100 protein-coding genes and 3 tRNA genes (1 of these 103 only partly in view) are annotated in these 115,343 nt (G+C 49.9%); 30 read left to right on the top strand and 73 right to left on the bottom strand.

Translation table 11 applies throughout. The features are described 5' to 3' along the window. From B9Y59_RS12915 to B9Y59_RS12960, 9 genes are all read right to left on the bottom strand, one after another. Positions 1-3,207, bottom strand: a 3,207-nt coding sequence (locus B9Y59_RS12915; protein WP_085533946.1) for a SpaA isopeptide-forming pilin-related protein, incomplete at its 3' end; no start/stop codon positions are given. Between the two features lie 84 nt (positions 3,208-3,291). Beyond that, complete coding sequence (locus tag B9Y59_RS12920) at positions 3,292-3,906, bottom strand: gamma-glutamylcyclotransferase family protein (protein ID WP_442856163.1); 615 nt, start codon at positions 3,904-3,906, stop codon at positions 3,292-3,294. Positions 3,907-3,917: 11 nt separating this feature from the next. Beyond that, positions 3,918-4,871, bottom strand: a complete 954-nt coding sequence (locus B9Y59_RS12925; protein ID WP_085533949.1) for an amidoligase family protein — start codon at positions 4,869-4,871, stop codon at positions 3,918-3,920. Continuing rightward, positions 4,867-5,910, bottom strand: a complete 1,044-nt coding sequence (dcm, locus tag B9Y59_RS12930) for a DNA (cytosine-5-)-methyltransferase (protein WP_242967319.1) — start codon at positions 5,908-5,910, stop codon at positions 4,867-4,869. The genes B9Y59_RS12925 and dcm overlap by 5 nt, the downstream gene beginning before the upstream one ends. Positions 5,911-6,033: 123 nt before the next feature. Then, complete coding sequence (locus tag B9Y59_RS12935) at positions 6,034-6,684, bottom strand: hypothetical protein (RefSeq protein WP_085533951.1); 651 nt, start codon at positions 6,682-6,684, stop codon at positions 6,034-6,036. 149 nt (positions 6,685-6,833) lie between these two features. Continuing rightward, complete coding sequence (locus tag B9Y59_RS12940; RefSeq protein ID WP_085533953.1) at positions 6,834-7,382, bottom strand: hypothetical protein; 549 nt, start codon at positions 7,380-7,382, stop codon at positions 6,834-6,836. Between the two features lie 28 nt (positions 7,383-7,410). Beyond that, positions 7,411-7,686, bottom strand: coding sequence for a plasmid segregation centromere-binding protein ParR (locus tag B9Y59_RS12945; RefSeq protein WP_085533955.1), 276 nt, complete (start codon positions 7,684-7,686; stop codon positions 7,411-7,413). Continuing rightward, on the bottom strand, positions 7,683-8,621 hold the full coding sequence (locus B9Y59_RS12950; RefSeq protein ID WP_085533957.1) for a ParM/StbA family protein: 939 nt from the start codon (positions 8,619-8,621) through the stop codon (positions 7,683-7,685). Before B9Y59_RS12950 ends, B9Y59_RS12945 begins: the two co-directional genes overlap by 4 nt. 497 nt (positions 8,622-9,118) lie before the next feature. Continuing rightward, positions 9,119-9,203, bottom strand: a tRNA-Leu gene (locus B9Y59_RS12960). A gap of 205 nt (positions 9,204-9,408) precedes the next feature. Between B9Y59_RS12960 and B9Y59_RS12965 the strand changes: the two genes are divergently transcribed. Further along, a tRNA-Pro gene (locus B9Y59_RS12965) sits at positions 9,409-9,484 on the top strand. A gap of 112 nt (positions 9,485-9,596) precedes the next feature. After that, positions 9,597-11,285 carry a cyclic-di-AMP receptor gene (locus B9Y59_RS12970; RefSeq protein ID WP_085533962.1) on the top strand — a complete coding sequence of 563 codons (1,689 nt, stop codon included), beginning with the start codon at positions 9,597-9,599 and terminating at the stop codon, positions 11,283-11,285. 1,480 nt (positions 11,286-12,765) lie between these two features. Here B9Y59_RS12970 and B9Y59_RS12975 read toward each other — a convergent pair. From B9Y59_RS12975 to B9Y59_RS13030, 12 genes are all read right to left on the bottom strand, one after another. Further along, complete coding sequence (locus B9Y59_RS12975) at positions 12,766-13,374, bottom strand: recombinase family protein (RefSeq protein ID WP_085533964.1); 609 nt, start codon at positions 13,372-13,374, stop codon at positions 12,766-12,768. 340 nt (positions 13,375-13,714) lie between these two features. Continuing rightward, on the bottom strand, positions 13,715-14,455 hold the full coding sequence (locus B9Y59_RS12980) for a hypothetical protein (protein WP_085533967.1): 741 nt from the start codon (positions 14,453-14,455) through the stop codon (positions 13,715-13,717). Positions 14,456-14,580: 125 nt separating this feature from the next. Beyond that, the gene (gene argF / locus B9Y59_RS12985) at positions 14,581-15,489 is read right to left on the bottom strand and encodes an ornithine carbamoyltransferase (protein ID WP_054323194.1); all 909 of its coding nucleotides are present in this window, start codon (positions 15,487-15,489) and stop codon (positions 14,581-14,583) included. 41 nt (positions 15,490-15,530) lie between these two features. Next, positions 15,531-16,706: an aspartate aminotransferase family protein gene (locus B9Y59_RS12990; RefSeq protein WP_085533969.1), complete on the bottom strand. Its 1,176-nt coding sequence runs from the start codon at positions 16,704-16,706 to the stop codon at positions 15,531-15,533. Positions 16,707-16,744: 38 nt separating this feature from the next. Further along, entirely contained in the window at positions 16,745-17,068 is a 324-nt protein-coding gene (locus B9Y59_RS12995) for an MGMT family protein (protein ID WP_054323196.1), read from the bottom strand. Between the two features lie 20 nt (positions 17,069-17,088). Then, on the bottom strand, positions 17,089-17,949 hold the full coding sequence (argB, locus tag B9Y59_RS13000; protein WP_085534649.1) for an acetylglutamate kinase: 861 nt from the start codon (positions 17,947-17,949) through the stop codon (positions 17,089-17,091). Positions 17,950-18,036: 87 nt separating this feature from the next. After that, positions 18,037-19,257, bottom strand: a complete 1,221-nt coding sequence (gene argJ / locus B9Y59_RS13005; RefSeq protein ID WP_085533971.1) for a bifunctional glutamate N-acetyltransferase/amino-acid acetyltransferase ArgJ — start codon at positions 19,255-19,257, stop codon at positions 18,037-18,039. Positions 19,258-19,290: 33 nt separating this feature from the next. Further along, positions 19,291-20,331, bottom strand: a complete 1,041-nt coding sequence (argC, locus tag B9Y59_RS13010) for an N-acetyl-gamma-glutamyl-phosphate reductase (RefSeq protein WP_085533973.1) — start codon at positions 20,329-20,331, stop codon at positions 19,291-19,293. Positions 20,332-20,366: 35 nt separating this feature from the next. Further along, positions 20,367-20,630 (bottom strand): hypothetical protein, encoded by a 264-nt coding sequence (locus B9Y59_RS13015; RefSeq protein WP_085533975.1) that lies wholly within the window; start codon positions 20,628-20,630, stop codon positions 20,367-20,369. Beyond that, positions 20,627-22,036, bottom strand: a complete 1,410-nt coding sequence (gene argH / locus B9Y59_RS13020; RefSeq protein WP_085533977.1) for an argininosuccinate lyase — start codon at positions 22,034-22,036, stop codon at positions 20,627-20,629. Before argH ends, B9Y59_RS13015 begins: the two co-directional genes overlap by 4 nt. Before the next feature lie 251 nt (positions 22,037-22,287). Then, positions 22,288-23,538, bottom strand: a complete 1,251-nt coding sequence (locus B9Y59_RS13025; protein WP_085533979.1) for an argininosuccinate synthase — start codon at positions 23,536-23,538, stop codon at positions 22,288-22,290. 170 nt (positions 23,539-23,708) lie between these two features. Beyond that, a complete protein-coding gene (locus B9Y59_RS13030; protein ID WP_085533981.1) occupies positions 23,709-24,320 on the bottom strand; it encodes a hypothetical protein in 612 nt (203 codons plus the stop codon). A 170-nt stretch (positions 24,321-24,490) separates the two neighbouring features. Here B9Y59_RS13030 and B9Y59_RS13035 point away from each other — a divergent pair, with 170 nt between their 5' ends. Further along, complete coding sequence (locus tag B9Y59_RS13035) at positions 24,491-25,000, top strand: flavin reductase family protein (RefSeq protein ID WP_085533983.1); 510 nt, start codon at positions 24,491-24,493, stop codon at positions 24,998-25,000. Positions 25,001-25,190: 190 nt separating this feature from the next. Here B9Y59_RS13035 and hflX read toward each other — a convergent pair whose 3' ends face one another. From hflX to B9Y59_RS13115, 16 genes are all read right to left on the bottom strand, one after another. Continuing rightward, a complete protein-coding gene (gene hflX / locus B9Y59_RS13040; RefSeq protein ID WP_054323202.1) occupies positions 25,191-26,450 on the bottom strand; it encodes a GTPase HflX in 1,260 nt (419 codons plus the stop codon). Positions 26,451-26,512: 62 nt separating this feature from the next. Further along, a complete protein-coding gene (locus B9Y59_RS13045) occupies positions 26,513-26,977 on the bottom strand; it encodes a hypothetical protein (RefSeq protein WP_085533985.1) in 465 nt (154 codons plus the stop codon). A gap of 9 nt (positions 26,978-26,986) precedes the next feature. Next, entirely contained in the window at positions 26,987-27,565 is a 579-nt protein-coding gene (locus B9Y59_RS13050; RefSeq protein WP_085533987.1) for a DUF2313 domain-containing protein, read from the bottom strand. Beyond that, a complete protein-coding gene (locus tag B9Y59_RS13055) occupies positions 27,562-28,629 on the bottom strand; it encodes a baseplate J/gp47 family protein (RefSeq protein ID WP_085533989.1) in 1,068 nt (355 codons plus the stop codon). The genes B9Y59_RS13050 and B9Y59_RS13055 overlap by 4 nt, the downstream gene beginning before the upstream one ends. Continuing rightward, positions 28,616-28,966, bottom strand: coding sequence for a hypothetical protein (locus B9Y59_RS13060; RefSeq protein WP_085533991.1), 351 nt, complete (start codon positions 28,964-28,966; stop codon positions 28,616-28,618). The genes B9Y59_RS13055 and B9Y59_RS13060 overlap by 14 nt, the downstream gene beginning before the upstream one ends. Further along, on the bottom strand, positions 28,967-29,242 hold the full coding sequence (locus B9Y59_RS13065) for a hypothetical protein (protein ID WP_242967320.1): 276 nt from the start codon (positions 29,240-29,242) through the stop codon (positions 28,967-28,969). Then, positions 29,239-30,207, bottom strand: a complete 969-nt coding sequence (locus B9Y59_RS13070) for a hypothetical protein (protein ID WP_085533995.1) — start codon at positions 30,205-30,207, stop codon at positions 29,239-29,241. The genes B9Y59_RS13065 and B9Y59_RS13070 overlap by 4 nt, the downstream gene beginning before the upstream one ends. Next, positions 30,204-30,734, bottom strand: coding sequence for a LysM peptidoglycan-binding domain-containing protein (locus tag B9Y59_RS13075; protein WP_054323209.1), 531 nt, complete (start codon positions 30,732-30,734; stop codon positions 30,204-30,206). The genes B9Y59_RS13070 and B9Y59_RS13075 overlap by 4 nt, the downstream gene beginning before the upstream one ends. Positions 30,735-30,828: 94 nt before the next feature. After that, positions 30,829-31,134, bottom strand: coding sequence for a hypothetical protein (locus tag B9Y59_RS13080; RefSeq protein ID WP_085533997.1), 306 nt, complete (start codon positions 31,132-31,134; stop codon positions 30,829-30,831). Positions 31,135-31,146: 12 nt separating this feature from the next. After that, a complete protein-coding gene (locus tag B9Y59_RS13085) occupies positions 31,147-31,506 on the bottom strand; it encodes a hypothetical protein (protein WP_242967321.1) in 360 nt (119 codons plus the stop codon). Continuing rightward, complete coding sequence (locus B9Y59_RS13090; protein ID WP_085534000.1) at positions 31,503-32,522, bottom strand: phage major capsid protein; 1,020 nt, start codon at positions 32,520-32,522, stop codon at positions 31,503-31,505. Before B9Y59_RS13090 ends, B9Y59_RS13085 begins: the two co-directional genes overlap by 4 nt. Before the next feature lie 25 nt (positions 32,523-32,547). Further along, the gene (locus tag B9Y59_RS13095) at positions 32,548-32,892 is read right to left on the bottom strand and encodes a hypothetical protein (protein ID WP_085534002.1); all 345 of its coding nucleotides are present in this window, start codon (positions 32,890-32,892) and stop codon (positions 32,548-32,550) included. Between the two features lie 12 nt (positions 32,893-32,904). Then, positions 32,905-33,873, bottom strand: coding sequence for a hypothetical protein (locus B9Y59_RS13100; RefSeq protein ID WP_085534004.1), 969 nt, complete (start codon positions 33,871-33,873; stop codon positions 32,905-32,907). Further along, complete coding sequence (locus tag B9Y59_RS13105; protein ID WP_085534006.1) at positions 33,873-35,021, bottom strand: phage portal family protein; 1,149 nt, start codon at positions 35,019-35,021, stop codon at positions 33,873-33,875. The genes B9Y59_RS13100 and B9Y59_RS13105 overlap by 1 nt, the downstream gene beginning before the upstream one ends. Before the next feature lie 5 nt (positions 35,022-35,026). After that, positions 35,027-36,277 (bottom strand): PBSX family phage terminase large subunit, encoded by a 1,251-nt coding sequence (locus B9Y59_RS13110; RefSeq protein ID WP_054323214.1) that lies wholly within the window; start codon positions 36,275-36,277, stop codon positions 35,027-35,029. After that, a complete protein-coding gene (locus tag B9Y59_RS13115) occupies positions 36,267-36,593 on the bottom strand; it encodes a hypothetical protein (protein WP_054323215.1) in 327 nt (108 codons plus the stop codon). The genes B9Y59_RS13110 and B9Y59_RS13115 overlap by 11 nt, the downstream gene beginning before the upstream one ends. A gap of 287 nt (positions 36,594-36,880) precedes the next feature. On the opposite strand from B9Y59_RS13115, the gene B9Y59_RS13120 reads away from it, so the two are divergent. Next, positions 36,881-37,756 (top strand): DegV family protein, encoded by an 876-nt coding sequence (locus B9Y59_RS13120; protein ID WP_085534008.1) that lies wholly within the window; start codon positions 36,881-36,883, stop codon positions 37,754-37,756. A gap of 369 nt (positions 37,757-38,125) precedes the next feature. Here B9Y59_RS13120 and B9Y59_RS13125 read toward each other — a convergent pair whose 3' ends face one another. Then, a complete protein-coding gene (locus tag B9Y59_RS13125) occupies positions 38,126-39,475 on the bottom strand; it encodes an MATE family efflux transporter (protein WP_054323217.1) in 1,350 nt (449 codons plus the stop codon). A gap of 154 nt (positions 39,476-39,629) precedes the next feature. Between B9Y59_RS13125 and B9Y59_RS13130 the strand changes: the two genes are divergently transcribed. The 11 genes from B9Y59_RS13130 (at position 39,630) to B9Y59_RS13180 (ending at position 52,006) form a co-directional block, all read left to right on the top strand. Further along, on the top strand, positions 39,630-40,088 hold the full coding sequence (locus B9Y59_RS13130) for an Lrp/AsnC family transcriptional regulator (protein WP_085534010.1): 459 nt from the start codon (positions 39,630-39,632) through the stop codon (positions 40,086-40,088). 444 nt (positions 40,089-40,532) lie between these two features. Beyond that, complete coding sequence (locus B9Y59_RS13135; protein ID WP_085534012.1) at positions 40,533-41,234, top strand: sugar transferase; 702 nt, start codon at positions 40,533-40,535, stop codon at positions 41,232-41,234. 422 nt (positions 41,235-41,656) lie between these two features. Further along, positions 41,657-42,841 (top strand): CDP-glycerol glycerophosphotransferase family protein, encoded by a 1,185-nt coding sequence (locus B9Y59_RS13140; protein ID WP_158089036.1) that lies wholly within the window; start codon positions 41,657-41,659, stop codon positions 42,839-42,841. A gap of 53 nt (positions 42,842-42,894) precedes the next feature. Then, positions 42,895-44,049 (top strand): glycosyltransferase family 2 protein, encoded by a 1,155-nt coding sequence (locus B9Y59_RS13145; RefSeq protein ID WP_158089037.1) that lies wholly within the window; start codon positions 42,895-42,897, stop codon positions 44,047-44,049. Then, on the top strand, positions 44,015-45,025 hold the full coding sequence (locus B9Y59_RS13150; protein WP_158089038.1) for a glycosyltransferase family 2 protein: 1,011 nt from the start codon (positions 44,015-44,017) through the stop codon (positions 45,023-45,025). Before B9Y59_RS13145 ends, B9Y59_RS13150 begins: the two co-directional genes overlap by 35 nt. Positions 45,026-45,041: 16 nt before the next feature. Then, a complete protein-coding gene (locus tag B9Y59_RS13155; protein ID WP_085534019.1) occupies positions 45,042-46,601 on the top strand; it encodes a lipopolysaccharide biosynthesis protein in 1,560 nt (519 codons plus the stop codon). Next, a complete protein-coding gene (locus B9Y59_RS13160) occupies positions 46,576-47,901 on the top strand; it encodes an O-antigen ligase family protein (protein ID WP_143255318.1) in 1,326 nt (441 codons plus the stop codon). Before B9Y59_RS13155 ends, B9Y59_RS13160 begins: the two co-directional genes overlap by 26 nt. Further along, positions 47,867-48,682 (top strand): glycosyltransferase family 2 protein, encoded by an 816-nt coding sequence (locus B9Y59_RS13165; RefSeq protein WP_085534024.1) that lies wholly within the window; start codon positions 47,867-47,869, stop codon positions 48,680-48,682. The genes B9Y59_RS13160 and B9Y59_RS13165 overlap by 35 nt, the downstream gene beginning before the upstream one ends. A 13-nt stretch (positions 48,683-48,695) precedes the next feature. Beyond that, complete coding sequence (locus tag B9Y59_RS13170; protein ID WP_085534026.1) at positions 48,696-49,529, top strand: glycosyltransferase family A protein; 834 nt, start codon at positions 48,696-48,698, stop codon at positions 49,527-49,529. Next, entirely contained in the window at positions 49,498-50,682 is a 1,185-nt protein-coding gene (locus tag B9Y59_RS13175) for a glycosyltransferase (protein ID WP_085534028.1), read from the top strand. Before B9Y59_RS13170 ends, B9Y59_RS13175 begins: the two co-directional genes overlap by 32 nt. A 13-nt stretch (positions 50,683-50,695) precedes the next feature. Further along, positions 50,696-52,006 (top strand): UDP-glucose dehydrogenase family protein, encoded by a 1,311-nt coding sequence (locus B9Y59_RS13180; RefSeq protein WP_085534030.1) that lies wholly within the window; start codon positions 50,696-50,698, stop codon positions 52,004-52,006. 464 nt (positions 52,007-52,470) lie between these two features. Here the strand turns inward: B9Y59_RS13180 and B9Y59_RS13185 are convergent, their stop codons facing one another. The 4 genes from B9Y59_RS13185 to B9Y59_RS13200 all read right to left on the bottom strand — a co-directional run bounded on the left by B9Y59_RS13185 (position 52,471) and on the right by B9Y59_RS13200 (position 58,631). Beyond that, the gene (locus B9Y59_RS13185) at positions 52,471-54,672 is read right to left on the bottom strand and encodes a S1C family serine protease (RefSeq protein WP_085534033.1); all 2,202 of its coding nucleotides are present in this window, start codon (positions 54,670-54,672) and stop codon (positions 52,471-52,473) included. Next, positions 54,669-56,180, bottom strand: a complete 1,512-nt coding sequence (locus B9Y59_RS13190; RefSeq protein ID WP_054323232.1) for a sensor histidine kinase — start codon at positions 56,178-56,180, stop codon at positions 54,669-54,671. The genes B9Y59_RS13185 and B9Y59_RS13190 overlap by 4 nt, the downstream gene beginning before the upstream one ends. 36 nt (positions 56,181-56,216) lie before the next feature. Continuing rightward, a complete protein-coding gene (locus B9Y59_RS13195) occupies positions 56,217-56,912 on the bottom strand; it encodes a response regulator transcription factor (protein ID WP_085534035.1) in 696 nt (231 codons plus the stop codon). Positions 56,913-57,245: 333 nt separating this feature from the next. Next, positions 57,246-58,631 carry a condensation domain-containing protein gene (locus B9Y59_RS13200; RefSeq protein WP_082402070.1) on the bottom strand — a complete coding sequence of 462 codons (1,386 nt, stop codon included), beginning with the start codon at positions 58,629-58,631 and terminating at the stop codon, positions 57,246-57,248. Positions 58,632-59,974: 1,343 nt separating this feature from the next. Here B9Y59_RS13200 and B9Y59_RS13210 point away from each other — a divergent pair. Further along, the gene (locus B9Y59_RS13210) at positions 59,975-61,732 is read left to right on the top strand and encodes a site-specific DNA-methyltransferase (RefSeq protein ID WP_085534039.1); all 1,758 of its coding nucleotides are present in this window, start codon (positions 59,975-59,977) and stop codon (positions 61,730-61,732) included. A gap of 291 nt (positions 61,733-62,023) precedes the next feature. On the opposite strand, the gene leuD is transcribed toward B9Y59_RS13210, so the two are convergent. The 18 genes from leuD to B9Y59_RS13305 all read right to left on the bottom strand — a co-directional run bounded on the left by leuD (position 62,024) and on the right by B9Y59_RS13305 (position 83,840). Continuing rightward, positions 62,024-62,509: a 3-isopropylmalate dehydratase small subunit gene (gene leuD, locus B9Y59_RS13215; RefSeq protein WP_054323235.1), complete on the bottom strand. Its 486-nt coding sequence runs from the start codon at positions 62,507-62,509 to the stop codon at positions 62,024-62,026. Between the two features lie 13 nt (positions 62,510-62,522). Then, positions 62,523-63,791: a 3-isopropylmalate dehydratase large subunit gene (leuC, locus tag B9Y59_RS13220; RefSeq protein ID WP_054323236.1), complete on the bottom strand. Its 1,269-nt coding sequence runs from the start codon at positions 63,789-63,791 to the stop codon at positions 62,523-62,525. A gap of 833 nt (positions 63,792-64,624) precedes the next feature. Further along, positions 64,625-65,404, bottom strand: a complete 780-nt coding sequence (locus tag B9Y59_RS13230) for a Cof-type HAD-IIB family hydrolase (protein ID WP_085534043.1) — start codon at positions 65,402-65,404, stop codon at positions 64,625-64,627. Positions 65,405-66,284: 880 nt separating this feature from the next. After that, complete coding sequence (gene ilvD / locus B9Y59_RS13235; RefSeq protein WP_085534045.1) at positions 66,285-67,940, bottom strand: dihydroxy-acid dehydratase; 1,656 nt, start codon at positions 67,938-67,940, stop codon at positions 66,285-66,287. Between the two features lie 84 nt (positions 67,941-68,024). Next, positions 68,025-69,533: a lysine--tRNA ligase gene (lysS, locus tag B9Y59_RS13240; protein ID WP_085534047.1), complete on the bottom strand. Its 1,509-nt coding sequence runs from the start codon at positions 69,531-69,533 to the stop codon at positions 68,025-68,027. A 114-nt stretch (positions 69,534-69,647) separates the two neighbouring features. Next, positions 69,648-70,136, bottom strand: coding sequence for a transcription elongation factor GreA (gene greA / locus B9Y59_RS13245; RefSeq protein WP_085534049.1), 489 nt, complete (start codon positions 70,134-70,136; stop codon positions 69,648-69,650). 270 nt (positions 70,137-70,406) lie between these two features. Further along, complete coding sequence (locus B9Y59_RS13250) at positions 70,407-71,555, bottom strand: FRG domain-containing protein (RefSeq protein ID WP_143255320.1); 1,149 nt, start codon at positions 71,553-71,555, stop codon at positions 70,407-70,409. Positions 71,556-72,156: 601 nt separating this feature from the next. Then, positions 72,157-72,822 carry a manganese catalase family protein gene (locus B9Y59_RS13255; RefSeq protein ID WP_054323299.1) on the bottom strand — a complete coding sequence of 222 codons (666 nt, stop codon included), beginning with the start codon at positions 72,820-72,822 and terminating at the stop codon, positions 72,157-72,159. A 433-nt stretch (positions 72,823-73,255) separates the two neighbouring features. Then, a complete protein-coding gene (locus B9Y59_RS13260; RefSeq protein ID WP_085534051.1) occupies positions 73,256-73,666 on the bottom strand; it encodes a hypothetical protein in 411 nt (136 codons plus the stop codon). Positions 73,667-73,866: 200 nt separating this feature from the next. Beyond that, positions 73,867-73,944: transfer RNA gene (locus B9Y59_RS13265), tRNA-Pro, on the bottom strand. 411 nt (positions 73,945-74,355) lie between these two features. Next, positions 74,356-74,784 (bottom strand): TM2 domain-containing protein, encoded by a 429-nt coding sequence (locus B9Y59_RS13270; protein ID WP_082402072.1) that lies wholly within the window; start codon positions 74,782-74,784, stop codon positions 74,356-74,358. Positions 74,785-75,052: 268 nt separating this feature from the next. Then, positions 75,053-76,819, bottom strand: coding sequence for a phosphoenolpyruvate carboxykinase (GTP) (locus B9Y59_RS13275; protein ID WP_054323241.1), 1,767 nt, complete (start codon positions 76,817-76,819; stop codon positions 75,053-75,055). A gap of 137 nt (positions 76,820-76,956) precedes the next feature. Next, positions 76,957-77,991 (bottom strand): tRNA (adenosine(37)-N6)-threonylcarbamoyltransferase complex transferase subunit TsaD, encoded by a 1,035-nt coding sequence (gene tsaD, locus B9Y59_RS13280; RefSeq protein WP_054323242.1) that lies wholly within the window; start codon positions 77,989-77,991, stop codon positions 76,957-76,959. A gap of 12 nt (positions 77,992-78,003) precedes the next feature. Beyond that, positions 78,004-78,459, bottom strand: coding sequence for a ribosomal protein S18-alanine N-acetyltransferase (gene rimI, locus B9Y59_RS13285; RefSeq protein ID WP_054323243.1), 456 nt, complete (start codon positions 78,457-78,459; stop codon positions 78,004-78,006). Further along, positions 78,456-79,628 carry a hypothetical protein gene (locus B9Y59_RS13290; RefSeq protein ID WP_085534053.1) on the bottom strand — a complete coding sequence of 391 codons (1,173 nt, stop codon included), beginning with the start codon at positions 79,626-79,628 and terminating at the stop codon, positions 78,456-78,458. The genes rimI and B9Y59_RS13290 overlap by 4 nt, the downstream gene beginning before the upstream one ends. Positions 79,629-79,654: 26 nt before the next feature. Further along, entirely contained in the window at positions 79,655-80,470 is an 816-nt protein-coding gene (locus tag B9Y59_RS13295; RefSeq protein ID WP_242967322.1) for a putative RNA methyltransferase, read from the bottom strand. Positions 80,471-80,545: 75 nt separating this feature from the next. After that, positions 80,546-83,158 (bottom strand): DNA polymerase I, encoded by a 2,613-nt coding sequence (gene polA / locus B9Y59_RS13300; RefSeq protein ID WP_198945626.1) that lies wholly within the window; start codon positions 83,156-83,158, stop codon positions 80,546-80,548. Positions 83,159-83,393: 235 nt separating this feature from the next. Then, complete coding sequence (locus tag B9Y59_RS13305; RefSeq protein WP_054323247.1) at positions 83,394-83,840, bottom strand: MarR family winged helix-turn-helix transcriptional regulator; 447 nt, start codon at positions 83,838-83,840, stop codon at positions 83,394-83,396. A 277-nt stretch (positions 83,841-84,117) separates the two neighbouring features. On the opposite strand from B9Y59_RS13305, the gene dusB reads away from it, so the two are divergent. The 3 genes from dusB to B9Y59_RS13320 are packed head-to-tail and all read left to right on the top strand — an operon-like array spanning position 84,118 to position 86,917. Next, on the top strand, positions 84,118-85,107 hold the full coding sequence (dusB, locus tag B9Y59_RS13310; RefSeq protein ID WP_054323248.1) for a tRNA dihydrouridine synthase DusB: 990 nt from the start codon (positions 84,118-84,120) through the stop codon (positions 85,105-85,107). Further along, positions 85,104-86,039: a ComEC/Rec2 family competence protein gene (locus B9Y59_RS13315; RefSeq protein WP_054323249.1), complete on the top strand. Its 936-nt coding sequence runs from the start codon at positions 85,104-85,106 to the stop codon at positions 86,037-86,039. Before dusB ends, B9Y59_RS13315 begins: the two co-directional genes overlap by 4 nt. Positions 86,040-86,050: 11 nt before the next feature. After that, entirely contained in the window at positions 86,051-86,917 is an 867-nt protein-coding gene (locus B9Y59_RS13320; protein ID WP_085534059.1) for a hypothetical protein, read from the top strand. 636 nt (positions 86,918-87,553) lie between these two features. Here B9Y59_RS13320 and B9Y59_RS13325 read toward each other — a convergent pair. After that, entirely contained in the window at positions 87,554-88,816 is a 1,263-nt protein-coding gene (locus B9Y59_RS13325; RefSeq protein ID WP_085534061.1) for a hypothetical protein, read from the bottom strand. Positions 88,817-89,708: 892 nt separating this feature from the next. On the opposite strand from B9Y59_RS13325, the gene B9Y59_RS13330 reads away from it, so the two are divergent. Continuing rightward, positions 89,709-90,410, top strand: coding sequence for a GNAT family N-acetyltransferase (locus B9Y59_RS13330; protein ID WP_054323252.1), 702 nt, complete (start codon positions 89,709-89,711; stop codon positions 90,408-90,410). Here B9Y59_RS13330 and B9Y59_RS13335 read toward each other — a convergent pair. Further along, the gene (locus tag B9Y59_RS13335) at positions 90,313-90,996 is read right to left on the bottom strand and encodes an ABC transporter ATP-binding protein (RefSeq protein ID WP_442856164.1); all 684 of its coding nucleotides are present in this window, start codon (positions 90,994-90,996) and stop codon (positions 90,313-90,315) included. The genes B9Y59_RS13330 and B9Y59_RS13335 overlap by 98 nt on opposite strands. 417 nt (positions 90,997-91,413) lie before the next feature. On the opposite strand from B9Y59_RS13335, the gene B9Y59_RS13340 reads away from it, so the two are divergent. Beyond that, positions 91,414-92,934, top strand: coding sequence for a phosphohexomutase domain-containing protein (locus B9Y59_RS13340; RefSeq protein ID WP_085534063.1), 1,521 nt, complete (start codon positions 91,414-91,416; stop codon positions 92,932-92,934). Between the two features lie 933 nt (positions 92,935-93,867). On the opposite strand, the gene B9Y59_RS13350 is transcribed toward B9Y59_RS13340, so the two are convergent. Continuing rightward, a complete protein-coding gene (locus B9Y59_RS13350; RefSeq protein WP_085534067.1) occupies positions 93,868-94,626 on the bottom strand; it encodes a F420-0--gamma-glutamyl ligase in 759 nt (252 codons plus the stop codon). A gap of 239 nt (positions 94,627-94,865) precedes the next feature. Between B9Y59_RS13350 and spoVAC the strand changes: the two genes are divergently transcribed. Next, the gene (gene spoVAC, locus B9Y59_RS13355; protein WP_085534657.1) at positions 94,866-95,279 is read left to right on the top strand and encodes a stage V sporulation protein AC; all 414 of its coding nucleotides are present in this window, start codon (positions 94,866-94,868) and stop codon (positions 95,277-95,279) included. Between the two features lie 14 nt (positions 95,280-95,293). Further along, entirely contained in the window at positions 95,294-96,319 is a 1,026-nt protein-coding gene (gene spoVAD, locus B9Y59_RS13360) for a stage V sporulation protein AD (protein WP_054323255.1), read from the top strand. A 188-nt stretch (positions 96,320-96,507) separates the two neighbouring features. Here spoVAD and B9Y59_RS13365 read toward each other — a convergent pair whose 3' ends face one another. The 5 genes from B9Y59_RS13365 to B9Y59_RS13385 all read right to left on the bottom strand — a co-directional run bounded on the left by B9Y59_RS13365 (position 96,508) and on the right by B9Y59_RS13385 (position 102,585). Further along, positions 96,508-98,325, bottom strand: a complete 1,818-nt coding sequence (locus tag B9Y59_RS13365; protein ID WP_085534069.1) for a serine hydrolase domain-containing protein — start codon at positions 98,323-98,325, stop codon at positions 96,508-96,510. Positions 98,326-98,331: 6 nt separating this feature from the next. Further along, entirely contained in the window at positions 98,332-98,811 is a 480-nt protein-coding gene (locus B9Y59_RS13370; RefSeq protein ID WP_054323258.1) for a hypothetical protein, read from the bottom strand. A gap of 42 nt (positions 98,812-98,853) precedes the next feature. Continuing rightward, on the bottom strand, positions 98,854-100,113 hold the full coding sequence (locus B9Y59_RS13375) for a competence/damage-inducible protein A (protein WP_085534071.1): 1,260 nt from the start codon (positions 100,111-100,113) through the stop codon (positions 98,854-98,856). Between the two features lie 139 nt (positions 100,114-100,252). Continuing rightward, entirely contained in the window at positions 100,253-101,431 is a 1,179-nt protein-coding gene (thiI, locus tag B9Y59_RS13380; protein WP_085534073.1) for a tRNA uracil 4-sulfurtransferase ThiI, read from the bottom strand. A 17-nt stretch (positions 101,432-101,448) separates the two neighbouring features. Beyond that, a complete protein-coding gene (locus tag B9Y59_RS13385; protein ID WP_085534075.1) occupies positions 101,449-102,585 on the bottom strand; it encodes a cysteine desulfurase family protein in 1,137 nt (378 codons plus the stop codon). A gap of 245 nt (positions 102,586-102,830) precedes the next feature. On the opposite strand from B9Y59_RS13385, the gene B9Y59_RS13390 reads away from it, so the two are divergent. After that, positions 102,831-103,241 (top strand): Fur family transcriptional regulator, encoded by a 411-nt coding sequence (locus B9Y59_RS13390; RefSeq protein ID WP_085534077.1) that lies wholly within the window; start codon positions 102,831-102,833, stop codon positions 103,239-103,241. Then, positions 103,231-103,764: a GNAT family N-acetyltransferase gene (locus tag B9Y59_RS13395; protein ID WP_085534079.1), complete on the top strand. Its 534-nt coding sequence runs from the start codon at positions 103,231-103,233 to the stop codon at positions 103,762-103,764. The genes B9Y59_RS13390 and B9Y59_RS13395 overlap by 11 nt, the downstream gene beginning before the upstream one ends. Before the next feature lie 386 nt (positions 103,765-104,150). On the opposite strand, the gene B9Y59_RS13400 is transcribed toward B9Y59_RS13395, so the two are convergent. Next, complete coding sequence (locus B9Y59_RS13400) at positions 104,151-105,308, bottom strand: M20 metallopeptidase family protein (protein ID WP_242967323.1); 1,158 nt, start codon at positions 105,306-105,308, stop codon at positions 104,151-104,153. Positions 105,309-105,432: 124 nt separating this feature from the next. Between B9Y59_RS13400 and B9Y59_RS13405 the strand changes: the two genes are divergently transcribed. After that, positions 105,433-106,308 (top strand): LysR family transcriptional regulator, encoded by an 876-nt coding sequence (locus B9Y59_RS13405; RefSeq protein WP_085534081.1) that lies wholly within the window; start codon positions 105,433-105,435, stop codon positions 106,306-106,308. Positions 106,309-106,631: 323 nt separating this feature from the next. Here the strand turns inward: B9Y59_RS13405 and B9Y59_RS13410 are convergent, their stop codons facing one another. The 3 genes from B9Y59_RS13410 to B9Y59_RS13420 are packed head-to-tail and all read right to left on the bottom strand — an operon-like array spanning position 106,632 to position 109,080. Then, a complete protein-coding gene (locus B9Y59_RS13410) occupies positions 106,632-106,829 on the bottom strand; it encodes a hypothetical protein (protein WP_054323266.1) in 198 nt (65 codons plus the stop codon). Beyond that, a complete protein-coding gene (locus B9Y59_RS13415; RefSeq protein ID WP_054323267.1) occupies positions 106,826-107,956 on the bottom strand; it encodes an MGDG synthase family glycosyltransferase in 1,131 nt (376 codons plus the stop codon). Before B9Y59_RS13415 ends, B9Y59_RS13410 begins: the two co-directional genes overlap by 4 nt. Further along, complete coding sequence (locus B9Y59_RS13420; RefSeq protein WP_054323268.1) at positions 107,953-109,080, bottom strand: MGDG synthase family glycosyltransferase; 1,128 nt, start codon at positions 109,078-109,080, stop codon at positions 107,953-107,955. Before B9Y59_RS13420 ends, B9Y59_RS13415 begins: the two co-directional genes overlap by 4 nt. A gap of 399 nt (positions 109,081-109,479) precedes the next feature. On the opposite strand from B9Y59_RS13420, the gene B9Y59_RS13425 reads away from it, so the two are divergent. From B9Y59_RS13425 to B9Y59_RS13440, 4 genes are all read left to right on the top strand, one after another. Next, positions 109,480-111,273 (top strand): VanW family protein, encoded by a 1,794-nt coding sequence (locus tag B9Y59_RS13425; protein WP_085534083.1) that lies wholly within the window; start codon positions 109,480-109,482, stop codon positions 111,271-111,273. A gap of 48 nt (positions 111,274-111,321) precedes the next feature. Next, complete coding sequence (locus tag B9Y59_RS13430; RefSeq protein WP_054323270.1) at positions 111,322-112,302, top strand: glycosyltransferase; 981 nt, start codon at positions 111,322-111,324, stop codon at positions 112,300-112,302. Between the two features lie 238 nt (positions 112,303-112,540). Then, positions 112,541-114,478, top strand: coding sequence for an NAD(+) synthase (locus B9Y59_RS13435; RefSeq protein WP_198945627.1), 1,938 nt, complete (start codon positions 112,541-112,543; stop codon positions 114,476-114,478). Positions 114,479-114,499: 21 nt separating this feature from the next. After that, positions 114,500-114,844 (top strand): TIGR04076 family protein, encoded by a 345-nt coding sequence (locus B9Y59_RS13440; protein WP_085534088.1) that lies wholly within the window; start codon positions 114,500-114,502, stop codon positions 114,842-114,844. A 490-nt stretch (positions 114,845-115,334) separates the two neighbouring features. Here the strand turns inward: B9Y59_RS13440 and B9Y59_RS13445 are convergent, their stop codons facing one another. Then, positions 115,335-115,343, bottom strand: the final stretch of a protein-coding gene (locus B9Y59_RS13445; protein ID WP_242967324.1) for a S1C family serine protease. Its footprint extends 1,668 nt past the window's final position; only the last 9 of its 1,677 coding nucleotides appear in the window; its start codon lies off the right edge, out of view — the gene reads right to left on this strand; the stop codon is at positions 115,335-115,337.

A 115,343-nucleotide genomic window follows, 5' to 3' on the forward strand; every position in this document is an offset into this window, starting at 1 on the left:
TTCTCCATCGTTGGCCTGAATCTGCACCTTGGCCACATCCTGCCCGGCGTATTCAAACGCCACCGGGTATTTCTCATCGCTCAAAATGTAGTGATCGTCTGTACCGATTTCCTTTACATACAGGGAAGCCCCGCATGGTACGTCGGTTTTAAAGATGGCGTTGCCGTTTTCGTCAATGCCGGTGGTTTCCAGCAGCCCGTCTGCCGGGATGGAGGTTCCATCGGCGGCAGTCAATTCCTCCGCGGCGAACAGCCCGAAGGTAATGTTTTTCCATTCCTCGTTCATGCCGATGGAAAAGGTTTCGTCCTGCTCTAACAGCTTCTGGAGAGAAATTTCCACCTTCTGGCGCTCGTTGTAGAAGCCGACATCGGCGGAGGTGATCTCCACTTCCTGCCCGGCGTAGGACAAGGTGATTTCCTTGGGTTCTGGATCAATTACCATGCCATCCGGCGCGGTGCGCTCCAAAATCTGGTAGCGGCCCAGATACAAGGGTTCCGATGTGGCGGTCCCATCGCTCCCTGTGGTGAGGGTAGCTGCCAGTTCACCAGCTTTCAGGTGGACGGTGCCATCCGGGGTGACGATATCTTCCAGCGCGGTGATATCGTAAACAGCGCCCGGCTGGCCCTGCACCTCGTATTGAGGCTGGTACAACCCGCCTGCTTCCGCCACATGGCTGAATGTTTCGCCCTCTTTGGAAACGGTGATGGTTCCTTTCTGCACGGCATTGTATTTCTCAACCGTGACAACGTCCTGTGAACCGTCCACCACGAAGGGAACCGGCTCTTTGTCAAGAACATATCCCCATGGACTTTGCTGTTCATACAACTCGTAATTTCCAAACGGAAGCGGTTCCGGCAGCATGAGGGTGCCTGTGGAATCCGTCACGAAGGTGTCGATATCGACAGGGCTGGGGTAGTTGATGTGCTGCACCACCCACTCGCCGGTATCGGCATTGCGGATTTTGACAGCGGTTCCCGCCAGAGGAATAATTTTCCCACTTTCCAGATCCTTTTTCTCAAACCGGATGAGGGAGGTAAAGGTGGGGTTATTGAGGATGAAATAATAGGTTTTACCATGCTCGGAAATGAACACGGAGAAGTCGGGGGCAAATTTCTGCCCCTCGGCCCCCTTGGTCTGATGCACCACATACAGGCCATACGGAAGGTCCTTCGACTGGGCAAATCCATAGGAATCGGTGGTCAGCAGGTCACGTTCGCTTTCTTTGGCGTTTTCATAGCTTCCGGCGCTGGCAAGGTACACCTGAAACTCCGCCCCTTCCTCCGGCTGCTCGATCTGCACCTCATCGCTGGAGGCTGCGGCGGACAAAGGAAGAACAGAGGCTTTGGAGGCAAGGCTGGCAACCGCAGGGACAAGCTGCGGCACAGACGATGCGCTTGGGGCAGGCTCCGGCTCGCTTTCCGGCGCGGGGCTGCTTTCAGAGGACGGTTCCTCGGCAGGCTCTGCCGGGGTTTCGGATTCCAAGCTTTCTTCCGGCTGGCTGGAGGAAACATCCGCATCTTCCGGCACAGGGGTGGATTCAGGGATTTCCGAAGAACTGGAGTCGGGCGCTTCCTCGATGGAATTACTTTCTGCCGGTTCTTCCACCGGGACATCTTCAGCCGGGGCGCTCTCTGCGGGATTGCTTTCCTCAGCAAGCGCTTCCGACTGCGGGGCCGGTTCTTCCTGATCTGGTACGGCGGGCTGGTCGGTATGCTTGGTGATGGCGATGCTGCCGAGGATGACGTCCTCTGTGGCAGTCATGGGGATGCTGTTGTTCTCCAGTGTGAAATTGCCCGGCTCCGCGCCTACCGGATAGACGGTTTCGTCCAGCAGGTATCCCTCGCTGGGGGAAATTTCACGGATGCTGTAATCCGGGCCGCAGGGGTATTCCTTGGTGGTAAATTTGCCCCCGTTCGCCGTGGTGTAGGTATCCAGCAGGGTTTCGCCTTTAAACATCCCGTACACAGCGCCATCCAAGGTGGAATCGCCCTGCGCTTCGCCGGTGGCGGAGTCCACTTTCTCCATCTCCACGGTGAACTTCTTCAGGATATTGGAAAAACTCACGCTGGAGGTCTGGCCGGGATAGATGGTTACCTGCTGGGATTCGGGCTGGACGTATTTGTCCGGGGCATTCTCGGTTACGGTGTAATTTCCGGCTTGAAGGTTATCCACCTTGATGGTGCCATCCGGCCCCGTCACCACATCTTTTTCGATGCCGCCTCCAGAGATGTGGAAAGGAATGCCGGAAACCTCTCCATCCTCAGAGGTTTTCACAAGCTGCAGGGTACCCGCCTTGATTTCAAGGGAGAAGTAGCATTTCACCGGTTCTGCGGAACCTTTCACATCGAAGGTGACCACGTTCTGGTACTCGTCCCGCAGCCAGTATTTCGTGCCGCCTGTGACCACGCCGGGAACAGAAGAGGGCAAACGCTTTTCGGCGGTAATGGTTCCGAATTCCTTTTTATCGGTGGAAACGTGCAGTTCATTGCCGCTGACGGAAAAATCCACCCCCGGATAGCTGACAGCGAAATTCCCCAGCACATTGTTCTCATCCACCAGTGTGGTTTCGTTTTTTCCATTGCTCTCGTTGTATTTGAGGTCATGGGTATATGCCCCGACCGCGCTTGGATCATCGGTGGCAAAGGACGGGATTGTGTGGTAATTCACGACGTTCTCCCGAAGCTGATAGAAGATCGGCTTCGCGGCGGGGCTGTTGACGGTGAATTCATTGACGATCTGCGTTTCGTACCCGGTCCCCAATTGCCCATGGGCGATGAGCCAGATGAGGATTTGGGTGGCGATGTACTCGTCGATGGCGCTGCCGCCATACTTGGTGCCGGTTTCCACGTTATACCCCAAGGTCAGGGCGGTGTTGATCATCGCTTTCTGCTCGGCGGTAAAGGCGGCGTAATCATCCGACTGGTCATAACCGACGCCTGTGTGTACGCCTACGCTGAACTGGATGCAGTAGGCGGTGCGGAAGGCTTTCAGGTCGTTGATCCGCAGTTCGGTGAACTTATTGGAACTGTATCCGCCAAACGGGGCGGGAAGGTTGGAACTGAGGGAATAGCCTCTGGTGTTATGGTCGATCATGGAGATGTACCCGTCATACTCATATTCTTTGGCAAAAGCGCTGCTTGGGAAAATCCCAAAACAGAGCAGCACCGCCATCATCATAGACAGCAGCCGTTTTAGATGTTTTTTCATACAATTCTCCTTATTCGTAAAATGCAAAAAGGCCCCCGCAGAATGGAGTGAAAATTCTCCATCCCACGGGGGCCGGTGTTCAGATTATCGTTCTTCGCCGTGTTTCCGGCGGTGGTGTTTTTTCTGCGGAACAACTTTCTTCGGCAGTTCCTGTTGAGTGAGCCGGACGGCTTCCAGAACAGGGGCGGTTTCGATCCCGTTCTGCCTGCAGCCGTTCAGGATTCCTTCCAGATAGGCTTTGGAGGGCATGGCGGGGGTATCCCTGTACGGGCTGTTCATGGTGTAGGCCATGATTTCATGACTTACCCCATCCTGATCTATTACCACAACAGGTTCTTTCCCGTACAGGTAGGGAAATCCCTCGTAATGGTCCAGATGCCGTTCATCCCGTTCGGAGATCCGCCAGAGGACGCCATCCACACAGCTTCCTTCTTCCGACACAACCGTGGCAACGCCATTCCCGCCGCCGTTGGTGCGGAAAGCGAGGCGGTATCCTTCCAAGCGGACGGTATCTACCACTTCCGCGTCCGGGCAGCGGAACGCCATCTGGTTCAGGTTCATATTGCTTCCATAAGCAAAATAGAGCAGCGTGCCGCTGCACCCACTTCGCGCACCATGGCGTTCTTCCTGTTCCGGCATTTCATACCCGCGCTCAAAATCTGGTTGTTCGGTTGGCTTTTTGAAATTTTCGGTTTTCATCACCTCCAGTGTTATCGTTCTTGGTTTCGGCGGTTCTGCAGGCTGGGGTATTGGGATTTGTCATACCGCCATGCCCTGTCGCCGGGGAGGTTCGAGAGCAGATGCTCCCGCACATTTTTGTATTCCGGCCCGATGAGGCCCAGCCGCAACAGGAAGGTGCGGAAGGTAAAGGCGGGGTTTTCGCTGATCTCGGTTTTCCGCATCACCGTCCGGCTCTGGTTGATGGCCTGCGCGGAAATGGCAAGCGCCAGCGTGATATTCGCCCGAACCTTACCGGCGTGGAGGGTGCTTTCAAAACAGCGCCATTCCAGCGTACCCCGGTAGAATACGGAATGAAGGTTCAGGGCGTAATATCTCGTCCAGTTGTAATGTTCGTAGCTTTCATCCCGCCCGCCGTACCATTCCCGCTTGAGGCGTTCCATGGTGGTATTGGTGGGAAGCTTGCGGATTTTTTCCAGCATGGGTTCCCGCACCTTCTGGCACCAACGTTCCACCCGGTGTTCATTGACATTGAGGGCTTTGAATAGGATATCCTCTTTGGAATACATGATGGAGAGGGCGTTTTTTAAACTCTGCGGGGTATGCTTGGAGGCGTCCACATGGACGTGCATCCCGCAGCTTCCGTTCACGACAGCCCCCGCATGGCGCAGGGCGCGGACAACTTCCTGCAGCTTCGGCATTTCCCTGTATTCCAGTTTGGGGGAATTCATTTCCACCTTGTAGGCGCTGTCACTGATGGCAAGCTGCTGCCGCCCGATCCGTTGGGAACCATGGATGCTGGAGTCGTAGACAAACCGCCATTTCTTGCCCTCGTTGTCTATAACCTCCCACGGATCGTAGGTGCGGGATTCGTGAGTTTGGCGGGCCATGGTGCCGAACAGGGAAGCCACCGCTTCCGCTGCTTTCTGGCGGGTTAGCCCCGTCATCTCAATCTCGCAGCCGAAGTATTGGTCTTTTAAATCAATCGATGGCTGTCACCTCCCGGTGGGCGGCGGCAAGCCGTTTCCCGATGGCTTCCACCACATTCACAGTCACGCCGTTTCCGGCCTGCTTGTAAAGCTGGGCGTCGGAGTGGAGAGGCAAAACAATGTCAATCCGTTCATCTGTCCATCCCTGCAGGCGCAGGCATTCCCTTGGCGTCAGGCGGCGGATACGCTTGAGCGGCTCCAAGGTGCCTTGGTCGCTGCTGGCGGTGAGGGTATGGGCGATTTTTCGTCCAACCCTGCCGCGGCGGGTGTTCCGTTGAGCGTAGGCCAGATTGATGCTGTCGCCGAGGTAGGCCATTTTGTATCCCTTCTTGGTGTTCTCCTTGATGGGCAGGCCCACCTCGTACAAGCCGGTTTTCCCGCCGAAGCCGCCTGTCTGCGCTGCGAGGGTACAGCTTACCCCTTCCGGGGAGTACACTCGTTCGCCCTGTGCGCCGGGGCGGATTTGCACAAGAGATGTGCCTGTTGTTTCGGTGAAAGGAAATATTTTTCCCCGGCATCGCTCATCAAGATATCCGATAAGGTACACCCTTTTTCGGGATTGGGGGACGTGAAAATCCTTGCTGTTAAGCACCTGCCATTCCACAAAATACCCCAATCCGTCCAGCGCATGGAGGATGGCCGCAAATGTCCGGCCCCCGTCATGGTTAAGCAGGCCGGGAACATTTTCAAGCAGCAGATACGCAGGTCTTTTTGCCGCAGTCAGCCGGGCAATTTCAAAGAACAGGGTACCTCTTGGATCGTCGAATCCCCCACGGCGTCCAGCAATCGAAAAAGACTGGCAGGGAAATCCGCCGCACAGCAGGTCGAAGCCCGGCATTCCTTTTGGATCGGCTTTTCGGATATCTTCACAAAACCACTCTCCTTTCGTATCGAACAGGGCTTCATAGCTTTGGTTTGCTTTTTTGTCGATCTCGCAATGGCCTATGCAGGTAAACCCTCCGGCACGGGCGAGCCCTTCCCGGAACCCGCCGATACCGGAAAACAGGTCGATATATCGTATAGTTTTTCCTATCACGCTCCTTGTTCACAAATTGGCATATGCTTAAAACACAATCAATGGACATCGCCCCTTTCTCTCAGTGGAATATAATCTATATGAAAACAGCCCGCAGTTTCCTGCGGGCTGTTGCTGGCTGTCTTATGCGTAGGTTTCATCTTCGTTTTCATTGGTTTCGCCGGTTTCCACGGTATCGTCATCCGGCGCGGTTTCTTCATCCTCATCCTGATCCCAGCTTTCCGGCATGGCGTCCTCATCATCCTCGACGGGGCAGCCCTCGTCGCTGTCATCTCCCTCTGCGGGGATTTCCTCGCTTTCCGGCCCCTCATCTTCGGCAGGGGCTTCTGAAGCGCTGCTGTCATCGTCCCAGCCCTCTGGTTCCGCATCGTCGGGTACTTCCTCGTCCTCGTCGGTTTCGGGGCTTTCAGCGGCTTCCCAGCCGCTTTCCGCCTGTTCTTCCTGTTCGGCTGCTCTGGCCGCTTCGAATTCTTCCTCGGCTTCTTCCAGCGCCTGCTCGATCAGCCCGATCACGAATTCCTTTTGGGTAAGGCGGCGGTGGTAGGTTTTCTCGTAGTTTTCAAGGTATTCCTTTACCCTCTGGAACAATTCCTCGCTCACCTGAAATGCTAACGTTCTTCCTTTTTCCATGACTTTGACAGCCCCTTTCTCATAATGTTCCATAATGACCATTTCGATGAATTTGCTGATTGTGCTTTCCGTTTCCCTGATTTCCTCGCTGACGCGATTGTGCAGGTCTAATGGGATTTTGCAGGTAATTCCCTTGGTTTCCATGCTCTATCGCTCCTTCGTTTTTTCTTTCCCTTTCGGGCAACACAAGCATACTGCAACCCGCCTGATAAAGCTATTACCAAGACCAACAACCTTTCAGCCAAAGCAGGCTCAACAAACGTCACAACCAACAAGGGCTATGTTGAGGGCTTTCAGCGGCGTGGCCCTTCCATTTTCTTTTGCTTTTTCGGGGTAACCGGCTGCATATCCTCAAAGAAATATCCGGCCATCTGCTTCATCCAGCTAAAATCCTGTTCTTCCGGTATTGCAACCGTCAGGGCAACGGCGTCTGAAATGCGGCTTTTTCCGTTTTCACGGTAGTATTCCTCAAAGCTGCCCCACCAGCCATCCGCGCCGGTTTTGATTATATCGTCCCGCCCGTCAATGCTGAGGTAATAGCGGGCGGTATCCACGCCGATGGATTTTCCGTCTATTTTTTGGGAGGCGTACACCTTCTCATCGGCATAAACGTCTATGGTCTGCCTTGGGGCAAGGTAAAGCGTCATCGTCCGGTCTGTGTATTCGGGGTATTTCTCATTCGGCTTCTCCAGCAGGACAAGCCGGGCCGCGTCGAAGGATTTGGGTGTTTTGTAATCCACGGTGAGGCGTTTGAGTTCGGTTCCCTTAAATTCTTCAAAATACAGGGGATCGCCAAACACAATGTGCTTGGGGTTTTTGATTTTGTAGATTTCTTTTCTCATAAGTCGATTCCTTTCGTTTTAAACAGGGTTAATCTTCTTCCAGCAGGGAACCGAGGAAGCCCATCATTTCCTGTGGGATGGCATCTTCCTGTTGTTTCACAGGCTGGGAAGGGACAGCTTGCAATTCTTCCCGCAGCACCCGCCGCAGGGTAGCTTCAAAGGCTTCCTTTTCTTCGCTCTCCAGAATCGCCTGCACCAGAAAGGCGTTTTTCTGTCCGTCCGGCACAGCCTGCAGAATTTCCCAAGCCCTGCGGTGGCGTTCATTCTGGAGGTTGGGGCGGAAACCGAATAGGGGCCTGTTCATCCCTTGCTCACACCGCCCGACAAATGCCCCAAAATCCGCTCGAATCCTTCAGCGTTTACCTTGTCGTCTATCAGGGTAAAAACCCGGCACAGGCCGTCCTGTTCGCTCACATTGCCTTTAACCACTGCCGCGCCCCCGCCCAGCATGACTACCGGAATGGCTTTCAGGTCAAACCCCGATTCCATGGCTGACGAGAGAAGCCGTTCGGTGTAGAGGCGGCCCTGCTTTTGGATGATGCTGCGGGCGTCCTCGTCCATGCTGCAGGCTTTTCCGGCCAGCACGCGCTCCACTTGGGCGTCGGTAACGGACAGCCCCACATCCCGGCGGATCTGTTCTTTTGTTTCATCGATGCACCGGATCATGCCAAGTTCCAGACTCCGGCAGGTGGAAGCGTTGGGGATGCCGTTGTCCAGCCGCATCAGGTCCACCGTCCAGCCGCCGATATCCATGAGCAGAACAGAAGGTTCGTTTTGGATAAGTTCAGGATGGATGGCGATGGCGGAATACCCCTGTGGGAACAGTTTCACATCTTCGATAGTTACTTTGTAGGGGATTCCCTCAAATTTGAAGCACACCGGACGGAGGCCGTCTGCCGACTGGGAAGAACGCAGAAGGTATTCCCGGAAGGGCTTTTTCTCACGGCCAAATCCGGCCAGAGGCAATCCGGCAGCAAGTTTGACGGAACACTCTGTTTTTTCACCGCGCTGTTTGATCTCCTTGGCGACAGCGGCAAGGGTAAGCAGGTAGTAGTTGTCGTTCTCCATCTTGTTTCGCAGGATGGGCTGCCTGCCCGTCCCGCACACGAAGAACTTCCCGCCGTACTCCAGTGTGTTCTGCAGGGTGTAGGGTTCATGGCTGTAAACAGCGATACCGGCTGGGAAAGAAAAATGCCGGGTTTTAATGGCGTAATAGCCGTGGTCTATGCCGATGTTCATGGTTTTGCTCATCCTTTCTTGGCGGTTGTTGAAAACTTGGAAGGGCTACTGGTTTTGAGTAAGCTTGCTGGAGGGAATCCTGTTCTTTCCCAGCCAGGTAAGTAATTTAGGGGTGAGAGTGTGAGAGAGGGGGAAAGCGAAAAATCGCTGCGAAAAACCTCCCCGGCAAGCCGCCGGGGAGGTTCTAAAAAAGGGCGCACTGCCCCCTTGTATCTTGAGGGCTTAAAATTGGCCCTTTTGGGGGGATTCGTCAATCTATCTATGAAACTGCCGGAAACTTCTACACTTCCGATAACGGGAAAAAAGGGTGGTAAACGCAAAAAAGCGGGGCCTCCGGCCTGAATTTTCAGGCGGAAGCCCCGCTTTGACGGATTTTGTTGCGGTTTGCTGTTTGGACATCTACGGTAAAACCGTTTTTCGGATTTTGCTCCAAAAACCCCGCAAACCCGCATGAATACTGAAAAAAATTGGGTGACATCTTTTTTGTCACCCAATCATGGTGCGGGTGACAGGACTTGAACCTGCACGCTTTGCAGCGCAAGAACCTAAATCTTGTGCGTCTGCCAATTCCGCCACACCCGCATATTAAGACAGTATCTTTGAGGAAACTGTGTTCCCTATTATAACGAATTTTACAGTCAATTGCAAGTCTTTCTCAGAGAGATCTTGACTTTCTATCTAAATTTTACTATAATAATAGAGCTATACGATTCTCTTTATTTTTGGAAGAGTTTTGTGTAGTTTTGGTTTATTGAATTCTTAGGATCGACGGACAATATTTATTTACCGGGGTGTAGCGCAGTTGGTAGCGCGCCTGCTTTGGGAGCAGGATGCCGCAGGTTCAAATCCTGTCACTCCGACCATATCTGCGGTGAGCTTTTTGCACACCGCAGATCTTTTTTTGTGGATAATACAGATGTATAGAAATTTTTATTACTCATGCAGGGAAAGACAGGGGGAGATTTGTAAAATAAAATGATGGATAGAAATGAAGCAAAAACCATTATATTCGAAGAAAAAAGTATCCCTAAAATCCTCTTGCATATAGCACCGCCAGTTATGTTGGCACAGTTGATCCAAGCTTTATATAATATTGTGGACAGCTTTTTTGTGGGCCAATACTCCGGGGATGGTCTGACGGCTTTATCCGTGATCTTTCCTATTCAGTTGATCGTTACCGCATTGGCTGTAGGCACTGGTGTTGGGGTAAACACATTGATGTCGCGTTATTATGCCCAGGGTCAAGAGGAAAAGGCAAACAAAGCGGCTGGGACTGGCATCTTGTTATCCCTTATGAGTTGGATTTTATTCGCGATTGCCAGCACCATTTTGATGGAGCCCTATGTCTTGGTTTCCGTAAAATCTGCAAAAGCGGTGGAATTTGCCATGACTTATGGTACCATTGTTTGTGTTGGCAGTTTCGGCCTCTTTTTTGAGAGCATTTGGACCAAGGTACATCAAGCAAAGGGAAATATGAAATTGCCCATGTTTGCCCAGATAGCGGGTGCAGCCACCAACATTGTTCTGGACCCTGTCCTAATATTTGGATTTGGCTTTATTCCTTCTATGGGGGTTGCGGGTGCCGCCTATGCCACCATCATTGGGCAGATCGTTGCAGCGACGATTACGGCCTCCGGGTTTAAAAAGCCTCCGTGCTTGGCTGATGTCCGACATTTTGCAAAGCGGATCTATCAGTTGGGATACCCTTCTATCTTCATGCAAATGCTTTATACGGTTTATATCGTCATACTCAATATCATCCTTGCAGGTTTTTCCGACGCTGCTGTGACGGTACTGGGACTCTATTATAAAGTGCAATCCTTTTTCTTTATTCCCCTTTCTGGATTACAGACCTGTATTGTCCCCTTGTTGAGCTATACATATGCTAAGGGAGAATATCAACGGTGTAAGCATATTATGACCAATTCAGTCATAATGGCAGTCAGTTTTATGTTGTTTGGCGTTTTATGTTTTGAGTTCATCCCCACGCAGCTTCTAGGGATTTTTTCAACAGAAGCTACGGTGCTATCCATTGGAGAAAATGCTTTCCGAATCATCGGAATCAGTTTTATCCCTGCTGTATTTTCTCTAATCAGCCCGGTATTTTTCCAGGCCATTGGCTCTTCTGGACCAAGTGTATTGCTATCTCTAACACGGCAGATTTTTTGCCTGATTCCGATCTTTTGGGTTTTATCTTTTATGGGGTTGGAATATACATGGTTTGCCTTCCCCATCGCAGAAATCGTGACCGGCAGTGTTGGCTGGCTTCTATATAGGCGCAAACTCAAGCAGTGGAACTTCTATGATGAAAAACAGACCGAAATAAACAAGGGGGACATTCGTATGAAATTGATTACTGCTATCATAAACCGAAAGGACGTAGGCGAGGTTTGTACCTCTCTGACAGAGGCCGGGTACTATTTTACTAAGATGATGTCCTCCGGCGGTTTCCTGACATCTGGAAACACCACACTCATCATAGGGACCGAGAAAGACAAGGTAAAGGACGTCATGGAAATCATCCGCAGCCACTGTTCCAAGCGGACAGAAGAGGTCGCCACAAACCTTCAGACCGCTACGCCATCTGCTGCATATCCAGCACAAGTCACCGTCGGCGGCGCCACGGTTTTTGTTACAGACGTAGAGGAATTTGAAAAGATGTAAAGATCCCTCCGGAATTAGGCCATCCCGCCCATATATCCACCGCGTGCGTCCGCGATGAGCCTAGGCATTCCGGCTCCTACCCATCTCTATAAAACGCGCAGGGCCATTTCCCTCTAAAAATAAATTTAGCCGATACTGCAAGTATCTGTATCGGTTAAAAATGTGAATGATTTACACAAGCACAGTGGTCTTCTAGCACAGCGCAATAATCCCCATATGCCGATGGGACATCATTAAAACGAGAGGATACCGGCCGTTTTTCCTTTCACCGTTTTCTATTTTTTCACAAAAATTGGGGCATAACCAGTAACGAATCGGAGAGTTCATGTAAGACTCTCCGATCTTTTTGTCCATTTTATTTTTATGATAGAGACCGATGCCGCTGTGCTTTTCAGCGATAAGACGTTTGAACGTATTCTGCTATTTAAAACCTGCTTTTTTCTAATGGTTTCGCTTTTAACCGAAAGGTAAAAGCAACCTGATCCCCTACTTTTGCCCATCCTGCAGATGATACCTTATCAAAAAAGGACTGCCGCTCCTCGCAGCAGTCCTTCGGCTATTATCCTGTTTTCCAACAGGTACATTTTGCGTGAATCCTAATTGAGGCTATGGAGTTGTGCTTTTACCAGGCTTCCTGCACAATCTTTCGCTGTATTCTCTGCCGGGCCCTCTTCGTATTTTACGGCTGAACCGGCTTTCATGTAAAATATTGCCATAGCTGCTAAGAAGGACACAGCAGCACGGAGAGGCCGATGAAAAAACAACCTTTAGAATAATAACCGTTAACCGGCGTTTTTTCATCAGCTTCCCCCTACTGCCGCCCAACAGCGACTGATGTCCCCGTGCGCGGTAGAAGGTTCGCAGAGTCAATATATTGAGGATGTAACTTGTAATCGTTTTCTCTTGTATATACGCTCTTCCTAACCAGCAGGATGGCTAACCCCCTTACATACGGCGAAACCACACCCTATAGAAAAGAAGGCAGCATCAATACCATTAGCCCCTGGCTAACCGCCGCCGGTCTAATCCGTGATTATGAATCTCTTCGCCGACAGAATGCCGCTACCAATGACCCCACAATCTGGATACCCTTTTCGTCCGTTCTTGATAAATATCCCTATGCCCAAACAACATCCATCTAGGTCGCAGTCTCCAGCCGCTCTCACGACTGAAAGACAACTATATTCTGGCAAATAGAAGCCACCCATTCATTTCATTTTTCGTTCTTTAAGCGCTTAATTTGTTGTAAATGGCTTGCCATCGATTTTCAACGCCCGAGTATTGGTGTCGAAAGTAGACTTTTAAAACCGAAAATGCTATAATAAACAAAAATATTGTGATATGATGTAAAGTAATGAGTTTTATCTGTGCAGAGATGGTTAAACTGCACAAAATTCAGGAAATGTAGGCGTTTGATCTAAAGTGTCTTTTATGTAAAAAATGTGGATTCCAAAGTCTACCATCAAAACCAACATAGATTTCACATATTTATTGTGATTAATTGGTTCCATTTTAAGAATGTGCTATGCGCTACACCAAGTTCCCGAGCGGCAGCACGCGCCGTGATACAACCGTCTCGGTATCGAGTTTGCAATTCATAAAACCGGTCTGGAATGGGCATCTTCTCCCGGCCAAACCGTACGCCTTTTGCTTTGGCTGCTGCAATCCCTTCCGCTTGCCTCTGCTTAATGTTTTCGCGCTCCATCTGCGCTACATAGCTCAAAATTTGGAGGACCAGATCAGCGATAAAGGTTCCAGTCAGATCTTTTCCCTTCTGTCGGGTGTCGAGTAATGGCATGTCCAAAACAACGATATGAGCCCGTTTCTCTTTGGTAATCAGGCGCCACTGTTCTTGAATTTCGCTGTAATTACGGCCAAGCCGGTCGATGGATTTTACCGCCAGCACATCGCCAGGTTTCAAGCGGCGCAAGAGCCTTTTGTACTGTGGCCGGTTAAAGTCCTTTCCACTGAGCTTGTCCATAAAAATCTGTTTTTTGGGTACGCCAAATTCCTGCATTGCAAGAATTTGGCGGTCTTCATTTTGATCTTTTGTAGATACTCGTACATATCCCAAAACCATCTCTTCCATCTTTTACCTACATCTCCAATCATTGTAATTTGGTATACAATCATTGTATAGGATAGACATCTTTAGGTCTTTTATCAGTGAAACACATAAAAACAATCGAATAGTACGTGAATATTATTGACATTATTAAATAGAATTCACTATTTTTGATATTTATAGGTTGAAATTTGTCTTATATAAATTTCTAATTAGTAAAAATATTTTCTCATATGGCCTGCTCATCTGTATCTTAATAATATTTCTCAAATGGGCACACTTCCCCAAAAATAGTTATCTAAACAAAAAGGCCTCTTGTATCCGAATGATCGGATACAAGAGGCCTTATATACGATTACCTGGTTTAAAATGCCATGGCGAAATTGTCAAAGCGCCATCCATTTTCAGTCCTTACCATATGGATGGGGTATTCTTGTGTCGTTTCCTTCGCAGAACCACCCTTCTCGCCGAAACCTGCATCTTCCCTATAATGTCCTATTAGATGAAATGTAAGCTCCTCTGCGCTTTGACTGACCAATTCGAAAGAAGTACTGACATAATCAATGTTTCCGCCGCGATCTCCGGGAGAACTAAACAACCGGTCATTTCCATCATCCATATACAATTGAGTGTCGTTCCGCAAGCGGTTTGCATAATCCTCCGTAAATACGCTCTCCAGCGCCTTTTGAAATGCTGAATAGCTTTCAAACCCTTTATCTAGGTAAAAAGTGCGCTCATTATCTCCTTGGATACTCACGCTCCTGTCGAGGGCAAAACCCCCTGACATGGAAAAATGATAATACATGCGATAGGCTGCCCGATACAACTGCTGCTGATCTTCCGTTAGAAAATCCGGTACCGGCAGATCGGCTGACAACTCCGGGTCCGGAATCCATGCATCCGCCAAAGCCCCTTCCCCACTGCTTTCCGCCTCCACAGAGGAACCATTCTCCGCTAAACCGGACATCTGAGAGGATGGTAACCCCTGGGGTACAGCACTGGAAGTGGATAAAGACGTGCTAGCCGTCGGATTCGGCGGCGAACAACTGGTGCATACCCCAATGACCACCAACGTAATAACAAACAGGGCAATCCTTTGTTTCATTTTCATTCACCTATCCATTCAATTGGAAAACATTTGCCGTGAAAAATCAAAAAGGGACAGCGCGGCCACTCCGCCGGTTATCCCACCGGCAGCCATATGCCGTTGCTGTCCCTTGAGAACTTTGTTTATTTTCTGCCCAAAAGCTTGACCAAAACAGCCTTTTGAGCATGCAGGCGGTTCTCCGCCTCATCAAAGATCTCCGTGGAATGCTTCTCCAGAATCTCCGCTGTGATCTCTTCTCCGCGGTGTGCCGGCAGGCAATGCTGTACCATTGCATCCGGCTTTGCAACGGACATGACCTCATCATTGATCTGGAAGCCTTGGAATGCCTTGCGGCGCTTCTGCGCCTCTTCCTCTTGCCCCATAGAGGCCCAAACGTCCGTAATCACCACATCGGCGCCGCGCGCGGCCTCCTTTGGATCGTTTGTAATACTGAATGCCGGATGCTGCACTGCAAAATCCAAAACCATTGGATTCGGTTTGTAGTCATTCGGGCAGGCAACCGCCACTTCCATCTTCATCTTCAAGCATCCAACAATTAAAGAATTCATCATATTGTTGCCATCGCCAATGAAGCACATCTTCAGCCCATCCAGGCTGCCCTTGTGCTCCCGGATGGTCATCAAGTCAGCCAAAACCTGGCACGGATGGGCAAAATCCGTCAATCCGTTGATGATCGGGATGGTGCCATTTTGCGCCAAGGCATCCACTTCGGACTGCTTGTAGGTGCGGATCATAATTCCATCGAGGTAACGGGACAACACCCGAGCTGTATCCTCGACCGGTTCGCCGCGGCCGATCTGCAAATCACTGGCCGAAAGGAAAATCGGCAGGCCGCCGAGTTGGTACATACCGACTTCAAAGGATACACGGGTTCTTGTGGAAGCTTTCTCAAAAATCATACCCAGTGTTTTCCCCGCTAAGTAGCGGTGTTCAATGCCGTGCTTCTGCTCATACTTGAGCTGATCGGCCAAATTGAGGATTTCCGTAATATCCTCGGTGGAAAGGTCCAACATTTTTAAAAGGTGTTTCATCGGTCAATCCCTCCGTGTCCGCCATGAGGCGGTTCAATTGATTATAATTTCGAAATGGTTTCTTGCAAAATGGCGAGGCCCTTGTCAAGCTCTTCCTGTGATATGGTAAGCGGGGGTAGGAAACGCAGCAAATTTTTGGCGGTAAGTACCAACAGACCGTTTCCCACGCAGGCTGCAGCAACCTCCTTGGCATTGTCCGCCTTGAGCGTTGCCCCCAACATCATACCAATACCGCGGACCTCTGCAATCCCTTCCATCGCCGTCAACTTCTCCCGCAGATATGCGCCCTTTTCAGCAACTTGTTCCAAGAAGCCGGGCGCGGTAATCTTACGCAAAACCGCCAATGCGCCGGCACAAACCACCGGATTTCCTCCAAACGTGGAGCCGTGCATCCCTGCATCCATCACTTTTCCCAGACGCTCGGTACAAAGGCAGGCGCCGATCGGCAGCCCACCGCCGAGTCCCTTCGCACTGGTGATGACATCCGGCTGAATATCATAATGCTCGTAACAATAAAGCTTTCCTGTGCGCCCTACACCGGTCTGTACCTCATCGACCAGCAACAGCACATCGCGCTCCTGGCAAAAAGCTGCCAGTTCCTGGACAAACGCCTTTTCTAACGGGCGTACGCCGCCCTCTCCTTGGATCAATTCGATCATTACGCCACAGGTGTTTTCATCCACATGCGCCTTGATGCTCTCCATGTTTGGATCTGCGTAGGAAAACCCCTCTGTAAAAGGAGTAAAATAATGATGGAAACCATCCTGTCCCGTAGCCGACAATGTTGTGACCGTTCGGCCGTGGAAAGAATGATGCAAAGTAACAATCCGGTTGCAGTCCTTTCCATGCGTTTGGGTGCCATATTTGCGTGCAAGCTTGATGGCACACTCGTTGGCCTCCGCACCGGAATTTCCAAAAAAGATCTTCGAAAGGCCCGTTAATTGACAGAGTACCTCTGCCAACTGGGTCATCACAGGGCTGTAATATAGGTTGGAGATATGCTGGAGCGTTGCCGCCTGTCCACTGACTGCTTCCACCCAATCCGGGTCACAATACCCCAACGCATTGACACCGATCCCCGCCCCAAAATCAATATAGGACCTTCCTTCGGTATCCACCGCTGTCGCGCCTTTACCACTCACCAGCGCGGTCTGAAACCGCCCATAGGTGGGCATCAGGTACGACTGTTCCTGTTGTTTCACCTCTTCAAAATGCATATCGAATCCCTTCTGTCCTGTAGGGCTACCATCCCACCCTAAAATTTCACACCATATGTTTTCATATCCACATACCCGTCTTCACTGACCTCTATGCCTTCTCCCTCCAGCAACCTGCGCTGTTCCTCAGGGCCGCCAAATGCAAACTCCGGCGCCAAGCGGCCCTCCCGGTTGACCACACGATGGCAGGGAACCGGTGTTTCTCCTCCAGTCACCCACGGATATGGATTGCGGTGCAACGCCCAACCGACCGCCCGGGCGCCTCTGGGGCTGCCGGCCAAAAAGGCCACCTGCCCATAAGAGATCACCTTGCCCTTCGGCACGCGCCGCACAATATCATAAACTCGATCGTTAAAATTCATTGCGGTTCCTTCAAATATTTTCAATACAACATCGTTCCGATGCCTTCATCGGAAAACAGCTCAATCAGAATCGAATGTGGAATACGTCCATCCAAGATATGCGCACGATTCACGCCGCGCCGGACTGCCTCCACACAGCAATCAATTTTCGGGATCATCCCCCCGCTGATGATGCCTTGGTTTTTGAGGCTGGGTACCTCGCTTACATTGATAACCGGGATCAACGTATTTTCATCGTCCTTATCACGCAGTAAGCCGCGTATATCCGTCATCAAAATCAATTTGATCGCATCCAACTTTGCCGCAATGCGGGCCGCTGCTACATCGGCGTTTATGTTGAACACTTCCCCGTTCGCGCCGCCCGCCACCGTGGATATGATCGGTACATAGCCATTGCGCGCAGCGTCCATAATGATGCCTGTGTTTACGTCCACAATCCGCCCCACATACCCGAGATCCCCCTCGTTGGAGCGCAACTTCTCCGCTGTCAACATACCGCCGTCCAATCCACACAGCCCAACTGCCCGGCCACCGTGGTGCTCCAAAAGCTGCACCAAATCTTTGTTGACCTTTCCAGCGAGGACCATCTGCACAATGTCGATCGTCTCCTCATCCGTGACGCGCATCCCGCCGACAAATTGACTTTCCTTGCCGATTTTTTTCAGCATGGAACTGATCTCCGGCCCGCCGCCGTGCACCAACACCACATTGATGCCCACGAGCTGCATCAAAACGATGTCGCTCATCACGGCGTCCTTCAAGTCGTCGTTTATCATCGCGTTCCCACCATATTTGACGACCACGGTCTTTCCCGCGTATTTTTGGATATAAGGCAATGCCTGCACGAGCACCTTTGCCCGCTCGGCGGTCGATATTCTCATAGTCGATGTCTCCTCCATACTGGTATGCATCCGGTTAAAAACCATGCAATACCGGGGTTCTGTCTGACCTAGTTTTCCTCCTCAGGGTCAGGTGCGGTAATCTCCGTTGATCTTCACGTAATCATACGTCAGATCACAGCCAAAAGCCGAAGCTCCTGCATCTCCGTCGTGCAGCGTAACAAGGATGTCAATTTCATCCTCGCTCAGGACCTTCTTTGCCATCTCCTCGTCAAAGGGAATGCCCGCGCCATTTACGCATACATCGATTCTCCCCGCCTTGGAAGCAAAACCGACGTCCACCCGGTGAATGTCCACCGGCGCGCCGGAATAGCCGATAGCGCAGAGAACACGCCCCCAATTGGCATCCGCACCAAACATGGCCGCCTTCAACAGACTGGAACAGATCACGCCCTTGGCCACTGTACGTGCATCTGCATCCGAAGCGGCGCCAGTCACATTGCAGACCAGGAGCTTCGTTGCGCCTTCGCCGTCCTTTGCCACCATGCGCGCTAAACGGACGCACATCTCGCGCAATGTCTCTGTAAAGACTGCAAACGCTTCCGTATCCTCTTCAATCGGGTCGTTCCCCGCCAGGCCATTGGCCAAAATCGCTGTCATGTCATTGGTCGAGGTATCCCCATCAATACTGACCATGTTGAAACTATCCTTCACCGCCAAACGCAGTGCCTGATCCAAAACGGCCGGAGCGATGTTTGCGTCCGTCGTCAGGAAGCACAGCATGGTCGCCATATTGGGATGAATCATACCGGACCCTTTCGCAATCCCGCCCATACGGATTTTCTTACCATGGATGACAACCTCTGCCGCCACCTCTTTGACCACCGTATCCGTCGTCATAATTGCCTTGGCCGCTGCTGCGGAGCCATCCTCCGAGAGCATTTCTGCCAGCTTTGGCGCGGCTTCCAAGATCGGTTCGATCGGCAGCACTTGGCCGATCACGCCCGTGGATGCGACCACCACATCCTCGGGCTGTAAATGCAACACCTTTGCAGCAGCCTCACACATCATCTGCGCCTTCTGCTCGCCGTCCGCATTGCAGGTATTGGCGTTTCCGGAGTTGCAGATCACCGCCTGGGCGATGCCGTCCGCAATGTTGCGGCGCGTCACTTGAATCGGCGCCCCTTTGACCAGATTCTGCGTGTATACTGCAGCAGCAGCACATGGAACCTTGGAATAGATCAACGCCAGATCGGGCTTACTTTTATTTTTACGGATTCCACAGTACATGCCGGATGCCAGGAACCCCTGTGCGGCGGTCACACCGCCTTCAATGGAAATCGCTTGCATGATTCATTCGCTCCTAAAAATGGATTGCCGCCCTTAAAATGCCGGCGGTATCAGCATCAGGCCGCTGGTTTCATCCAGTCCAAACGCCAGATTCATATTCTGGATAGCCTGTCCCGCAGCGCCCTTCACCATATTATCGATGGCTGAAATGGCAATAAAGGTGTTGGTACGCTGATCCAAGTGCAGGGAGATGTCGCAGTAATTGGAATAGCGCACATTTTTAATATCTGCCACACGCCCCTCGGGCAACAAACGGATAAATGTTTCCCCGCTGTATTGTTCCTCGTACGCCTCCCGGATCTCTTTTAAAGAACTCTCCGTTTGAAGCTTTGCATAACAGGTGGCCAGGATTCCACGGTTGACGGGGAGCAAGTGCGGCACAAACGTCAGCTTGACCGGCGTCCCGCCCGCCACATGGGATAGGCTCTGCTCCATCTCCGGCGTATGCCGGTGTGCCGCCACCTTATAAGCGGAGAAGCCCTCGTTCAGCTCTGGATAATGCGTATTCTGGGTCAACTTACGCCCGGCGCCCGTAACGCCGGATTTACAATCCGCAAGGATTCCCTCCGTAGAAATGTACCCTTTGCGCAGAGCCGGCGCCAACGCCAACGGAACCGCCGTCGTATAACAACCGGGATTTGCGATAATCTTTTTCCCTCGGATTTGGTCGCGAAAGAGTTCTGGCAGTGCATACACTGCCTGTTCGTACAATTCCGGGTAGAGATAATCCCCCCCATACCACTCTTTATAGTCCTTTTCGTTTTCCAGGCGAAAATCCGCCCCCAGATCGATAAAGACCTTTCCCGAATCATAACATACTTTTGCCAATTCCTGAGAAAGTCCGTGCGGAAGCGCGGCAAAGACCACATCGCTCTTCTCTACGACTTCCTCCTGCGTACCACATACCTGATCGCAAATATGGTAATACGCCGGATAAATTTCACTGAGCGCCTGCCCCGTAAAACTCACAGAGCTAATCGCCGCCAGCTCTGCCTGCGGGTGCCCGGTCAATAGCCGGACCAGTTCCGCACCGGCATAGCCGGTTGCCCCCACAACGCCTGCTTTGATCCTCATTGTTGTCACCTTCTATTGAATGTCCAAAATGAACCTTACTTTTTTTCTTTACCGGTACCGGCATCCTCCTTTGGTTTTGAAGGAACGCCGCCTTTTTTTACAAATCGGGCCATGCGGATCTTATAAACCGCTTCGTCTATGATCACACCCACACAGAGGCCTCCCACCGGCCCCATCACATATTGCTGTATGTATGCGCCCACAACAAACCCCAAGAAAATGCAGACGATCATCCAGAAATAACCCTTTTTCGGTTCGACCGGCTGTAAGCGCTTGGCCGCTTTCTCCACTTTGCTCACACTGTTTCGCCCCCTCCATCATAGGGCCATACCGCCTTCTGCATCAGGGCTAACACCCTCTGGGCCTCTCTTTCCACATTTTCCGGCGCCGGCCCACCCGGCACTTTACGGCCATTCACACAGGTGTCCAGGGAGATCGCCTGGTAAACATCCTCTCCAAATCGTTCGTGGAACTGCTGGTAGTCCTCCAAGGGCAGGGTCTCCAAGGTCAAGTCGCAATCGATACAGTGCGCCACAATCGCACCGGTCGCCTTGTAGGCATCGCGGAACGGCAGTCCCTTGCCCACCAAATAGTCCGCGCAATCGGTTGCGTTGATAAATCCTTTCGCCGCTGCCTTGCGCATATTTTCGGGAAGCACCTTCATTGTATCCACCATCGGTACAAAAGCCGTCAGGCACATATGCAGGGTATCGACTGCATCAAATACAGCCTCCTTATCCTCCTGCATATCCTTATTGTATGCCAAAGGCAAACTCTTCATCATGCTCAACAGCGTGGTCAGATCGCCGATGGCGCGCCCCGCCTTCCCGCGGACCAACTCCGCAATATCCGGATTCTTTTTCTGAGGCATGATGCTGGACCCAGTGGAAAAAGCGTCATCCAGCTCAATAAACTTAAATTCCCAAGAACACCACAGAATAATCTCCTCCGAAAAGCGGGAGAGGTGTACCATTGCAATGGCGATGGCCGCCGCAATCTCCATGCAGAAATCGCGGTCAGACACGCCGTCGAGACTGTTGTGAGAATAGCCGTCGAATCCGAGCAGACGCGCACTCATCGCACGATTGAGCGGATAAGTGGTGCCAGCCAACGCGCCCGAGCCGAGAGGACAGATGTTCATCCGCTGGACTGCATCCTTAAGCCGCCCCAGGTCGCGCTGGAACATCTCCACGTATGCCATCAGATGATGCCCAAAGGTGATGGGCTGTGCACGCTGCAAATGGGTATACCCTGGCATCACTGCCCCTTTATATTGCAATGCCTTATTACACAATACTTCGATCAATTCCTTCATCTGTGCATAGAGCACCCCACACTGTTTGCGCAAATAGAGCCGGTCGTCCAGCGCCACCTGGTCGTTCCGGCTGCGGGCAGTGTGCAGCCGCTTCCCGGCGTCTCCCAACCGCGCCGTCAGTTCCGCTTCTACAAAGGTGTGGATGTCCTCTGCCTCCGGATCGATCTCCAACGTTCCAGATTCCAGATCCGCCAAGATCCCCTCAAGGCCCGCACAAATCCGCTCCGATTCCTTTTGGTCAATGACGCCGCACGCCCCCAACATGGTTGCATGGGCAATGCTTCCTTCGATGTCTTCCTTTGCCATACGGCTGTCAAACCGAATGGAAGAGTTAAAGTCGTTTGTTTTTTTATCGAGTTCCTTGTGGAACCGTCCTGTCCAAAGTTTCATATTCTGCACTCCCAACTGATTGATGGGCGCATCGCGCCACAGTATATTCTATTATAGCACGCCCGATCCCGACAGAACAGCCGCTCCCCCGCCAAAACCGGCCATGTCAACCGCCGCCCTCTGGCGCTTTGAAACGGAACACATCGAAATCCGCATCAAATGTAGGAGGCCAGAATTTCTGTCCCATTTTCTGGCAGAAATTCTGGCGCTCTCTTCTGAATTCCACGCGACGAATCGCTAAAATCCGCCGCTTATTTTTCCACAGGCCAGTTTTTCTTCGCCATGGCGCGCACTTTGATCGGCAGCCCGAACAAATTGATGAATCCTGCGGAATCGGCCTGATCGTAAACCTCGTCCTCATCAAAGGTTGCCATATCCGAATTGTACAGGCTGTACGGAGAGGTTACGCCTGCGTCGATAATGTTGCCCTTGTAGAGCTTGAGCTTTACTTCACCAGTCACGGTTTGCTGGGTGCTGTCTACAAAAGCGGAGAGCGCTTCCCGCAATGGGGTGAACCACTCGCCATCATACACCAGCTCTGCAAACTTATTGGCGACGCTCTGCTTGTAATGATAGGTCGCCTTATCCAGGCAGATTTCTTCCAACTTATTGTGCGCATGATACAGGATTGCTCCGCCGGGGGTTTCATACACACCGCGGGACTTCATGCCCACAAGACGGTTTTCTACGATGTCTGCGATGCCGATGCCGTTCGCACCGCCTACCTCATTGAGCTTTGCAACAAGGTCAACCGCACAGAGCTTCTGGCCATCGAGTGCGACCGGGATACCCTTTTCAAAGGTCAGAGTGATGTACGTCGGCTTGTCGGGCGCTTGTTCCGGGGAAACCCCCAGCTCCAAGAACCCTTCCTTATTGTACTGCGGCTCATTTGCCGGGTCCTCGAGATCGAGGCCCTCATGGGAAAGATGCCACAGATTTTTATCCTTCGAATAATTGGTCTCACGGGTGATCTTCAGCGGGATATTATGCGCTTCCGCATATTCGATCTCATCCTCGCGGGACTTCAAATCCCAAATTCTCCACGGCGCAATGATCTTCATCTCCGGCGCAAATGCCTTAATCGCCAGTTCAAAACGCACCTGGTCATTGCCTTTGCCCGTACAGCCATGGCAAATGGCATCTGCGCCCTCTGCCTGTGCAATCTCCACAAGGCGTTTGGCAATGATGGGACGCGCAAAGGAAGTCCCCAGAAGGTATTTATTTTCATACACCGCTCCCGCCTTGACTGTCGGGAAGATATAGTCTTCGACAAACTGTTTTTTCAAGTCTGCAATATACAACTTGGAAGCCCCGGTCTTCTTGGCTTTTTCCTCCAATCCTTCCAACTCACTGCCCTGGCCCACGTCGGCAGAAACAGCAATTACCTCGCAGTTATTGTAGTTTTCCTTCAACCACGGGATGATGATCGAAGTATCCAAGCCGCCGGAATACGCCAGAACGACCTTTTTAATATTGGTATTATCTATCGCTTGCTTTGCCATTTTCATAGCCCCCATTTCTTCGTTGTGTTTTATTATACACCGTTTATGCAAAAAATCAAGCGTTTAATGTATAAATATTCACGTTATCTGTATTTCATAAATTCCAATTACCAAGCTTTCATTCTCTTGTGAAAGTGCACAAGGTCGTCGCCGGATTCCAATTTATCTTCCTATACAGAAATAGAGAAAGCCGAAGGCCCCTCTGTAATCTCTGGAACGGGTTCCAGTTCATCCGTCCCTTCGTTAAAACAATCGGGTCTATCCACAGCCCATCGCACTTCTCCTGCTTCCGCACCGTCGCAAACCAATAGAAGGCGATTTCTTCCTTTGGGAAGTGTCCAACCCACTTCGTCCCGTGCGTCTTCTGCATCCACTTCAGCCAATGGAAATACAGAACCCTCCTCCGACACGAAAACGAGTTTCATGCGCCCTTTTTGTAACTTTAATTCATAGGTGATGCGGCACAATTCTTCATCTTCTGTATTCACAACAAAACATTGTTGTTTTCCATGGAACTTTGCAAAACGAATCTCCACCGCACTTTTCTTGGAATCGGAACAATTTTGTACCATGAACTCCTCAGCGTAGAGATTTTCCGACTCATCTGCAATCTTTTCGTCGTCATCATACACGCCTTTTCCGGCATCGCCACTCTGATACAAACCGGCATACGAGCCGGAAAAGCCCCGAGGCAGATCCGAAAATCCGCCGGTAAGCGGCACAAGTCCGCATCCTGTACACAAAATACACAGCAATAGGGCGGCAGCGATCCATCGTTTCATCCTCAAACACTTCCTTTCTGGCCTATTATAGCACTATTTTCCCGAAAAGCAATTGTACGAACCACTCGGCTTTCCTCTGGAAAGGGCATTTCCTTCCACAATTCGCCGCCTGCCTCTTGCATGTTATGGTATAATAAGGATAATTTGAAAATGATGTGGAGGCGTTTACAATGAACGGTTTCAAACAAGTAGAAATTCAGGACCTACAGTTCAATCCTTTTACCTTGATTGATAAAGAATGGATGCTGATTACCGCAGGCAACGAGCAGAAATGCAACACCATGACCGCCAGTTGGGGAGGCTTGGGGGAACTTTGGAAGCACTATGTGTCCTTTATCTTCGTACGTCCACAGCGTTACACCTTGGAATTCATTGAGAAAGAAGACTATTACTCTCTTTGTTTCTTTGATGAATCCTATCGTAAAGCGCTGTCCTTCTGCGGCAGCCATTCCGGCCGTGACTACGACAAATGTAAGGAGACCGGCCTGACCCCGCTATTCGATGAAGCCGCCCCCTATTTTGCAGAGGCGAAGATGGTTTTGATCTGCAGGAAGCTTCATAAGCAGCCAATCGACCCAGCCGGCTTTATCGATGCAACCATCGATGCAACGTGTTATCCAGAAAAAGATTATCATGAAATGTTTGTAGGCAGCATCGAGAAGGTCTTGGTCAAAGCATAATCCCCTATAAAAGCGTCACCTCCTATAACAATAAACGCCCTGCATCGCAGCTAGCAGCCGGATGCAGGGCGTTTTATTCGACTTTTATGTGGCGCTTGCCAATATACGCTGGACCCTCTCTTAAGCAATACCCTTTTACCAATCCCCTTTGCCAGTCTGCCGCATGCTAGGCTGGCAAAGGGGATTTTTATTATACCTCAGGAAAAATAACATATTCCTGAACCAAGTGGAGCAACGTTGGGTCAACCTGTGCCGTGAGTTTTAATCCGTTCTCTGTATACTCCTCCTCCAGCACACTCCCATCTTTCCGCAGCCTTGCCGCAAGCCCGCTCTGTGCAAAAGGAAGCAACAATTCCACCCTTGTGGTTTTCACTGGAAGATTCTCTTCAATGCTTTCCAAAAGAGCGTCCAATCCTCGGCCTGTCTTGGCGCTGATCCGTACAGCATTGCCGATCATCGGAAGCTCATGCAGCGTCGGAACCAAATCGCACTTGTTCAAAACAGGGATGATTGGCCTTCCTCCGCAGCCCAGTTCCGCCAACAAAGAACGCGTTACTTCCAAATGAATCTGCGCTTCACTACTGGAAGCATCACACACGTTGAGGATAATATCCGCTGTGGCCGCCTGTTCCAATGTCGAATGGAAGGCCTCGATCAGGTGATGAGGAAGCCTCCGAACCAATCCAACGGTGTCAATCAGCATGACAGTCTTTCCACAGGGCAGCTTTAACGCGCGGGCGGTCGGATCAAGCGTAGCAAACAGCATATCCTTTGCTAATACTCCTGCCTGCGTTAAGGCATTCATCAAGGTACTTTTCCCTGCATTTGTATACCCAACCAACGCCACCGTGATTACGCCATCTTTCTGACGGCGGCGATGCATTTGCCCACGGCGTTTCTCTACCTCTTCCAACTGCTCCTTGAGTTTGGAAATCCGCCTGCGGATATGGCGGCGGTCCGTCTCCAACTTTGTTTCGCCCGGGCCACGCGTACCGATGCCGCCGCCCAATCGGGAAAGCGTGGTTCCTTTTCCTCCCAAGCGTGGTAGCATGTATTTCAACTGTGCAAGTTCCACTTGCAGCTTTCCCTCGCTGCTTTTCGCCCGCGAAGCAAAAATATCGAGAATCAACATAGTACGGTCAATTGTCCGCACGCCGCTGATGGATTCAATATTCCGTATCTGGGTTGGAGATAGCTCGCAATCGAACACCAGCAGATCGATCTCGTACGTTTTGCAAAACGATGCGATCTCCTCCATCATCCCGGAACCAACGCAAGTGGCCGTGTCGGGGGAGGGCCTTTTTTGTGTCATTGCCCCGCATGGTTCCGCTCCAGCACTGCGCACCAACTCATACAATTCCGCCAAAGATGCCTCTACATCGTATTCCCCCGTATCAACCGCTGCCAAAAGTGCGCGTTCCGGCTGCTTGACATTTTCAATCCGCTCCAAAGGTACCTCCCCCTTTCTTGTCTTATCTTACAATATTGGATAAAAGCTTGTCAAATCAGCGCTTATCGAAACAGAAAATATCCATAGCCGCCGCCTGCCTGATTCAGATTGTTCGCCATGCTATTCGCTGCAGGCGATCCTTGCGCTTGTTGTACGGTCAGTGTTGTCCCAGACAGCGCAGCCCCCTGTGAACTTCCTTCTTCTGTCACAAAGGCAAAGTTTACCCGATAATACCCTGAACGATACTCGGTAGGCGGCGTATCCATCTGAAAAACCAGTGCCGCTTTTGGCGCAAACGGCAGTGTGATGTTACGGCTTGCCGCTCCATTTCCGTTGTAGCTTCCCACTTCTGTCCCATTTCCAAGCAACAGGCGATCCTCTGCGGACAAATGCGCCTGTGTATCTCCAAAATGTTCTGTCAGTAGGGTATCCAGCGTCTCATTATCCGCAACAAAATCACTGCGCGCCGGTTTATCTGTTCCCTGCCACCGATTTAACCCAAGGCTTGTCTTTTGTTCCGTCGGCATAAATCCTCCTTATATCTCAAACAGCGCTTCCCCAATGAGATCCAACTGATCCCATGTACAACCTTTTGCATCCCATTCGTCAAAGGTCTGCGCCGCACGGTCAATAGTATTCCAGGAAAGCTCCCGGAAATCCAACAGCACCTTCAAATGTGCGGGTAAAAAACGTTGGATATAGGCCACCGCATCGGCTCGTTCTTCCGGATCATTCAATCCAGTGCAGGAAAAACAGAGCTCTTGTCCCACTGGGTCCTCTAGAATCGTGGCTTCCACCCCGATGGATTGGAACAGCTCTAAGAAAGCGCTTCGGGTGTTCGAAGTATTTTGTACCGCGCTACATTGCAGCAATACCTCCCGCCGCTCTTCTAAGGACCCATGCGCTTTCAACCCGAAGAGCGCTTCCCAACGCAAGAGTCCTGTTTCGCTAGCCGTACCGATAAAACTGTCCTGTTTACAAACCTCGAGCCGTTCATACAAAGTATCCAGCGCCGCACAGTAGGCCAACAGTTCCTGGTCTACCAATGTTTTCCCATTTAGAGTATACAGGCCTGTAGAACGCAGAGCGGAGGCCATCGTGTCCCGCGCCGTCATGAATCTGTCTCCTGAACTTGAATGCTCTGTAAGACCGCCAGTTGGTTTGCCTTCACCGGGCGGTCAACCGCCGCGCTTCCTGTTAAAACGCAATTCTCCACAGTACCTGTGGCAAATATCTCGGCATATAGCGCGGCTGTGCGAACAGGCTCGCCCACGCCCAGTCCTGCAAAATATTTTTGTACAGCGCTTTCCACCTGACTGGAGACCATTTCAAAGGAAAAGCCTGCCCGTGGCGCTACGTTTACTGTCACCGGACAGGCCACTGCTTCCGCCGCGGCCACCGTGACCAACACGTTGATCTCCCGCAATGCTTGAAGTGATTGCTGTACCCGTTGAATCGTATCGCTGTCTGCCGGAGCCCCATTTGCCCCCAAATAAATGCCAACGGTCCCCAAACCCTTTACCTTCGGAATTACATTTGCGGAAAAGACTCCCTCATCCTTGAGGGCCTGCTCCCGATAGAACGCCGCGTTTGTTCCATTGGAAAGGGCCGTATAGCTTTGCGTCAGGCGAGATCGCAGGGACTCGTCGCCCTCCTCATCCATTCCACCTGTAAACGCTTTTGTATTGGTCACCTGTTCAATGCCAGGAGGAACCGTAACCAATGTTGTGACCGCGCCTACCGCCGCATTTCCGTGTTTTCCCGGTTTCTCCGCCTTTGCTGGAACGGTCACCGATGTGTCGCCGACCGCCAGTATCGCCTCTTCTGTGGTTACGTAGCGTTCTCCATCCTCCCCCGGTACTGCGCACACGGTCCCTTTGTCGATCACGGCTCGATACCAGAGCGGTTTTGCACGGGAAAACAGCAAGACTCCCGAGGCCGCCTGTGCTGCACGGCGTTTGATTCCACGCTCCTGCGCGCGCAGATCCAGCAATTCCCCCTGTGCGGTCTGAGCAAAAAGTTGTTGTTCCAGCCAGTTCATGGAAGCCGTCAGAGAATAAATTTCCCCCGCTAACACTCGCAAGCGGATACCGATGTCGGATGCCTCATCCGCCGGGTATCCTGCCAATTCTGCAAACTTCTCCTGCATACGGCTTAAGATCTCTTCATATGTCTCCATCACAGATCACCTCGACTTCCGCTCCGCCATCCTCCCAGACGAGTTGTATCTGCACCACCATGGGTACAGTACTACTGCATGAAACCCCTTTCACCTGCACCTGCGGCATCTCCCGCAGGGCTTCCTGCGCCATGGCAAGTGCGTTGGCTTCCTTGTCCACGGTATCCGGCCGCAGGGTATGTATTCGGCTTCCCAGCTCCGGTTGATAGGCAAACACTCCCTGGGGGACTCGTAAACGAATGGTTGCACGCTGCAAAAGTTCCTCTTGTCCGGAAACCCTCCTTGGAAATCCCGTAGGTCCCAATAAAAAATCTCCATTTGCAAGGGCCGTATCCATTCATTCTCCCCCCTCAGCAGCGAATACTTGGCCGTTGATGACCACCTCTCCGGTATTTTTCAGGTAGATTCTCGCCCCTCCTTGGGAGAACAGCAAGAGCTCTCCCGGTTCCAAATCAATCTCCTCCATCATAGCGCCTGTGCAGACCATGCCCTCCGTGCTGTTTACCAGTACCGCCCTTGCGGTAGCTGGCGGCTGATAGGCGATCCCCCACGGTGCTACAAAAGCAAAATCCCGATATTCCCCACTTCCCTGTGCGGTAGAACTCCCCGTCATTTGAGCCACCTCAACCGTTGGAGCCGGCTTTGTACGTCCGGCCATTTTTTCTGAAAGCCACATCCGTTCTCCTCCCTTCTCCGCAATGTGATATAACAACGTTCTCCGCTGCTGTCGAGCTGATAATCCCATGCCGCAATGTAGAGATTTTCCCCATAAGGCGTCTGCGCCGGACTGCCCAATGGGGGACACATCTCCCCCGGGTAGCAAACCTGTATGGAAAATGCGTTTCGACGCGCTTTCTGCAACAATTCTTGCGCGTGCTCGGCATCCGAACCGTTTAAATAGCGTTTGCGCTGTACGCCGCGAGCCACCGCCTCCGATTCCCGCAACACTGCATCGTATTGGGCTGTATCTCCCGTGCGCATCTGCAACTCCGAAATCCGGTTCACATCTTTCCAGGTTACCTTCCATTCCATTGCCTCCCGATGAGCCAAAAAATCCACTTCCTCCTGCGGGCTTTGGCCAGAAGCATCCAGAACCGTCCCCCGAACGACTAACTCCGTTTTTAAAAAGTTCTTACAGAATCCCGCCAATACCTGCCATTCGCTCATTCCCTTTTCCACAGTGAAAGCGCCTCCAAACACCTCATCCCGTCCAATATACCCGGTAAAGCCGTACGGGACGGCATGACGCTCAAACAGCAGTTTTAGAGATGGCATGTAATAGATCTGTGGCTGTGCTTCATTATCGAGCAGCAATCCGGCGCGGCTTCTGGCAGAAAGTTCCGCTGTCGCCCCGGAACGGTTCTCCAAAAGTACCTGCTCATCCACCATTCCCTCAAAAATGACCCGGCCGTTTTCACTAGTACATTGGATGCCACAGAGATTCCCAATGTCTTCCCACGCGGGAAACCGTGCTTCCAAACTGTCTGCGGGAGCATCTTCATCGCTGCGCAGCCGTAACCGTACCGGCCTGGGAAGGCGAAGGAGTGTGCCATCCGGTTTCCATCCCACACAATTCATGGCAGCTGTACCTCCATCCCCTCCGGCAGGCGGTTTGGCCATTGTATTTGCGGATTGCATTGCCGCAATCGATCTACTGTGGTTGAAAATCGGTTGGCCACATGCCACAAGGTGTCCCCCTCGACACAAAGGTAGCTTTCCGGCCTTAAAATCCCATCATCCTCTACCGCCTCTTCGTCCTCCAAGAAGAGGAACCGGTATACAACCGCATTGGGACGCGCTTCACCAAGCATTTGCAGGGACACAAAAACGGCCCGGAATGGCGCCACTTCCGGTATACACAGAACCTGGCTTGCCCCCTCACGAAATACTGCCGCCAGCCGCTCAAAGGTGGCGGCGGCCCCCTTTCCCAGGAAGCTTCCCTTGCCACTGACAGTGCGTCTTTGGCAGCCAATGTCCTGCAGAGCCTCGCCCACATGTGGAAGGGTCAAACGCTTGACGTTCCGTTCGTATGTAACCTGTAGTGTCTCTGGATTCCTATCCCATACGAATTCGCCAAAACGCATCGCCCGCCCTTCCAGACTCATGACTGGCCCTCCTTAAATTCCTGGGGATAACGCCGCACGTCACGTTCCAATTGTTCGGATAGTTTGTCCAACAGTTCGTGGTTTTCCTCCGGATTCATACATCCACCTCCGTACAAAACGCCGTTTCCTTTTCCCTGCATAACACAGCCCATACATAGAGGCTTTCGCCTGCAAAGGATTCCAACCCTGTGCGAGTCGCCCGGAAGACTTCCGTGTCCGTTTGGATAAGATCGCCTATTAGGAGTTTCCGATCCAGTGTTCCCGTGTAAAGATAACACTGTGGCGCCTCGCCGCTCTGTTTCCGCAGGGGACGGATGACTGCCCAGGCCTCCTGTCCACCCACGGTGACCTTCTGTCCATATGTTGTTAGCAGGTATTGTACCAATTTTTTTCTAGTCATCGTTCAGGCCCCCTATACCTGCTGGAACAGAAATGCTGTGTCGCATAGATATGGCGCCGCAGCGGCCTCCGATTCCCTCCAGAGTTTCCGAGCTGTCTCCACATCCATTGCGCTCTTGTCCACTCGAACATCTCCGACTGTGAAGGCATTCTCTGCCCCTGCCGCAGCCCGCAATAGTACCCAACGGTAGAAAGCCAATGCCGCAGCAGCGCTGCACAGCGCCATATCACCTGTCATTCCGACGTTTGGCTTTGCAATGCCCAACACCTGTGCCCTAGCATTTTCACACAGAGGGCGGTACTGCCCGGCCTGCCGTTCGTCAAGCCCTGTCAACATGGCGAATTGCTCCAAAATTGCCTGTGTCTCCATCATTCCTGTTCCTGGTAGCAGAGCGTTTTCACCGCTCCATCGAAAATTTTGGCGAACCCTGCGATCGTACTGATCGCCGCACGCTCCAACTGGCGGTCGATCAGCTTGTCATAATCGGTTGTCACACCGCCTGCTTGGACCATTTCCAGTGCGCAGGTCTTGTCCAGACCAATCACGCCTTTTGCTGTCAAAGATGGTACATGTAGAAGCGTCGCCCCCAACGGCGTGACCATCTTACCCGTTCCTTGAAAGTTCAATCCGGCCTGTGCATCGCACATTTCGCTGAGGGCCAAAATCTGTTGCATGGTCGCAGTGGAGGCCATCATGGTGTTGAGTTGATACGGTGCCAGGCCACCCCAGAGGGATACCAGCCCCGTATAGTCCACTTCATCCCCCGCCGTTCCAATATTTGTTGCAGCACCGCTGTCTTCATCGCCATTCACCAACACATCGATGGCGTCGTTCAGTTGCGCCCGCGCAATATAAGCCCCAATCTGCCGAAGCGTTACGGTAAACAGATCCAACTTTTGAAACCGGAGTGCCTCATAGGACGCCACCAACAATCTTCCCCGCTTATGGAGATGCACCAAATGGTCCTTCGTCGTAACCGTCGTTTGTGGAATCGCCGCTCCTTCCGCCACCGGCTTCAAGGCTTTATCCTCATCCGATGGCTCGGAGGTCAAGGTTCGGTAGTCCATGCCGGTGATATTTGTCACAGTAGCCACCACATTTGGCAATACGTCTGCCTGTTCCATCCCCTGACGTACTGCGCGGGTGACATATTCCGGGAAAAGCGCCGCAGAGTCACTCGTCTGAAAAAATTTCTCTACCGGATCAGAGCCGGGCCCGCTAACGTGGATCTGGAAGCGCTTTAGCTGTCTCTGATAGGCATCCAACCCTTCTAAAGGCGTCCCACGATAATTTTCCGAGGAGTCCAGTTCCTCTAGAGTCTGTGTGAAACTCTTTCCCGGAGCGCTGTACATACCCTTTTCCAATTTCAGCGTTTCATAAAAAGCCATCAATACAATCCTCCTTTTCTCCGGCTTACGCCAGTACCAAGCCGCAGGTTCCTTCCGGCTCATCCACATCTGTAATTAACAGCAGGCGCCCAGTGGTTTCTACCTGTACCTTTCCTGTCCCATCCGCGTTGACCGTCTGGTATCCCACCGTGGGTTTTGTACCGGCATAGGAAACCTTTATGTATCCCGTCATCTGTACTGCTGCATAGCCGTTGTGCACAGACAGTACCAGGCCGCAGAATTTGTCCTTGGCCGCACATGGTGCCACCGTGCCATTGGCGCTGATTTTCACCGGCATCCCAGATTTTACTTCGCCGGAAACGGCAAACGTTGCCACATTTTCCCAAAATCCATTCAAAGAAATATCCATACAAATTCCTCCTTAAATCTCAAAGTCGCGGTATTCCTCCACATCACGCTTTTCCATGGGAGCCAGTTGTGGCGTTAATGGGAGCACCTGTTCGGCGCGCTTGTGAAACGCCTTCTCAAATTCCCGCAGGTCCTCCAAACCCATCGTCCGTGCTGTGCGTTCCATCACCTCCATCGGAACTTCTGGCGATACAATCCCGCACAACCGCACCAAGCTTTTTTCAAGCTCCTTGCGGTACTGCCGGCCACACGCCGCTTGTTCCCGCAAATCGGCAAACTCTTTGGCAAGCTGCCGGCGTTCTTCCGGGTTCAGCAATAGTTCCCCCTCGCCTGAAAGACTTTTCCAGACTTCCTCCATATTCCAATCCTCCTTCTCTGAAAAATTTTTGATAACCCCTGCTTCCCGCTGAGCAGGAACCGCTACAAACGACCACTCATAGGCGTCGGTCGGTTCTTCCAAAACCGTGCAGCACAGTACACCATGGTAGGTACGTCCTTTTACATGGTCGCAGCCGCCCGTCCGGCGATCTGCCCCACAGATAGAACAGCTTCTCTTCGCAACGGAACAGCCGACACTGACTTCTTTTTTAATCCCGCTGTCCAGTTCCAGAATGAATGTCTCATTTTTTTGAGAGCGCGGTAAATATGCGCGTGCAACCAGACGATGGTACGCCTCCCCTGTTTTGGTAACACGTCCGGGCAATTGCTCCACTTGGCAGGCATAGATGCGTGCGGCCTGGTTTTGTACCTGTGGATTGTGGTCAAAAATTCCGGTCTTTCCCAAAAAGAGCTCTCCCAGCCGATGCAACGCCTCAATGGTGAAGCGTTCTCCATCCCGATCAACCTCATTGTCACATAGGACAACTGAAAACGTGTAGAGTTCCCCTTCCTGGAAAGGGCGCCGCGTGTATTGGTTGATCTGTTCCAACTCTTCGGTCGTCAATGATGCCTTTTTTCGCAGAATATAACCAGCTCCCTTCATTAGACAGCCTCCTTCTGTTTGCAGGTTTCTTCGATCTGAGCCGCCTGGGCATTCATCAGGCGGGCGTCCGCCAAATCCACCGCATCCTGCAAGGTAATCGTATCCCATTCAATGGTAAACTTGGGTTCCAACCCATGTAGCCGCATCCAAAGCGCACAGATCTTCTCAATCACCGGATTCAGTAACCGTCGGTAGGCCTCCAACTCACTGGTGAGAATGTCGGCCTGTTGACTGGACATTCTCTCCGTAGAGGACCACGATAATCCCAGTAAAAACGGCGGGATTCCCATCTTGGCCACAATTTCCTCCAACATTTGGCGCACCGGAACATTGCTATCCAAAATTTGGTTGTCCGCACCGATGGCTTTAATCGTTACATCTCCCACCGCAACAAAGTCACTCACACAATCTTTGCGCATGGCGCGACTCCATTCCTGTGCAATTTGTTTTGCCCGGTCCTTGGCAAACGCGCGGTCCGTCGCGTCATTCGACGGCTTATAGGTTACTGCAAAGCGCACATCCCCCAATCGTTCCCAATTGGTTCCAATGGTCCGGTAAATCTGCATCAGGACGCCACTCACAAATGGCAGCCCATGCAGCAAGGAAACGCCTTTGGCACAGCCGGGCGGGGGATTTAAGGCGGAGGCAACGACCAGCTCTGGATACCGCACCGGTACGCTTTGACCCGCCTCCCGGCGGCAAACGGTCAGGGACAGTGGCGCACACTCCCTCAGTTCCACATCATCCAAAGATGCGTTATAAAGCGCGCCAATCTCCCCGGAAGTGGTCAATACAATCTCTCCGATTGCATTTCCAAAGGTCAACAATTGGGAAAGGTAACTGTTTAAAAAACTTTGAATTCCACATTCCAATGCATTTACTTTTACATTTTGTAGAAACTGATTGATTTGATACGAATTGTTTTTATCATTACAAAGGATTTCAAAACTTCCAACTAAACGGAGAATCTTGTCGATTGCCGCATCTATGATGGGAATATTTTCCCGCAACGCCGCGTATAACCGCCGTTCTCCCGTCCCTGCTGGTGCACAGCTGGCAAAGTGGGCAAAAGGTTCCTCCCACGCTGTCTGTACCGCCAGGACTTCCGGTTTTTTGGCCTGTTTTTCGCCTTTTTTTCTCCACTTCATGGCTTTTACTCCTCCCGGCGCTCTACACTGACGGCGCAAAAATCGTCCGTATCTCGACATAGAGATGACACAAAATAGCGGATATCGTCCATCGCATGGTCGTTTTCCTTGAGTGGTATATCCTTACCCACCGTATCCGCCCAACGATAGAGTCCGAACTCTCGAATGGTGTCCGCACAATTCATACAAATTTTGATGTCCCCCTGTTTGAGCGCCACACTGACGCGCCGTATTCCATCCAAGACCTCATTTTCTGCGGGAATGATCCGGTACTTTCCGTGCCTTCGAACGGTTTCCATAAAACTGGCTGCTGAAGGATCAACCACCACGCTTTCAATTCGCCGTTCCCCACATAGTTTTGTGAGCGCTATGTAATGCTCTTCATCTGTGCGCTGTAAACCTTCCCGGCGAGAATCGTAATAATACTCGTCAATGCGATACCACACGCCGTGGGATCTCCCCCATAATCCAAAAGAGGCTGGATTTACAGTCCCATAGTCGCAGGAAACCCGGAATTCTTCTAATTCTGCCGGTACATCACAGAGCATTGCTCTGGTCAAAAATGGATACACCAGTCCTTGTGCCGCCACCCATCGTCCTTGGATAAACCGTTCATAAAACGCTCCAGAGTAGAGCTGTTCATACCGTGCGATGATCTCCGGTTGAAGTGCCGGATTATCCGACATGGTGAAGTGCAGATACAGGGCGTTCTTCTGTTTCGCCTTGAGAATCCATTCCAAATAGAACCAATGCTGCGGATTCTCCGGGTTGCAGTTAAACCAAAACTTCGAGCCTTTCGTTGAGCAGCGGGCCAACGCCTGTTCTACAAAGGAGCGCGGCATCAATGCCACTTCATCCAATAGGACTCCAGCAAGTGTCATTCCTTGGATCAACGCCGCAGAGCTCTCATCCTTTCCACCAAAAAAGTAAAATCGGTTCTTATGACCGGCATAGGAGAGTTCCATCCAATTTTCGCTTCGGCAGACTGAACAGCCAAAACCGGCCTGTTGTAAAGCGGGCAATAGTGTAGCAAGCAGATTCCTCTTGAGAGAGCGGATGGTTCTGCCGCAAAAGGCAAAGGCCTGTCCATGAAAAGACCGGCTCGCCCAAGCCGCAAAGCCGATTCCCAAACAGAGGGTCTTTCCGCTGCGCACTGCTCCATCGCAAATGATGGCATCCCGTCCCGCATCCGGGCTTCCAGGGTACCACCAGCACATTGCATGCAACTGTTTTGGCGAAAATGGCTCAAGTTTCATCGGATTCCTCCTTTTTGAGCGCCCGCGCACCGGCTTCTAACGCTTCAAATAGGCTTGGTTGTCCTGTTTCTGCTTCCAAGCGCTCCAGGCACTCCAATGCTTTGATACGGTCGAAAAACTTGATCTCCATTCCGCCGCCTCTCGGCCTGCGGATTTCCGCCACATTGTAGAGGTCGAGCCCTTCCAGATCTTCGGGTTTGGGGTCTTCCGAGAAAAGGAGCCGCACGGCGTCTTCTATTCCACCAAACGCCAATGTTTCATAACCTTTTTTGACCCGTCGGGTCCGATTCCGTCGGGTTTTCGTTTTATGTTCCAAGGCAAACCTCCTTTCATATATCCTGGAAAGTCTCCTTTGATTTTGCCTGAAGAAGCAAATTAATCGAAAAATAGTTCGAACAAACAAGCAGGACAAATCTTTTCACGGATTTGTCCTGCTTGTTACGTCTCATATTTTCATCTAAATGGATCTCATATAGTTTTAAATATTATTATATGTCATATTTAATACAAAATCTCTTTTTATTTCTTAAGAATATTTTTATATTTTATTTTCTATGGTAAACTAAAAAAGACGATTGCCAACCCACATAAGGAGGCTCTTCAATGAACACATTTGCCATTGTAACCGATTCTTCCTGCGATCTTCCCGAGTCGCTCGCTCGAGAGATCGATCTCACGGTTCTTCCCCTCGCTTTTGTGATGAATGGAAGAGAATATTACAACTATCTGGATGAACGAGAAATTTTGCTGCATGATTTCTATGAGGCACTACGTGTTGGGCAGCCCTGTACCACCTCCGCGGTCAATGTGGATGCCTTTGTTTCCGCAATGGAGCCACTCCTCAAGCAGGGAAGAGATGTCCTTTGTATCGCCTTCTCTTCCGGCCTCAGTAACACTTATAACGCTGCTGCACTAGCCGTAGAAGAACTGGCGCAAAAGTATCCGGAACGTAAGATCTACGCAGTGGATTCGCTTTGTGCCTCGCTGGGCCAGGGACTATTGATCTATCTGGCAGCGCAGGAGCGCTCCAAAGGAAAACCCATTGAAGAGGTGCGCGATTGGGTAGAAAAGGAAAAATATCATCTCTGTCATTGGTTCACCGTAGAAGACTTGCAATTTCTAAAGCGAGGCGGCCGGGTATCCGCCGCTACCGCATTGGTCGGCACCATGCTGAGTATCAAGCCTGTGATGCATATGGATAACGCCGGCCATCTCATAAACATCAGTAAAGCGCGCGGAAGGAAGGCTTCTTTGCGTGCACTCGTCGATCGCATGGAACAACTGGCAATTCAGCCAGAGGAACAGACCGTCTTTATCAGCCATGGCGATTCTTTGGAAGACGCTCAGTTTGTGGCGAACGAGGTTCAAAGCCGCTTAGGTGTCCAAAAACCTATCACAATCAACTATGTCGGCCCTGTCATCGGTGCACATTCTGGTCCGGGAACAATTGCACTGTTTTTCCTCGGCAAAGAGCGCTGATCGGGCATCCCCATTGCCGTCGTTTTTGAACAGGATTCTCCCTTCATCCATCTATTAAAAAGCCGCCTGCAAATTTAGCAGGCGGCTTTTTAAATCTCTCAGGATCTATCCTCTATGACAATTCATTCCCGTTTTAATTCTCCTGGTCATTTCGCTTTTGATTTGTCTCTTTTTGCGTATCGGTCTGCACAACGCAGCGGATTCCATATGAACCCCTCAAAAATAACCTCATGCCATAACAAAGCGTTTACGATTCTTTGAGGCCTACCGGAATAAAAACAACGTTTTCTTCCATTCAGTCAGGCAACAAGAAAACATCGTTTTGATGCGATTCCATGGGATGGGACGGCCGCACTGGTTCGCTTCTTCTTACAGACATTGTGGGGTTCTCAGCGGCAGATTGCGCATCTTTCGATAAACCGCAATTCCTACGAGATCCGCCAACAGCCAGCCGATAGGCACAGAAATCCAAATCCCTGTCACGCCGATCCACGGAATACTGGACAACCAATATGCCAGTGCCACCCTCGTCCCAAGCGAAATCACGGTCAGGATGACCGACATCCCCGGCCGATTCATGGCACGATAAAATCCATACAGTAGGAAGAGCAAACCGATGCCAAAATAAAAAGAGGCCTCAATACGCAGGTATTCAACACCCACCCGGATGATCTCTGTCTCCGATGGATGGATAAACAACTCCATCAACGGGCGGGCAAAAACACATACCAATGTACTTACAAGTACGCAAAAAGCAAAGGCAGAAAACACCGCGCTCTTGATTCCCTTGCGGATACGTTCCTGTTGGTTTGCACCATAATTTTGTGCAACAAAGGTAGAAAATGCGTTGCCAAAATCTTGGACCGGCATATACGCAAAGGAGTCAATTTTGACTGCTGCTGCAAATGCAGCCATCACCACTGTTCCAAAACGGTTAATCAATCCCTGAACCATCAGGATTCCAAAATTCATGATGGATTGTTGGATACAGGTCAGCAGAGAAAGGCTGGTAATTTCCTTTAGAATCCCAGCATCCCACCGCATGTGCCGTCTTGCAATCCGCAGACTCGGAAAACGTTTCCATGTATAAATCAAAATCCCTATTCCTGAGACAAATTGGGAAAAAACGGTGGCAATGGCTGCCCCACGTACACCCCAGTGGAAAAACAGGACAAATGCCAAATCCAGGACAATATTCAAAATCGCTGAAATTCCCAAAAAGACCAACGGCACTACGGAGTTTCCAACTGCACGAAGAAGGTTCGCAAAATAATTGTAGAGAAAGGTTGCCGCAATCCCCCAGAAGATCACCCACAGGTACTCTTTCATCAGGCCCGTGATTTCCCGAGGAACCTGAAGAATCCAAACAATCCCGTCCAATCCCCAAAATACAGCGATATTTAAAATCAACGTAATCCCCGCGATTAGTCCAAAGGATAAAAACATACTGCATTTTAAGTGTTCAAAATCTTTTTTCCCATATTGGATGGAAAAAGCTGCGCCACTTCCCATACAAAGTCCCAATAGGATGGAAGTGAGAAAAACCATCAAAGTATAGGAAGACCCAACAGCAGCTAATGCGTCCGCTCCCAGGAATTGTCCGACAATCCATGTGTCCGCCACATTGTAAAACTGCTGTAAAAGGTTGCCGACCATCAGTGGAAATGCAAACTTTAATAGGTTTCCCGTGATGTTTCCCGTTGTCAAATCCCGCTGCATGTTTCTCTCCCCTGTTACGTTACGAAATATAAACACATCTTTTTGTAATATATATTAACAAAATAATTTCTATTCGTCAATGAACACTTTCTATTTGATGTGCAAAAAAAGTGTGTTATAATCTCTTTAATCACATAGCAAAGGGATGAATGATATGTTTCTCGACGGTTTAGATCTCTTGGACCAAAAGATACTGGCTTTGCTCATTCAAAATGCACGTTACTCCTATTCTGAACTTGGCGAAAAAGTGGGTCTTTCCCGTGTGGCTGTGAGAACGCGCATAGAAGCGCTTGAAAAGCGTGGCGTGATCGAAGAATACACTACGATTATTAACCCGCAAAAAATCAACGGTGCAGTTTCTTGCTATTTTGAGATTGAAACAGAGCCATCGCACCTTCCGGAAGTGGTCAACCGGCTTTATCAAAGCGATACCGTGACGCAAATTTACCGCATGACCGGCAACAGCAGCCTACACGTCCATGCGGTTGCCCCTTCCCAAGAGGCCTTGGAAACCTTTATTCAGGAGGAGCTTGACTGTCTTCCCGGCATTCGACAGATCAACAGCCATGTCATCCTCTCCCGCATCAAGGATGTAAAAGGCCTCCGCCTATGACCCCTAGAAAGGGCGGCTCTGCCGCCATTCTTTTCAATAGGATCGAATCCCACGGCGGGATTGTTATTTCGAAAAAGGACACGACCCAATGGTTTTAAATGCCATGGAACGTGTCCTTTTGATATAACCATCAACAAAGTGAATTTCGTAATCTCTCTTGATATAGAGGCAATAAAGCCGGACCGCCAATGAAAACAAAGAATCCTCCCCGCCCACTCCTTATAAGACCATCCTCATTCAGTCATATGAAAAGGGGAACCGCTTCAAAAATCTCAAAATAGCAGGTGAAAGATTCTGAATTTTTTTTATTTTTTATCTGTAGCTACAGTAAAATAAAGTAATCGACAAATAATTTTCCTTTTCAATTCCGTTGTTTCGATGGAATCCAAGTCATGGGAAATCTATAAAAGGATACCATAATGGATACGGGGAGGCCCACATGCGATGGTAAGTGTGAACAAGACAGTACCTCATTCCATGCGTACAAAAACAGATCGGCGGGCAGACTGTTTTCCCATCGAAGAGCCTCCATCCCTTCATACCCTCACCTCAATATGGTTGGATACGTTTTCTCCATCCCGCTGGACCATGTTTGTTAAACGCTCTGCGGACATCTTCTTTTCCCTGTTTGGATTGATCCTCTGTGCACCCGTGTTATTGCTTTGTGCGGTCGTCATTCGTTTGGACTCCCCTGGGCCGGTTTTTTACCGTCAAGAGCGGTTGACACGCAATGAACAACCCTTTCAGATCTATAAATTTCGGACAATGATCCATGAGGCGGAAAAGGATACCGGTTGCATTTTGGCATCTGTAGACGACCCTCGTATCACCCATGTGGGGAAACTTCTGCGTGCAGTACATTTGGACGAGCTTCCACAGTTGTTCAATGTTTTAAAGGGGGAGATGTCCCTTGTAGGCCCCCGTCCGGAAAGGCCCCATTTTGTAAAGGAATACAAAAAAACTGTGAATCAATATCAGAGGCGGTTTTCCGTGCGAGCTGGAATGACTGGTGTTGCCCAGGTATATGGCCATTACTACACAAACGCGGCCGATAAGACCTTTTACGATTTATGGTACTTGAATCATTTCTCTATATGGCAGGACATTGCACTGATTGGGATGACGGCCAAACGTTTATTGGGATAGCATGGATCATTCCACCCATTTTAAAAATTGCCGCGCGTGTGTTCTCTTTCTTTGGAGAGACACAAGACGGCATCTATTCTCGTCTTTAAAAACATCGATGCCGTCGCAGGTTGTTCGCATCCCTCGTATGAAAAAAGTTCGCAACCAAGTCTCATCTTTTTCGCTACTGATGGAATCGATTGGGCAACATAAGCTCTCCGCCCTCTGGTAGGGGGCTCAACTTGTCAAAATCAAATGCTGCAACGAGGGATGAGAGCACGGCGGACCGTCTTCCTGGCGAATCTATAAGCCCAAAGGAATAAAGGCCAAACAGTGCCATTCTGATGATCGTTTCGTCTTGCCATGAAGAGAAAACCGGACTGGCTGCCGTTTTTCTGTCCAAATTTTTTGTGAGATGGCCCGATGGGAAGGATGGTTTTCATTTGTTGAGACGTTTGTTCCGATGGCTCGGCTATGCCGGCTATCTCCTCTGCTGTATTCTGGCGTTCTGCCTCTATCCGCTTGTGCGCCATTTGCCCCCTTACAAGGGGCTCTGGCTCTTCGCAGAGCGCGGAAACGACGCGCAAGACAATGCCTTCCATCTTTTTCAATTTGTCCGAAAAACTGCGCCTTATTTATCAGCCGCCTATCTCATAGATCGAAAGTCCCCTGACTTTGTACGTGTAGCCAGGCTGGGGCGAACCATTCAACCGGGGAGCTTCTCCCATTATCTCGCATTTGTCTGTGCAGACGTAAAAATAAGTACCCATATTATGGGCTATTCCCCCAATCCTTACTTGTTCACAAAGCTCAAATTTGACCGTATGTTGCCTGGCAAAAAAGTGTTTTTGCAACACGGAATCCTTTATAATTCCATTTCATCTCTAAGCGCAGAACGTATCCACGTAGATCTGTTTGTTTGCAGCGTTCCAAAGGAATATCATGAACTCTTAACGCTCTATCATCACCCGAAAAGAGTTGTTCAACCACTCGGCCTGTGCCGCTATGACCGGTTATTTCAAGCGCATTCCGAAAAGAGACAGATTCTAGTCATGCCGACTTGGCGCCTTTTCTTGCGCAATTGTTCCAACCGTACCTTCCAAGATAGCGGCTATTTTCAAAGTTTCCATTGTTTGCTCTGTCATCGAAAACTTCATGCGCTGTTAGAACAATACGATTATGAACTCGTATTCCAATTGCATCCGGAGATGCAGCATTTCACACCCTGTTTTACAAACAGTCACCCGCGAATACATATCCCGACTGCCCCACCGGATACGCAGTCTCTCCTAATGGAATCAAAACTTCTGATTACCGATTATTCCAGTGTGTTTTTTGACTTCTCGTATCTGAAAAAGCCACTGATCTACTTTCAATTTGATTCGGAGGATTTTTTCTCCGCACAGTACCGTCCGGGATATTTTGAATTTGAAAAAGACGGATTTGGACCAGTCTGCCGGAAGGTGGATGAAGTTTTAAATGCCCTGCAAACGTATCTGGCAGGGAACATGCAGCTCCCCAGCCTGTACAAAAAGCGCGTGGATACCTTTTTCCCTCCCCCGCGCACGGACCACTGTGCGCAGACCTTTTCAGCCATACAGGACCTTCTTTCAGATTCTGGCAAATGATAAACCGCACCGCGAACCGAGGCCGATTGTAAAGTGCAAAGGAGATGCATTTCATGTCTCCATCGATCAGCATAGGGGTGGCTGTGTACAATGTAAAAGCGTACCTATCCGCCTGTCTTGACAGTATCCTGCGGCATACATCGGAGGAAATCGAAGCGCTCGTCGTAGACGACGCCTCTTGTGATGGCTCTGGCGGTCTTTGCGACAGCTATGCAAAAAGATCCCCTTTTATCCGCGTCATACATTTTCCATATAATTGTGGAATTTGTGCGGTGCGCAATACGATTCTCCGGGAGGCAACTGGGAAATGGTTGTTTTTCGTCGATGGCGACGACCTTCTGCCGGAGGAATTTTCTTCCGTTGCAAAGTCTCTTCTTCATCTCCCCTACGATCTGATCTTTTTTGATTACATAAGTTGTCAGGAACAGGTCTTTCGGCACACCGCCTCCATCGGGCAGCCCGTCATCGAGCTCTCCCCACAGGTTTTAGAGGCCTATTGTATCTCTTGCGCCACCGGCGCCCCTTGCCGACTGGCAGACGCCCGCCTCCATTCGGTACGCTACACATCTGTCTGGGCCGAAGCCTACCGCCGGGCTTTCCTGCTGGAACAAAACCTGTGGTTTCCGGAGAAACAGGAAAAGTCGCAGGATGTCCTTTTTAATACACTTGTTTACCACGCCTGCCGTTCCGCCGCATATATCCCTGTTGTCATGTACGGTTACCGCAAACATCCAAACTCGGTCTGCAACCGGTATCATTCGGATTTCCTTCCGGGAATGGAGCAACTGATGGAGCGCAATCTTGCTCACATTACCGAATTCTTTCCAGGGCGGGAAGACCTTTTGGACGACTTTCTCCACTACCGTGTAGCTGGAATCCTGCTGGATACAATGCGGCTCTCTATCTTTCACCCTGACAACCCCATGAGGTATCACCAACGCCGCCAAGCGTTCCACGCGCTGCTGGAATATCCACGTTTTTCCGAATGCCTTGCAAACTTGGATTTGACATGTTATTGGTTGGAACGTCAGTTTCTTTTAAACTGTGCGCGGAAAAGAAGATTTTTTCTCTTGACGCTTGCTTATCGGTATCCGTGGATTTTAAAAGGATATGGTGGGATCATGCACCGAAAAAAGTATTGGAAAGCAAAATGGATGTGGGGATACCATGCAAATGAAACTGGTCAGTATTATCGTCCCCATCTATAACATGGAGACATTCGTTTCCCGCGGGTTACAATGCCTGAAAGCGCAAACCTATCCAAACTTGGAAATTCTTCTGATCGACGACGGCTCGACCGATGGAAGCGGTATCGCCTGCGACCGGGAGGCGCAGATGGACCGGCGTATTCGGGTATACCATACGGCGAACCGCGGGGCCGGACCGGCCCGCAACCTTGGAATTCAAGAGGCGGCCGGAACATACCTCCATTTTTTCGATGTGGACGATTTCCTTTATCCAAACGCCATCACGCTTCTTGTGGAAGCCGCGGAAAAAACCGGGGTTGACTTGGTGGTGGGCGGATTTTCTGTGGACGATCACAACCGGAATCAACGTTGGGTCCCCAAAGCAGACCACCAGTATCGGACCGGCGAACAAGTTCGCCGCCATTTTTATCCGTATATGTGGATGTTTGGGGAATGGGGAATCCTCCAGTCGGTATGTTTTAAACTTTTTCGTACCGCGACTGTCCGAAAACACGCTGTATCCTTTCCCGATCTCCGCCGCAACCAGGACGAGGTTTTTCTGGTAGAATTCGTTCACATCATGAAGGACGTGTATTTCATCCCCGATATTTTATACCGTTATTTTGCCAACGACCATGCGCGTCTTTTTCGTAAGGTCCCATACGATTATTTTCCCATCGTCCAACAGGCCACACGGCGAATCATGGAATTGGTCCTAAGCTGGAATCCGAAAAACCGCGCGGTGCGGGACAAGCTTCTACAGGACTATTACTATAAAACGTTTCAGAGCATCTGGTTTCTTTTCAATCCATATAGAAAACGTTCCCACCGGCAACGTTATCGGAGGATGGTCGAAATCGTAGAGTCCTTCCTCGCGGCTCTTCCCGACCGCAGTTTTGGCGAAAACGCGGCGGTCTACCGGTACATGTGTAACCGCCAGTACCTCCGCCTTTATCTGCGGATGTGGTATTTCACCTGGAAACACCGAAACGACTGAAAAGGGAGGGGGACACTTGCGCACAAGGGCTACTGCCAAGAATGTTCTGTGGGGCCTTTTCCAACAGGCGGTTCTGTGTTTCCTGGGTTTTTTCTCACGCCGCGTGATGCTGAACACCATTGGAACCACAGGGGTCGGTCTGAACGCCCTGTTGACAAACGTTTTATCTGCCCTCACCCTTGCGGAGATGGGGATTGGGACCGTGATTGTTTATCACCTGTACCGGCCGTTGGCTCAAGGAGACAAACGGGAAGTCTGCCGCCTGATACAATTCTACCGAACGACTTATCGCAAAGTCGCTGGTGCGATCACTGGACTTGGATTATTAGCAATTCCATTTCTACCGTCCCTCACGAAGGGGGTATCCTATAGCCGGCTCTATGTAGCAGCGGTGTTTCTGCTCTTTCTTGCACAGATGGTTTGTTCGTATTTCTTTTCTTACCAGCGTTCCCTGTTGTCTGCGGATCAAAAGCAGTATATCGTCTCCATTGTGGATCTACTTTTCCGGGGGTGCTCCACCATCGGCGGAGTCCTTGTATTGCTCCTGACGCATGAATTGCTTGTTTATCTCGTTTTTCGGTTCTTCACAAGCCTTTTCAACCATCTGGCCCTTTCCAAACAAGTAAACCGGCTGTATCCTTACCTAAAACAAGCAAAAGAGCCGCTTTCTCCCGAAAGGAAAAAATTGCTCTTTTTCGATGTGCGCGACCGGTTCGCCGGCAAACTTTCCTGGACGCTCACCAGTTGTATGGACAACCTTTTCATATCGCTTTTGGTAGGGACTGTCCAAGTCGGCCTATATTCCAACTATACCATCGTGTTCCATACTTTGACCAATGGAGTGAACCAAATTTCCGCTGCCATGAGCGGCAGCATTGGAAATCTGTTGGCGACCGGCAGCAAAGAACAGGTGGATTCTACCTTACAGAAGCTTTTATTCGCGATGTATTGGATTGCCACCTTTTGCAGTACCTGCCTGTTTTGCTTGATCGATCCATTTATCTCTTTCCTCTTCGGGCCTGCGATGGTCCTAGACCGGCCCATCGTGGAGGTTTGCATCCTCAACTTCTTTTTGATGACCATGCGGATTCCCCTTTGGAATATGGTCGGCGCCTCGGGGCTCTTCAAAAAGGATAAGTATATTTCCCTCTTTGGGGCATTCGTCAACCTCATCGTGTCGTTTATACTCGGAATCCACTTTGGCATGTTAGGAATTTTCATCGGCACCACTTGTACCTACGCCACTCAGTTTCTTTTAAAGACCATTTTATTCTACCATTGTTTTCTTCAAAGGTCCTGTGCAACATTTCTTAAAAAAATTGGACTTTATCTCTTTCTTTCACTGGCAATTGCCGGGACTGCACACAGAATCTGCATATGGATTTCTACAGGAACAGCGCTCCTGGACTTTGTTCTTCAGGGATTGGCCTCTGCTGCCTTCCCTCTGGCCATCAACACTGTGCTGTTTTTTCACACAGACTCCTTTCATTCGCTTTGCCAGTCCTTTGTGAAACTCCTACATCATACAAATCACGCCGGTCAAAAGGGCGGTGAGCCATCTGAATCCATCATCTAAACAGCCCTATAGGGAACCATCCAATCCACCAATCAAACCGGAGCAAATTCGTTTTGACGCCTGGTTGATCTGCTTTTATTATCTTTGCATGCCGCTCACCTTTATCACGGTTGTCCCAGGCATATCTGCGCTAAAGGTTGTGACTGTCCCACTCTCCGCATTTTTTCTGTTTAGCCTGTTCTTCTCGAAGGAACGGGCGATTTCTTTCAATAGTGGACATCTGTGTTACGCACTTCATCTTCTCTATATGACCAGCACGCTGTTTTTCTATCGCAATTTAGAGAGTATTACTGTGGTCAGGGATGTCGCGTTTGCTCTGTTTTTCACCCTCTTGGCAACTTGCCGCGTGTACAACCGACTGGAGCGCCGCCTCCTATCCCACACATGGCTGCTCGTGGGGCTGATCTGCATGTTCCTCTGTTTTTTCAGTAAGCAGACCCTTTACGAAGGCCGGACCGCTATTGTCATTTTTGACTCAGAGGAAGATCCCAATTTCTTTTGTATGTATTTTATCTTTCCTATGTTGTTCGCCCTAGAGGCATGGATGCAAGGCCGCCACCGCCTCCATTGGCCGCTCCTGTACTGTATCCTGCTCTTCTATGCCGTTCTTCGGACTGGTTCACGGGGCGGCCTCGTCGCACTCGTATCCGGTGCATTTGCCTATATTCTTGTAGCCGTCCGGAAATCCCCTGTAAAGCGAAACATTCTCCCCGCTGTGCTCTTGGTGGGGATCGTGGTATGGACCATTTCTATATGGTTTCTTCCAGAAGCACTGCGCAGCCGCTATCATTGGGCGCAGATTCTAGCGGATCAAGGGAGCGGCCGTTTTTCCATCTGGTCGTATCTTCTCGGCCAGATTTGCACCAATGTGTCTGCCTTGGTCCATGGCTTTGGCATTTGTTCCACGGCCGGACGATTGACTGCTGCGGGATTTCTAAATACTTACGCCCACAACCAATGGATTCAAACCTTATTTGACCAGGGATTGCTCGGCCTATTCTTCTATGCGGCTTTGATGGGCGCCTGTCTGTTCCGAAATGTACGAAAGCAACCCTTGTTTGCCTGTGGGTTGATTGCCACGCTTGTATGTTCGTTTTCCCTCAGTTTTTATACAAACAAGCCGTATTTAAATGTTTTTATGATGTGTTGCATGACCTTTTCGGAAACCTCACCCATGCGTGCCAACAAAACCACATGCCCGCCTCATCTAAAACATACGCATCCCCAAACCAGACCATCCGATTTTCAGAGGGAGGAAAACGATCATGAAAAAGGTCTCCATCATTGTCCCCGTGTATAATGAAGAGGCTACGATCGTCCGATGTATCGATAGCTTGTTGGCGCAAACATACTCTCTTCTGGAAATCCTTGTCATTGACGACGGTTCCTGTGACAAAACGCGTATCCTTCTGGAACAATATGGCGGGCAGATCGTGCTTCTCTCCCAGCAACATCGCGGTGTTGCATCCGCCCGAAATGCGGGCTTGTTGCGAGCAACGGGCGACTTTATACTGTTCGTCGATGGGGATGACTATTTAGAACCAGACTGCGTGGAACAGGTCCTTCAAAAGCAGCAAAAAAGTGGTGCGGACATCGTCCGGTTCTCTTACCGCCTGCTTTATCCAGATGGACACATCGAAGAACCCCTCTCTTATTTTCAGGAAGAACAACTCATTTTAAAAGGCGCATTCTGCAAAAACATTTATCCGTATTTCTTGTCATCCATTCGGTTCAACTCGGTTTGGGCAACCCTATACAAGCGGGAACTGCTTGCTGGGGTGGTTTTCCCCGTACATATGAGGACCGCAGAGGATGCCGCTTTTTCTTTAGAGGCGTACACGCGGGCGCAAAGCGTCTTACTGGTCACAGACATTCACTATTTTTATATGCAGACTCCCACTGGGTTAAGCAAACAGGGACTCCATTTGCTCGAAAAAGTTTGGTGCAACCTGTGGCTTCTAAAATATATTTTGAACAACCTGGACGCTTGGGGAATGGACTCGCTTTTCAACCGTCTAAAAGTCTATATTCGTCCGTTATTGCTTCTCTTTTCCAAATGTAAGTCCAGACGGCGCAGATGAAATGGAGGAATCTATGCGGCTACAGGTTCTTGTTGTAACGCGCGGCCAAAACGATCATCGTTTGGTCTCCCAAATGAATCTTCAATGCGACGCCATTTTTGGAAATCAATGTGACCGCCATACATCCGAAATATTTTGCTACAATGGATACACCATCCGCTATGAATCCCGGGCCGAGTGCGGCGTTGGATTCAACCGAAACACGGTCTGGATGTACGCGGATGCGGACATCTGCCTATTTGCCGACGACGACGTCCGCTATTGGAATGGATATACAGAACGGGTTCTGGCAGAGTTTGTCCGTCATCCAGAGGCGGACGTCATTCTATTTAATTTTTACAGCACCAATCCAAAGCGGCAGGAATACCAGATTCCAAAATGGACGCGCGTCCACTGGTACAATGCCCTCCGCTATGGCACATACCGCATCGCTGTCCGCACAGCTCGTGTCCAACAAGTGCACCTTGCGTTCTCCCTTTTGTTCGGTGGAGGCGCCCGCTATGGCTCCGGGGAAGATACGATTTTTTTACACGACTGTTGCAAGCGCGGACTGCGGATTTATGCAAGTCCCCTCTTTCTCGGCGAAGTCTCCCATTTGACTTCCACATGGTTTGAAGGCTATACCCCTAAGTTCTTTCACGACAAAGGCGCGCTTCTTGCACATCTGTTTCCACGCCTGGCAAAGCCGTTCGGTTTCCTTCTTTTACTACGGCATCCAGAATTTCTAAGCAACGGCCTTGGCTTTCAAAAGGCTTACCAGTATCTGAATGAGGGCATTCAGGAATATCTTGGAAGGCCCTTAAAAGAGGTTTCCCATGAAAAAACGGCTGATCTTCGTCAACAATAATCTTCATAGCGGCGGTATTCAGCGGAGTCTATTGAATCTGCTCGCCAATCTCCAGGGACAGTGCCAGATCACTTTGTTGCTCATGTCCGACACGGGAGAATATCGAGAACAACTTCCTCCGGAAATTCAAGTATTGCACTGTCCTCCATTATTGCGTATACTTGGTATGAGCCAACGGGAACTCTGGCCTAAAGCAAAGGGACTCTACTTTCTGCGTTCCTTCTTGGTTGTTCTATGCCGGATCATTGGCAATTCTCTTCCGCTTCGCGTTTTGTCTTTCTTTCAAAAACAATTGGGGCCTTACGACATCGCCATATCCTGTATGCAAAGCGAGCGGCCTTCGATTTTATACGGTGGCGCCAATGAAATTGTCTTGTACCGTATTCAAGCGGAGAAAAAAATCGCCATGGTACATGCAGATATTTTACATTGTGGAAGCAATACTCCGGCGGTTCGAAAATTGTACGGCCAGTTCGATTCCATCCTCACCTGCTCCAAAGGATGCAGGGACCACTTCCTTTGTGCTTTTCCGGAACTGCGGGACCTCGTCCGTGTTGTACCAAACTTTCACGATTTTGTGGGAATCTCGTATTTTTCCAACCAGAATCCAATGGTATACCCCAGGGACAAAATCCATGTAATTACGGTCGCGCGGTTAAGCGGAGAGAAGGGGCTCGAGCGGGCACTCGAGGCTGTACAGGCATGTGTGGCGGCGGGTATCCCTATTTCCTATCAGATTGTTGGGGATGGACCCAAGCGGGCTGCTCTGCAAAAATATGCCGTAAAACTCGGTGTGTCTGCATGCGTGGCTTTCCATAGATTCCAGGAAAACCCTTACCGGTTTATGCGAAATGCAGATCTCTTTTTACTCCCCTCCTACCACGAAGCAGCCCCTCTTGTTTTTACGGAGGCAAAATATCTGGGACTTCCTATCTTGGCCACCCATACGTCGTCCGTGCGGGAATTGATACTGGAGGACCATGCAGGATGGGTCTGTGAAAATACCACGCAAGACATTGTCCATTGTTTAAAACAGGTTTGCAGCAATCCCAAGGTACTCAAAGAAAAGCGGGACTGGTTGTCCCGCCGGATGTACACCAACGAAGAAGCGGCAAAACAATGGAACAATTTACTCAACAATCAGGAACCTTGAAAGGCGGGATACGATGAAAATTGCAGTTGCCGGAACCGGTTATGTCGGTTTGGTGACCGGTGTTTGCCTAGCTGAGCACGGCCATACGGTTACGTGCGTCGATGTGGATGAACAGAAAATCGCCCAGATGCAGCGCGATATTTCTCCCATTTATGAAGATGGGCTTTCCGAACTGATGAAAAAGAACCATGACCGGCTTTTCTATACAACTGATTATAGAGCCGCCTATGCGGATAAAGATGTCATTATCATCGGTGTTGGCACACCGGAAAAAAAGGATGGCAGCGCCAATCTCTCCTATGTGTATGCAGTCGCAGGACAAATTGCAGAGAGCGTCACACAGGACTGTGTTGTTGTGGTAAAATCCACCGTCCCCATCGGAACAAACGATAAGGTAGAGGCCATCTTGAATGCCAAGAGCAAATCCTCCATCCGCATTCGTGTGGCATCCAATCCAGAATTTTTGGCCCAGGGAACTGCGGTGCACGACACATTGCACGCTTCGCGGATTGTCATTGGTGTGGAAGAGCGCGAAACCGGCGAACTCTTAAAAAAGATGTATCAGGACTTCGACGCCCCTATTCTGGTGACCAACCGCAAAAGCGCAGAAATGATTAAATATGCCTCCAACGATTTTTTAGCCTTAAAGATTTCCTACATCAATGAGATTGCACTTCTCTGTGAACTGGTAGGCGCCGACATTGACGATGTTACACGAGGAATGGGATTTGATCCCCGTATTGGAAATAAATTTTTACAGGCGGGTATTGGATACGGCGGCAGCTGTTTCCCAAAGGATACCAAAGCCCTGCATTGGCTTGCCAATTTTCATGACTACGAAATCAAGACCATCAAGGCGGCAATCGAAGTCAATGAAAATCAAAAGCTGAAGCCTATCAAGATTGCCCGAAAGTATTTTGACAGCTTAGAGGGTTTGACCATTGCCGTTTTGGGATTGACCTTCAAGCCGGGTACGGACGACCTTCGGGAAGCGCCGTCCCTTGTAAACATCCCGATTATGCTGGACGATGGGGCACATGTAAAGGCTTGGGACCCTGTTGGGACAGAAAATTTCAAAAAACGTTCTCTGGGCGACATCAAATATTGCGATACCATCGAGGAAACCTTGGATGGAGCAGACCTGTGTTTTATTTTCACAGAATGGCCTGAAGTAAAAAATTTGGACATCTCCTTGTTTTCCAAGAAAATGCGACAAGCGATTATCATCGATGGGCGCAATTGCTACGCACTTGACCGCATGGAGCAGCAGCCCGTAATTTATCACAGCATTGGCCGTAGAACCATTGTCAATCTTGAGCCATGATCCATAAAGCAATCCCATTGTGTCCGAAAGAAAGATCTCTGTATAGGTTATTGTATACTGCCTCGACCGGTTAGTCTTGCATGTATATTTTGAGCAAAGAACCCTTAACTGGTGGGTTGGCTTTGTCGGCAGTTGAAACATCCAACGAGTGTACCGCTACAAATGAAGCTTCCCATATTTGTTAATATCTTTTTATTATCATTATGTATAACAAGCAATTTGTCAAGCATCTAAAAGAAAAGGTATCCCCGACCGATTTTTCAATTTAGGCCGCAAGCCCAAAATATTTTTCATATAAAAGCCATTTTCCCCGTTCCAGCTCTTACATCCTCCACAGGATAAAGTAAAGGAACGCCTCCCCCCGCCCGTAGAGCGGTTGAAAAGCGTTCCCTTATCATTTTATTTCGTTTCAAAAATTCGATTGCCGCGGCCGCATACTCAAAAAGCTCTTTCCCTGTACCTTCTTACGGTGCCGCCGGTTGGCTCACGGTCTGCTGGGTTTCCCCTTTGTCCTCTAAGAGAGTGATGTTCACATCCCGGCTCTGTCCATTGCCCCCGTTCTGAGATGGCTGGTACAGCGTCACCGTAATCTCTTCTCCGGGTTTATGGCGGCCTAAAACAGCATACAGATCTTCCATATTCTCAATCGTATCGCCGTCTGCCTTCGTGATAATATCTCCCACAGCAGCTCCTACTGTCGCAAAACTGCTCTCTGGGTCAATCGCAATGATTCGGACACCACTGGGCAAACCAGCCAGCTGCGCTTGCATCCCCGCAACATTTCCAGCTGTAATGCCCAGACGCGCGCGGCCACTGACATAGCCACGGGAAATCAGGTCATCAATGATGGACTTCGCATGACTGACCGGTATTGCAAACCCCATGCCTTCATAACCAGTGGAAATAATTTTGTTGGAATTGATACCAATCACCTGGCCATACATATTGACCAGCGGGCCTCCGGAATTGCCGGGATTGATTGCAGCGTCTGTCTGAATATACGTCATGCCATTGTCACTGTTGGACTTCAGCGTGCGGTTCAAAGCGGAAATATACCCACCTGTCAGTGTACTGGCGAAATCCAAACCGCCTGGATTTCCAATTGCCAGCACCTCATCGCCAATTTCCATCTGATCAACATCACCAAATACTGCAGGTTTTAGACCATCCGCTTCAATTTTTAAGATGGCTAGATCGGAAGTTTTATCATACCCCACGACCACCGCATCATATTCCGTCTCATCCTCATGCAGAATGACCGAAACATTGTAATCTTTGGAATATTCCACCACATGCGCATTGGTAATGATATAACCACTCTTTGTCGCAACAATCCCAGAACCTTGGCTGAGCAGACCGGTCCCGTCGTCCGCAGAGGTTTCTACGCCGACTACACTCTCTACAACCTGGCGATAGACCTCTTTCGCGCTCATCCCGTCTCCTTCTGGGCGGGGCTCAATCACCATGCCAGCATTGTCCGGATCTGTCGCATCGTTCTGCGGTGGAGTATTCTCGCCTCCCTCTGGGGAGGTTCCCTCCTCTGGCACAGGTTGACTATAAGATGGGCTTTCACTTTCTGCCGTTCCTCCCTGCTCCATCTGGCGCACGGCTGTATTAATACTCACTACGCAAAAAGCCACTAAAAAAAGACCTGTTAAAATGCCGAGAAACCACAGGAACGCTTTTAATCCACCACTCATCTTACGACGCGGTTCCTCGGGGTTCGATCCCGGCTGTCCTTCCTGGGGCGGCTGTGGCGGCATGGCCCCACCAACTGGCGGTTGGCCTGGCTGCTGCTGATAGTTCCAGTATGCTGGTTGTTGTGGATATGGCGGTTGGTACGGCGCCTGCGGATTCGGGTAGGAACCGTAGTAGGGTTGGGGTTGTCCATAGGGGACATTGGGCGCTACATAGGGGTTTTGGTACTGCCCGTATTGCTGATAGGGATTTGCATACGGCGGCATGGGATGTCCTTGCTGTGGGGGAACACCCGCCGGCCCTTGGTGCGAGCCAGCCGGCGCCTGTACCGGTTCATACGAATTCGGTGCGCCCTTGGAACGATCCCCCTCTTTTTCCAAATGAATTTTTGGCGGTATTTCCGTCCCATTGGAGGACTGTCCCTGTATCTTTTCCCGATCGGACGGTTCTTCCGGATTCATGGCAGGCGCGGAATCGTTCTTCCTGCTTGCCTGCGATTCTACCGTTTTGGTTTCATCGCGTCCCGTTTCCTCCCCCTGGAAAAGCGAAGAATCCTTTCCCATTGTCTGCCCGTCCGGAATTTCTTCCCCGAAATCTCTGGAATCTGTTCCGAATGCCGCTGCTTGGATCTCCGGTTTATCGGAAAAACCCGCAGGCAAATCCTCTACCGGGGCTATGTTTTGAGAAAAACGTTCCGGAATGGGCGTGTCCAAAACCGGCTCTTCCACCATTTCCTTTTCATCTGCCGGTGCTCCACTGTCTGGCAGCAGATCGGAGGAGGTTGTCTCTCGTGGCGTTTGGGCTATGTCCTCCCCAGATTGCTGAGCAGTTATTGCGGCAGGCTCTTCCCCTGAAAATTCCTTTGTTTTCATCGCTGGTTCTTCGGAGGTAGGGGATGACACAGGAACCTCTGACGTGGGAGGCTCAACACCCATTCCAGATTCCCGGTTCCAATCGGTATCGCTCATAATTTCTCCTCCTTTTTGTCCTTTGCAAGATCCTTTTCCTTTTTACCGGCTTTTAGCTTTGGCTCTTCATGCTTTGGAATCCAAAACTCAAATTGGCAGTATTCATTTTCAACGCTCTGCACAGTGATCTCTCCGCCGTGCAACTTAATAATCGTCCGCACAATATAAAGCCCCAATCCCATGCCATTTTTATCCTGGCTGCGGGATTTATCGGTTTTATAGAAGCGGTCAAAAATCAGCGCAATCTCATCCGCTGGGATGCCAGCGCCGCTGTTCTTAATTGCAACAGAGGTTCTATCCGGCAGGTCTTGAATCGTCAACTGAATATACCCGCCCTCATTGGTAAACTTTACGGCATTTTCAATTAAATTATATACAACCTGATGCAACATATCCGGATCGCCATCTACATAGAGGCTTTCCGCATTTTCCAATCCCAATACCTGTATCCTTTTTTGTTCGATGCTTTTTTCGAAGGAGAGCAACGCCACAAAAATAGTGTTGGTCAGGTCAAAACGAGCCATATGCAGCCGCAACTCACCGCTGTCAATCCGCGAAAGATCCAGCATGGTGCGCACCAAACGGGATAGTCGCTTGACCTCCTGGGAGACAATTTGTAAATAATGCGATTGTTTCTCAGGCGGGATCGTTCCATCCAAAATACCGTCGATAAAACCAGCGATCGTGGTCATGGGCGTTTTCAGCTCGTGGGAAACATTCGCAATAAAATTCCGGCGGACACTTTCGCTGCTGGCCAATGACGAAGCCATATTGTTGAAAGCCAGCGCCAGCTGGCCGACCTCATCCTGACTGGTCACCGGTACACGCACGCTAAAATTTCCCTCTCCAAAGCTTCTGGCTGCCAACGCCATATCGCGCAGGGGACGTACAAGTTTATAAGAAAACATCCAACTGATGCAAAACGCCACCAAAAAAGCGGCAACCGCTGCCAAAAGGAACATCTTCATCAGTTCGTTGCGGTATTCGTTAAAGGAACGGGCGCTACATGCTGTAAAAACCGCTCCAATGGTTGTACGCGTTCCATCCAAATTGGAAATCCGGATCGGTACCCCCACCACATAGTACGGCGAGTTATAAATACCATCCACGGTTCCTTGGCCACTGTAGGGACCCATCAAGGCTTTATCCATCGTTTTTCGGGTAAACGTCGTCTCGTTTACAGTACCGCCGCTGCCAAATGCGCTCAACACCCATTCCCCGGCCCGATTGGTTACGTAAATATCCGCATCCATATTCTCAGAAAATGCATTCATAAAGGACTGCATTCGTTCCGTATCCAAAAGGATATAATTATCCCCCTGCACGGGGGTCGCACTTGCAGCGGCAATCCCCGCTATGCTCTCTGCATTGCGCCGGAGCAGGTCCTGTTTTTCATCCTGCCAATAGGATTTGATAAATACCAACATCACCAAACCCAACAGGAAGAAGCTAATCAGGATGATCGCCAGCGTGACCCGCAAATATTTTTTAAACAGCGTTTTCTGCATGCTTCTTCGCTCCAAGTTCTTTCAGGGAACCCACCCTTAATTTGGATCTTTGACCTCAAATTTGTAACCTACGCCCCAGACGGTCTTGAGCGCCCACTGGTCAGAAACCCCCTCCAACTTTTCGCGCAGGCGTTTGACATGGACGTCCACCGTGCGGCTATCGCCATAATAGTCAAATCCCCACACCTCGTCCAAAAGCTGGTCGCGTGTAAATACACGGTTGGGGTTGCTCGCCAGGTGATAGATCAATTCCATCTCCTTCGGAGGCGTATCGATCACCTTTCCATTGACTTTCAATTCATAATTGGTCAAATTGATGCTGAGTTTATCATATTTAACCTCTTTAATCTGATTTTCATCGCTCTTTCCAAAGCGGCGCAACACCGCCTTGATGCGAGCGACCACTTCCTTTGCCTCAAACGGTTTGACTACATAGTCGTCTGCACCAAGTTCCAAGCCCAGCACCTTGTCAAAGACCTCGCCTTTTGCGGTCAACATAATGATTGGACATTGCGATTTCTTTCGAATCTCCCGGCACACCTGCCAGCCATCCAATTCCGGCAGCATGATGTCCAGCATAATGAGATCCGGATTTTCTTGGTCGAACATCTCTAAGGCTTTCCGCCCATCATTTGCGATCACCACGTCAAAGCCTTCCTTTTCGATATAAAGGCGCAGTAATTCGCAGATATTTTGATCGTCATCCACCACTAGGATTTTTCCCGATGCCATCAATAACGCCCTCCTTTAGTCACAATGATCTGCAGCCTGTCCATTTCTCTACCGCTCTCGTTTCCCTTTTCCAACCGACCGCCAGGCTGTACACTAAGAAACATTTTCATAGATTTCTAGTCTATTATAGGATACTCCCCTCTAAAAGTCATGAATATTTTATAAATTCCCGATTGGTCCATAGAATCTACACAACGGATACGCCAGAACGTACTTCTTCCGCTTTACAACCATTTTTCTCTATGGATATTCATTTCTTTCTCAGAAAAAATCCATAAAAATAGGGGACCGCGCATCCTCTATGGGTGCGCGGCCACGCCATCTCCATATCTCTTACACAGTGCGCAAAATTTCATCGATCGTCATATCGGGGTTTTCCACGCCCATAAAGAGGATCTTCATCAGATAATAATACATCAGCTCCACATCGTGCGGCGACAATTCCGCCATTTGATATTTGAAGTAGAACTGCAACCCCAAATCGCTGGCACTGTGCATGACGGTCAGATACACCTTTTGAATGGCTGTCCCATTGGTAAGCCACTCGGTTTTAAATGGAATCCCGTGCAGCTGTTCGTTCTGTAGACGCAGTGGCAGAGGTTGGTAGGTCAATGCCACCGAATCATAGGTCGTATTCTTCGGCGGATGATAACACGCCTGAAACATTCGGTTGACCTCCAACGGGTCAAAGTCGACATGCCGGTAGATGCTGTTCTGCAGGTCTTGAATCATGCGCACACCGTCTAAAAATTCCGTTTCGGGTTCCAGAATGGTCCGGCAGGGGAAACAGTGGGTCCGTGTCCCGCCGGATGTTTTATTGAGTAACGTGGAGCGCCTTGAGACATAATTTCGAATGGTAACATCTTTTTCTCCGTCATTCATTTTGGACAGATAGGTCCGCAATCCCATCAGCAGCAGATTGGTCATCGAAATTTCATTTTCCATACAGTAATCCATCAGGCGGCGTGTCGGCTCTGGTTCCAGGTGGTAAATCGCCCGGCCTACGCGCAGGTCGTCCATCTCCCGATCCGCAGCGCGCAACAGTGGATTTCCATACTTTTTCCGGCAGGCTTCTAGCTTCCAACGCCCCGTGACGTCCGTATAGATCGGTTCTCCGATGGCCACTTGCTCTTCCCAGAAGGCCCGGTCTTTCGCCGTTCGGGATGCGTTGTCCTCTTTGGCAAGGTCCTTTTCCAAAGCCAGGTGATACAGCGGCGGGTCCTCCGGCATGGGAGCGCCATAGGCAAAGTGGCAATATAATCCCATAATGTCGTTAATCATCAGGATCATTCCGGTGGAATCTGTCAGGCGATGATCAATTCGCAGATAAATTCCATTGTACCCATCCGGCATTGCCACCATAATAAATTCGTTCATCGGTGAATCCACCTGCTCAAAAGGTTGACTGGACCATTCCTCCAACGTTGCGTTGATTTCCTCCTCCGTTTTTCCCCGGAAGTCCACCAAACGGATGTCGCGTGGGTCATAGGAAGCAAAGTATTGAAATACCTTTCCATGTTCATCTCGGGCGGTAAAACGGATACGTAGGGATTCCTGCCGCGCATATTCCATCTGGATACAGTGTTTCAATAAGCCAAAATCCACCCCGGCCCGAATGGTCATGCAGACACAAATGTTTACCTCCTGCGGACGGTTATACTCCAGGATCTTATGGTCTTGTAACCTCTCGGCTGCACATAACGGATAAAAGTGTTTCATAACGATTCCTCTTTTCTTTGCCTTTCAAATGTCTTCCCCAACTTTTTACAATGGATGTTTCCCATATTTGGAAACCCGTTATTTCTATTTTACCACATAAATATCAAAAAGCCAATGCGCATGTTTCCCATGAAAAAGGCGAATTTTCGGATATTTTCTCGAACTATAAGAAGCTCAACCAACTTATATTCACTCTGAAATAAGGAAAACGCCATCCCGGAGTTTTATACACGTCCGCCTTAGAATCAATAAAACCGTTTTCTTGGCTGCTCCTGGTAACCCTGCGACGTGCTGTAGAACCAGCCCGTTTCATTCCTATCAGCCTAAGCCTATTTCCACTAAACGAGCAACTCGATTGAACGTCTTTCTCTCTGTTTTGTTTTAGAGTTGCAACGATTCCATGAAAGCGGGTTCACTCCCCTTTTGTCAACCTACTGCTCGGAGTTTTATACACATCCACCTTAGAAACAGTAAAACCGTTTTCTTGGCTGTTCCCGGTAGCCCTGTGACGAGCTGTAGAACCAGCCTGTTTCATTCCTATCAGCCTAAGCCTATTCCCACTAAATAAGCAACTCGATTAAAAGCTTTTCTCTCTGTTTTGTTTTAAATTTGCAACGATTCCATGAAAGCGGGTTTACCCCCCTTTCATCAACCTATTGCTACGGATACGACTATAGGGACATTGTAAAATCTTATTCCAAGTCTTGTTTCAGATTTACAATCATTCGATAAAAACCGGTATAGTCGTTCGCCGGATTTTTCTGTATTTGATATAGGAAAATCTGGCAATCCACATTACAAAACCGGCGTTGAAAATACGCTTGTCCGCGCTTCTTCACCATTTTGCAGGTAAGTTTGATTGTTTTTGACGAACCAGATGAAATCCACTTCGCCGAACAACCGACCGCGTAAAAAGACATGTCCAGATAGCTAGCGCCGCAAATGAAACGATGTGTTCCTGTTCCTTTTCTAACGAGCTGAAAACGCTCCTTTCACGATATGGATTTCTGATTTAGGAACATCTGGCTCCGCCGAAAATCAAACAGCAATCTTTTGAAGTTTAAAACCTTGGTTGATGGCAAATTCCAAGGCTGGTATAATAGGACCGATAGACAAGTGCAAACAAAGGAACACCCGGGCAGTATACCGGGACGCGCTGTCCGAAATCGCTGTCTCATCGGCAAGAAACTCTTCGCTGATACCGGAACGCGCTGTCCGAAACAGTCAGCAAGAGGTCTGGAAACGGCAAAGCAGATTTTCCCCTTGGGAAACAGCCTTTGAGAATGCTGCCCAAAAGATGCACGAGCAGGTTGAACAGATACCCTATCTGCGGAGGAAAAATAATGCCAACACTGGAATGGATCGGAAAAGAAAAAGTGGTGAATCACCACCAGGAAGTGCCGTACCGGGTGCTGGAACGCCAGTACAGCTACGATGAAGCTGGACAGCACGCCGAGGACAACGGCAGTGAAAACATGATTATCCACGGCGATAATTTGGAAGCGTTAAAGGCCCTGCTGCCCCGGTACGAGGGCAAGGTAAAGTGCATCTACATTGATCCTCCCTACAACACCGGCAACGAGGGCTGGGTATACAACGACAACGTCAACGACCCCAAGATCAAAAAGTGGCTGGGCGAAGTGGTGGGCAAAGAGGGCGAGGACCTCTCTCGCCATGACAAATGGCTGTGCATGATGTACCCCCGCTTGAAGCTGCTGCAAAAGCTGCTGGCGGAGGACGGAACTATTTTTATTAGCATTGACGATACCGAATACGCGAATTTAAAGCTGGTTTGTGATGAAATCTTTGGAAACAACTGCTTTGTTTCGAATATTTCATGGCAGCGGACTTATTCAACCCGGAACGATTCCAAAGGGATTGTAAACGAAGTGGAACATCTGCTTGTGTACAGCAAACAGCCGGGCTGGAATCCGAACAAACTGCCTCGGACAGAGGAAATGGATTCCATTTATAAAAATCCCGATAACGATAGGACTTCATGGGCAAGTGATAACCCATTCGCACCAGGTGCAGCAACACATCAGGGAATGGTATACGCCATTCAGCACCCTTTTACTGGAAAGATGCTGTATCCCACCAATAGCCGGTGTTGGACATTTGGACAAGAACAGATGCTGGAAATTATGCGTGGTTGGTGTGATTACGAACTGCGAGATATAAACGATGCAAAGGAGCGCGCCGCCGTCTGTGGCGTACCAGAATCGGAAGTGCGCGAAGGGGTTCAGGCGATCGTCCTGTCAAAATCCTTGGAAGAATCTGCCGCGCAAGCGAAAGAGGTATACCAGCGCGGACAGTGGCCACGATTCTTCTTCACCAAAGGTGGAAAAGGTGGTATTCGTCGAAAAACATACCTCAAAAATGTCGGTGGAAAAGTACCTACGAACCTTTGGCCTTATAGCGAAACGGGCCATACGGATGAGGCAAAAAAAGAAATACTGGCAATTTTCAATGGGAAAGCCACATTCGATACCCCCAAACCGTCTCGGTTCATTGAGCGGATTCTCCAAATTGCATCCACCCCAGATTCCCTCATTCTCGACTCTTTTGCCGGTTCCGGCACTACCGCCCACGCCGTGCTCAACATGAACAAGGCCGACGGCGGCCACCGCAAATTTATTCTGGTGGAAATGATGGACTATGCCGGCAGCATCACCGCCGAGCGGGTCAAAAGAGTAATCGACGGCTATGGAGAGGATAAAAAGGCCGTGGAGGGCGCCGGCGGCCAGTTCAGCTATTACGAACTTGGGCCTGTGCTTCTGTTGCCGGACGGCAACCTCAACGAAGAAGTGGGCGCGCAGGAAATCCGGGAATATGTCTACTATATGGAGACCAAAGAGCCCCTGCCCGCCGGACAATCGAAGGACGAGCCCTATTTCATGGGCCTATGCCGCAATACCGCCTATTACTTCTATTACGAGCGGGAAAGCATCACCACGTTGGACTACGCCTTTTTATCTACAATTCGGACCAAGGCCGAAGGCTATATCATTTATGCCGATCTATGCGCTATCCCTCTGGGAACACTGCGCAACCACAACATCCTATTTAAAAAAATCCCTCGGGATATTGCACGACTGTAAAGGAGTATACAGACAGGGGGCGGATGATGTACCGCGATAAACGGAAGCTTGCCCTATCTGACCGCCGGTCTCCTGTTCGGCTAGAATATCCCTTATGATTGCGGGGATATCCATTTTGAAAACCTGCGCTGCCCGATCACTTACTTTCGAGCATGCAGAATACCATCTGGTAGTCAAACAAGACATTCCGTAGAACCGTTAAAATCCATATCAGCCCATAAAAAGGGGAAGCATGTGCCCATGCTTCCCCTTTTTCTTTGACGAAGGTATTTTCCTCTCGTCCAAATACCCTTATTTTTCTGTAATGCTCTTGAGTAAACCGCCCTTTTCGATGATGTTCTGAATGAACGGTGGAAACGGCTGCGCTTCATAGGTCTTGCCTGTTGTTACATCGGTGATGACTCCCGTATCAAAATCCACTTCCACCTCATCGCCAGCCTGAATCTCCTTCGCCGCAGCATCACATTCCAAGATTGGCAGTCCAATATTGATCGCATTGCGGTAAAAAATGCGAGCAAATGTGGATGCAATCACACAGGAGATCCCGCTTGCTTTGATTGCAATCGGCGCATGTTCTCTCGATGAACCACATCCAAAGTTTTTGTTTGCTACCATGATGTCGCCGGACTTTACATTCTTCACAAAATCCTTGTCGATATCCTCCATGCAATGCGAGGCCAGTTCCGCGTGGGACGCAGTATTCAAATAACGCGCCGGAATGATGACGTCCGTATCGACATTATCCCCATATTTATGGACCAAACCATGTGCCTTCATGTTCCGTACCTCCTCAAATCTTATCCGGGTCTGTGATATAGCCCGCCACCGCGCTAGCCGCCGCAACCGCTGGGCTCGCAAGGTAGACCTCGGATTCTACATGGCCCATCCGGCCGACAAAGTTGCGGTTTGTGGTGGAAATCGCACGCTCTCCTTTTGCAAGAACGCCCATGTGGCCACCCAAGCAAGGCCCACAGGTCGGCGTACTGAAAATTGCGCCGGCCTTAATAAAGACCTCGGCAATCCCCTCTTTGATCGCCTGCAGATAAATATCCTGCGTGCCCGGAATCACAATACAACGCACACCCTTTGCAACCTTACGTCCTGCCAGGATCTTTGCCGCGGCGCGCAAATCCTCAATCCGCCCATTTGTACAGGAGCCGATTACACACTGCTGAATTGCAATCGGCTCCATCTGCGCAATCTCGTCCACCGTCTTGGTATTCTCCGGAAGATGCGGGAATGCAACCGTCGGGCGCAGCGCAGACAAGTCAATCGTCACCGTGGAATCATACTCTGCATCTGCGTCCGCGCTGAAAACGACTGGCTCACGTTGGAAGCGCCCTTCGCAGTATTCCAGGGTTACGCCGTCCACTGGGAAAATACCATTCTTTGCTCCGGCCTCAATCGCCATATTTGCAATACACAGGCGGTCGTCCATACTCAGGTGTTCGACTCCCATACCGGTAAATTCCAGGGACTTATAAAGCGCGCCGTCCACACCAATCTCGCCGATCAAGTGTAGGATGACGTCCTTGCCGCTCACCCAACGGCCCGGCTTTCCCGTGAGTACCACCTTGATGGCGGACGGGACTTTAAACCAGGCCTTCCCGGTAATCATTCCCGCAGCCATATCTGTAGAACCTACCCCAGTAGAGAAGGCGCCCAATGCGCCATAAGTACAAGTGTGGGAATCCGCGCCGATCACACAGTCGCCGGGGCCTACAATGCCCTTTTCCGGGAGCAATGCGTGTTCAATTCCCATCTGACCGACATCAAAGAAATTTTTGATGTCATATTTATTTGCAAAATTCCGCGTCTGTAGGCACTGTTCTGCCGCTTTGATGTCCTTATTCGGCGTAAAGTGGTCCAATACCAGCGCGATGCGCGTATTGTCAAACACCGCATCGGCACCACATTTTTCAAATTCATTGATTGCAACCGGTGCAGTAATATCATTTGCCAATACCACATCCAGCTTTGCTTCGATCAGCTGTCCCGCCACCACATGGTCCAAACCCGCATGTGCTGCCAGGATCTTCTGGGTCATGGTCATTCCCATCGGATTTTCCTCCTTAAAGTGTCTTTTCAGTATTTTTATTGTAACACGGTTTTCCGATTCTAAATGTAAACCGCACTACAATTCGTTCGTTTTTATCCACTGCATCCTGTTCACATCCAGACAAGGGTACGGATGCCCGACAAAACAGGTTTCTAAAAGCTTATCACATTCGCCCTTCACATGGAACATTTCGGTTTTCCATCCATACAGACAAAACGCCACCTGTTGGAAAAAAGCGTTCCATCTCATTTACATTTTTTGATCAATCGGTAGGAATGCCGAGACACCTTTTTCAAATACACGCCCAAAGATAGCATCTGTTGGGAAGTATCTTTGAAAAATTCCCCTTTGGGCGGATTGGTTCGAAGCTTATCGAATCCCTTTCTCACCCTACGTACGCAAGAGCAAGCCTCTCTAAAAAGAAACGTGCTAGTCGATACGATCGAATTCCCCATATGAGCAAAAGGTAGCTCCTTTCATTCCCTGTGCGCTCCACCTAACCCCACACAGGAGTGTGCCAACCGCGCACGAGCCGATCATCGGAAAACGCTCTTCCAAAGGTACGTCTACAAACAATTTTAAGAGAAGCACTGTGTGCTTGTCCCCTGGAAAAACAAGTCCCTGGAACATTTTGAAACGTATCCCAATAATCATCCACTGCTGGCTATTCCTTGCACCCGCCTGTTCCTTCCCTCTATTCGGACAGCGACACATGCGCTTTGCCTTTCCTCACTTTCCAGTCCATCGGCCGGCTGGCAGGACTTCCTCTGTAATCCCAAACAACCGCCCAACCCTCTATCTTTCGAAGCGGCATTTGCTGTTTCTCACAAAAATTATATCAACTTATGTTCTTTACAATAAGAGTAAATCCCATCATTCGCTACATCATCACAAATATGGTTAGCAACCGCTTTTAATTCCGAGGAAGCATTCTGCATGGCAACTCCTGTACCAACTGCCTGTAACATTTCAATATCGTTATTTCCATCACCAAATGCCATTGCTTCTTCTTTGGATAACTGATAATACTCTAACATTTTGGCAATCGCGGTTCCTTTACCCCCATTTAGTGGAATAATATCTACCGCACGATCCCACCATGCTGTAATTTGAGCCTCCTTAACATTTTGCATAATGGTTTTATAATCATTTTTTCGACAACCTAACATGATTTGATAAATTTCTTCTTTATCCGCCACTACATCAAAATCAATAGCAGCTTTCAGTTTAAGTCCGCCAAATCCATAATACTCACTTAAATCATTGTCTTTCCCGTTAGCCACAAGCCTGCTTTTTGTAGCTAAGGATAATGGCCGTCTTATTGCATGAGCGTTTTTTATAATGGTGTAGACATCTTCTTTTTTTAAGGGATTACTAAGTATAGTCTGATCCTTAGTAAAACAATAGGAACCATTATAAGTCAAAAAAGCGTCAAACTCCACATTTGGAAAACACGGTACTTGCATTGGCGATCTTCCCGTAGCAATGCAAATCTTAATTCCATTATTTTTGAGTTTTAATAATGTTTCCAATACCTTTTCTGAAATTTCCTTTTTTCTCATATCAATCAGCGTTCCGTCAATATCAAAGAAAATTATCTTTATTTTTTTCACAATCAATCCTCCTTAATTTGCATGATATTTTTTATAAGCAATAACCAGCTGACTTCCCCGGCGGCCCCATATATTCAATTGTTGCATTTTTATATTTTTTGTAGTTCATCCTGCATCTACGTCTCATGCCTTAAAATGCCTTTCCTAAATTCACTGTATCTAATACATACTTTTTATTCTTATTCCAATTTTATAAATCTCAAATTGATTTAGATAAAACTAGGTATCTTTTTTACTATCGAAAGTATTTTTTCTTTTGTTGCCCTCTGTTAATTTTAAAAATGCATCAAAAGACAAAGCAACTGGCTCTTAATACAAACCGTTCAGCCTTTTTATATCATAAAATTTTAATATTGTCATTTCTTTTCTGCTTCTAAAGAAGCTACTTAGCAGCCTATGATTTGTAAAAGGTACTAAAGTATTTCTTACGTGACACACCCTTGATAAACCATACGCTAATAAATTTCTAGCAATCAAGCAGAAATGAAACACTATGTTGTTTCACAGTATAGAAAAAGGTACTCTATTTCAAGTACCATTCTCCCATATCTTTACATAGGGCTCTTTCATTTGTTGTAATTTCGTCGTAAATTTTTTGCTTTTTTCTTTAGTTGCTTTGCTAATAAGCGCTCTATTCGCGCAGATATTCTTGATTTTTTTACCGTTTTTATATCGAAAAACGCTCTGAATCGGGGGCCTTCGTCCGGATTCAGAGCGTCTTTTTGGTTTTGCACAGGCATCTTTGCAAAAACGGAAACGGCTTTTCTATTGTAGAATACGCCCCTGGATTTCCTTCACCCGGCTCTATACGAAATAGTTTTCTCCTCCACAATCCTTCTTCTGAGAGAGAACTCCATCCCGGTTCATCAAACCGAAAAACTTAGTCTACAAATACAGCGCCCTTGGAGCCAGAGGTCACAAGGCTTGCATAACGCTTAATATAACCCGTCAAATGCTGTTCCGGCGCCTTCCAAGCCGCACGGCGTTTTGCCAGTTCTTCCTCGCTCACACGAACATTCAGCTGACGGCCTGTGATGTCCACATCAATGATATCTCCATCCTGAATCAGTGCGATATTGCCGCCTGCGGCTGCTTCGGGGGAAACATGGCCAATCGCTGCACCGCGCGTTGCACCGGAGAAACGGCCATCGGTAATCAGCGCTACGCTCGATCCCAGGCCCATTCCGGTCAGTGCGGAGGTCGGCGTCAACATCTCCCGCATACCGGGGCCGCCCTTCGGTCCCTCATAGCGGATAACCACCACATCGCCCTCTTTGATCTTACCGCTCAAGATCGCCTCAGAGGCATCTTCCTCACAATCAAAGCAACGGGCCGGACCCACATGCTGCATCATCTCGGGTGCAACAGCTCCCTGCTTCACCACCGAGCCCTCCGGGCAGATATTGCCTTTGAGCACCGCGATACCGCCGTCCGCACGGAACGGATTCTCCATCTTGCGAATGATCTCGCCATCCGCATCCGGCGCAGCTTCTACACGGTCGCGCACAGTACCGTAGACGGTTTGCAAATCCAGATGGATCAGGCCCTTGCGGGAGAGTTCTTTCATCACAGCGGGAATTCCTCCAACCTGGTTCAGGTCCGTGATAAATACCTGGCTAGCTGGGTTCAGCTTACAGATCTGCGGCGTCGTACGGCCCAATTCATCGATCTTGTCAATATCCAGCGGGACCCCCGCCTCATGGGCAATCGCCGTCAGATGCAGCACCGAGTTCGTAGAGCAGCCCAATGCCATCTCTCCGCGCAGCGCATTTTCAAAAGCCTGTGAAGTCAAGATGTCGCGCGGACGCAGGTCTTGTTCCAAAAGTTTCATCACTTGCATTCCAGCTCGCTTCGCAAGGGCAATGCGCTCGGAATAAACGGCCGGGATACTGCCGTTGCCGGGCAGCGCCATTCCGATTGCTTCAGTCAGGCAGTTCATCGAGTTCGCCGTGTACATTCCAGAGCAGGAACCGCAGGTCGGACAAGCCGATTTCTCCAATGCCAAAAGCTCGTCCGCATCGATCTTTCCGGAGGCATAACTGCCCACTGCTTCGAACATCTCCGATAGGCCAAACTTGGTGCCGTTATGCTCGCCGGGAAGCATGGGGCCGCCGCTCACAAAGATGCTCGGCAGGTTCATGCGGCAGGCAGCCAGCATCATGCCGGGAACAATCTTGTCGCAATTGGGAATAAAGACTGCTGCATCCAACGGATGCGCCGTCAACATCACTTCAATGGAATCTGCAATCAGTTCACGAGAACAAAGGGAATACTTCATCCCCTTGTGGTTCATGGAGAGGCCGTCGCATACACCGATGGTCTCAAACTCAAATGGGACGCCGCCTGCGTTGCGAATCCCCGCTTTTACTGCCTCAGAAATGTCCTTTAAGTGCCGGTGTCCCGGTATGTAATCGCTGGCAGCACTGACAACCGCCACAAAAGGGCGCTTCATTTCATCATCGGTTAGGCCCAATGCGCGCAGAAGGGAACGGTGTGGCGCACGGGTAGAGCCTTCTTTCATCAGATCGCTTCTCATGATGACCTCTCCTTTTTGATTAAAATTGCGCGCGGATTCCCCGCCAAAGGGAACCCGCGCTTCGTAAACTCCAAATTTTTCGTCTTAGTCGCGCGGCTTCATCGTGGGGAACAGCAGAACGTCGCGGATGGATGCTGCATTGGTCAACAACATCACCAGACGGTCCACACCAATTCCCAACCCGCCCGTGGGCGGCAGGCCATACTCCAACGCGGTCAGGAAATCCTCATCCACGTCGCATGCCTCTTCGTCGCCCGCTGCCTTCAGGGCAGCCTGCGCCTCAAAGCGCTGCCTTTGATCGATCGGGTCGTTCAGCTCGGAGAACGCATTTGCATGCTCACGTCCAACGATAAACAGCTCAAAGCGCTCGGTATAGGCCGGATTTCCCGGCATCTTCTTCGCCAGCGGAGAAATCTCCACCGGATGATTCATCAGGAAGGTGGGCTGAATGAGCTTCTCTTCACAGTACTCGTCAAAGAACAGGTTGAGAATATCGCCCTTCTTATGGCGCTCTTCATACGGGATGTGACGTTCCTTTGCCAAAGCCTTTGCCTCTTCATCGGTGGCAATGGCATCGAAGTCAACACCTGCATACTTTTTCACTGCATCCACCATAGAGATGCGTTCAAATGGTTTACCGAGGTCAATTTCTACGTCGCCATAGGTGATAACGGTTGTACCCAACACCTTTTGAGCGACTGTCCGAATCAGCTCTTCGGTAATATCCATCATGCCATTGTAATCGGTGTACGCCTGATAGAGCTCTAGCATGGTAAATTCCGGGTTGTGGCGGGTATCCATACCCTCGTTGCGGAAACAGCGGCCCAGTTCGTACACCTTATCAAAGCCGCCCACGATCAATCGCTTAAGGTACAACTCCAGTGCAATGCGCAGATACATATCCATATCCAACGTATTGTGATGCGTGATAAACGGCCTCGCAGAAGCACCGCCCGCGATGGTGTGCAACACAGGGGTCTCTACCTCCAAGAAGCCCTTTTCGTTGAGAAAGTTTCGGATCTCTGTGACAATCTGGGAACGGCGCACAAAAGTATCCTTGACCTCCGGATTGACGATCAGGTCCACATAGCGTTGACGATACCGCAGATCGGTATCCTTGAGGCCGTGGAATTTTTCCGGCAGCGGCAGTAGGGATTTGCTGAGCAGCTTGATCTCCTTTGCATGGACCGAGATCTCTCCCCGCCTTGTTTTAAAAACAAAGCCGCCGACGCTGATGATGTCCCCCAAGTCCCAGCTGGCCTTCATCTCCTTGTAGGACTCTTCGCCGACCTCGTCAATCTTGACATACACCTGCATGCGGCCTGTCTTGTCATGTACATCCAAGAAGCTGGCTTTTCCCATATCGCGCCAGCTCATCAGGCGCCCTGCAATACATACATCCTGATTTTCCAGTGTCTCAAACTGGTCGCGAATCTCCTGCGCATAATGGTCACGCGGGCAGGTCGTAATCACAAATGGATCTTTCCCTGCCTCCTGCAGCTTCGCGAGCTTATCCCTCCGGATCTGCAAAAGTTCATTCAATTCCTGTTCCGCCTGCACAGCCTGCGGCTGTTCATTCTTATTTTCACTCATGTTCAGCTCTCCCTACTATTTTACCCGGCATATCCGGGCTTCCTGATATTGCACAATCATAAAGCAAAAAGCGGCTGGGACGCGCTTCACCGCTGTCCACACGCCGCTTCCTTCTTATTTGGAGATGGCCAGTACCTCGTATTCCATCACCCCTGCCGGGACCTCCACTTCGATTATGTCGCCAATACTATGGCCCAGCAGCGCCTTGCCAACGGCAGATTCATCGGAGATGTTGCCGGAAAGCGGGTCCGCCTCGTTGGAACCGACAATTTTATAATTGTAAATGTCCGTCTTGCCTGTGCGCGGGTTATTGACGCGCACCTCCACCTTTGAACCAATGTGAATATTCTCGTTGCTAAGCTCGCTTTCATCAATCACTTTCACATTTTTCAATGTGACCTCAATGTCTGCGATGCGTGCTTCCATAATGGCCTGTTCGTTTTTTGCCTCATCGTATTCGCTGTTCTCGGACAGGTCGCCGAAGGACAGGGCCACTTTAATTTTTTCCGCAATCTCTTTTCGTTTGACACTTTTGAGCTCTTCCAGCTCCTGCTCCAGCTTTTCCAGGCCTTCCTGGGTCAAGATCACCTGTTTTCCTGCCATATCACTCTTACCACCTTTTATGATCGTCGCACCCGCGGTGCAGCATTTTGAAAAATGCGTACATTTCTTTTAATTATAATGAAACCGCCGCCCCATGTCAACACTTGCTGAAGCAGACAAAGGGAAACGGTTGTCGATTCCTGGCAAAAATGAAATTTCTTTTCACAAAATATGTTTCAGATAAAAGGATACGCTTTTGCATACATACTCCGCCTCTGTGGATATTCCAATTTTCAAGCAACCATCCCCCTATGTTGGACGCGCTGCTTCTCAATAGAAGTGTTTTTTCACCCGCTTTGCAATGTGTTCGACGTCCGGATAGATATACGCTTCATCGATCCCAATATATTGCAGTTCCATCAAGAGCTTCCGTTTCTTTTTAGCTGGTATTAATATACTGGCAAAATTGAACCAAATATCCTTCAACTCCAACGGCTCAATGTCGTCCTCCAGGACAAACCGGCTGGCAACCGCGCGATCAAACTTCTGTGAAAAAGATTCCCCTTCCTCCCAGTTGCTCTTGGCCCGATAAAAATCGGCCAACCTTTCAAACGACATCTTGTCCACAACAAAGCACGGGCTCGAACCAAACGATAGAGTAGGCGCTTGTATCTGCTCTTTGTAAATTTCTTCTAGATCTTCGCTCAAATGGGCCAAGTTCTTTTCCCCTTTCCCTCCATAGTGGTAATACTTTATATCCGCCGTATCCCGAATATAATTGTGAAAAAGTAAAAATACTGACTTCTGCGCTTCCATCCTTCGGTCCAAATAAATCGGTTTCACAAAGAGCGGCGAGGTATCATGCAAGTCTGTATATACCTTAAAGAGATAATCACTGACGGAAAGATTGGACTTTTCCAACCAACCATCCAGAGGCATGTTTAATAAATATGGGATGAGGAAAAGAGAGGATATACATTCTACAATAGGCTCATCAAAATGGCTCAACCAGCTTCGGGTAAAGACAACGCGCCCCTGCTTTGAGGGATGTTCTGCACAGGCAAAATACAACGCTACCAATGGGTTCTGCGTAAAGTCTAATAGGCGCGTAGGGATTCCAAAGTGTTGCATTTTGGACAGCTTTTCAAAGTTATGGTTCGTATTGCTGAATAAGTCCGGCATTTCTGAAAGAAAACTGACCGCCAAGTCATGTTCCAAAGCATACGTCTTCCGATTCTTACCCGAGTTTCTCAAAATGGAAGGCAACAGCCACCATTGGCTGTCCGCCATCCCTCGATATAATAAATCCCCTCCAGGATTTTTTGAAAACGAAAAGGAAAGAGTCTCCACCAATTGAATATAATCACTCAAAGACTCTATTTTAAAGGTTGTATGGTCATAGTACCGATCGGTGGAGGCCACTGAAAAAGATTTTAAACTACCCTTTTTTATGATACTGTTCAAGTCAAATTCCAACATGATAAACACTCCTCTGCCAATCGCTGCCTTCTATACCGATATTATGACATCAAACGCCTAACCGGACAATAGGCACTCGGTACTCCGCGGGAATTTTTTGTAAAAATACGCCTTATTCGCTCACGCCCTACAGAACGCCGGGTGTACTTGACTTGCATCGGCAGATGTGCGCTGCTAAGGACGCCGTTTAACGATACTATTTCCGGCCAGATCCCCCAAAAGCTCGAATGCAAACGTGTCAGATTCTCACACCGATGTTTTCCCGCGAAAAGTATCCGCCGTTCAATCGGCTGAACTGAAAAAAGAGTCTGGACGCAAATTGCGTCCAGACTCTTTCTGACAAAGACGATTAAAACCGGTCTTCTCCCGATCATAAAAAAACCGCCCTCTGGGCGGTTGGAAACGGAGGAACATCTGCGTAAGCGCGCCCCGGCTTGGAAAGGACTGTTAAAATGGAATTTCAAGGTTTTTACTATCTAAGTTTCACAAAGATTTTATAAATTCTAGTACCTTTTTAAAGAGCCGCACTGTAATCGATTGGAGAATCGCCCCGGCCTATTTTTGATAAAAATATCCGCACATCTAAAGTTCTTCAGAATCTTTACTGCGTAAATTTGGGTGCAGTTACATTGTTGCCGGCAAAGGCGTTAGGACCCGGATTTGAGAGAGAGAAATACATCTTCGCCGCCTTGGTAGTGCCAAAATCCTGGTTAGAACCACTCTCTTGCACTTCATTAAAGGCGTCCCGGAACATCTGGTTGTGTGCCTCCTCACGGTTCAGAAGAAAGTCGATGGTTTCTCTGACTTTTTTGTCCTCGATTTGGCGATACAGATATTCATACACTACTTTGGCTCGCTGCTCCGAAGCAATATTGCTGAGAAGATCTGCACAGAGATCGCCGGTGACGGTGACATAATCCGCTGTCCAAGAGTAGCCTGATGCATTGATCAACCCAGGATTTAGCCCCAGCAAGACATGGGTTTCAATCTCGCCAGCCTGAACTTTGTCTGCTTCCACATCGTGCCCGTTGAGCAAATGGATCGTTTGGGCTACCATCTCCATATGGCTTAACTCCTCGGCCGCAATATCCATGAATAAGTCCTTGATTTTGGGGTCTTTAATACGGAAACTTTGAGACATATACTGCATAGCAGCCTTCAATTCCCCGTTGCCACCGCCGAGCTGCTCTTGCAGCAGAGCTGCATACTGCGGGTTGGGACGTTCTATCTCTACAGGATGAAACAATTGCTTTTCGTGCTTAAACAAACACACCACCCCTTTCATTTCGTTATGAGTAGAGTCTCCTTAAAGCTATAAAATTATTCATAAAAATGCTATCTGATTCTGTTTACCCAAGCCACCATAAAAAACGGGGGATACGTGGATTATGCCTTTGCGAAACACCATAAAATCAAACATATACTTCTCATTATGACTGCTTCTGATAAAGCTATCATTCTAAAATAAAAAGGAACCTGTTTTTGATTACAATCAAAAACAGGTTCCTTTGCTGGGTTTACGTTACAAAAAAGCACCCGTCGTAAACACGAACGCAAAGCTGTAATAAAGCAAAAACCCCAAACACGGCTTGCGCGTCGAGGCTCTCGACTGGTCGGAGTGGAATGATAGGCCTTGGGAAAATCCAGTAAAACCAGGAGTTTATTGCCGGTAGATTAAGATGCTTTTCACCCAAGATAGCTTATTGTTTCTTTCCCTTGGGGCGTGAGCCGGATAGATGAACCGTTGGATAGTCATCGTTACTTTTTTTCGTTCCATATAAGTCTGCACGCATCGCCTTAATTAAGTTAGTAAGTATTTTATTGTGTTCCTCACCGCTTATTGGTTGTGCCGATTTCTTTGCTGCGCCGTGAAACTGCATCAAAATACGGACGACCTCCGCACTGCCTACGAGTATCAGACGATTCTGAGCATCATCGAGTTCTCCGTCTTCATCTTTCATAAGCACATTATTACTAATCGCTTTTACATAATTTGTATAGTACTCTTCTTTGAGCTTACGCTCCTCAAATTTCAATTGACTTCTTTTCGTGAGATAATTTGTAATAACAGCAGTAAGTACCGCAACCAATGCGCCGACAATAGCAACCATAATTTCTGTATTTACTATGTCCCATCTTCTTATAACATAACCCCAGATAATGTTTGTACTATATCCTGTCCAACAAATCCTATCACTCAATTTTGTTTTGTAATAAATTATAGGACTTTGCCTTATTCGTTGTCCTGTAAACCCGCATATATCTGGACATAGCAAAAGACCGCCGACAAAAGCCGACGGTCTCCTTACAGTGGTCCGAGTGACAGGAGTTGAACCTGCGGCCTCTTGAACCCCATTCAAGCGCGCTACCAAAACTGCGCTACACCCGGATTTAGAACATTATTTATCATAGCATATATCCCATTAAAAAGCAAGAGTGAACTTGCGCATTTTGGATATTCTTAAGAATTTCAGGCGGTTTTCATCGCACAACTAAGTCTCTTCTCTGAGGTCCCGTTGAGAAGATCGACCGCCTCACATCGCAACATCCACGCCCTTTTCGGGACAAGTTCCCGAAATCATAGTAGTGACAGGGATACCCTGCAATTTGGTGGGGGCTGTCATTTGATATATCCCCATTACAAATAAACAAACGGATATTGGTAATGGGGATAACTGTGATCAAACGGCAGCTTTAAAATGGCGGATGGTCCCTCTCGCTAATTGACTAATGAATATTTTTAATAGGGACGTCGCCGCAAAAGGTAGGGTAACCCTACGAATACTCTCTTTGGTTTTCATTACTTTAATGGAGCCCCCGAAGCGTCGGTAAAGCTCCCACAAGCGATCATAATCAGGTCCACCAACCAACCGATTCCAAATACACCGCCGGTCAACAGATAGACGATACCGCTTCCAATCTTCCCCACATAAAACCGATGGACGCCCAGTCCACCCAGAAAAATGCACAGCAACAACGCCACCCATCTGCTTGACGCAGAGATCACTTCCACATAAGGGGGAACGTTTAGCGGAGCATCATACGGAGGCGGAGGTGAATTCCACTGTGACCCCTGATACGCATACGGAGGCGGCGCACTCTGTGGTCCCGGCGGGGGGCTATTCTGTTCGTAAGATGCCTGCTGTGGGGCGGTCTCCAAAGGCGCGCCACATTCCTTGCAAAAATGGGCTTCTATTGGATTATCAAACCCACATCTTGCACATTTCATATTTAAAACTCCTCACATCCAATCGATCATTATATTCATCATACCATGCTGTGTGAAAGTATGTCAATCAAACAAAACCAAGCAACTCTTTCCAGTTCAGCTGCTATCAAGTTCCTCGCTTATTTTTTTACGAGTCTATCCAATCCATATGTCCATGAGATACAAAGTTCTGCGATTCTGCTAAAACATCTCCCTTTGCCCCACACAAAACAAAAGGAGCGTCCCGGTTTCCCGAAACGCTCCCAAACCCCTGTGCAGGGTATCTCTCTTATTTCTTGAGGTTTGCCTTAAGGGTATCCAGCTGATCGCGGAGTTCCTTCGGCAGCTTGTCGCCAAACTTCTTATAGAACTCTTCGATGCCCTCTGCCTCCTTGGACCACTGGTCGTTGTTGACTTCCAGGATGCTCTTGAGGGTGTCGATGCTGAAATCCAGTCCCTCCAGATTGATGTCCTCTGCATACGGTACATAGCCGATCGCCGTCTCCTGTGCGTCCACTTCACCCTCGCAGCGCTTGATGATCCACTCGAGAACACGGAGGTTGTCACCAAAGCCCGGCCAAATGAAGTTGCCGTTCTCGTCGAGACGGAACCAGTTGACGTTGAAGATCTTCGGAGCCTTGTCGCCCAGCTTCTGGCCCATTTCAATCCAGTGCTTGAAGTAGTCGCCCATATGATAACCGCAGAACGGCAGCATCGCCATCGGGTCACGACGCACAACGCCGACCGCACCGGTCGCAGCAGCGGTTGTCTCGGAAGCCATGATGGAACCAACAAACACGCCGTTGTTCCAATCGCGGGACTGATACACCAGCGGAGTGGTCTGTGCACGGCGGCCGCCAAACACGATCGCGGAGATCGGCACACCAGCGCCATTCTCAAACTCAGAGCTAATGCACGGGCAATTCTTTGCAGGTGCAGTAAAGCGGCTGTTCGGATGCGCGCCCTTCTCGGTAGAGGTCTTGCCGTTCCACGGCTCGCCCTTCCAGTTCTCTGCATGCTCCGGCGGATTCTTATCCAGGCCTTCCCACCAGACCGTGTTGTCGTCGAGGTTATGCACAACGTTGGTGAAGATAGTCCCCTGACGGGTGGTATGCAGCGCGTTCGGGTTGGACTTTTCGTTGGTGCCCGGCGCTACGCCGAAGAAGCCATTCTCCGGGTTGATCGCCCACAGGCGGCCGTCCGGCCCAATGCGCATCCAAGCAATGTCGTCGCCAACCGTCCAAACCTTGTAGCCCTTTGCTCTGTAGCCCTCCGGCGGAATCAGCATGGCCAGGTTGGTCTTGCCGCATGCGGACGGGAAAGCAGCGGTGATATATTTTACTTCGCCCTTCGGGTTCTCGAGACCGAGAATCAGCATATGCTCTGCCATCCAGCCCTCGGTCTTGCCCTGATAGGAAGCAATACGCAGTGCAAAGCACTTTTTGCCCAAGAGCACGTTCCCGCCGTAACCGGAATTCACGGAGATAATGGTATTGTCCTCCGGGAAGTGGCAAATATAGCGCTTCTCCTCATCGATGTTGCACTTGCAGTGCAAGCCGCGCACCCAGTCGTTGCTGTCGCCGAGAACTTCCCAAACCTTCTCACCTACGCGGGTCATGATGCTCATGTTCATGACAACATAGATGGAGTCGGTCAACTCTACGCCGATCTTTGCAAACGGAGAGCCGATCGGGCCCATGGAATACGGGATCACGTACATTGTGCGGCCCTTATAGCTGTCCTTCGCAATGTCGAACAGCATCTTATAAGCAGCCTGCGGCTCCATCCAGTTGTTGGTGGGGCCTGCGTCTTCTTCCTTGCGGGAGCAGATATACGTTCTGCCTTCTACACGAGCTACGTCGTTCACGGCGGTGCGGTGCAGATAGCAGCCCGGCAACTTTTCCTCGTTGAGCTTAATCATCTCACCCGTGGAGCAAGCCTCCGCGCGCAGCTGGTTGAGCTGTTCCTCAGAGCCGTCAATCCACATAACCTTGTCCGGATTGACAAGCTTTTTCATGTTTTCAATCCAATTCAAGACGGATTCATTTTTTGTCATAAATGTTCTCCTTCCGGCCCAATGGCCATATTACGTTACTGATTAAAGTATAGTACATCGTTTGAAAAATATCAATTAAAAATTTGTGAATACATGGCCTTTTTTGAAAATTCCTGCAAGTTTCCTAGGAATCCCCTTCATCTTCTTGGGTTCTGTTGGGCTTGCGGCCCCTGAATCGGCATTTCTGCGCAAGCATTCAGGTCCAATCCGGCGGTATGCCCCGCCAAATACTCATAGTATCCCTGCGCTCCCACCATGGCCGCATTGTCGCCGCAGAGGTTCAACGCCGGTTTATACAAATTCCAGCCAGACCGGCTGCACTCCTCTTCCAGCCGGCGGCGCAAGAGAGAGTTGGCCGAAACGCCTCCGGCGATCACCAGTTTTTTCGCGCCGCTCTCCTGCGCCGCCTTTACAAAGTTTTGCACCAGACAGTCCACTACCGCTTTACGGAACGAAGCCGCAAGATCCGGGATCGGCAGTTCCTCTCCTTTCTGCTTCGCATTGTGAATCAGGTTGATCACCGCCGTCTTCAGGCCGGAAAAACTGAAATCATAGGGCGCACCGTCCACTTTTGGATGGGGAAGCCGGAATGCTTCCGGGTTTCCCTCTTCCGCAATCCGATCCATCTCTACGCCCCCGGGATACGGCATTCCCATCGCGCGCGCCGCTTTGTCAAAGGCTTCACCCGCTGCATCGTCTCGGGTACGCCCAATGACACGCAAATCCGTGTATCCCTTTACTTCGACTATGTGCGTGTGTCCCCCAGACACCACCAAACATAAGAAAGGCGGCTCCAGTTCCGGCGATGTGATGTAGTTGGCGGCGATATGCGAGCGAAGATGATGAACCGGGATCAACGGCTTCTTTGCCGAAAGCGACAGCCCCTTTGCAAAGTTGACCCCCACCAGGAGGGCCCCGATCAATCCGGGGGCATAGGTCACTGCGATTGCATCGACCTCTTCGAGCGTCACCCCTGCGTCGTCCAGCGCCTTTTGCGTAACCGGAACCACCGCCTCGGAATGCCGGCGCGAGGCAATTTCCGGCACCACGCCCCCGTATAATTTATGTTCCTCTACCTGCGAGGCTATCACCGACGAAAGGACATGCCTTCCGTCCTCCACGACCGCTGCTGCAGTCTCATCGCAAGAACTCTCCAATGCCAAAATTCTCATATACTTCCCCCTTTATTGAACTCCCATCGCCTGCCGGGTCAAAAGCAACGCATCTTCATGGTTATTCTCATAAAAGTTTTTGCGCACACCGGCCTTGGCAAACCCTAATTTTTCATATAAAGCAATTGCGGATGTATTGGACATCCGTACCTCCAGGGTGATAAACTCCCCACAGTGTTCCTCCATCCACGCAATCATCCGCTTTACCAACTGTTCTCCAATTCCCTGGCGGCGGGCGGATGGCCGCACTGCAACCAAATCCACATAACATTCTCCACAGACGGCGTGCATCCCAGCAAATCCCAGGCAATAGCCTTCTTTCTCCGCCACCCAAAAGTGCGCGGTATCACAGGAAAGTTCCGCCGCCAGCCCTTCCCGGCTCCACGGCATTGCGAAACAGAGCTGGCTGATCTCCGCCAATTCGTCCAGGTGGCGCTCTTCCATCGATACAATTTGAATCGTACTCATGCAGTCACCCCCGCGGGACGCTGCACCGGACTGTTGGAGAGCAGGTCCCAGAGGTGCTTTGCAAGCAAAATCAGGTTGATGAACACTGCAACCGCCAGAAGCTGCTGTGGATAATATGCCAGCCCGAAGAGATAATTGGCGGTAGCACAGGCGGACGCCCCGCACATAATCGCCGCTGTATAGACCTTCCTCGGGAAATAAAATGCAAAGATCACACTGACAATGTCCGCCAGAAAATAATACCGTTCGTGCATGTGCGGCAGGATAAATGGCAGTAAAATTGCAAACAGCAGCCCCATTGTCACAAGAATCTCCGGTGTGATCACATACGGCTTTCGATACAACACATAGAGCAACATCAATACCACTCCGCCTGCAAAAATAACGCCGGCCTTTCCGAGCGGCTCAGAAGCGACATTCCCCAAAAAAGCATACAGGTTTGGAATGGACATACACAGGCTCGTGTAAAGCTTTGATTGGGATACATACACGGTCAGCAGATCCCAAAGATTCCTCCCCATAATTGCAGCTGGTATAATTGACAAAATATATACACCAGGGATAATCAGTAAGCTGTGAAATTTGACTTTTCTCTTCAAGAACAGCAGCAGCAAGAGCGGTGCAAAAAAGATCGCCTGTAGCTTTAATACAAACGAGATGGCAAACGCCAACACCGCACGGTTCGGGCGATCGATGAGAAAGTAATACAGGCACGCCACCAGCGCGCTGGTGAACATTGCATCGCACTGCGCCCATGCTGCGGAATTCAGCACCACTGTGGGCAAGAAGAGGACCACAGCGTAAGCCATCATCCCATGGGGCCTCCCAGGATACCGAAGCCATACAATCCGCATCACATAATAAGCCAAGACGAAATCGGCTGCACAGGATACCAATTTTATCAGATAGAGATCCTGCCACGGCAAATAGGTCAAGAGCGCTAAAATATAAAAGTAAGGCGGCATATAATCGCCAATATTCATCCCAATCGCCGCCAGGCCGCCATTTTCTTTCAATGTGGCAAACCATCCCTGTAAAAACTGATGATAATCGTTTGATTCAATGGGAAAGAGATAGAACCGTGTCAGCAGTGCGGCAGCTGAAATCAAAAAAAGAAACAGCACATCTTCCCACTGAATTTCATTCCGTGTATGTGTTGCAGCGTTCAAGCGCACCCGCTCCCTTCGATCTGGATTCAAGGATTTCGCTGATAAACTAAGAAGTGGAATTCGATCTGTGTATCCAGCTGCTGCGTCTGGCGCAGATGTTCGCTTCCCTCCGCTCCTGTCTTCCAATAGTATGGGGTCATAGCAAACAGGTTTTGAATCGTTTGATAATCCACGATGGTGATTTCTTTTGTGACAACCGTCCTCTGTAAAAATGCAAATCCCGCATATTCTGTATCCTTATATGTATTCTCATACGGATGCTCATACAGGATTTCCTTGAGGCCATAGAGATGCTTCTCCCCTGGGACCGCTAAAATCAGATGGCCACCCGGTTTTATCACGCGTGCCAATTCCCCTGGAACGATTGGCGCAAACACGTTCACCACCAAATCAGCGCCTGCTTCTGCAAAAGGAATTCCGAAGCTGCTACCCACCGCAAACGCAATCCCCCGGTATTTCTTTGCCGCAGCCCGTACCGCACATTTCGATATATCAAATCCAAATACCCGCGCGTGTTCTCCAAGCGCTTCTGCCAGGCGTCCCGTATAATATCCTTCGCCACAACCCGCATCTAGCACGACAGGCGATTCGAAAGGTTCTGTGTACTGCAAAGCCAACCGGTTTAGTTCCTCGCTGAAAGGCTGATACAGTCCAGTCTCCAGAAAAGCGCGCCGGGCAGAAACCATCTGTTTGTTGTCTCCAGGATCTTTGGAATGCTTTTTATTGGGCGCCAGAAGATAAACATATCCCTCTTTTGCCAAATCGTAACTGTGACCCTTTGGACAGGAATAGGTCCTTTCCCCTCTCTGTAACAAATCCCCGCATACAGGACAGATGAACAATTTCCTGCACCCTCCTCGCCTTGCGATTTTTTCTAACGGCTCGGCGCCGGCCGGGCGGCCAAGCGCCCAGCCTAGTCATCCCAGTTTGGCGTCGTACCAGGATTTACCGGTTCCCGCATCTGCAAGCAGCGGAACCGCCAGTTCCGCTGCACCGCGCATTTCTTCTGTCAGGAGCGCCGCCGCCTTCTCCGCCTCCTCTTCGGGTGCTTCTACAATCAATTCGTCGTGTACCTGCAAGATCAGCCGGGACTTCATCCCCTCTTTTTTCAACCGGTCCTCCACACGAATCATGGCAATCTTAATGATATCCGCTGCGGTCCCTTGGATGGGCATATTCCGTGCGACGCGCTCGCCAAACGCGCGCATATTGAAATTGGAAGAGGCCAGCTCCGGCAAATAACGCCTACGTCCGAACATGGTCTCAACGTATCCCTGATCTTTGGCTTGTTCTACGATGCGCTTCATATAGTCGTCTACGCCGCTGTAATGTGCTAAGTAGTCATGAATGTACTGCTCTGCCTCTTTTCGCGTGACGCCAATATTCTTGGCCAAAGAAAACGCTCCAATGCCATACACGATGCCGAAGTTGACCGCCTTTGCACGGCTTCGCATCATTGGCGTAACCATCTGCTCCGGCATATGAAACACCTGCGCTGCGGTGATGCGATGAATATCGTCGTTGTTGAGAAACGCCTGAATCATATTGGAGTCATTTGCCACATGTGCCAACACACGCAGTTCAATCTGCGAATAGTCCGCATCCACCAGCACACATCCCTCTTTTGCTACAAAGAACCGGCGCATTTCGCGCCCCAAGTCCGTGCGCACGGGGATGTTTTGTAAGTTGGGCTCGGTGGAACTGATTCGCCCTGTGCGCGTCTCTGTCTGATTAAAGTTGGAATGGATTCTTCCATCACCCGCAATCACCTTAGACAGACCATCACAGTAGGTGGACTTCAGCTTTGTCAAGCTCCGGTAGTTTAAAATCATCTCAACCGCGGGATGCTCATAGCGCAGATTTTCCAAAATCTCCGCTTTTGTGGAATACCCCGTCTTGGTCTTTTTTCCATGGGGAAGGCCAAGCTTCTCAAACAGAGCATCGCCCAGCTGTCTCGGGCTATTGATATTAAACGCATAACCCACCGATTGATAGATTTCCCCTTGAATGCGGTCAATCTCGGTTTGAAGCGTCTCCCCAAACGCCTCGATGCCCTTTGCATCCACCAAAAAACCAATCGATTCCATATGGGCCAGAACCCGAGCCAACGGCAGCTCAATGGTCTCCAACAGCTCTGTCTGATGATTCCGGGCAATCTGTTCTGCCAGTTTGTCCACTAATTCGGGGAATACCGTCGCCTGTGCGCGGAACAGCGCTTCGGTCTGCCGGCGCTTTCCCTCTACATCCCCGCGTTTGAGGGGTTCCTGTTCCGGTAGTTCCAACGGTAGGTTGTATTCCTGTGCCAATCGCGTCACATCATACGCTGAAGCCGACGGGTTCAAGAGATAGGCAGCCAACATGGTGTCAAAGGCGCCGCCCGGGATCTCTTCCCCTCCTAATGCTGCATACAGGGGCTTAATATCATGGGTGTTGATTCGGACCGCCGGCAGCGCACAGACCTTGCGCAGAAAATCCGTTCCCTCAAGCTCATATACCCGCATCCCACAGCAGAGATATACACGATATACCGCGCCATTCTCATACCAGACGAGACAATCTGCGCGCCCCGATGCACGGAGTTCGTCCAAAAGGGTGTCAGGCGCTCCCACTATGAGTTCATGAACGGGTTTCTCCACATGTTCTTCCTGTGTGACCGCCGGAAGGTTCAATCCCAACTTTTCGATCAAAGAGAACATCTCCAGTTTTACCAATAGGCGCGCTGCAGCTTCCCGGTCGCCCTCCGTTGGGATATAATCCGATAGTTCCGTATCGACCGGCGCATCCGTGCGGATGGTTCCCAAATGGCGGCTCAAATAGGCGTTTTCTTTATCCCGAATTAACTTCTGGCGCATGCCCTCCTTGATTTCCAGCGTGTCGATATTCGCATAGATTTGATCGAGGTCGTGATATTTTTGGATCAATTCCCCTGCACCTTTGGGGCCAATGCCTGCAACCCCGGGGATATTGTCCGAACTGTCCCCCTGAATGGCCTTGATGTCGATCAGTTGCGGAGGGGTTACTCCGTAGTCCTCCATAATCTTTGCCTCGTCATAGAGGGTCACTTGCGGTTGCCCCATCTTCGTCGCCGCCAGCCGCACGGTCACCTGTCTGTTGACGAGTTGCAGGCTATCGCGGTCCCCTGTCGCAATCACACAGGTATCCCCAGTCTCCGTACATTTTGCCGCCAGTGTTCCCAGGATGTCGTCCGCCTCAAATCCTTCACACTCTACCAGCCTGTACCCCAACAGACACAGCAGTTCTTTCAGGTTGGGCAGCTGTTGCGCCAATTCCTCCGGCATTCCCTTGCGCTGTGCCTTGTAGCCGGCATATTCTTTGTGCCGGAATGTCGGGGCGCGCATATCAAAGGCAATCGCCACGGCATCCGGCTCGGTTTCATTCTTTAACTTTTGCAGCATAGTCATAAAGCCATAAATGCCATTGGTATACAGGCCGTCCTTCGTGCTTAACAGTCGAATTCCATAAAAAGCACGGTTCAGGATGCTGTTGCCGTCCAATACAAGCAGTTTCATGATTTCTCTCCCGTCTAATCAGTCAATTGTTTTATTATATCACTTTTCGCATGGGAATTTAAGTGTTATAATAACTTCTATCCAATTCTTGCGCGATTGCGCACAATCTTGCGGTAGAATCTACTCTGCTGAGTCCCTGAGCAAGAGAAAGGCCAACAATCCTGCGGCCGATCTGCCAACCGGAAACGTATTCGGAATGCATGCAGCAGGCAGGAACACCCTTTGACAATCCTCCTTATTTACTCTTTGACAAAGGGAATTTGGTCAACGTATTTTGAACCATTTTTTCCAAAAGGAGGCTCAATTCGGCTCTTTCCTCCATCGTCAATCCGTCTGTAAGCAGCTCCATACACAGATCCCCCTGTTGAATCAGCGTTGGATAAACATCCCAAGCTTTTTCTGTAGGGAAGAGGTTAAACGCTCGTTTATCTTTTGCATTTTGTTCCCTGGTGATGTATCCGGCTGCAATCAGCTTCGCAATCGCCTTGGCAACTACACTTTTTTCATACGAAAGCCGTTTGACCATCTCGTTCTGGGAGATACCGCTGTTTTTACAGGTTTCTATGATGATCGAAACATGCGAGGAATTCAGCCCCAATGGAGCGGCATGTTCGCTCCTCCAGGCATTAATTTTTCGATAGAGCATCAAAATAGCAGCAATATCTTTATCCGGCAGCAGCATACAATCACCTTTTCTGTTTGAAATGTGTTTCGATTATAGCGAAAAGCCGTGGCAAAAGCAACTATTTATTGACAAACGACCTTTCTAAGCTATAATAAAAAGTGTCATTTGCCACTATCTGCATGTGTATTCGTCAAAGTGGCTTGACTCTTTCTGTGAGTGGCCCAAATGCTTAGCCACCCGATTCCACAATAGGTAACAGCGCTGCCGTACAGATTCTGCCCTAAAACCGTGCATACGTACGGATAAATCCAAAAGAAATACGGAGTATTCTATGATGAAAATTGGTAATGTGAATCTACAGGGCCGTGCCGTATTGGCCCCCATGGCCGGCGTGACCGATCGGGCTTTCCGTGAAGTCTGTGCAGGCTTTGGCGCCTCCTATGTAGTAAGCGAGATGGTCAGTTCCAAGGGACTACAATACAACGACAAGCACACGAGCCGGCTGATGGAATTGGGCGACGCAGAGCGCCCGGTTGGGATTCAGCTTTTTGGGGATGATCCCGCTGTGCTGGCTTTCGCTGCCAAAAAAGCAATGGCGTATCACCCGGATGTCATCGACATCAATATGGGTTGTCCGGTGCCAAAAGTCGCTGGAAATGGTTCTGGAAGCGCGTTGATGAAGAATCCCGCTCTTTGTGGCGAGATTGTTGCCGCCGTCAAAGAGGCGGTATCCGCGCCCGTAACGGTGAAGATTCGCAAAGGATGGGACCGCCATTCGGTCAATGCTGTGGAGGTGGCAAAGATCTGCGAAGCCGCGGGTGCGGATGCAATTGCTGTGCATGGGCGGACGCGCGATCAGATGTATGAACCATCCGCAGATTGGGACATTATCCGGCAGGTCAAAGAGGCTGTACAGGTTCCTGTAATGGGTAATGGCGATGTGACCAACGCGCAGGAGGCCGCCCGGATGTTGCAAGAAACGGGCTGTGACCTGGTGATGGTAGGCCGCGGCGCCTTGGGAAATCCCTGGATTTTTCAGCAGATCAACGCCTATCTGACCAATTCATGCTGCATCATCCCGGGGCCGGGGCTCTTCGAGCGCCTGACCGTCATGGTAAAGCATATGGAACGGATGTGCCAATATAAGGGCGAAGCCTCTGCGATGCGTGAAGCGCGCAAGCATGTCGGCTGGTATCTCAAGGGCATGCGCGGCGCGGCAGAATTCCGGCGCCGGGCGGGAACCCTGGAGACACGCGAGGATTTGAAAGAACTTGTGAAATGTGTTCTTGAAGCCAATCTGGTAGATGGGGAGGTATCCAAATGAGGAGACGGCCGAGCCGTACCACACGCCGCGTATCATCCTGGTTGGTTGTTGCGGCCATTCTGATTTTTGCTTCGATCAGTGGAATCCGCCTGCATTTAAACGATTCGATTTCGGATGTGGTAGACACAGGGGTCATTCCGGATGGAGCTACGTCCATCTATTATATCGATGTCGGGCAGGGGGACTGCGAGCTAATCCGTACGCCGGATGACCAAACGATTTTGATCGACGCAGGCACAAATGCAACCGGAGATGCGCTTGTCCATTATCTGGAAAAGCTTGGTGTCACACAGATTGACACTCTGATCGCTACCCATCCGCATGAGGATCACATTGGCGGTATGGATGAAGTAATCCATGCGTTTCCCATAGGTGAAATCTATCTGCCAAAGATTGCAGATAGCCAGACGCCGACCACACGGACATATGAACGCCTCCTGGAAGCCATTGACGATCGGGGGCTTTCCATTACGCCGGGCCATGGGGGGATGACCATACTGGATGAAAATGGCATCAAGCTGGAATTTCTCGCACCCAATTCCGATTCCTATGCCGAGTTAAACAGCTATTCCATTGTGGCAAAGTTGACCTGTGGGCAGAAAAGTTTTCTTTTTACCGGCGATGCAGAGGCAGACAGCGAGGATGAAATGCTTGAAGCCGGTTATTCCCTCCGCAGCGATGTTCTCAAATGCGGCCACCACGGAAGCTCTACGTCCACCAGTTCTGCCTTTTTACAAGCTGTCCAGCCAACTTATGCGGTGATTTCTTGTGGTGTGGACAATGACTATGGCCATCCACACCGGGAAACACTGGATAAGCTCAAAAAAGCCAATGTCGAAATTTACCGCACCGACGAGCAGGACACCATTCTGGCTGTATGCGATGGTACAAACATCACCTTCGAAACCGGCCTTGGGTCCCTTGTCAAGTAAAGGAGCACAGCATGTTTTTAAAAAACTTTAAGATTGATACCTCCCGCGCTCGGGATTCTTGGCCGCGCCACGTCGACCGCTTAGAGGATCTTCCTGCGCCCTACCGTCCACACATTGCGGAATGGATGCAGCGGGGGATGCCCATTTCACAAGTTCTCTTTGTCCGTCAAACCAATCATTGGGTAACTGAAAAGCCGGAATACGTCGTCGCTTGGCAAGAAAACCGTATTCTCTATTTGCAAAAGCAGCTATTGGGCGGGGTGGTTCCCACCGTTTTAGATGCAGAAACGGTTTCCTATGCGTTGTATTCTCACCGTCTTTTGGATAACCGCCTCACAATCTGCTATCTCTCCGACGGAGAAGCGCATAAGTTGATGTTGCATTTCAATGCGGCCACCGAAGAGCTCTTTTATCCCCTCTTTTCCATCCTGCTGCACCATACATTTACCCAACCTAGTCCTGCGCGGGATGAAAACCTTGCGTCCATTGTCGCTTCCCTACGGGAAAAAACCTTCCGGATGTGCAGTTATGTCGAGCTGATCTATCGCTTTGATGACACCATTCAAGCATATTATTGGGATAAGAATATCACACCGGAACAGCAGAAACGCAACGAAAAAAGCCTAAAACGCATCGAAGAAACGGAATATCTCGCTGCCTTGACCGGCCAGGGGATTGCATTGGAAAAAATCGCAGAAAATGCAATCGACGTGGGATACTTCTTCCACAACGCAATCTCGCAAGTTTCTCTGGTATTCTCTGGAGAAAACAGCCTCGCTCTTTGTCTTTCAAGTGTATCTGGGGAATCCTTTTACGTGCCGGTAAAACCAGAGAACCATTCCGCTGCGGAGGCATTCGCGCGCAGCTATAAAAAATAATCTGCGGTTATTTTTCCTCTGCCTGTTCCGGCGCCTGCGATTGGTAAAAAGCAGAGCTATAGGAAGGTCATTGTATGGCGGAACAACAAAATTGCCTCCTTCCGAGGAAAACAAACCTTTTGATCCAAGAAAGTTCCCTACAGATTGCAACCTATTGTGGGAAGCTATAAAAACCCCTCTATTTTCCCTTATGAAAGATATACGTAAGGGGCAGCAGTCATGAGGGTGTGCCAAAAGGCATGAAATGACTTTTGGATACCTTCGTTTTTTAGAAACGCAGATATTTTTCCAAACAGAAAGAGGATGCTCCTTTCCTATGAATCCAAAGATTCGTAGTTTGGGCACACCCTCTTGAAACAAATATGTTCGTGGTTTTATTAATAGGGATAGCAGCTATCAATAGCCATTGTAAAGCAGTAGGGTGCCCCAAACGAACATAAAAACTCTGATTCAAAGAGTTCTTTAACACGACCGATAAGTCATCTTTTCAAACGAAGGCGCATGGCAAACCTGATTGGTTTTGCCATGCGCCTTCGTTTGCCTTTTTATGCCATTCCATGAAAGCTTCCATACCCCAACACAAGCTTCCTAACGTAAGAAGAGCCATGAACTGTTTCCAGCCCACGGCCCCTACCATCATTCATCTTTTGGATCATCAAAGAAGGAATCCCAATCAAAATTGCCATTCTCATCCTTTTGATCCTTCATGATTTCTACCTTAAATCCGTAAGGGCTCTCCCCTACATCCTTTCCGTTGCCCGAAGACGTTTCTCCCGGCTTACCATCTTCAACAAACCGCACATCCGGCTGGACAATCTCAAATTTTTCCTGTACGGGAACATTTTCTGACAACGTTGCTGTGGCGGGCGCTTCCGTTTCGGTCACAACCTCCTCGGCGATCTCCTGTGATACAGGCGCTTCTTGAGATTCTTCTGGCTGCCCTGTTTGCTCAGACAGTTCCTCTTGCTCCTCATCCGAAGAGAAGAGATAGTCCTCACGCTGCTGGACACCGCTGCTATCGGAACTGATGTCTGTAAATTCTTCAATCTCTCCGGTGTCGTCAAAAGCGCTCCGCCTCCGCGGTGCAAAGAACTGCGCATAGACAAAGAATGCTATTCCACCTAACCCCAGCACAATCAAGGCAATTCCCAACGGCAAAATCCAGGAGAAAGAACCCTGTTTTTCTTCGGAGTTTCCATCACCATTTCCCTGGGGAGTGTTTTCAAAGGGTTTTGCGTCAGGAGATTGGCTCACTTCCCCGCTGGTAAGTAATTCGCTCCAATCTTGGGAAGAGAGTAAATCCGGATCGCTGGTTGCTTCTGCTGCTCGAGAAGCATTCTGGTTGATTTCCGCATTGTCCGTGTTGACCGAAACGGCCGGCTTCTGGCTTGCTGGCGGCTGATATGGTTCCTCTTCCGGATCTTCTTCCGGGGTGGATACTTCAACTTCTGAGGACTCCGGCTGGCTCTCCGTTCCCTCTGGAAGGGATGTTCCGTCCGGATTGGACGACGCATTGGGGTCCGAAGGGTTTTCTGCCGGCGGTACTTCTTCACCCGGCGATGTCACTGGCGCACTGGGATCAAACGGCGGAGAAATGCCCGAGTCTGACGACACTGCCGGTGCATTTGGGTCTACCAACGTCCCCGTATTGGGGTCCGTGGCAGGCGGAATGGTTGGATCAACCTGTGTATTAGGATCGGCGTCCGGAATGATCGGATTGACCGTAGAATCCCCCGGAATCCCCGGATCGACTGTGGACTCCACTGGCGCTGCCGGATCGGGAACCGGCGTAATCTCCGTCGCAAAGGCTGTGACAGCAAATGTAGAGGCCACAAAGACCAACACGGAGGATAGGAGGGCTGCCCGGCGCAGCATTCCATTGCGTTTCGATCGTTTCATATTCGTTTATTCGCTCTCCTGTCTGTAATCAGGCGTACGAGCCCTGAAAGGAAATCGTCGCATTTTCCTTAACATCATATCACAAATACACCTAAAAATACAACTGGTAAATCGTCGGCCACTGAGAAAGTTCCCATTGTTTCAAAAAAGCAGCCCTTCTGTCGCTGCTGCGTGTTGTGGATGCCTACCATAAATCGAAGCCATTTACCTATCGAAGGTCCGCTACTGAATGGTCTTGTCATTTTCCTCCCCTATCGAATATGTATGAAAGGAACCGGTACTGCATGCTTCTAGCTGGATGCTCTTTTGTAAGAGAATGGCAACGCTTGGCGAAATAATAAACCACTCCAGTGAACCCCTGCGGAGTATTCCGTCGTGCACCGGTAGGCTGTATCCAATGGGGCGTGCCGGTTCTAATCGTAGCATACCCCTCTCAACTTTTCTTTCCACGGGCTTTGTTGTCCTCTCGTTCTATAAGCAAGCGATCCGTTTTAAGCATGATGGTAACTGTCAAAACCCATTTCCGAACGGAAAATACCACTTGTAGATCCTCCTTCTACGAACCATGCGCGGACCGCCGTATTGGAAGCACGTCCTTTTTTTCCGGCGTTTCATGTCTGCTGTCGCACAATTACCTTTACAGTTTTTTATAATTCATCATAAAATTACAAATTGTATAGATCAATCGGTGTCCACTGTATAGAGAACTCCATTTGTGCAAAGAATCCTAAAAAATATGCTGGAAAAGCTTGCGGGCCCTACTGGAACGCGCTATAATGAAGGCGCGTAAGCACGCCTCCTTGGGAGGAATTGCAGATGGTATCTGCTCGGTTTTGCGCAGATGCCCGGAAATTGATCCGGGCAAAATTTTTGTGATGGGAGAATTTTTATCATGTGTACAGGAGAACCGGCCAGTATTATGCTCGGTACGGTGGAGGATCTGCCGCAGATTTATGCGGATATGGAGCAGCAGTTTCCGCCCGACGAAATGTACAAGTATAAAAACCTGCTTCATCTTCTTCATGGGGATAAATATAAAATCCTGCTGTATAAGCGGGACTCCGATGGCGAACTGCTCGGTTATGCATTGGTTTATACCGTTGAGAACTGTAATATTCTTTGGTTGGATTACATCGCCATCTTAAAACAGCATCAATCCCACGGATATGGCAATCAGCTGTTCAACGCCCTATGGCACAAATATTGCGGGCCGTTTGACGGCATTCTTTTCTCTGTGGAGCACGTCTGTAAAGAGAATCCGAGCTTGGCCAAACGTCAAGAGCGCCGCATCCAGTTTTATGAACATCTGGGTGCATACCGGCTTCACGCAGATTTTCAGCTTCCATGCGAAAATGGCGCCCTTCCGATGTATCTGTATTTTAAGCCGCGGCGTGGCTTATGCACCATCAGCCGTACCGTACAGATTCAGGCCATCCGCCAGATGTATGAGTATTGTTTTTTCTATCTGCATCATTACAAGGATCTTCTCGCCCGTTTTAAGCCGACGATCTTGGACGAACGGCTTCTTCCAGCACGCCGTCCTGTATGGCCACACGCCGCTGCGCCTGCTGCGCAATCCGCTCGTCGTGTGTAATCAGCAGGATGGTTCTGCCCTCTTCATGCAATCCATGTAAAATATTCATCACCGCCGTTCCCGATTTGGTATCGAGGTTTCCGGTGGGTTCGTCCGCCAAAATGATGGGTGGCCTTGCCGCAATTGCGCGCGCAATGGCCACCCTTTGTTGTTGTCCGCCGCTCATTTGATTGGGACGGTGACGCATTCGCTCCGTCAATCCAACCCGGCACAGGGCGTCCTCGGCCAAGGCGCGCCGTTCCTCCCGCGGAATTCCCCGATAGGAAAGCGGCAATTCCACATTTTCCAGCGCAGTCAATCCTGGGACCAAATTAAATCCTTGAAAAATAAACCCGATCTTTCGGTTACGAATATCGGACAGCTGGTCCTCCGATAGCGCATCGACATTTTCGCCGTCGAGAATATATTCACCGGAGGTAGGTGTGTCCAAACACCCCAGTACATTCATAAGCGTTGATTTTCCCGAACCGGACCGTCCGACGATAGCGACAAATTCACCCTTTCCCACCGTGAGCGAAACACCGTCAAGTGCATGAACTTCATTTTCTCCCTGCCGGTAGATTTTATAAAGGTTGCGTACGATCATAATTGGTTTCATCATTTCACCCCGCAATATCATACCCCGCAATCTCGCAAAGATACTGACTGCAAAAGCTTTTACAAATCTGACGGAATCCGGTATAATAAAGGTAGGATCGGCGCCTTTTTCCATGGAAAACCGTCCGAAAGGAAAAGGAATGGTATCTTTTCTTTGCTGCAGAGTACAGTCATCGGCCTCCTTTGGAATGGCCCATGGAAACTATGTGTGATTTCGTAGGCTCAAAAGGACTTACGGAAGAAACAGACGGATCAGAATTCGGAATCCAAAATCTGTGGCGCGCAGGGAACTGGCAAAGCAATGGGAAAAGGCCGCTTTTCAGGCCTTCCAAAGTTTCCCAGTCCCCTTTAAAGGCAGTCTTCCGAGCGCCAGGGATTTTTGACAAAAATAAAAGGAGAGCGAACCATGCTGAATACCTATTGGAAACAATTTAAGAGTGGCACCGACATTCGCGGAGTGGCCAGTGAAGGCGTTGCCGGACAAGAAATCAACCTGACCGATGAGGTGATCGAAAAGATGGCAGCCGGTTATGTCCTGTGGCTGTCCAACGCAGTCAAAAAGGCCCCATCCGCGCTGACCATTGCTGTCGGACACGATTCTCGCATCTCCGCGCAGCGCATCCAGGATGCCGTGACGCGCACCCTGGTGGGAGCAGGTGTGCGGGTGTTGGACTGCGGACTGGCCTCCACCCCCTCCATGTTCATGACAACCATCGATCTGGCATGCGATGGGTCGGTGCAAATCACTGCCAGCCATCATCCATTCAACCGCAATGGCCTCAAGTTTTTTACCAGGAACGGCGGTCTTGACGGTTCGGACATCGAACAGATTCTACTTTTTGCACAGGAAGGGCAGACGTTGCCCTCCGGAACGGGGCATGTGGAGACGGTCCATTATATGGCTGACTATGCAAAGCGTCTGCGTGAAATGATTCAAGAAGGCGTCCATGCGGCCGACTATGAACACCCACTCAAGGGATTTCACATTGTAGTGGATGCCGGAAATGGCGCTGGCGGATTTTATGCGCGCGATGTGTTGGCGCCACTCGGTGCAGACATAGAAGGCAGCCAATTTTTGGAGCCGGATGGTATGTTTCCAAACCATATTCCGAACCCTGAAAACGAAGAGGCCATGCAATCCATCTGCCAGGCGGTTTTGGATGCAAAGGCAGACTTGGGCGTCATCTTCGACACAGACGTAGATCGCGGTGGAGCCGTGGATGCACGTGGGGAGGAAATCAATCGCAACCGCTTGGTAGCGATTGCCTCTGCGATTGCCTTGGAAGGAAATCCCGGCGGAACCGTTGTAACGGATTCCATCACCTCCAGCGGCCTAAAAGAATACATTGAACAGACACTGGGCGGCGTTCATCATCGCTTTAAGCGTGGCTATAAAAATGTCATCAATGAAGCGTTACGGCTGAACCAGGAGGGCGTGAACTGTCCGCTGGCGATTGAGACATCCGGTCATGCGGCACTGCGTGAAAACTATTTTTTGGATGACGGCGCTTATCTGGTGACAAAAATCATCATTCAGATGGCACGGCTTCGCGCGGAAGGTAAGACGCTCGACTCCATGCTGGAATCGCTCAAGGAGCCGGTGGAGACCGCTGAACTGCGGTTCCCGATCCTCAAGGATGATTTCCGTTCCTATGGGGAGTCTGTTATCGCCGGCGTGAGCGCCTATGCCAAGACCCACAGCTGGAATGTGGCCCCCGACAACCGTGAGGGTATCCGCGTCTCATTTGGAAAAGGACGTGGGGATGGTTGGTTCCTGTTGCGGCTAAGTGTCCACGATCCTATTATGCCTTTGAACATCGAGAGCGACACCGCCGGAGGAACACGCCTGATCGCAGAACAGCTTAACGACTTCCTAATGGAATGTCAAGGCTTGGACCGCAAGGCAATGGACAAATTTTTGGCCTAAGGGTCAAACAGATAAAAACAAAGAGGGTGCCCAAAAGTCATGAAGTGACGGAAGGAGCCCCTCTTTTTTTAGAAATGCAGATATTTTTCCAAACAGAAAGAGGATGCCCCTTTCCTATGAATCGAACAATTTGTAGTTTGGGTCACCCTCTTCTATATTGATGATCTGACATTGCAGTATGATCTTCCTCGTAAGGAAACCAACCTGTTGCCAAGGCAATTGATCGATCCTGGTGCGAATTCACCCATACCGCATCGTCCAGTTTTCCACATCTAAAAAGGGATCTGTGGAAACCCTGTACAACTGGGCAAAACCATCATAATTCTATCGGGGAAGCCTCTATATGGTTTTTACGACCACAATGGCTACTGCTTTACAATGCAATCCCGCTGTACCGGATGATTGTATCATCCGGTTGCCTTACGCAAGTCTTTTTAACAGAGTTCAAAATCCTAAATACCTCTACACCACTCAAAAAGAATTCCATGGGACTTTCATTCTTTACAGAGAGCGTTTTATTCTTAAATCAATCGTGCTTTGGAAAAATAACGGATAGCCGGAACTGGGCGGCGATGCATAAAGGCAATCCATAGAACCGCCATCCTCTTGACCTTCTGTTCATACATCTGGGCTATAATACCACCCGCCTTTTGTCTGTCGATCACGCGCCCCTTCGGCTGTAGAAAGGGTAGAACTTTATGCAAAAGGGAGTTGGCCCTGCCTATGGAGAAACCTCCTAGAAGAACAAATCGATGGACCGTCTAGGGACGGGGACAACCATCCATGCATATTCTTTAAGAAAAAGGACTTCTGCCAAATCCTCCGACAATCGGTATAAAAAATAGCGCCTCTTCCAGCTGTACATCTGGGGGAGGCGCTATTTTGCAGGTTGTGATGATAAACGATTCGATCTTCTTATACCTTCACGATTCATCATGCGGTGCGGTACCTAGCCCGTTCCGCCGTTTTTTCGCACTTCCATTCCAATCGGAGCTTTTCCACGGGACGGATCAACACAAAAGGTGTCTGTTCCCGGAAGTTATTAGCGGGGTTATCTCGAACCATTGCAGTTAATATTTCGTCTGGAATGCGAAGGCCCTCCGACTTTCCCAGAATTTCTACGCCATAATCGTTGGCATCAACAATCATACAGGCGATACCCAACCGACGGGAAATCTCCGTGCAAACTTCTTCAGAACGCACAGGAAGAAGAATCCCAAATTCACCGTATTCTGGAAAAGCATGACTGTAAAAACCATCCAAGCCACTGACCTCCGGGCCTGCAATCTCATAGAAAATGCCGCGCCTGCAAAACAGCTTGCCAATGGCTGCCATCGCAGCTGCATAAAGGATTTTTTTCCTCCCGCACAGTTGAATGGCAATCTGCATCTTGTATGGATTGTTCACGCCAATGCCCGCTGTACTACGAGAGGCAAACCGCGATAAAAATTTCGCCAACAGGCTAACCCGTACATCTTTTTTATAAATCACGCGCTTCTGACAGAGAGAGATAATCTTTTCGCTGATGGAAAGGATATCCCCAGGCCGATAGAGCGGCGCAACATAGCGCCGCACCAGATCGATGTAATCCTCCCCCACGCCAATCCGATGGGTGTGAATAGCGTGGCGCATATACCAATTTCCTTCCACGTCGATGCAGACCTGCTTCCCTTCGTTCGCATAAAACTCCATAGGAAATGCCTCCTTCTTTTCCGATGGATGTAGTATACGGCAAAACATACGGGCAGTTGGAAAGGCCATCTTATCAAAATCTTTCGATTTCCTTACGAAATAGGGTCATCTTTTGCCTGCCATCCAATCCGGTAAAAATTGTATAAAGCCGGGCGATTCGGCCAAAATAGCAGGTAGATATGATAAAAAGGATGTGAACGGATTTGGACATTAAAGTCACAAAAACCGAATACCAACAGATGGCTCAAAAGGCCTCTCCAAACTCAAAGGTCTTGCGCAACTGCGTTGTGGCGTTTTTAATCGGAGGCGCAATCTGTACGCTTGGACAAGTATTGACTACGCTTTTTTTGTCGTTTGAACTCCCAGAAAAAACAGCCAAGGCATTTGTTTCCATCACGCTGATCGCTTTGAGCGCGATCCTCACCGGTCTGAAAGTATATGATAAGATCGCCAAGCACGGCGGCGCGGGCACTCTGGTTCCAATCACTGGATTCGCCAATGCGATTGTTTCCCCTGCAATGGAATTCAAAAGCGAAGGTTATGTCATGGGCATTGGTGCAAAAATGTTTTCCATCGCAGGGCCTGTACTGGTGTATGGAACGTGTGCCTCCATTATTTACGGGCTGATTATCTTCCTCTTTAAGATGTATTGAAAGGGGGTGCTTCCATGCCGACCAGAATTGGAAAGTATACTCTACAGATGGATAAGAGCCCAGGAATTCTCGGTTTTGCCTCTATTGCAGGGAAAAAAGAGAAAGAGGGGCCCCTGGGCGCCTTTTTTGACGTCAGCCATACGGACAACACCTTGGGAGATGTAAGCTGGGAAAAGGCAGAAAGCCAGCTTCAAACCGAAGCGGTGGAAACCGCACTCAAAAAAGCCGCTTTAGAGGGGAAAGATGTGGACTACATCCTTGCAGGCGACCTATTAAACCAATGTATTTCCTCTACCTTTGGCCTGCGCAGCCTGGGGATTCCCTTCTTGGGACAATATGGCGCATGCTCTACAATGGCCCAAACGCTGGGGCTCGCATCGCTGTTTGTCGAAACAGGAATTGCACGGCGTGCTGTCGCTGTTACGTCCTCTCACTTCTGTTCTGCGGAACGGCAGTTCCGTTTTCCACTGGAATACGGCGGCCAACGCACCCCGACCGCCCAGTGGACCGCTACGGCGGCGGGTTCCGTTGTAGTGGGGGCCCACGGCCGTGGAGAAGTCAAGGTTAACGCGGTGACCTTTGGGCGCATCGCTGATCTGGGCATTAAGGATGCCAACAACATGGGGGCTGCAATGGCCCCCGCTGCTGCACAAACTTTGCACGACTATTTGACCGACACCGGCACCTCTCCCTCGGACTACGATCTGATACTGACTGGAGATCTTGGTGCTGTGGGGTGTGAGTTGATGGACGAAATTTTGGAAAAGGACGGCATCGACATCCGCGAAATACACAATGATTGCGGCCTGATGATCTATGAACGTCAAGCGCAAGACGTCCACGCCGGTGGTTCCGGATGTGGGTGTTCCGCGGCGGTCCTGTGCTCGATTATTTTACAACAGCTTTCTTCTGGGGAACTCAAGAAGGTTCTATTTCTTGGCACTGGCGCTCTGATGTCCACCACATCCTCACAACAGGGTGAAAGTATTCCCGGCATTGCCCATCTGGTGTTCCTGGAATCTCAGGTAAAAGCAGACTAATTTGTTTATTTCCTTCATTCCGAAAGAGAGGGTATCCCTTCCAGGCATTTTATGCCTTTTGGGATACCCTCTCTTTTGTTTGAAACCATTGTGCGCCAGAAACCGCCGCCCGCCAAACGCATCTCCTATGCGTTTTCGCCGGAGACCCCTCTCCGGCCCGGGCGCATTTGCGCCCGGCGGGCGGCTGCTTATGGCTTCACTAAGGTGGCCTTCACCCTCGGCCGTGATACTTGCGCAACGCGTTCATCCAAGCGCTGCTGTCCCACCGTATCCATAAAAAGCTTGTTCAAGCTGTTTTGATTTTCCCTGCCGCCCACCAGGGAGAACAATACCTCGAGCGACGCCTCCACACTTGGCAATTCGTCAAAACGAATCAGCATCTTCTCCGGGCTATACAGAATAAACTTGAGAACCCGGACGCTCGGCGTCTCTGTAAAACAGACAAATACTTTCAAAACCGGCCGGTCATCCTCATCCGTCGTCAAACGAGCCGTGCTCCCGATGGCATACACCTCCCCATTGAGCGTGATGCATCCTTTGCGCGGGATTCCATCCATGCCCGCCACAATGAGATTTGTTTCAGCTCCATCCTCTACGATCAGGCGGCATTCTCCCGGTGAAAATTCCATACTAATCCTGGAAATGTTTGCTCCAAAATTGTTGGTCGTCCCCTGCAAGATCAGCGGCATCAAAGCCGCAGAACTATTCTCCAGCTGATACTGACAGCCGTTCCATTTGCGCAGTTCCGGAGGAACCGTAGGAACCTCCTGCTTTTCCGGAAACACACGCCTCCACATGCGTGTCAAGGTGGATACGTGTTTCGGCTTTGGAGCCGTTTCCCGGATCGCATACAAATTTCCCAGTGCGCTGCGCAAAGAACGCAGCGCGCGGATATCGTTGGGCAACGGACCATCCGAAAGTTCTTTCGCTCCATCGCCAAAATATTTCTCCACAATGTGGCATGTCTCGTCTGCAAAAAGGCTTGGGCTTCCGCTAGTCAGAGCCAATACCATATCCCGTTCCGGCAAAACAATCACATATTGCCCCAACATCCCGTTGAACTGATAGGCGCCTTTTGCCCCAAAACTCCAAATTTGGTAACCATAGCCGGAGGAATAATCTCCTTCCCGGGTGGGGGTATCCATCTTGGTAGATTCGGCAATCCAGCTTTCCGGCAGAAGTTGCTTTTCAGCACCATCCACCGTCCAACGGCCGCGCTGCAAATAGAGCTGTCCCAGTTTTGCCATATCCACAATCCGCAGCCAGAGTCCCCAACCACCTTTTTCAATTCCCAAGGGGCATACGTCCCAACTTACATGGTGAATCCCCAATGGATCGAACAGGCGCGGCGTCAGATATTCCACCAATCCCATGCCCGTCTTCCTGTAAAGAATGGCACTGAGCAGGTACGTATTCAAACTGTTATAACTGAATTCCGTTCCCGGCTCAAAGGAACAGTCCGACTGTAGAATTGCACGAACCCAGTCCTTTTCCACTACAGAGTTCACTTCATTGAATTTTAGGCCCGAGGTCATGTTCAGCAGGTGGCGTATGGTAATACCGCTGATCCGTGCACTGCGAAACAGTACATTTTTATCCGGGAAGAAACTCGCTGCTGGATCGTCCAAGCTCAAAAGTCCCTCTTGCACGGCAAACCCCACCGCCATACTCACCACACTTTTGGAGAGGGAAAACATCATATGAGGATAACTGCCGGAATACGGCTTCCAGCTTCCCTCTGCGATGATTTTCCCGTGACGGAGTACCATCGCACTGTGCACATGAATGGACGGACAGGCATCCAACTCCTCAAAAAAACGCTGTATCTGGCCGCTTGGAATACCCTCGCGCTCCGGGATGGAACGCAAAAGTCCGCCCGAATCGGCGTTTGGAATGTTCTTGTGCTTCTGCGGCACAAACGGATAGGGGTTGATGTGCTGCATATCGCCGCGGAACAGCTTCATCAACAAGTCCACAACCTTCATCTGGGAACGCAAATCCATCATCGACCATCACCTCGAAAAGAAGGGCTCGATCAACGCCTCGTAGTCAACTTCCTTTGGAGGAGGCACTGGTGTGAGCCCAAATTTCTCTGCCAGGCGCCTCTGGGTGCCGGGCAGTTGAATCCGCAGTTCTTCCGGCAGGTCTGGCAGCAAAACGATCGCTTGGGTCCGGCTTTCCAGCAGATACCCACATGCATCAAAGCCAGTCAGGCGGCGTACATGTTCGGGCTCTCCGTGTTCATCCAAAGGGACGTGCAAAGCACGGAATACAGGCTCTGCACAGAGCAACCGACCGCCTTCCACTGCGCTTACCAAATAGAGCAACGGATATTTCTTTAAAAAGGAAGCCAACGCGCGGCACAACCCCTCATACCGTGCACTTGCGTTGACGCCCTGCACTGTAACCCGCAGATTTGCTGCCGCTTTACGCACCTCCAGTTCACACAGAGAGGTGCGGTGCGCTTGAAAAAACAACAGCCCAGCATCCATATCTTCTTCCCTCCATTTCTTTGAAACAAGTTGGAACGCGGCTTACACCGCGTTCCCCTCCACCGGCATCCCTGCTAAATACCGCCGCACCATATCCAATGCATAATGCGCCGCACGATCGCGCACCCAAGACCGGTTCTTGACACGGCCTGGCGGGTCCATCCGCCGCACCCATGTATGCGCCCCATCGCTCAGCGCCATATAGACCAGACCGACCGGCTTTTCGGGGGTGCCGCCGCCAGGTCCGGCGAGGCCCGTGATACCCAGTCCCAAATCTGCCCCAGCCTTTTTTCGTACGCCCTCTGCCATGGCGCGCGCCACTGGCTCGCTCACCGCGCCGTAAGCGGGAAACAGGTCCTCTGGCACTTGCAGCAACATACTTTTGACCGTATTGGCATAGGTCACCGCTCCCATTTCAAAAACCTCCGACGCCCCTGGGACGTCTGTCAACCTCTTTGCAACAAGTCCACCGGTACAGGATTCTGCGGTTGCCAGATGCAACCCTTTCTCCCGCAGGCTGTTCACCACTACTTCTTCGAGGCTTTCCACATCAATTCCATAGACGAAGTCTCCCAATCGCGCACAGACTTCCCGCACCACGGGCGCGCATAGAGCGGTAGCAACCTCCACCGATCCAGCCTTTGCCGTCACACGGACAAACATCTCATTCTCTTTTGCATACGTCGCCACGGTCGGATTGGCCCCTTGGGTCAGATCCCGTATTTTTTCCTCCGCGGCGCCCTCTCCAATTCCAAAGACCCGTACCATCTGCGAGACGATGACCGCCTGTTCCCGTTGGGCCAGATAGGGCACTGCATAACGCTGAAGCATCCGTTCCATCTCGGCCGGCGGGCCGGGCAGCATAATTACCACCTTGCCTGTATCCGTCTCCAAACCACAGCCGGGCGCTGTGCCCGCATCATTGGGAAACACCGTGCACCCCTTGGGAAGCATCGCCTGTTTATATTGATTTTCTCCGCAGTAACGTCCCTTAAAATAGGTCTCAATCCGCTGGCGGCTCTCCTCATGCAATTCAAGCTCTACCCCGGCCGCCTCCGCAATCGTCTCCTTTGTCAGATCATCCCCCGTAGGACCAAGGCCACCGGTGGTAATCACGACATCACTGCGCGAAAGTGCTTCCCGCAAGGCCGCACGCAGGCGTTCCGCATTGTCGCCCACCGTACAGGCAAAAAGCAGGTCAATGCCCAGGGCAGACAGCTCCCGCGCGATCAAGGTGGTGTCTGTATTAACCGTGTGTCCTAAAAGTAGTTCCGTGCCTACAGAGATAATTTCCGCATTCATTCCGATGTAAGCCTCCTCATGGCAAAACTTCCGATACTCCGCGCATCCATCTGCGCCCCATAAAAAGGGACTCCCAACGCCTCTTATGAGGAAACACATCCACCAGGTGATCTCCCCTTCTCAGGTACCGTTCCAAAGGTCAACGGTACGGCGTTATCTTTCGGAAGGTCGTACGCTTTACACAATCTTCCAAGAGCGCCTCTTTATCCAGCGCCGCCTCTGCCTCCAACAGTTTTTCCATCTCCGGACGGGTACGCGGGTGCTTGGGCGTAAAAACAGTACAACAGTCTTCGTATGGCTGAATGGACAAATCGTACGTATCAATCCTGCGCGCCATGGCGACGATCTCGCTCTTGTCCGTACCGATCAGCGGACGGAATACCGGCATCATCGCAGCTGCATCCGTACAGACAATGGCTTGTAGGGTCTGACTGGCCACCTGTCCCAGGCTTTCGCCGGTAATCAGGGCTGAGCATCCTTCCTTGCGCGCAATACGCTCCGCCGCCCGCATCATAAAGCGGCGCATAATCAGTGTAAAATATTCTTCCGGGCACTTATCACGAATCTCCTCCTGAATCTTGGTGAACGGCACGGTGAACATAAAGATTCTGCCGGCATATTCGCTGACCTTTTGCAGAAGATCTACCACCTTTTGTTCTGCGCGTTCACTGGTATAGGGAGGGCTGGCAAAGTGTACCGCTGTCAATTCCAGACCGCGCCGGGCCATCTGCCAGGCAGCTACGGGGCTGTCAATCCCACCGCTGATGAGAATCGCCGCCTTACCGCCCGTCCCTACAGGAATGCCGCCTGCCCCGGGCAAAGCCTTCCCATGGATATAAGCGCCGAAATCGCGGACTTCCACCCGTACTTCCAAATCCGGGTTGTGCACGTCGACATGCAGATTGGGAAACTGTTGCAACAAATATTCCCCCACTGCCGCAGAAATCTCCGGCGACTTGAGCGGAAAGTGCTTGTCAGAGCGCTTACTCTCCACCTTGAAACTCGAAATGGTACGAAGCTCGTCGCGCAAATAGTCCGCTGTTGTTTTCAAAATGCTGTCCATATTCTTCTCTGCCATACAGGCGCGGGAAAAGGCGATCACACCGAACACCTTTCCGACCCGTTCTGCCGCAGCTTCCAGGTCAATCCCCTCTTGTAACGGCTCCACATAGATGGTCGACTGCGCCTCACGGATGTCAAATTTCCCCAATGGTTCCAGACGCCGCCGGAGATTGCGAATCAGGGCGAATTCAAAACTTTGGCGATTCAACCCCTTTAATACAATTTCACCCAATTTGATTAAAATAATCTCTTTCATCTTACAAATCCTTACATTTATTTTTTAACAGCCAAACTGGCCAAGCCTTCCCGCACGCCTTCCACCAAGGCATCCACATCTTCCAGCGTATTCAAGTGGGAAAAACTAACCCGCAAGGCTGCTTGAATCCGTTCCCTTGGAAGCCCCATCGCTTCCAAGACGGGGCTCTGTTTCCCCTTCGAACAGGCAGACCCGGACGAGACATAAACGCCACGTGCTGCAAGGAAATGCAGCATGGTTTCCGCCCGGACAGCGCCTACGCTGAAATTGACTATATAGGGCAATGCATCTTCTGGCGAATTGAACTCCACGCCGGGCAATGCCAGCAACTTTTCCCGGCAAATAGCCGCGAGCTCTTCAGCCTGCCGTAATCCTTCGTTCACAGGGGGAAGCGCTTTCACCGCCGCGCCAAAACCGCCGATGGCCGGCAGCCCCTCCGTGCCAGGCCGCGTTCCGTGCTCCTGCCCGCCGCCAAAAGTGCGAGGTGCAATACGGACGCCTTTGCGTACATATAGAGCGCCAACCCCTTTGGGGCCGTGAATCTTATGCGCGCTGATACTCAGTAGATCAATTTTTCTCCGCTCCGGCCTTAAATCGAGCTTCCCGAATCCCTGCACTGCATCGACATGGAGTAATGCGGGCGCCTTCTTCGCTGCAATGGCCTGTGCCGCCGCATCCAGAGGCAGGATCGTCCCAACCTCATTGTTAACCGCCATCATTGTGACCAGCGTCGTATCAGGACGAACCGCCTCCTGTACAGCTTCGGGCAAAATGTGGCCTTCCCGGTCAGGTTGAAGCCAAGTGACCTCCCAGCCCTCCTTTTCAAGTTGGCGCACAGCATTCGTCACAGACGGGTGCTCAATCTGCGTGGTGACAATATGCATCCCCATGCGTTTTCGTGCATATGCTGCTCCAAAAATCGCAAGATTGTTGCTTTCCGTCCCTCCAGAAGTAAAAAACACCTCGTCCTCTTTGGCGCCCAAGGCTGCGGCGATATTGCGGCGCGCCTCGGTCAGCGCCTGCTCGGCGCGGAAGCCCAGGGTATGAAGGGATGAAGGGTTTCCATAGTTTTCCGTCATCAGCTCCATCACCTTTGCAGCAGCTGGCTCGCACACGCGGGTGGTGGAGGAATTGTCAAGATACGCTTCTTTCAAAGGTCAGGACCTCCGATATATGAATTCATGAATCCATATTATACACTATCCTGGCAGCCAGAGCAACGCGCGCCATTGCATTTTTGCATTTTCCGTTTATAATAAGAATCAATCTAGGAAGAGGTTTTCGGGGACGCCCGCCCGGCAGAAGCCGGGCACTCCGGCATAAGGCCGGATATGTGGCGCAACATTTGCGCCACAGGCGTCCCCTCCCGGAATTTCCTCCGGTTGAAAGGAGTGCCGCCATGAAAAATACCAAACAGCGCGAGGCCATGCTGTGCGTCCTGCGTCAGAGCACAGAGCCATTGAGCGCCGAGGACATCTTTGCACAGATGAAGGCGGCGTTTCCCTCCCTGGCGCTGTCCACCATCTACCGCAATCTGGAACGCTTCGCTGCCAGCGCACTTGTTGAGCGCAACGACTTTGGCGACGGTATTGTACGGTATTCGTTGGCCCGGGAACAGCACGGCCATTACTTGGTCTGCACCGGATGCCATGCAAAAATAAAGCTCTGTGATTGTCCGCTCTCCGGGATGGAGCGCACCATTGCGGAAGAAACCGGCTTTACGGTGGAGAGCCATACCCTGACGATCTACGGGAAATGTCCCAAATGCGCAAAAAAAGAGGAACAGGAGGAAACTATCCATGGAATTTGAACTGCGCCCCTGGCGGATGGAAGATGTGGAAGCCGTCGCCCGGTATGCCAACAACCTGAAAGTTGCCGCCAATCTACGCGACATATTTCCCTATCCATACACGCGGCAGGACGCCGAGGAGTTTCTTCAAAGCTGTATCCATGTAGACCCCTCCCGGCAATGTTTCCGCGCTATTGTGATTCAAGGGGAAGCGGCGGGCAGCATCAGTCTTTCGTTTGGAAGCGATATTGCACGTAGGTCGGCAGAATTGGGATATTGGCTGGCCGAGCCTTTCTGGGGCCAGGGGATTATGACTGCGGCTGTCCGGCAGTTCTGCGAGTACGGCTTTGCGTCGTATGATCTTGTTCGGATCCATGCGGAACCGTTCGTCTACAATCTCGCTTCGTGCCGTGTCCTGGAAAAGGCGGGATTTCAAAAGGAGGGCACTATGCGATGCAGTGTCTATAAACGCGGCGTTCTGTGGGATTCCTATCTATATGCACGGCTCAAAACCGGCTGCGTTTCCGGCGGCCCTCATTCGTGAGGTCTTGGTTCATACAAAACAGCGCCCTATGTAAACCTTATTTTTGGTTTAGATATTTTGCGAATGACACTGTATAAATATTCTTGTATTCAACTATTTTTAATAGAAAAGTGCCTTGTTGGAAGCCGCGACACATTTTCCTGTCATGCGAAGCTCCCTCCATTGCAGTAAATTCATGGTAAAATCATTTTTTAAATGTAAGCAAACCTGATATAAAAATCCAATTATCTGCGTAAATACAGCGTTTAAGGACTATTCATCAACTAAAAAATCAACTATTTTACCACGAATTAACTATGATTGAATGATCTTTGATATGACAGAAAAAGAGCAGGGCGATTGCACAAAAAGCGTGTATTTCCCTTGCTCTTTTATTGTTTTCTAAATTATTCCCAATCCATAGCCACACACGCATATGCCGCAGTTTCGATTGGCAAAACTTGTTCATTGAAGCATACTTTCGGATTATGATGCGCGTAAATAGTGTCTGAATCCTCTTTAGCTCCAATTACAAAGTAAGAAGACGGTATTTTATTTGCAAATATTGCAAAATCATCAGACGCAGTTATATGTAGTCCAGATACTATATTAAATTCTGGATTCATAGATTCTAACGCTTTGACGATTTCCTCGTTTCTTTTTTCATCACAACAGAGGACAGGTGTATCGGTTAAAGTATCTATTTTGCTTTCTGCGTGAAAGGCACTAGAGATATTTTTTACGATTTCATTAATCCTTGTAATTAAATATTGTTTTATTTCACTGTTAAATGTACGAAGTGTTCCCTGCAAAACAGCCGTTTCTGGAATAATGTTGCCTACTGTTCCAGAACTGAATTGCCCTATTGTCAATGTTACTTCCTTATCAGGAGCGCATTCACGCGCAATTAGCTCCTGCAATGCCTGATAAATGTGAACTCCAACATTGATAGGGTCTACTCCATTCTGAGGCATGGCACCATGCGTACCTTTTCCCGTTATCGTTATTTTAAAGCCCCAAATAGAAGCAGCCGTCAAAGTGCCATAAGCGATTGTTCCTACGGGAATAACGGACGCTACATGGGTTGCAAAAGCTGAATCTACCTTAGGATTTTCCAGTACTCCTTCAGACATAACAGCCTGTGCGCCTCCAAATGTTTCCTCCCCAGGCTGAAACAATAATTTTATTTTTCCTTTTAATTCCTTTTCGTGCTTTTTCAATATCTTAGCGGCTCCTAACAAAGCAGTCGTATGTATATCATGCCCACAAGCGTGCATATTGCCATTTTGTGAAGCAAAAGATAGATGACTTTCTTCACGCATAGGCAATCCGTCCATATCTGCTCTAAGAAGTAAACATCTATCTCCTGAACCCACATAACCAATAACACAATTTCCGTTGACCTTTGTCTCAAATGGAATACCAAATTCTGTCAACTTTTTTCTCACAAAAGAAACAGTTTGAGGAAGTTCAAGTCCCAATTCAGGTATTTTGTGAAGTTCTCTGCGCCATTCTATAAGCTCATTATACATCACTGTACTTTCAGTATAAATTGAAGAATACATATTCTCACTCTCTTTCTTGAAATTTTTACAATAATTATTTTATCTCTTTTTTATATGTTTGTCTTAAAGTATAATTTTATATCAGTTATAACATATACATTATAACTGAAAGGAAATTAAAATCATGGAAATACATCATTTAAAACAACTCATTGCTATTTCTCAATGTGGTTCCATTAACAAAGCTTCACAAAGGCTGTATATTTCTCAACCCTCATTAAATAACATTGTAAAACGATGTGAGAAAGAATTAGGATTTACAATTTTTATGAGGACACCAAAAGGTGTGAAATTAACTGAAAAAGGAGAGGAATTTATCAAAATAGCTCAAAATATTATTGCAGAATATAAAAAAATAGAAGACCTGTCCTCCACTAATAATAAAACAGTTTCTATTTCATTTATTTATTTATCATATATTCTTGAAGCACTTCTTAAATTTCAAGATCAGGGCTTTTTAGTTTCTGATATGCTCCGCAGGACAGAGCCATCTGAAACAATAAATGACGTTGTATCTCAAAAGGTTCGTATAGGAATTATGCCAGTATATCAAGCAGATTTAAACGAATTTGCAGAGGAAATAAAGCAATATAGTTTGCAGTATCTTATGCTTTTTGAAGCCGTACAAATATACGCTATTGTTAGCCAGACTCATTCCCTTGCTGGTAAAAAAAGTATTTCTATCAGTGAAACCCTTGAATATCCTTTAACTTATTATACAGCAGTGCCTGAAAAATCTGTGCTTAGAAATATATATGACTCTAAGCGTTCTCTAAAAGTACAGAATAGAGATGAATTATTTTTAGTACTGAAAAATAATAAACATATTTCTCTTTTAACCCTTACATCTCATTCAAAAAATCCAGAATTTTATTATATTCCGGTAATAGGTAATGAGTTCAAGATGAATATATGTGCGATTTTTCTTTCTGATACTATACCTACTAAACAAGAAATTGAGATGATTAAATTTTTAAAAAACACCATACATTTCATATAATTTGTTTTTATATAAACTTTAAAAAACTGTATTTTGCAATAATTTATTTTTAATATCCAACGCAAGGATAAATGCATCTATATTTTCCAAAAAAAGAAGAGGGTATCCCAAAAGTCATGAAGTGACTTGAAAGATACCCTCGCTTTTTTAAACGCAAATATTTTTCCAGAAAGAGGATGCCCCTTTCCTATGACTCGAAAAATTCATAGCTTTGGGCCACCCTCTTTTCCATGTTCCGCAGGTTCACCCGCTGTTTTCCATATGTAATCAGGAAACCACACCGATTTTCCCTCGACAAGGCAGCCTCCTTGTCCATAACGTTTTTATTTTTTCTTGGTGGATGAATCCTTGCCGGTACTATTCACGCCTTTATAGATCATATAGACGATAAAGGCCAGCAAAAATACATCCAGACCGATCATCGGGGCGTTTCCATCTTTGATCTCAAACAGCATCAGGACCAGGACGGCAACCCCTAAAATACCGTAGCCAAACAGGCTGATTCGAAATTTTGGTTTCAAATTGACTCCCTCTTCCCATTCGTTAGTTTCTGTAGCAACAACAGGATATTTTTACAACAATCCGACTTGTCAAACGCTTTACAAGCAGCGCGCATATCCGCCAAACGGCGTGGGTCCTGTAAAAGGGACCGCACCGCAAACGCACAGCTCGCACCGCTCTTGAGCCGAATCCCCATACTGTGCGCCTGCAAAAATTGTGCATTGTCCTCCTCCTGCCCCGGAATCGCATCAAATACAGCCATAGGTAACCCGCTGGCCAACGCTTCTGAAACCGTCAGCCCGCCGGGCTTCGTAATGAGCAGGTCGGACGCATGCATATACGTTTGTACTTCTGTTGTAAATTCGACCAAGTGGGTCGGTTTCGGACTGTTCGGCAGTTCCCTGCGAAATGCCTCATAAAGTTTCCGATTCTTGCCGGTAATGACAATCACCTGGAAATCCGTACCAAGCGTGGAAATATCGCGGTATACGCCTAGAATATTTTTCACTCCAAAGCTTCCCGCCATAATCAACACCGTGGGCAGATCCGGCGAAAGGTTCATTCCGCGCAAAAGCTCGGCCCGATCCTCCTCCCGATAAAAGGACTCGAATACCGGGATTCCAAACGGATAAATTCTCTCCTGGGGCGCGCCCATCTGTACAAAGTCATCGCGCAGGGACTCTGTCGCTACCACATAGGCATCCACCTCCGGCGCAAGCCACGCCATGTGGGGTCCATAGTCGGTCACAACGTTTACCAGAGGCGCCGAAACCCGGCCCTGCTCCTTTAAACGGGAAACCATCTGCCCGGCAAAATGATACGTATCCAGGATCACATCCGGTTGGAATTCCTCGATCAATGGCAAGAGCTTCCGGGCCAACATTCCATTGACGCGCGGCAACAAACCGGCAAATTTGGTATCGCGGTTGGTGCTGTGGTACAGGGAGCCGAAGATTTGTGGAGCATGTTTTGCGGAAAATTTATATCCATCGCAACAGAGCGCGTTCACCGCGCGTCCCACATGCTGAAGCGCGTCCTCCACTCGGACCTGCGCACCCGGCAGATGCTCCTGAAAATAGGCCTCCATCGCCTGTGCAGCACGTTTATGTCCGCCCCCCGCAGCGGCATACAAAAGTAAGATTTTCATGGGGCGTTCTCCTTTCCGGTGAGTGAACGGATCAACCAGAGAATGTTTTTCCCGGATTGGGACTTATCAAAACGCTCGCAGGAGGAGCGCATATCCTCTAGCCGCCGGTTGTCCGCCAAAACAATGCGGATGGTCTTTCCGCAGCTCTCCCCTGCTTGAATACGCACCGCCATATTGTGGGAAAGCAGGAATTGCGCATTATCCTCCTCCTGGCCCGGGATAGCATCAAATACCGCCAGAGGGATGTCGCACGCCAACGCCTCTGAGACGGTCAGCCCGCCAGGCTTTGTCACCAAAAGATCTGCTGCATGCATATACTTGTCCACTTCATCGGTAAAGTAGACCAGCTTTGTCCGGCGTTTGCTCTTGGCCAATTCCTCCGCAAATGCCTCGTAGAGCTTTTGGTTTCTTCCTGTGATGACGATAATCTGAAAAACAATGTCCTGTGCGGCAATTTCGCGGTAAATATCCATGATTCCGGACACCCCAAAGCTTCCCGCCATGAACAAGATCGTCGGCACATCCGGCTCCAGTCCCATCTCCTGGAGCAGCGCCGCCTTGTTCTCCTTGCTGAAGAACACATCGTTTACCGGAATACCAAACGGATAGATAATATCGCGCGGCGCCCCCATCTCCACCATCTCCGGCACCATATCTTCATTGCTCACCACATAGGCATCCACTTGCCGCGCAATCCAGGCGCGATGCGGCCCATAGTCCGTCATCAAACAAATCAAAGGCGCCTGTACAAGGCCCTTCTCCTTCAAATGGGAGATCATTTCTGTGGCAAACGGGTGTGTGGATAAAATGAGATCCGGCGCCTGTTCACGGAGCATCGGCAACAACCGCAGGCCGAGCAGGCCGCTGAAATGCGTCATCAGTGTATTGAGAACGCTCTCTTCGTTTGTTGCACGATATAGTTGTCCAAAGACCTTTGGCGTTTTTGTTGCCAAGAAGCGGTAGCCATCGCAGCATGTCTTATCCAATAGGGACCCTACACATTTGAGTGCGTCCACCACTTCGACACGCCATTGCGGTTCGTTTTCCCGCAGGCATGTCTGAACGGCCTGCGCGGCGCGCAGATGCCCACCTCCTGTAGCGGCGGATAGAATCAATATTTTCACAATGACCCTCCTTCGGACAGCGAAACCCATTTTCTTTCGCGATTTTATTCCGCCCTGGATGATTTCGACAACTCTTTTGATTCCTTTATTATATCATATATTCAAGGCGATTCAACACGAACCAGGAAATCTTCTCAATATGGGGACCTTGGGAACTGTTTCCGTGCAATAGCCCGCCGGAATATTCCTGAGCCTTATTCATTTTTTCTCTGGATTGCCGTGTTTTTCCTGCAAAAATGGAATGGTAAGTATTCCGCCAGGAATTGGCGTGATTAATGATAAAGCTGTAACTTTACTTTTTTTCAAAAAAGTTATATCATACTATTAAATCCGCAGGGACTTCCGTTGGCGCGCCAAAACGCGGCCGCGGACAGCTGATACAAGAGAGGGAGGCACCGAATGGGCGGTAGAAGATATTACAGAGGCCAAAAAGACAGTGGACGCGACATTTACTCCGGTGCGTCCCATCTAGACCGCAAAAAATGGTGGATTATCGGCGGCTGTGTTCTTGCAGCGGTCCTAGTGATCTGCGTGATCGGCGCCGGCATTCAGATGCTCGGCAGTCCACAGGATTCCTCCACTGAGCCAGGTGAAGGGCAAATCACTGAGCGAACCACATTCCCAAAGGGGATTGTAGTCGAAGGCATTGATCTCAACGGAATGACCTTGGAAGAAGCTACCGCGGCGGTCAAGGCCGTAGAACCTTCGCTGGCTATCTGCGACATCACTCTCACATATGGCGAGAAAAGTTGGGCTCTCACCGGGTCCGATCTTTCCTTTACGTATAACACGGATGCTGTGCTTCAGGAAGCTTTTGGGTTTGTTAAGCAGGCGGATGCAGCCACGCTCTCCGACTTGGAAACACAGCCTAAATCCTATGAAATTACAGCGACACCCGATACCACCTCCTTGAAAGAAACTCTGACTACACTCACGCAGGAGGTCAACCAACCGGCCAAGGATGCGACCGTTCAGTCGTTTGATCCGGCCAGCGAAACCTTTACCTTCGAGGAAGGACAGAATGGCGTTTCCGTAGACATCGATGCACTCACCGCACAGGTGGAGGCTCTCCTTCAAAAAGAGGAAGCCGGGACCGTCGCCATTCCTGTGGCAGAAACCTCCTATCAAGTTTCAGCGGCCGAGCTCAAAGCCAATATGAAAAAACTGGGGACCTACAGCACCGTATCGACCAACACCAGTGATGGAAATATTAATATGAAGCTTGCATTAGAAGCTGTGAACGGCACTTGCATCCCCGCGGGGGGATCCTTTGATTATTGGCAGGTGGTTGGAAATACAACGCCAGAAAAAGGATACAAAAAGGCGAATGCGATTGTCAACGGCAAGTTTGTTCCATCCTATGGCGGCGGTGTCTGCCAGACGAGCACCACGATTTATGGAGCCGCTCTTCGGTCAGCTATGGAGATTGTTCAGCGCTCGTCCCATTCGATTAAGGCGACGTATTGCCCAATCGGCCAGGACGCAGCTGTTAGTTATCCGGATTTAAACTTTGTGTTTAAAAACCCAACAAATTACCCTTTGTATATTTCTGCAGGTATGAGTGGGAAAACATTGACCGTCACCATGTATGGATATCAATCTCCGGATTATGATAATATCGAGATTACATCCCAGTTGACAGAAACCATTCCGCCTGTATCCGAACCGAAGTATACCGTGGATAAATCCATGGCCAAGGGAACCAAGCATTACGATGCGAAACCGCGCGAAGGATACCGCGCCAGTGCGCAGCGTATTTATTACAAAAACGGCCAGGTAGTCAAGACCGAAAAGCTCCCGAATTCTTATTATCGTCCGGCGCCGGCTTACTACTCGATCGGGCCGGACACCGATCCTAAGACTGCGGTTCTGGTGGATTATACGGGCAAGCCAGTAAACGGCACGCCATCCAACAGCCAGACGCCGAGTTCGTCGGCCCCGGAATCCACTGCGCCGCCAGCTTCTTCTACACCGGGGGCAACTACTCCACCGGCGACTTCCACTCCGCCAGCGGCGAGCAGTGAGCCCGCCGTTACGACGCCACCGACAACGGAACAGCCGCCTGCATCCTCTTCGGAACAGCCCCCCGCGGCGACAGATGGTACCGTTGTGCCCGCCGTTCCAGAAACGGGGACCTCTTCCGCAGCGGATGTACAACCGGACCCGGAGGCGTCAATCACCCCCGTCGGATAATCCCGTACGGAAGTAACCCGAGATCAAAGAAAGGAGGCCTGTCTAAAGATGGAAGCAAAAGCGCCCACGGTCAGCATTATTATTCCTGTTTATAACGTGGAAAAATTTCTGCGCAAATGCCTTACCAGCCTTGTAGAACAGACCTTTCAGGATCGTGAAATCATTGCTGTAAACGATGGTTCCACCGATCGTTCCCTGGACATTTTGCGCGAGTTTGAGCAAAAATATGAGTTTGTCACGGTGGTCGATCAGGAAAACCGGGGCATGTCCAAGGCGCGCAACCGCGGTTTAAGCCTTGCGCGTGGAGAATACATCTGTTTTATTGACAGCGACGACTATGTGGCGCCGAACTTTCTAGAGCGTCTTTACGGTGCTTGCGTTGAAAACGATGCGCAGATTGCCTGCTGTTATTACTATTATCAATATGCCAGTTCGGGGTTCACGATGGAATATCCCTTTCGATGCAGAGGGGTTTTGACCCGCGAAGAGGCTATGAATAAACTTTTGCGCGACCTACAGATTCAGAGCCTTGTGTGGAATAAGATGTACAAGCGTTCTCTATTTACCGACTATAACATCCAATTTCCCAGCATTGCCTTTGAAGATATGGCTACTGCAAATCGTGTCTTTGCACATGCCGAACGCGTTGTCGTTTTGGATGAGCCGCTTTACTATTATGTACAGCGCAGCGGAAGCACGCTCGCCACCATCAATGCCAGTAAGATCAATGATTTTATCCGAGCTGTCGCAATGGTCCGCGTCTCTCTGGAAAAGAGCGGCCAGTTCGAAAAGTACCGCAAAAGCTATCTGGCATTGACGCGAAAGACTTCTCTATGCTGTTACTGGTATGTCCTTCGCATGCACAACGAAAAGAAATCCATCCGTGGATGTATTGCAAACATGCGGCGTATCAACCGCGCAATGCGGCACTACACTGCGGAAACTTTTGATCCTCTATCCCCGCAGTTGCCGGACGTTGTGTGTACACCAACGGATAAAAAATTGGAAAAGGACTATTCCGTCCGCTGATACGGACGTCATCGGCGATGCAGGCGTCTGCATCGCCTTTTTCTTGCGTAAAACCACTGGAAAACAGTCCCGGTTATTCTGTATTTTTCCAAGGGGATTCGCCTTCGGTACCCCGAACAAAAGGTCCTCTGTTGTTTTTCAACCGGACCGGATATAGGCGGTTTTCTTTCTTCTGAATGGAAATGCTAATCTATATTTCATGAATCTCAGGAAATTGGAACGAGAAAGGATGTCTATTATGAAAAATGACGGTTTCCTTCGAGTTGCAGCAGCTACTCCGCACATTCGTGTGGCTGATTGTGATTTTAACAAGGAGGCAATATCGGCGCTTTTGCATACCGCTGCCGAACAGCATGTTGGCGCCATTGTATTTCCGGAACTTTGCCTGACCGGATATACGTGTGGTGATCTCTTTCACGATACGACCCTGCTCCAGGCAGCTGAACAAGCGCTTGGTGAATTGTTGGAGGAGAGCAAAGCATACCCGCTGCTCGCCGTCGTAGGGCTTCCCGCCGCATTCGGCTCCTCTCTCTACAATGTCGCTGCGGTGTTCTGCCAGGGAAAACTTTTGGGCCTTACTGCCAAAAGCCATATTCCGAACTACAGTGAATTCTATGAGGCGCGTCACTTTGCTCCTGCGCCCCCTACCCCGGTTCCGGTCACATTTTGCGGGCAAGAGACCGTTTTGGGATGTGAACTCGTCTATACTTGTATGGAAACGCCGGAATTCACCGTGGGTGTTGAGATTTGTGAGGATCTCTGGGTGCCAGAACCGCCTTGCGCTCATATGGCCCAGGCAGGTGCAACGCTGTTGCTGAACACCTCTGCCAGCGATGAGGTCATCGGCAAGGCAAATTACCGCCGCGGCCTGGTGCGCGATCAATCCGCACGCCTCTTCTGCGCCTATGCCTATGCGGATGCCGGGGAGGGGGAATCCACCACCGATCTGGTCTTTGCCGGTCACAATCTAATCGCAGAGAACGGCGGCATCCTCGCGGAGAGCCAGCCATTCACTACAGGGCTAACCTGCGCAGAAATCGATCTACAGCGTCTGATGCAGGAGCGCCGGCGCGCCAATACTTGGAACAACCGTTTCGATGGACCGGCTCCCATTCCTTTCTCGTTGGAACTTCCGGACTTTCCCATAACACGCTCATTTGCGCGTTTGCCATTTGTCCCACAGGATGCACAGGACCTCTTTGGGCGCTGTGAAATGATCCTGCACCTGCAAGCGGCGGGATTAAAAACCCGCTTGGAACACACGGGTGTTCGCCACGCAGTGGTAGGCCTTTCCGGAGGATTGGATTCCACACTGGCCTTATTGGTAACGGTGCGGGCCTTTGACGCGCTCCAGCTTCCGCGCAAGGACATCCTGGCTGTCACGATGCCCGGTTTTGGGACAACCGGGCGCACAAAAGGCAATGCAGAACAGCTCGCCGGTCTCCTGGGAGTGGCCTTCGACACAGTATCCATCCACGATGCTGTGAGCGGGCATTTTCGCGACATCGGCCACGACCCGTCTGTGCACGATGTAACCTATGAAAACGCACAGGCGCGCGAGCGCACGCAGATCTTGATGGATTTGGCCAATCAAAACGGCGGCCTGGTCATCGGTACGGGGGACCTCTCAGAATTGGCACTCGGTTGGGCGACCTACAATGGGGACCACATGTCCATGTATGCGGTCAATGCATCCATCCCCAAAACTTTGGTACGCCATCTGGTGCACTATGCGGCCCAGCAAGCGGGCGGAGCGCTCTGTGATGTATTGGAAGATATTCTGGACACGCCTGTCAGTCCGGAACTGCTTCCCCCTGTGGATGGCGTAATCTCACAAAAGACGGAGAACCTTGTCGGTCCTTATGAGCTGCACGACTTTTTCCTTTACCACATGCTTCGCTTTGGATTTTCACCGGCAAAAATCTATCGCATGGCGCTTCGCACATTTGCCGGCACTTATGATGCAGAAACGATCCAAAAATGGCTGCTTATTTTTTACCGACGTTTCTTTGCGCAGCAGTTTAAGCGCTCTTGTTTGCCGGATGGACCAAAGGTGGGCAGCGTAGCGCTCTCTCCACGCGGCGATTGGCGTATGCCCAGCGATGCAAGCGCAAAGCTGTGGTTACAAGAAATCGAGGCACTTTCCAATCGCACACCAGAAAGGGTATCAAATTAGTCTATCGGGGGGGGATCTTGTATGAAAAAAGTACGGATTACCGTATTAAAAACCACGTTGGACAAAGAATTGGCAAACGAGTATGGAATAGAAGGTCTGACTGCCTGTCCCATGCTGAAGGCAGGGCAGGTATTCTATGCGGATTATGCCAAGCCGGAAGGGTTCTGCGACGAAGCTTGGAAAGCCATTTACCAGTACGTATTCGCTCTAGCACATGGCGCTGGAGAGGGCCTCTTTTACTATGGCGACTGGATTCGCAAGCCGGGGGTAGCCATTTGTAGCTGCAACGACGGCCTACGCCCAGTCATCTTTAAATTGGAGGCAACGGAAGAAGAGGCCGTTATCGACTACATACCTGTGCGGTAATTTCCGCTACTTTCGACCGCCCGCTTTCCTGGCGTTACCAAAGGCAAGCCCCATAGAGCAGAGCCCTCCCGTCAAAAACCTACTACCGGTACACAAACGATGCCCTGCGGAATTTCCCGCAGGGCGTCTTTTTTATTTCCATTCTTCCACCACTCCGCCTTTTTGGGAACGACATCCTGTTTTCCTTTTTAATTTGCTAGCCGTTTTCCTTTCCGATTCCTTTTTGGTCTCCCCTTTCCCCGATCTCCCGAAGGCCACTGTTTACCGCCTTTCCCTTCCGTTCGTCCAGTCGGTTTCTTTGCGATGTTTTTCCGGCCGCCCTTCTGTACTTTGTATTCCATTTGGAAAACCTTTGCATTGCTCCCTGAATGAACTACTTACTGGTTCCTTTGTGGGAACCCCGCATAAAGCCGAAAGGGGCGGAGCCTTACGGCCCCGCCCCTCCCGGTTTGGATAAGGAAGAATTTATGAAAAAGAGTCTTGTAAGCAATTATTGGCC

This window comes from Anaeromassilibacillus sp. Marseille-P3371 (assembly GCF_900169665.1).
GTDB lineage: Bacteria > Bacillota > Clostridia > Oscillospirales > Acutalibacteraceae > Anaeromassilibacillus.

Bases quoted from the DNA above. Each gene is read 5' to 3' on its own strand.
- B9Y59_RS12920 (WP_442856163.1), bottom strand. From the start codon at position 3,906: ATGAAAACCGAAAATTTCAAAAAGCCAACCGAACAACCAGATTTTGAG.
- B9Y59_RS12935 (WP_085533951.1), bottom strand. From the start codon at position 6,684: ATGGAAACCAAGGGAATTACCTGCAAAATCCCATTAGACCTGCACAAT.
- B9Y59_RS12940 (WP_085533953.1), bottom strand. From the start codon at position 7,382: ATGAGAAAAGAAATCTACAAAATCAAAAACCCCAAGCACATTGTGTTT.
- B9Y59_RS12945 (WP_085533955.1), bottom strand. From the start codon at position 7,686: ATGAACAGGCCCCTATTCGGTTTCCGCCCCAACCTCCAGAATGAACGC.
- B9Y59_RS12950 (WP_085533957.1), bottom strand. From the start codon at position 8,621: ATGAACATCGGCATAGACCACGGCTATTACGCCATTAAAACCCGGCAT.
- B9Y59_RS12970 (WP_085533962.1), top strand. From the start codon at position 9,597: ATGATGGATAGAAATGAAGCAAAAACCATTATATTCGAAGAAAAAAGT.
- B9Y59_RS12975 (WP_085533964.1), bottom strand. From the start codon at position 13,374: ATGGAAGAGATGGTTTTGGGATATGTACGAGTATCTACAAAAGATCAA.
- B9Y59_RS12980 (WP_085533967.1), bottom strand. From the start codon at position 14,455: ATGAAACAAAGGATTGCCCTGTTTGTTATTACGTTGGTGGTCATTGGG.
- argF (WP_054323194.1), bottom strand. From the start codon at position 15,489: ATGAAACACCTTTTAAAAATGTTGGACCTTTCCACCGAGGATATTACG.
- B9Y59_RS12990 (WP_085533969.1), bottom strand. From the start codon at position 16,706: ATGCATTTTGAAGAGGTGAAACAACAGGAACAGTCGTACCTGATGCCC.
- B9Y59_RS12995 (WP_054323196.1), bottom strand. From the start codon at position 17,068: ATGAATTTTAACGATCGAGTTTATGATATTGTGCGGCGCGTGCCGAAG.
- argB (WP_085534649.1), bottom strand. From the start codon at position 17,949: ATGAGAATATCGACCGCCGAGCGGGCAAAGGTGCTCGTGCAGGCATTG.
- argJ (WP_085533971.1), bottom strand. From the start codon at position 19,257: ATGCAAGCGATTTCCATTGAAGGCGGTGTGACCGCCGCACAGGGGTTC.
- argC (WP_085533973.1), bottom strand. From the start codon at position 20,331: ATGAGGATCAAAGCAGGCGTTGTGGGGGCAACCGGCTATGCCGGTGCG.
- argH (WP_085533977.1), bottom strand. From the start codon at position 22,036: ATGAAACTTTGGACAGGACGGTTCCACAAGGAACTCGATAAAAAAACA.
- B9Y59_RS13025 (WP_085533979.1), bottom strand. From the start codon at position 23,538: ATGGCAAAGCAAGCGATAGATAATACCAATATTAAAAAGGTCGTTCTG.
- B9Y59_RS13030 (WP_085533981.1), bottom strand. From the start codon at position 24,320: ATGAAACGATGGATCGCTGCCGCCCTATTGCTGTGTATTTTGTGTACA.
- B9Y59_RS13035 (WP_085533983.1), top strand. From the start codon at position 24,491: ATGAACGGTTTCAAACAAGTAGAAATTCAGGACCTACAGTTCAATCCT.
- B9Y59_RS13045 (WP_085533985.1), bottom strand. From the start codon at position 26,977: ATGCCGACGGAACAAAAGACAAGCCTTGGGTTAAATCGGTGGCAGGGA.
- B9Y59_RS13050 (WP_085533987.1), bottom strand. From the start codon at position 27,565: ATGACGGCGCGGGACACGATGGCCTCCGCTCTGCGTTCTACAGGCCTG.
- B9Y59_RS13055 (WP_085533989.1), bottom strand. From the start codon at position 28,629: ATGGAGACATATGAAGAGATCTTAAGCCGTATGCAGGAGAAGTTTGCA.
- B9Y59_RS13060 (WP_085533991.1), bottom strand. From the start codon at position 28,966: ATGGATACGGCCCTTGCAAATGGAGATTTTTTATTGGGACCTACGGGA.
- B9Y59_RS13065 (WP_242967320.1), bottom strand. From the start codon at position 29,242: ATGACGGGGAGTTCTACCGCACAGGGAAGTGGGGAATATCGGGATTTT.
- B9Y59_RS13070 (WP_085533995.1), bottom strand. From the start codon at position 30,207: ATGAATTGTGTGGGATGGAAACCGGATGGCACACTCCTTCGCCTTCCC.
- B9Y59_RS13075 (WP_054323209.1), bottom strand. From the start codon at position 30,734: ATGAGTCTGGAAGGGCGGGCGATGCGTTTTGGCGAATTCGTATGGGAT.
- B9Y59_RS13080 (WP_085533997.1), bottom strand. From the start codon at position 31,134: ATGACTAGAAAAAAATTGGTACAATACCTGCTAACAACATATGGACAG.
- B9Y59_RS13085 (WP_242967321.1), bottom strand. From the start codon at position 31,506: ATGATGGAGACACAGGCAATTTTGGAGCAATTCGCCATGTTGACAGGG.
- B9Y59_RS13090 (WP_085534000.1), bottom strand. From the start codon at position 32,522: ATGGCTTTTTATGAAACGCTGAAATTGGAAAAGGGTATGTACAGCGCT.
- B9Y59_RS13095 (WP_085534002.1), bottom strand. From the start codon at position 32,892: ATGGATATTTCTTTGAATGGATTTTGGGAAAATGTGGCAACGTTTGCC.
- B9Y59_RS13100 (WP_085534004.1), bottom strand. From the start codon at position 33,873: ATGAAGGGAGCTGGTTATATTCTGCGAAAAAAGGCATCATTGACGACC.
- B9Y59_RS13105 (WP_085534006.1), bottom strand. From the start codon at position 35,021: ATGAAGTGGAGAAAAAAAGGCGAAAAACAGGCCAAAAAACCGGAAGTC.
- B9Y59_RS13110 (WP_054323214.1), bottom strand. From the start codon at position 36,277: ATGAAACTTGAGCCATTTTCGCCAAAACAGTTGCATGCAATGTGCTGG.
- B9Y59_RS13120 (WP_085534008.1), top strand. From the start codon at position 36,881: ATGAACACATTTGCCATTGTAACCGATTCTTCCTGCGATCTTCCCGAG.
- B9Y59_RS13125 (WP_054323217.1), bottom strand. From the start codon at position 39,475: ATGCAGCGGGATTTGACAACGGGAAACATCACGGGAAACCTATTAAAG.
- B9Y59_RS13130 (WP_085534010.1), top strand. From the start codon at position 39,630: ATGTTTCTCGACGGTTTAGATCTCTTGGACCAAAAGATACTGGCTTTG.
- B9Y59_RS13135 (WP_085534012.1), top strand. From the start codon at position 40,533: ATGGTAAGTGTGAACAAGACAGTACCTCATTCCATGCGTACAAAAACA.
- B9Y59_RS13145 (WP_158089037.1), top strand. From the start codon at position 42,895: ATGTCTCCATCGATCAGCATAGGGGTGGCTGTGTACAATGTAAAAGCG.
- B9Y59_RS13150 (WP_158089038.1), top strand. From the start codon at position 44,015: ATGAAACTGGTCAGTATTATCGTCCCCATCTATAACATGGAGACATTC.
- B9Y59_RS13165 (WP_085534024.1), top strand. From the start codon at position 47,867: ATGAAAAAGGTCTCCATCATTGTCCCCGTGTATAATGAAGAGGCTACG.
- B9Y59_RS13170 (WP_085534026.1), top strand. From the start codon at position 48,696: ATGCGGCTACAGGTTCTTGTTGTAACGCGCGGCCAAAACGATCATCGT.
- B9Y59_RS13175 (WP_085534028.1), top strand. From the start codon at position 49,498: ATGAAAAAACGGCTGATCTTCGTCAACAATAATCTTCATAGCGGCGGT.
- B9Y59_RS13180 (WP_085534030.1), top strand. From the start codon at position 50,696: ATGAAAATTGCAGTTGCCGGAACCGGTTATGTCGGTTTGGTGACCGGT.
- B9Y59_RS13185 (WP_085534033.1), bottom strand. From the start codon at position 54,672: ATGAGCGATACCGATTGGAACCGGGAATCTGGAATGGGTGTTGAGCCT.
- B9Y59_RS13190 (WP_054323232.1), bottom strand. From the start codon at position 56,180: ATGCAGAAAACGCTGTTTAAAAAATATTTGCGGGTCACGCTGGCGATC.
- B9Y59_RS13195 (WP_085534035.1), bottom strand. From the start codon at position 56,912: ATGGCATCGGGAAAAATCCTAGTGGTGGATGACGATCAAAATATCTGC.
- B9Y59_RS13200 (WP_082402070.1), bottom strand. From the start codon at position 58,631: ATGAAACACTTTTATCCGTTATGTGCAGCCGAGAGGTTACAAGACCAT.
- B9Y59_RS13210 (WP_085534039.1), top strand. From the start codon at position 59,975: ATGCCAACACTGGAATGGATCGGAAAAGAAAAAGTGGTGAATCACCAC.
- leuD (WP_054323235.1), bottom strand. From the start codon at position 62,509: ATGAAGGCACATGGTTTGGTCCATAAATATGGGGATAATGTCGATACG.
- leuC (WP_054323236.1), bottom strand. From the start codon at position 63,791: ATGGGAATGACCATGACCCAGAAGATCCTGGCAGCACATGCGGGTTTG.
- ilvD (WP_085534045.1), bottom strand. From the start codon at position 67,940: ATGAGAAGCGATCTGATGAAAGAAGGCTCTACCCGTGCGCCACACCGT.
- lysS (WP_085534047.1), bottom strand. From the start codon at position 69,533: ATGAGTGAAAATAAGAATGAACAGCCGCAGGCTGTGCAGGCGGAACAG.
- greA (WP_085534049.1), bottom strand. From the start codon at position 70,136: ATGGCAGGAAAACAGGTGATCTTGACCCAGGAAGGCCTGGAAAAGCTG.
- B9Y59_RS13250 (WP_143255320.1), bottom strand. From the start codon at position 71,555: ATGTTGGAATTTGACTTGAACAGTATCATAAAAAAGGGTAGTTTAAAA.
- B9Y59_RS13260 (WP_085534051.1), bottom strand. From the start codon at position 73,666: ATGGTTGCTATTGTCGGCGCATTGGTTGCGGTACTTACTGCTGTTATT.
- B9Y59_RS13270 (WP_082402072.1), bottom strand. From the start codon at position 74,784: ATGAAATGTGCAAGATGTGGGTTTGATAATCCAATAGAAGCCCATTTT.
- B9Y59_RS13275 (WP_054323241.1), bottom strand. From the start codon at position 76,819: ATGACAAAAAATGAATCCGTCTTGAATTGGATTGAAAACATGAAAAAG.
- tsaD (WP_054323242.1), bottom strand. From the start codon at position 77,991: ATGAGAATTTTGGCATTGGAGAGTTCTTGCGATGAGACTGCAGCAGCG.
- rimI (WP_054323243.1), bottom strand. From the start codon at position 78,459: ATGAGTACGATTCAAATTGTATCGATGGAAGAGCGCCACCTGGACGAA.
- polA (WP_198945626.1), bottom strand. From the start codon at position 83,158: ATGAAACTGCTTGTATTGGACGGCAACAGCATCCTGAACCGTGCTTTT.
- B9Y59_RS13305 (WP_054323247.1), bottom strand. From the start codon at position 83,840: ATGCTGCTGCCGGATAAAGATATTGCTGCTATTTTGATGCTCTATCGA.
- dusB (WP_054323248.1), top strand. From the start codon at position 84,118: ATGAAAATTGGTAATGTGAATCTACAGGGCCGTGCCGTATTGGCCCCC.
- B9Y59_RS13315 (WP_054323249.1), top strand. From the start codon at position 85,104: ATGAGGAGACGGCCGAGCCGTACCACACGCCGCGTATCATCCTGGTTG.
- B9Y59_RS13320 (WP_085534059.1), top strand. From the start codon at position 86,051: ATGTTTTTAAAAAACTTTAAGATTGATACCTCCCGCGCTCGGGATTCT.
- B9Y59_RS13325 (WP_085534061.1), bottom strand. From the start codon at position 88,816: ATGAAACGATCGAAACGCAATGGAATGCTGCGCCGGGCAGCCCTCCTA.
- B9Y59_RS13330 (WP_054323252.1), top strand. From the start codon at position 89,709: ATGTGTACAGGAGAACCGGCCAGTATTATGCTCGGTACGGTGGAGGAT.
- B9Y59_RS13335 (WP_442856164.1), bottom strand. From the start codon at position 90,996: ATGATCGTACGCAACCTTTATAAAATCTACCGGCAGGGAGAAAATGAA.
- B9Y59_RS13340 (WP_085534063.1), top strand. From the start codon at position 91,414: ATGCTGAATACCTATTGGAAACAATTTAAGAGTGGCACCGACATTCGC.
- B9Y59_RS13350 (WP_085534067.1), bottom strand. From the start codon at position 94,626: ATGGAGTTTTATGCGAACGAAGGGAAGCAGGTCTGCATCGACGTGGAA.
- spoVAC (WP_085534657.1), top strand. From the start codon at position 94,866: ATGGCTCAAAAGGCCTCTCCAAACTCAAAGGTCTTGCGCAACTGCGTT.
- spoVAD (WP_054323255.1), top strand. From the start codon at position 95,294: ATGCCGACCAGAATTGGAAAGTATACTCTACAGATGGATAAGAGCCCA.
- B9Y59_RS13365 (WP_085534069.1), bottom strand. From the start codon at position 98,325: ATGATGGATTTGCGTTCCCAGATGAAGGTTGTGGACTTGTTGATGAAG.
- B9Y59_RS13370 (WP_054323258.1), bottom strand. From the start codon at position 98,811: ATGGATGCTGGGCTGTTGTTTTTTCAAGCGCACCGCACCTCTCTGTGT.
- B9Y59_RS13375 (WP_085534071.1), bottom strand. From the start codon at position 100,113: ATGAATGCGGAAATTATCTCTGTAGGCACGGAACTACTTTTAGGACAC.
- thiI (WP_085534073.1), bottom strand. From the start codon at position 101,431: ATGAAAGAGATTATTTTAATCAAATTGGGTGAAATTGTATTAAAGGGG.
- B9Y59_RS13390 (WP_085534077.1), top strand. From the start codon at position 102,831: ATGAAAAATACCAAACAGCGCGAGGCCATGCTGTGCGTCCTGCGTCAG.
- B9Y59_RS13395 (WP_085534079.1), top strand. From the start codon at position 103,231: ATGGAATTTGAACTGCGCCCCTGGCGGATGGAAGATGTGGAAGCCGTC.
- B9Y59_RS13400 (WP_242967323.1), bottom strand. From the start codon at position 105,308: ATGTATTCTTCAATTTATACTGAAAGTACAGTGATGTATAATGAGCTT.
- B9Y59_RS13405 (WP_085534081.1), top strand. From the start codon at position 105,433: ATGGAAATACATCATTTAAAACAACTCATTGCTATTTCTCAATGTGGT.
- B9Y59_RS13415 (WP_054323267.1), bottom strand. From the start codon at position 107,956: ATGAAAATCTTACTTTTGTATGCCGCTGCGGGGGGCGGACATAAACGT.
- B9Y59_RS13425 (WP_085534083.1), top strand. From the start codon at position 109,480: ATGGGCGGTAGAAGATATTACAGAGGCCAAAAAGACAGTGGACGCGAC.
- B9Y59_RS13430 (WP_054323270.1), top strand. From the start codon at position 111,322: ATGGAAGCAAAAGCGCCCACGGTCAGCATTATTATTCCTGTTTATAAC.
- B9Y59_RS13435 (WP_198945627.1), top strand. From the start codon at position 112,541: ATGAAAAATGACGGTTTCCTTCGAGTTGCAGCAGCTACTCCGCACATT.
- B9Y59_RS13440 (WP_085534088.1), top strand. From the start codon at position 114,500: ATGAAAAAAGTACGGATTACCGTATTAAAAACCACGTTGGACAAAGAA.